Genomic DNA, 114,526 nt, shown 5'->3' on the forward strand with positions numbered 1-114,526 from the left:
GGCGGTGAGCAGTTGGTCGGCGGCGTCGGCGGCGCGGCCTTCGCGCCATGCGCCGATTTCCTTGCTGCTGATGATGCTTTTGACGGCATCGAAGTATTTTTTGCCGGCGTCATTAGCCACCGCCCCTGCGCCGAACAGAGGGATAAAGGTGGTTTGCAAAAAGGTTTGATGGCCGTTCAAGGCCAGATAGGCGGCGCTGTTGGGATCGCTTAGCAACGACTGCCACGCGGTGCCTGTTGGCCCCAGCGTTTCGGGTTCATCCGACGCGGGATCAGCCGCCGGCATCGCATCCGTGATGCCTCCATCCAAACACGCCCCCACCGTCATCAAGCGCAGCTGCCGCGAACGTTCATCGGTATCGGAATAATCCATCGCCACGATGCGCTTCCACGATGCGCTGGCGATCACCTGCGCCCAGTCTTTGCCATACGCATCGATGTCGCTTTCAAAGCGCTTGATCTCCCTGTCGTACCGCGCCTGAAAACTCGCCCGGCCGTGGCGGCGAGGTTCGGTGGGCGGATTCGTTTCCCAATAGCGTTCCTTTAATCGTTCCACGCGATCGGTGATCTTGTCTTGCACACGCTCTTGCCGTTCACGTGCGGGGTCCCAGAACACGGGTGGCGTGCCGGACTCGCTGGGCATGATGTCGAGCAAGGGTGTGGGGCTATCCAAGGTCTCGGCATCGGCCTGAACGGCGTACAGTTGCTGAATCGCCAGCAGGCATTGCGAGGTCAGATACGCGTAGCGGCGCTCCGGCTCTTCGGACCACAATCGCTTTTGCGTGTAAGCGGCCAGGCGGACGTTGTTAAGTTCTTCTGCCATGCCGACAGGATCAGGCAGAATCAGCCCGCTCACGCCTTGCGGCAAGCGGTGTTGCCGTTCCATCAACGTCAAGTAGTTACGCATTCCCGCGGCTTGCGCCACGCGCGATGACCAGCCATGAACGCTGCCGAAGTCGTCGACGCCGCTGGCATATTCCGCCACGTGCTCGTTCAACAGATGCGCATGTTCCAAGGCCAGCGCGGTGCCGCCGGCCGAGGGGTCTTCGCGCAGCTTCGGCAAGTCGACGATGACAAACCGCTTGGGGTAATCGGCATTCAAGCCCTTGCCCGACTTGTACGCATCCAGCACTGACGTCGGCCAAGGGTCTTGCGAATACGCGATCCAGGCGACCTTGTATTTATCAATGTCGATACCGATGAATGACGCAGGCAGATTGTGCGCGGCCTGGACGCAGCGCTCGGCCAATGGCGCAGGCTCGGCGCGCGGCATTTCATAAGGGTTGAAGTGCCGCAAATGGCCCGCATCAGTCACTTGATAGGCGTGCCACACCCTGCGATCCAGCAGCACATACACATAGCCCTTGCGCATGATGCGCAGCGATTCTTGCAGACCGGGATGCGACAGCGCACGGCGGGCGCGTAAGAACGAGTTTTCAACTACCACCGCCGGGCGCAGCAGCAGGATCGGCACGCCGTTGCGTTCACAGGCGTTGCAGCTGCCGGGCGGCAGCGGCATGGTTTCTTCGACGATGTCGATGAGCTGTTGGCTGAGTGTCATGTGACAACTCGAAGGCCAGAGCTTTTGCGGGCAATGCAGAACGCAGCGGGGGTAAGCATGACGGGCTCCGGCGTCGTAGTGCCGGCCGTGGCGGCCGGGATGCTTCCTGTAGGAAGCGCTACCCGCACTGATGCAACATCCATGCCAAGCGTCACGCCCGCTCAATAACCCCCATGGAATCAATGGCTTGCCGCGCAACTAAGACGCTTACGACGGAATGCTCTGATCCACATTCCCGCGAAACCCCCGCTTTTCGCTAGAAACCGGGCCACTTCTGACCTGATTAAAAAATATCGCTATTGAATCAATGGCTTGTAGCGGGTCAAAATTGGCCCGATCGGGTCAAATCTGGCCCGAGGGGGTCATATCTGGCTCTTGCCTTGACGAATGACCCCACGCCCCCCCTTCCCTAAGGATGCGCACCATGGCTCTTGATCTGTCTTCGCACTATGTCTTGCTGGACGCTTCCGGCGCCGCGTCAACGGTGAATGGCGGCGATGCGTTCTGGTCGCAGTCGCCTGACGAGCTCGACAAGTTTGGCCGCGGCTGGCTGGTGTCGGAATACGCGTTCGCGTCCGATTGGCCGCAATGGGAGATGCATCCGGAAGCGGACGAGATTGTGCGCTTGATGGCGGGCGCCGCCGAGCTGCATCTGGAATGGCCAACGGGCAATCAGGTGGTGAAGATGCTGGCCGGCGACGGGTATGTGATTCCGAAGGGCGTGTGGCATACGGTGAAGGTGATGGAGCCCTGTCGCATGCTGCACATCACGATGGGCGCCGGGACGCAGCATCGGGCGGCGTAGCGGCCTCAGCCCCCCACCCGCACGGGGCGGACGCGCGTGATCTCGCGGTCGTCGATGGGCCAATGCAGCACGGCGGACAAGATGCCGAGCGCCATCGCGCCCAGCCAGATCAAGTCATAGGAATGCGTGGCTTCGAACACCACGCCGCCCAGCCACACGCCCAGGAATGATCCCAGCTGATGGCCGAAGAAGACGAAGCCGAACAGCGTGGTCAGGTAACGCACGCCGAACACCTGCGCGATCAGGCCGTTGGTCAGCGGTACGGTGCCCAGCCAGACAAAGCCCATGATGGCGGCGAACGCGTAGACGGTCCATGTGGATAGCGGCAGCAGCAGGAACAGCGCGATGGCCGCGGTGCGCAGCAGGTAGATGCCGGCCAGCAGGTATTTGCGGCGATGGCGCGCGCCCAGGACGCCGCAGGCATAGGTCCCCATGACGTTCGTTAGCGCGATGATGGCCAGCGCGGCCACGGCGTCTGACGCGCGCAGGCCCTTGTCCATCAGATACGCGGGCAGATGCGTGCCGATGAATGCCAGCTGGAAGCCGCAAGCCAGAAAGCCCAGGTTCAGAAGCCAGAAGCCCGGCTGCCGAAACGCTTCGCCAATGGCGGCGCGCATCGACAGGCTGGCGTCTGGGGCGGACGGGTCCAGCGCGGGCGTGGCGGGTTCACGCAGCGGACGCGCCAAGGGCAGCACGATGGCCAGCAGCACGGCGAACACCAGTAGAGCGCTGACCCAGCCCCACCCACCAATCAGCCACTGCGCCGCAGGCACCATGATGAATTGGCCCAATCCGCCGACCGCGCCCGCGACCCCCAGCGCCCAGCCCCGGCGTTCAGGCGGCACCAGCCGGCTCAACGCGCCGTAGATGGCGGCGAATGCTGTGCCCGACAGCGCGATGCCGATGCACACGCCCGCCGTCAGCATGAATGCCGCAGGCGTGGCGGCGTGCGCCATGCCCGCGAGCCCCAGCGCGTAGAACACCAGGCCGCCCGCGATGACTTTGGCCGATCCGTAGCGGTCGGCAATCATGCCGGTGAAGGGTTGCACGATGCCCCAGGTGAGGTTCTGCACGGCCATCGCCATGGCGAATGTCTCGCGGCTCCAGCCCCGGTCCATCGACACGGGCAGCAGGAACAAGCCCTGCACATGGCGCACGCCCAGCGCCAGGCCCATGACGACGCCACCGGCCAGGACCAGCAACCACAACCGCGAAACATCAGGGGAAGACGGGGACGACATGGTGAACCCTCCGGACAGGCGCAGCGCTTCAATCAAGGCAGCAACACGCCTGTATTACAGAGGCGCCGGCCGTGCGCTTCAACTGATTATTTTTTGTCCGCTACATGCCTGGCAAGAATGTGATCCGGGCGGAGAGTCGTGTCCTCAAATCGTGTCCCCAAATCGGAACTCCTAATCGTGTCCCAAATCGGGGCTGCAAATCGGAGCCCCAAATCGGAGCCCCAAATCGTGGCCCCAAATCGTGGCCCCATTAACGCTTGGTTTTCTATCGTTACATTTCCCGTTTCATTGTCTGCTACTGCTAGTTACAGTGCTGCCTTCCCCATTTTCTGATGCAGGCACCCGACCATGTGGCACGTTCGGCTTGGCTCCTCTTTTCCCGCGGCTCGCGCCCGCGCCCGCACGCAATGAGGACCGCTTTGAAGCCCCTGACGCTGGCCTTGATGCTGGCGCTGCCCGCCCTGCCCGGTGCGGCGCACGCGGATTCCTGGTTGGATCAATGCACCACCAGCTACTACGGCCAGGGCGCCGACACGTCTTGCCATCAAGCCTTCAGCGAAGGCCTGGCGGCGGTGCTGACGGGATCGCGCAGCGACAACGCGGGCGCGTGGGGATACATCGACAAGCAAGGCCGCATGGCCATCGCGCCCGCCTACGCGGAAGCGACGCCGTTTCAGAACGGCTTGGCCGCCGTCCGCCAAGGCGGCCTGTGGGGCTATATCGACACCAAGGGGCAATGGGTCATCAAGCCGAGGTTCGCCAACGCCACCGGCTTTAACGCCGAAGGCACGGCGCTGGCCGAAGACAACGAACACGATGTGCTGATCGACCGGCAGGGCAAGGTGGTGAAGACCTTCCCCTTGGGTACCCGTACCTGGGGCTTCATGCCCGGGCAGAAGCTGGCGTCGATGGAGGTGCCGACGCCGCCGCGCCTGATCAACACCGCCACCGGCACCGCCGCGAACCTGCCCGACGGCGTGATGATGCTGGCCGCGCCCACAGCGGGCTTTCTGCCCGCGCAAGTGCGCGGATCGCGCTACTCCGGTTGGTGGGGTCTGTTGGATGCGCATGGCCAATGGGCGGTTGCGCCGGACGTGCTGCGCTCGCGTGAAGCGCCGATGCGCGACGGCAATATCGTGGCAGTGCGCCGCGACGAGAAATGGCTGTTCGTGAACCCGCGCGGGGAAGCGCTTGGACAAACCACGTACGACCGCGTGCAGTGGGCCGCGCCAGGCCTGTGGCTGGTCGTGGCCGATGATGGCAAGACGACGTTGCTGGACAGCAAGCTCAAGCCCGTGCACACGTTCTCGATGTCTCACCTGGGCGTGCAGCAACGCGAAGGGTGGCGGTACCTGGCGGATGCGTCAATGACGCTGCTGATCAGCCCCAACGGCACCGTGCAAAAGCTGGCGGTGCGCGAAGGGCGCGTCGACATTGAGCAAGGGCAGGCCTGGGTTTACGGCGTGCCTGCGTCGTCGGTACCGCCGGCGCTGAATCAAGCGATGGATGCCGCGGGCGACGCCATGGATGCGGCAGATGCCGCCATGCAGGGCGGCACGCATGCCACCACGGAAGGCTTGAGCGATGCAGTGAAAGCCGCGTCCGATGCCCCCGTTGCAGTCGAAGCATCGGATGGCGCCGTCGACATTGCCGAAGAAGCCCACCCGTCGGCCGCCGTGGCAGACGCTGCGGCCACTTACACGACCGACGCGGTCACGCCCGCCACCGATGCGGCTCCCAACGCCGATGGCTCCGCCGCGGACACCGAAGTGGCCGACGTTGCCGCCATCAGCGACGTTGCGCAACCGGCCGCTGAAGCCGCCGCAGATGCCGCCGCTTACGCCGCCGCCTCTGCCGACGCGACGGGCGAAGGCGTGCTGGTCCAGATTTACAACCGTGACGGCCGCGCCCTGCTCGACACCAACACGGCCGCACAATTGCGCGCCTACGAACTCAGCGCGTTCTCGCCCAGCCGAAGGGCGCTGCGCGGCAATGACAACAGCACCCGCATTCCCGGCCTGCCGCTGGCGCTGTTGCGGCCCCATGACTCCGCCCAGCCGCTGGCCATTCTGACGGCCGACGGCAAGATCGTCTCGAACCCGGAATGGGAAAACATCGACACCTATGACGTGACGATGCCGCTTGTGGTGCAGGCCAAGAAGAGCAAGCTCGGCGCCATCGACGCCCAAGGCGCTTGGGCCGTGAAGCCCGAGTACGACCAGATCCGCCCCTTCAACGGCGCTTACACCTGGGCGCGCACGCGCGACATGCAGCAACGCGACGCCCTGCTGATCGACGCACACGGCAAGCCCATGCGTCTGCCAGACAACGTGGATACCGGCGCATCCAAACTGGACGGCGACCTGCTGTTCTACCAATCGCCCAACGAAAACCGTGAACGCCGCTATGGCCTGTGGAACATCCGCCGTGGCGCGCCGGCGCTGAAGCCGGAATTCGAGAGTATTGAAGACTTCGACGACGACTGGGTCCGCGTGCAGCACAAGGGCCACTGGGGCGCCGTCAACCGCGACGGTCAATGGGTCATCCCCGCCACGCATGACAGCGCCTACGACATGGACTACCTGGGCAACGGCTTCATGCTGGTCAAGGACCCCGAAGGCAAGGGCAAGGCGGGCCGCTATAGCGACAGCCCCTACAAGATGGTCAACTTGCGCACGGGCAAAAGCAGCGACACCATCTACGGCAAACCGGACAAGCTTCAAGACGGGCGCTACATCGGGGCACTGGCCGACGGCAGCGCCGTGCTGTTTGACGCGCAAGGCAAGGCCACGCGCATCTCAGACGGCCAGCCGGAAAGCAAAGAGCAGCATGGCGACTGGCTCATCGTGCGGCAAGACGAACGCGAAGGCGCGATTGATGCGCGCGGCAACATGAAGGTGCCCGCCTTGTATGGCGAGTTCAACCCCTTCTTCGCGCAACCGGAAGGCCTGGCGCGCGTGAATTTGGGATCGGGTTACCGCGTCATCGACCAAAGCGGCAAGACCGTGCAGGAAGCACGCGGCGATGGTTTCCCGCTGGCATCCATGCAACGCATTTTGTTCACCGACGACAGCTCGTCCACGGCGGTGATGACCGACCTGCAAGGCCGCGAAGTGGCGCGTCTGTCGGGCAAGTATCCGGTGGAATACCGCAAGGCCAGCGAAGGCGTCGTGCCGTACAGCGAAAACTATGGCAAGTACGGCTTCCTGAACGCGGAGGGCAAACGCGTGGTGGGCGCGCACTTTACCGAGCTGGGTCCGTTGAAGAACGGCTTGGCGAAAGCGCGCCGCGTGGACCGCACCGGCAAGCTTTACGGCTACATCGACCTGAGCGGCCGCTACGCCATCGCGCCCGCCTTCAAGTGGGCGGATGACTTCCATGACGGACGCGCCATGGTGATGCACGACTATCTGGTCGAGTTCATCAATACCCAAGGCAAGACCACCACCACATTCGGCGTGCTGTGCGACCAGATCGTGATCTTTGACGCAGAGGAAAACCAAAGCTGGCCGCGCGAAGCGCTGACCTGCTCTGACGCGACGCGCATTGATCCCCCCGCCCTAGACACCGCCAAAGCAGAATAACCATGACGTCACGCGTGATTCGCACTACCCGCCTTGCCTGCGCGCTGGCCGCCTTGGGCGCCTCGTTGTCCGCACACGCCCAAACCGGCCATGTGTACTGCGTGGACGAAGCCACCTTCCGCAACGTGGCCGCTGCCGACGACATCGCCGCGCATAGCCCCTACGCCAACGGTTGCATCCGCGATCTGGCCGATGGACGCGCCGCCGTGCTGTTGCCGTCCGCGCTGGAACCCATCAGCCGCGTGCCCGCGAACCAATCCTTGCGCCGCCATGCCTGGGGCTTTCTGGACCAGAATGGCCGGCTGGCGATTCGCCCCATCTTCGAAGACGTGCGCGACTTTCGCCACGGCCTGGCCGCCGTGCAATGGCAAGGCAAGTGGGGCTTCATCAATGTGAACGGACGCATGGCGGTGCCGCCGCGCTACGACAGCGTGGGCGACTTTGCCGAGATCGGCCTGGCCGTGGTGACCGTCGACGGACGTCAGCAATTGATCAACCGCAACGGCGAATCCGTGGGCGACCCCTTGGATGCCGGTATCCAAAACCTGGACCTGAACGACGGGGTGCCCGCGCAGGCCTCGGTGCAATACAAGCAGGAATACCGCTCGCCCACCGGCGAACGCCGCTTTGCAAAGCCCGGCATCACCGTTACGCAGGCGTATGGCAATGGCTTGTACATCGCCATGAATGACGAGCACCAGTACGGCGTGTTGGACCGCGATTGGAACTGGCTGATCGAACCCGTATTCCAAGATGTCTCGAACCCGCGCGACGGCATGCTGGCCGTAGCTTATGGGCGTGACGGCGTGATGCTGCTGGGCGCAGATGGCAAGCTGATCGGCGAAGACCAGCACTATGAAGATCTGAACGCCGTGGGCCGCAAGTTCTGGAGCGCGAACCTGGGCCGCGGCAAGGGCTACGCGATTCTGGATGCGGCGGGCACGCTCATCGTCACGATGACGCCAGACGAAGCGCAAGCCTCGCAACGCTTCACGGACACCATCGTCTACCCCTCCAACAACACGCTCATGGCGCTGGTGCCGGGCCAGGCCAAACCCGTGACGTTGGGCCAATCGATATTGCCCGCCAACGACGAAAACGGATTCGTGCTGTTCCGAAACGAAGCAGGCGAAGGCGCGGGGTTGCTCACCCCCAAGGGCGCGTGGCTGCACGGCGCGTCGGCGCCTGCGTGGCTGGCCGAGGCGGGCTCGTTCGAAGTGCGTCAGGGCCGGCTGTGGATCATGAAGCGCGAACGCGGTTTGCTCAACATCGTGGACGCTGACGGCCAGGTGCTGCTCAAGCCCGAGGCTGTCGAAGCCGTGCAGAGCATGACACTGAAAGCGCTGCCGCTGAACGTGCCGGGCGCGCCGCTTGGCACCTTGGGGCAAAGCCATTGCCAATGCGGACCCAATGGCGCCAGCCTGTTGCTGGCCGATGGCAGCATCGTGACTGATCCGAAGTGGACGGACGTGGTCCCGCTGGATGGCGATCCCGACAGCAACTACGGCGACGAGCCGGTGTCGCCCGACACGCTCAAGCCCGAACAGCTGCGCTACGCGGCCGAAACGGCCGACGGCATGCAGCTGCTGGACGCGCAGGGCCGTCCGATGAAGCTGCCGCTGCAGCAGCACATTGGCAGGTTCCACCAGGGCTACGCGCTGGTTTATGCGGATGGCGTCAACCGCATGATCGACCGCGACGGCAAGGTCTACGCATTGCCCGCCGACGTGTTCGATTCATACGTCGTCGCGCCCGGCGTGATCCGCTACGTGAAGACCGCCAGCGATGATGCGCCGTGGGGCCTGTACGACGTTGTGGCCGGCAAGGAATTGGCCGCGCCCGCGTTCCGGGGCATCGGCGAGTTTCAGCATGGCCAGGCCGTCGCCACGCTGGGCGAGGGCCGCGAGGGCGTGATCGATCTGCAAGGCAAGTGGGCGGTGCCCGCCCGCCATCAACGTGTCGAACGCATCAACGACAAGCTGTGGAAGGTGATGCAGGCGGGGGGGCAGGAAGACGATTACGGCCGTGCCGCAGCGGCATTCAACGACCAGGGCCGCGCGCTGACGCCGTTCGTGAAGCGCTTGCAATTGAGCCAGACGCCTGATGGTTCCATCACGGTTGATAGCGAGCAGCGTCGTTGGGTTTTCTCGGCCGATGGCGCGGCGGCGCTGGACCTGGAAGACGCCACCTACACGCGCTTGGGCGAATGGCTGGAGATTCGCCGCGCCACACGCTATGGCTATCTGGACGCGCAAGGCAAATGGCAGATTGCGCCCAGCGCGGCGGTGGGCTCGGTGTTTCATGGGTCGCCCGCCCGTGCGCTGGTCACGGACGAGAACGCCACGCGCCTGATCGATGCGCAAGGCAAGACGGTGGCCACGCTGCCGGAAGGCGATTGGCGCTGGCCGCAAGGGTCATCGACGTTGCTCCGGCACGTCAGTACCCGTGGGCGCATTCAGACCGACTATGTCGACATGAACGGCAAGACGACGCTGCAGGTCGAGGGTATGGCGTCGGCGTACTCCGAAGGCCGCGCGGTGACGATACTGGCGACCCGCGCCGTGCGCGCCGTGGATGCCAAGGGTGCGCTCACCGGACCCGCGTTCGATGCGCTGGGCACGATGCGCGATGGCCTGGCTCCGGCGCTTTCCGACTACACCTTCGGCTACGTGAACCGCGAAGGCACGTTCGTGATTCCACAGCAATACAGCGCGGTGACGCCGTTCGCCAATCAGCGCGCGGTGGTGTCGACGATGGAAGCCTCGGAACTGATCGACCCTGCCGGCCAAGCGCTCGCCCGCGTCGAAATGGTGTGTGGCGTACGCACGTTGTACGGCAGCGCCGGCCAGCGCCTGTGGCCGAACACGATGCCGGCGCGCTGCGAACATCGCCCTAAGTAGGCCCGCCAAGCCGAGCTCGGCGCACCCGGCTGGGTGCCCCGGTTCGGCGGCGCCCCCGGTTTGGCGCCCCCGGTTTGGCGCCCCCGGTTTGGCGCCTCAGTTTGGCGCCCCGGTTCGGCGCCCGGCTCGGCGCCCGGCTCGGCGCCCCCCCCCTCCTCCCCCCGCTGGGCGCCTATTGCGCGTCCAGCGCCAGATAGCGCTGCGTCTGCACGATGGCTTCGCGTTCCTTGAAGCTCGTCAGCCGGTCGGCCAGCGCGCTGCTGTCGCCCGTCTGCTTGATGGCGGCCAGCGTCGCCTGCATGGCGTGGATGGCGGCGCGCTGCAAGTCCGACGGGATGATGGCCAGCCGATAGCCCATCGCGGCAAGTTCCGGCAGCGGCACGAGCGGCGTCTTGCCGCCGTAGAACATGTTGATCAGCTTCAGGCCGGGCAAGCGGTCGGCGATGGCGCGAATCTGCTCCAGCGTTTCGGGCGCTTCCACAAAAATCATGTCAGCCCCCGCCTTCACGTAGCGCTCCGCCCGTGCGATGGCGGCGTCGAACCCTTCCACTGCAATCGCGTCGGTGCGCGCGATGACAAGCGTGTCGGCATCGCTTAGCGTCTGGCGCGCAATGTGCACCTTGCGGCACATTTCGTCGGCGTCCACCAGGCTCTTGTCGTCCAGATGGCCGCAGCGTTTGGGAAACGACTGGTCTTCAATGTGAAAGGCCGCCACGCCCGCGCGCTCCATGATGCGCACGGTGCGCTCGACGTTGGCGGAACCGCCGAATCCCGTGTCCGCATCGGCCACGACCGGCAAGCCACTGGCGTCGACAATCTTCTCCACCCGGTCCATCACTTCGGTAAAGCTCAACAGGCCGATATCGGGGTAGCCGGCCGCGCGCGCTATCGCGCCGCCGCTGGCGTAGACGGCGTTGAAGCCTGCGGCGGCGACCAGCCGCGCTGACAGGCCGTCGTATGCACCCGGCGCAACCACGATGTCATGGGCCAGATGCTGGCGCAGCAAGGCGCCGGGAGAAAGGGTTGCGGTCATGGGAATTCCTTGGCGGATTAAATCGATACGCCAATGATCGTCCTGACGAAATAGAATGTCCAATATATGGAAAATTGATAATCAGTACTTATTAGGTATCAATATGGAACTGCGCCATCTGCGCTATTTCGTGGTGACCGCCGAGGCGCAGCACTTCACGCGCGCGGCAGAACTGTTGGGCATGGCGCAGCCGCCGCTTAGCCAGCAGATACGTCAGCTGGAGCAGGAAGTGGGAACGCCGCTGTTTGACCGCACCGGACGCGGCGTGGTGTTGAACGATGCGGGGCACGCGTTTCTGGCCTGCGCGCAAGACATCCTGCAACGCACGCAAGCGGCCGTGGAAACGGCACAACGTGCGGCGCGTGGCGAGGTCGGAGAGTTGACGCTTGGCTTCACGGAATCGGCGTCATTCAATGGCGTGGTGACGGAGCTGATCCGCCAGTACCGCCAGCAATATCCCGATGTGGAGATGACGCTGTCGCAAGGGGATAGCGAATCGCTCATCGCGCAATTGCGTGAAGGCGCGATTGATGCCGCCTTCGTGCGCCCCCCGTTCGCGCTGGACGGCGGGCTGGCCTTTCCGCAGTTGGCCTCTACGCAGTTGGCCTCTAAGCAGTTGTCCTCTAAGCAGTTGTCCTTTACGCAGCTGGCCGAAGAGCCGCTGGTGGTGGCCTTGCCGCTCGGCCACGCGCTGGCGCGCCGCAAGCGGCTGGCGCCGAAGGACCTGACGCAAGAGCGCTTCATCCTCTATTCACGCAAGTCAGGCTATGGCCTTAGCGCGGACATCATGGCGGCATGCCGGCAGCATGGATTGAACCCGCTGATCGGTCAGCGCGCGCCGCAATTGTCGTCGGCGGTGAACCTGGTTGCCGCCGGCATGGGCGTGGCGGTGGTGCCGGCATCCCTGCGCCACCTGCGGCCCGACGGCGTGGTGTATCGCCCCTTTGCGCTGGATTGGCCCCGCGCGGTGCTGGGGCTGGCGGTACGGGGGAACACGCCGGGCGGCAGGGTGGAAAATCTGCTGCGCTTGGCGAAGGGCGCGTCGCGGTAGACGCGTGAGGGGATCAATGCGTGACGTTCAAGCGCAGCGCCTTAATCGTCGTGCGCTTCATGCACCGCCACGGCGCCGCGCTTCCAATAGCTGGCGGCGCGGATGCGGCTCTTGTCGATGCCGTGCTGCGACACCATGATTTCGCGCACGGCCTTGGCCACAGCGGATTCGGCCGCGACCCACACGTAGCCCTCACCCGACGGCAGCTGCAATTCGCGCGCTGCTTCCAGCAGCAGCGTGCTGTAGCCCGGCGCGATGCCGTCACGATGCAGCCAGCGCACGGTGGTCTTGGCGGCGGAGTCCAGAGAAATTTCGTTGGCGGCGGACGGCACTTCGATCAGCACCAGCGCCTGCGCAGCGGCGGGCAATTCTTCCAGGCGGCGGGCGATGGCGGGCAGCGCGGTTTCGTCGCCGATCAACACATGCCAGTCAAACCCCTTGGGCACCACGAAGGAACCGCGCGGGCCGCCGATGCCCAGCTTCTGGCCCGGCTCGGCCTGCTCGGCCCACGTGCATGCCGGGCCGTCGCCGTGCAGCACGAATTCAATGTCCAGCTCGCGTGCGGCGGCGTCAAAGCGGCGCGGCGTGTAGTCACGCGCGGCGGGCTTGGGCGCGCCTTCGGGAAATTTGACGCCATCGGGGCCTACCGTGGGCAAAGCCGGCGGTTGTGATGGATCGGCGGGGAAGAACAGCTTCACGTGGTCGTCGAACGAGGCGGACACAAAGTCCTGCAAGTCCTCGCCGGTGAACGTGATGCGAGCCAGCAGGCCGGCGATGCGTTCGATACGCACGACGGTCAGCTCGCGCATTTTCAGGTTGTGGCGCACGCGCTCCACATTCAGGTCGCTACGAGTCATTAACACTCCAGTATTTGGGGGGACGAAATCAAGCACAGGGCTTGGCGTTGATCTCGTCGGTAGCACGCGCCAGGATGGCGGCAATGCGGCGTTGTTCTGCGGGGGACGCGTCGGTGCGCTCGAGCAGCGCGCGGCGGATGGCTTGGCGCGCTTCCACAAACTCCGGCAGCCAGCCAGTGCGCGCGTCTTCGCCTTCCGGCCCCACGTCACGCGGCGCACCGCTCCAGGCCTGACGCATCCAATCCATTTTTTTGGCGATGTGTTTGAAGCGGTTGAACATCAGCGCCAGGCGTTCGCGGTGGGCGTCCAGATGCGCGCGGCCGGCGTCCGCCAAGTGGTAGCGCTTCTTCGTGCCGTCGGGCTCGACGGTGGCGTAGCCCAGCTCTTCCAGATAGGTCAGCGCGGGGTAGACCATGCCGGGGCTGGGCGTGTAGAAGCCGTTGCTAAGGGTACCCAGCGCTTTGATGAGTTCATAGCCGTGGCTGGGGTTTTGTTCGAGCAGGCCCAACAGCATCAGTTGCAGGTCGTCTGCAGAGACACGGCGGCCACGCGTGAACCCGCGCCCGTCGCCGCCGAAGCCGTCGGCATCGCCCCGGCCGCCTCCGTCCGGGGGACCGGAAAACCAATCCCCACCCGCGCTGGCGTGGTGGGGATGATGACCGTGATGGCCGTGGTGATGGTGGTGATGGTGTTGGCCGTGTTGGCCGTGTTGGCCGTGATGGGCGTGATGGGCGTGGTGGGCGTGATGGGCGTGATGGCCGCGGTGGCCGTGGTGATGGATGTCGGTATGGCGCATGGGATGGCTCTTACGATGTATCTTAAGATATAGATCTTACGATACACCCGCCAAATTCCCGGCGTCAAGCGCGGCGTTTCGCGCCCTCTGCCTGCTACGCCGTCACCGCACCCGCCTGTGCAGGCGTTTGCACCCAGCGCGCGAAATCTTCCGCGCAGGGTTCATCTGGCGCCGGCGCATAGACCACCAGCCGCAGATGACGGCTCTCGTCCACGGTCAGCGTGGCGTGTTCGAAAGCGATGTCGCCCAGCGATGCCACGTGCAATTTGCGCTGGCCCATGCAGGCGCCATGCACATCGTGTTCGCGCCACCATGTCTTGAAATCCGGCGATACCGCTTCCAGTTCGTCGACCAGTTCCGCGATGTCTGGCACGCCCGACGCGCTGGCGAAATCGCGCCGGAAGGTCGACAGCATGGCGGGCGCCTGCGCAGGCCAATCCACAAAGACCTGCCGCATCGCCGGCACGACAAACAGCATCCACAGCAGATTGCGGCGGCCTGGCGGTTGACCCGAAAAATTGAACACGCGGTCTGCCGCGGCATTCCACACCACGACGTCCCAACGCAGGTTCAGGATGTACGCCGGGCGCGCGGGCAGGTCGTCCATCAAGCGGCGCACCTGCGGCGGCACCGTGCACCAGGTGCGGCCGGGTTCGGCAGGCGGGCGCTGGTGGGCCAGCAGATACAGGTGACGGCGTTCGGCGGCGTCCAGCTTCAGCACGCGCGCCAGGTTCTCCAGAAAGCCGGCCGACACGCTGATGTTGCGGCCCTGTTCGAACCACGTGTACCAAGCGAGGCCCACGCCGGCCAGCGCGGCGACTTCCTCGCGCCGCAACCCCGGCGTGCGGCGGCGGCCGCCAGCAGGCAAACCCAAATCGGTGGGGCTAAGACGTTCGCGGCGCAGACGCAGGAATTCAGACAAGTCCGCGCGCGTGCGGTCCAGGCGTTGGGGAGTGGGGGATGCGGTCATGGATAGGGCCTTGAGCGGCAGGCGATTACAGGCAGGGGCGATGGCGGGAAGCGAGTATTGCGGGCAGAGGCGATGGGCAAGGTTCAGGGAGCAGGGGCCGTGGCAAGCCGGGACTATTGCAAGCGAGGACTATTGCAAGCGAGGACTATTGCAAGCCAGGACTATGGCAAGCCGGGACGATTGCAAGCGAGGACTACTGCAAGCCAGGACTACGGCAAGCCAGGACTACTGCAATCCAGGACTATTGCATGCAGTAATAGCATAAGCAGCTAAATTGTATAAGGCTGCAAGGCCGCCCAGAATAGCGCCGATTCTGTTTCTGAAGGCGCTGATATGTCGTCCACCCCCCTGCCCTCCCGCTGCGCCGACCCCGCGCCCGACACCGCGTCGCTCAGCCCGCTTGGCCTTGCCGTGCTGCTGTCGGGCGGCTTCATCACCATCTTCGACCTGTTCGTGGTGAACGTTGCCATTCCCAGCATGCAGAGCACGCTGTCGGCCAGCTTCGCGCAGATCAACTTCATCATCGTTGCGTACGAGCTGGCCTACGGCGTGCTGCTGATTGCCGGCAGCCGCCTGGGCGACCGCCATGGCCGCCGCCGCTTGTTCATGCTGGGCATGGCGGGCTTCGCGATGGCGTCCGCGTTGTGCGGACTGGCGCCGACCGCCAACACGCTGATCGCCGCGCGCATCCTGCAAGGCGCAGCCGCCGCGATGCTGTTTCCGCAGGTCTATGCGCTGATCCGCGTCAGCTACCACGGCCACGCGCGACAGCGCGCGTTCGGGCTGATGGGCATGACGCTGGGCTTGGCCGCCATTGCGGGCCAGGTATTGGGCGGGTGGATCGTGCACGCCGACCTGTTCGGCCTGGCGTGGCGCACCATCTTTCTGATCAATGTGCCGCTGGGCCTGCTGGCCTGCCGTTTGGCGCGCCACATTCCGGAATCCCGCGAGCCGTCGAGCGCGGCGATGGATTGGCCCGGTGCGGTGCAAGTGGGCGCGGGGCTGGCCTTGCTGCTGTTGGCGTTGATCGAAGGCCCCGCGCGGCACTGGCCGGCGTGGACGCTGGCGTGCGGCGCGGCGTCCGTGGTGTTGCTTGCCGCGTTCGTGCGCATGCAGCGCCGAGTGAAAGCGCAAGGCGGCGTGCCGCTGGTCGACATGGGCTTGCTGGCGCAACCGCGCTTTGCGGCAGGCTGCCTGTTGGTGATGCTGGTGTTCTCCACCGCCAGCGCCATGTTTCTTTGCTATGCACTGCTGGTGCAGACCGGCTTCGGGCTGGACGCGCTGACGGCGGGCTTGATCTTCGCGCCCGCCAGCGTTGGCTTTGTGGCGGGGTCGATGGTGGCGCCTCGTCTGGTGGCACGCTTCGGCACGGCCGCCATCGCAGTCGCCGCCTTGCTGTATGGCGGCGCCACCGCCGCGTTGATGCTGCATGTGGGCATGGCGGGCGCGGCGCTATCGCCCTGGTCGCTGGTGCCTGCGCTGGTGTGGCTGGGCGCGGCGCAAGGCGCGGTCAACACGCCGCTGGTGAATCTGGCGATGGGTCTGGTCGAAGACCGCCACGCCGGCATGGCGGCGGGCGTGGTGTCGACGTTGCAGCAAGTGGGCGCGGCGCTGGGCGTGTCGGCAGCGGGCATGTTGTTCAGCGGCGCATTGCAGGCGCACGCCGACGCCAGCGCCCCCGAACGCTACGCGCAGGCCTTCGCCGCAGCCATGCAATTCAACGTGGCGGCGATTGCGGCGTCGGTGCTGCTGTTGGCGGGGTTGGGGTGGCTGGGGCGCCGGCGCTGAAGGCGCGGCCCCCGTGCGCCGGGTTCAACCCGCCGACAATTCCCGCGCGCGCTGTTCCGCTTTGTGCACCGCTTGCGTGATGGCATCGGCCACGCCTGCTTCGCGCATGTGCGACAACGCGGCGTAGGTGGTGCCGCCCTTGGACGTGACGCGTTCTTGCAGCTCGGTCAATGGCACGTCTTCGCTGGCCGCCAGCCCTGCCGCGCCACGGAACACAGACACGGCCAAGCGGCGCGCATCATCCTTGGCAAAGCCCAATTCCAACGCGCCCTTTTCCAACGCCGCCATGAAGTGAAACACGTAGCCCGGGCCGCTGCCCGTCACCGCCGTCACGGCGTCGATCATGGCTTCGGACTCCGTCCAGATGCGTTCGCCGACGGCGGCAAACAAGGCGTCGACCTGTTCGCGTTCGGCCGCCGAGCAGGCGGGCGTGGCGTACAGGCCCGTCATGCCCAAGCCCACCTTGGCCGGCGTGTTGGGCATGGCGCGCACGATGCGCGCGTGGCCGCCCAGCCATGCCGACAACGACGCCAGCTCCACGCCCGCCGCAATGCTGACCACGGTGGCGGTGGCCGGCAGGTGTTGATGAATCTGTCCGCAGGCTTCTTGCAGCACTTGCGGCTTGGTGGCCAGCACGCACAGCGCGGCATCGCCGATATCGGCGCCGACGCTTTCCCGGCACGTGAGCCCGCGCGCCAGCAGCGCGTCGCGCGTGGGCGCGTAGGGTTCGATCACCAGGAAGTCAGCCAATTCGCGGCCCTGCTCGAGCAGGCCATCAATGATGGCGGAGGCCATGTTGCCGCCCCCGACGAAAACAATCTTTTCACGCATGTTGCTTTGATTCCCAAAGGTGGTCTTGCAGAAGGTGGGCTTGCAAGAGTGAGGTTCGCAAAAGAAGGCCTGACAAGAGATAGGCTGCGCCACGCGTCAACGTTTGCGCACGGCATCCGAGTCCAACGCGCCGATGCGGTTGCGGCCAAGCAGTCGCAGGGTATTTTCCAATTCGGTGCGCAATATCGCCAGTACCTCGTGCGCGCCGGCCGGGCCTCGGCCCGCCAGGCCGTACAGCGGCGCGCGGCCCAGCAGCACGGCGCGTGCGCCCAGCGCCACCGCCTTGGCGATGTCGCTGCCGCGTCTGATCCCGCCGTCGACCAGCACTTCCAGCTGCGAACCCAATTCCGACGCCACGTCGGGCAGCACGTCGAGCGGACACGGTGCGCCTTCCAGTTGCCGGCCGCCGTGGTTGGACAGCACGATGCCATCCACGCCGTGCGCCTGCGCGCGGCGCGCATCGGCCAGCCCTTGAATGCCCTTGATCACGATGCGGCCGCGCCAATGGCGGCGCAGCCAGGCGACGTCATTCCAGCTAAGCGCCAAGTCCATCTGCCGGCTGAGCGCGGAGGCCTGCTCGGTGATGTTTTCACGCGCATTTGAACTGACGGCCAGATTCTTCAACTGCGGCCCGCCGTGGCGCAGCATGCGCCAGCACCAGCCGGGGTGTGCGGCCAGATCCAGCATCAGCCGAGGCGACGGGCGCAGCGGCAGCTTGAAGCCGTTGCGCTTGTCGTGGTCGCGGTTGCCGTGCACCGGCACGTCCACGGTCAGGAACAGCACCGTGTAGCCGTTCTGCCAGGCGCGGTCCATCAGGTGTTCGGCGATGCGGCGGTCGCGCTGCACATACAGTTGCAGCCAGAGCTCGCCGGCCGTGGCCGCGCGCACGTCTTCCAAGAGCGAGGTGGATGCGGTGGACAGCACGAAGGGCAACCCCGCCTGATGCCCCGCGCGCGCCAGATGCACGTCGGCGTCGGGCCAGAACAAGCCGTTCAAACCGGTCGGTCCGACGATGGCGGGCATGGCGGCCGACGCGCCCAGCACGGTCGTATCGAGCTGGCAATCGGTGACGTCAACCAACACATCGGGGCGGAACTCAATATCGGCGTAGGCCGCCGCGTTGCGCGCCAGCGTGCGGCCGTCTTCGGCGCCGCCTTCCAGGTAATCAAATGCCAGCCGGGGCAAGCGCCTTTGCGCCTGCCGCCGGTACTCCATCACGCTGGGAAGCATGTCCCTTCCTTGATTTGCAGAGTCCACATAGAATTGCATATCGCACGATATGATTGTATTTCGATCATTTCTGGAATCGCAATCCGGAACAGCGATCCCTAGGACATACCCTAGATTCAATTGAAATACGATTAATCAAATCGAAAAGCGATTTAAGTAATCGTATGCTGTGCCTCAATGCGCTCGGGGTTCCGTCGATCTCCGAGCCCCATTCGGGACCACAGACATGACCAACGGCACCACTCTGCTAGACGCGTTGACCCAGGCCCTGGGCGCGGACGCCATCCTTCATTCCGAGGCCGATACCGCTGGCTACACCGAAGACTGGCGCGGCCGGTACAAGGGGCCGGCGCTGTGCGTCGCCCTGCCCGGCAACACGCAGCAGGTGGCCGACATCGTGCGCCTGTGCAACGCGCATGCCACACCAGTTTTGCCGCAGGGCGGCAACACCAGCTTGTGCGGCGGCGCAGTGCCTGCCGCCCACGGCACGCCGCCGGTCATCGTGAACCTGGCGCGCATGCGCCGCGTGCGCCGGGTCGACGCCGCCAACAACTCCATGGAAGTCGAAGCGGGTTGCGTGCTGGCCACGGTGCAGGAAGCGGCCGCCGCCGAAGGCCGGCTGTACCCGATCAGCCTGGGCGCCGAAGGCTCGTGCCAGATTGGCGGCACCATCGCCACCAACGCGGGCGGCACGGGCGTGCTGCGCTACGGCAATACGCGCGACAACATCCTGGGCCTGGAAGTGGTGCTGCCCGATGGCGCCATCTGGAACGGCCTGACGGCGCTGCGCAAGAACAATACCGGCTTCGACTTGAAGCATCTGTTCATCGGCGCGGAAGGCACGATGGGCATCGTCACCGCCGCCGTGCTGAAGCTGCATCCGCTGCCCACCAGCCACGCCGTGGCGTGGATCGCCCCCGACAGCCCGCAAGCCGCGCTCGACATCCTGGGCCTGTTCCAACGCGCCTGCGGTTCGCGCTTGTCGGCGTTTGAAATGATCGACAGCAACCAGCTGGACATCGTCATGGCGCACGTGCCGGGCCGCAAGAATCCGCTGGCGGGCGCGCATCCCTGGCATGTGCTGGTGGAATTGTCTGACACCGGCAGCGGTGCTGAACTGCAAGACCTGCTGCAACAGATTCTGGAACAAGCCTCCGAACTCGGCTTGCTGCACGACGCCGTCATCGCCAGCAACGACACGCAGCGCGCCGCGCTGTGGGAAGTGCGCCATAGCGTGTCCGAGGGCAATAAGAAAGCGGGCGTGGGCCTGACGACCGACAGCGCCGTCCCGGTCTCCAGCGTGCCGCGCTTCATCGAAGACGCCACCGCCGCCGTGCGCCGTCTGGTGCCTGACCTGCCCGTGCTCATCGTGGCCCATCTGGGCGACGGCAACGTGCACTTCATTCCGTTCTTCACGTTCGACGCCTGGAACGCCCTGCCCGACCGCGACACGATGGCCGCCAATATCCGCCGCGCCGTCAACGATGTGGCCGATGCGCTGGGCGGCACGTTCAGCGCCGAGCACGGCGTGGGCCGCACATCACTGGCCGAGATGGCGCACTACAAATCGCCCGTCGAACTGACCATGATGCGCGCGCTGAAATCCACCTTCGATCCCGCCAACCTATTCAACCCCGGCCGCTTGCTGCCTTGATCCGCCGTCCCTGACCCGACCCGCAGGAGTCTTCCATGAAATCGATCCCCCATAACGCTTCGCGCCGCACCGCGCTGAAAACCGTTGCCGCCGGCGCCGCCGCGCTGGCCATGCCCATGATCTGGACGCCGTCGCGTGCGGCGTCCAAGCGCATCGTGGTGCGCGATGACGGCGGCATCTACAGCAAGGCGTATGGCGCCGTGTTCTACAAGCCGTTCACGGAAGCCACCGGCATTCAGGTGGTGGGTGTGCAGGCCAACGCCGAACCCACCGCGCAGATCCGGAGCATGGTGGACACCGGCAACTACACCTGGGACATGGCCAAGATTAGCCAGCCCGCCATCCTGATGCTGACCGAAGGCGGCAAGGTGTACCTGGAAAAGCACGGCCTGGAATCCGACCCGGTCGTGGCCACGATTCCCAAGCAATACATGTCGCCGTACGGCGTGGGCAACAACGTCTACACGACCGTGCTGGCGTATCGCACCGATGCCTTCAAGGGCCGCCGCGCGCCGGCCTCGTGGGCCGACTTCTGGAACGTGAAAGACATCCCCGGCCGCCGCGGCCTGCGCAAGCATCCGTTCGACACCATCGAAGAAGCCCTGATGGCCGACGGCGTGCCGACCGACAAGGTCTACCCCTGCGACATCGACCGCGCACTGGCCAGCCTGGACAAGGTGAAGCCGTCGGTAGACGTGTGGTGGAACACGGGCGCGCAGGTTGAGCAGATGCTGGGATCGGGCGAAGTCGACATGATCGCCACCTGGGTCTCGCGCGCGCAATCGGCAATTGCCAACGGCGCGCCGGTGCAGATCGTGTGGGATCAAAACATCTGGGGCTGCGACAACTGGTCCATCTTGAAAGGCACGCCCAACGCCGACGCTTGCCGCGAGTTCATCAAGTTTGCATCCGACCCCAAGCGTCAGGCGGCGCTGGTCGAGTACTTTGCCGCGGGCGTGACGCAACCCGCCGCCTTTGACTACATCAAGGCCGACGTGGCGCGCAATTGCCCGACCCACCCCGACAACATCAAGAGCGGCCTGCACATCAACGCGGCCTACTGGCTGGACAAGCAGCGCGATGTGCTCGAGCGCTTCAACGGCTGGGTCCTGAAGTAATTCTTTCCTGAATGAACACCATGTCTTCTTCCAATCTGCAAATCTCGGGTCTGGGCAAACGCTATGGCGATTTCGTTGCGCTGGCGCCCACGCACCTGGACGTCGCCCGCGGCGAATTCCTGACGCTGCTCGGTCCGTCCGGCTCCGGCAAGACCACCCTCTTGAGCCTGATCGCCGGCCTGGCGCAGCCCGACGAGGGCCGCGTGCTGATCGACGGCGCCGACGTCACGTATGGCGCGCCGTATGAACGGGATATCGGCATGGTGTTCCAGAACTACGCGCTGTTTCCGCACATGAGCATCGAGGAGAACATTGCGTTCCCCTTGAAGATGCGCAAGGTGCCGGCGGCCGAAGCGCGCCGCCGTGCGCACGAAGCGCTGGAAATGGTGCGGCTGCCGCACGTGGCGTCGCGCCTGCCGCGCGAGCTGTCTGGCGGCCAGCAGCAGCGCATTGCGCTTGCGCGCTGCATGGTCTATCGCCCCGCCATCATCCTGATGGACGAACCGCTGGGCGCGCTGGACAAGAAGCTGCGCGACCAGATGCAGCTGGAGATCAAGCGCATCCACCGCGAGCTGGGCACCACCATCGTGTACGTGACGCACGACCAGGAAGAGGCCATGACCATGTCTGACCGCATCTGCCTGATGAACGGCGGCGCGATCGAACAGCTGGGCACGCCGGCCGACCTGTACTTCCGCCCGCGCACGCTGTTCGTGGCGGACTTCCTGGGCGAATCGAACCTGCTGCAAGGCGAGGTCACCGCAGTTGATGGCGACACGCTGACGGTCAAGCTGGCGCATCAGGGCGTGACGGGGCAGGCGCTGTCCAACGGCTCGCCCATCAAGGCGGGGCAGAAGGTCACGGTGATGTTGCGCCCGCAGAACCTGCGCGTGTCGGCGAGCGGCCCCGGCCTGACCGGCAAGCTGCTTGATGTGATGGTAACGGGCAGCCTCACTAAGCTGTACCTGGATTCGGGCGTGCCAGACGCCGCACCGATCGTCGTGGCCTACCCGACCCAGCGCGAAGCCGAGCAATACGCCATCGGCCAGCCGCTCTCGGTCAGCTGGCAAGCCGCCGACGCGGTGGCCATTGCGGAGTAAACGCATGACAACCCTTGCTACTCCTCGCAAGCGCATGAGCGCGGGCCGCCGACATTTCCTGATGGCGGCCCCGCTGGTCGTGCTGCTGCTGGTGCTGCTCATCTACCCCGTGGGCCAGTTGCTGCTGCTCAGCGTTGTCGGCGACCAGGGCTTCACGTTGTCGCAGTATCACCGGCTGTTTGAATCGTCGGTCTATGTGAACGTGCTGCTGATCACGTTGAAGATTTCGTTGTGGACGACGTTCTTCGCCGTGGTCGCGGGCTACCCCGTGGCCTACCTGATATCCAGCCTGTCGGCCAAGCGCAAGACGTCGCTGCTGTTCTGGGTGCTGCTGTCGTTCTGGACGAGCTTCCTGGTGCGCACCTTTGCATGGGTGGTGCTGCTGGGCCGCAACGGCGTCGTCAATCAGCTGCTGCAAGCGCTGGGCATTCTGGATGCGCCCGCCAACCTGCTCTACAACTTCGGCAGCGTGCTGGTGGGCATGGTCCATGCGCTGATGCCGCTGGCGGTGCTGACGATGCTGTCCGTGATGGAGAACATTGACCGCAACCTGCCGCGCGCCGCGTCCACGTTGGGCGCACGGCCAGGCACAGCGTTCTGGAAGATCTATTTCCCGCTGTCGATGCCGGGCGTTGCGGCGGCCGCCATCATGGTGTTCGTGACCGCGATCGGCTTTTTCATCACGCCCGCGCTGTTGGGCGGACGCAAGGAAACGATGATCACGCAGATCATCATTGACCAGGTCCAGCAGACCATGAACTGGGAGTTCGCCGGCGCGGTGTCGGTGTTGCTGCTGGTGGTGGTGCTGGTGGTCTTTGCGATCTACGACAAGGTGCTGGGCCTGTCGACGATGACGGGCGGCGCGTCCACCCGCGTGCGCGCATCGGGCAAGGAAAGCCTGTCGCGCCGGGCGGGCGATGCGGTGCTGACGGTGCTGGCGAACGTGTCTGATGCGATGTTTGCGTTGCTGCCCAAGCGCGTGCGCCGGTCGGTGTCTGGCACCGGCCAGTCGCGCACGTTGTGGTGGATTGTGCTGGGCGTGCTGGCGTTCCTGAGCGCGCCGGCGTTTCTGATGATTCCGCTGTCATTCGATTCCGGCTCGGGCCTGACGTGGCCGCCCAAGGGCTTTTCGCTGCAATGGTACGAGCAGATGTTCACGTCGCCCGTGTGGATGCAGGCGATCACGCGGTCGTTGATCGTGGGCGTGGGCACGGGATTTCTGGCAATGCTGATCGGCACGCCCGCCGCCTTCCTGCTGGTGCGCGCGAACATGCGTGGCAAGTCGGCGATGCTGGCGTTTGTGCTGTCCCCGATTGTTGTGCCGCGCATGATCATCGCGGTGGGCATGTTCTATTTCTTTGCGCGTGTGGGCTTGGTGGGCTCGACCATCGGCCTGATTCTGGCGCACACGGTGGTGGCGGTGCCGTATGTGGTGATCACCATGATGGCGGTGCTACGCAACTACGACACGCGTCTGGATCTGGCGGCGCAGAGCCTGGGCGCAGGCCCGTGGGCAACGCTGCGGTTTGTGACGTTCCCGATTCTGAGCGCGGGGCTGATGTCGTCATTCCTGTTCGCCTTCGCAACGTCGTTCGATGAACTGACGATTGCGCTGTTCGCCTCCGGCGGGTTGAACGCCACGCTGCCCAAGCAATTCTGGGACGAAGTGACGCTGCAAATTTCCCCGGTGATCGCAGCGGTCTCGACGTGCCTGTTCATTTTCATTGCCGCGCTGATCTGGCTGGCCGACCGTCTGCGCCGGCGCAGCCTGGCCAACTGATCTCCGCGCGTTTGATTGTTTTTTTAGGATACGCAACATGCTGAATGCCCAACACTTGCGCGGAGTTTTCCCCGCGATCCCGACGCCGGTCAACGCCGACGACACCATCAACGTGCCGGCCACCAAAGCGCTGATCGGCTATCTGCTCAAGCAAGGCATCGACGGCTTGGTGCCGTTGGGCGGCACGGGCGAATACGGCGCCCTGTCCCGCGAAGAACGCGTGCGCATGTGCCGGCTGACGGTGGAAACCGTTGAAGGCCGAGTGCCGGTGATTCCTGGCGTGCTGGACCCCGGCTATTACGACGCGATCCAAGCCGGCCGTGAGTTCGCCAAGACCGGCGCCGATGCGCTGATGGTGCTGACGCCCTACTACACGACGCCAACGCAAGCCGGCATCCGGGATTACTTCATGCGCTACGCGGACGAGTCGCCGCTGCCGATCATGATTTACGAAATCCCGTACCGCACGCGCATCGCGATTGCACCGGAAGTGCTGCACGAGCTGTCACGGCATCCGAACATCATCGGCATGAAGGCATGCAATACCGACATGTACCATTTCCTGCGCACGGTGGCGGGCGTGGATGATTCGTTCGCGGTGTTCAGCGGTGAAGACACGCTGCTGCCGGTTCATCTGGCGGCGGGTGCGCGCGGTGGGATCGTGGTGACGGCAAGTTTGCTGCCGACTGCATGGCGCAAGGTTTATACGCTGGCGGCGGAGGGGCGCACGAAGGAGTCGATGGAATTGCATCGCCGTTTGATTCCGATGATGAATCTGGCGTTTGCGGAAACGAATCCGGGGCCGATGAAGTCGGTGATGGATTTGATCGGCGTGAACGCACCGGAAGTGCTGGACCCGTTGGTATCGCCGGCGGACAGCTTGCAGACGGCTTTGCGGGCGGAAGTTGCGGCGTTGTTGAAGGAGTTCGAGGGGGTGGGGGTTTAGTTGTTGTTTTGATGGGCGGGGGTGGTGTTGTTCGGTGGGGTGGTGAGTTCTTTAGACGCCCGTGGTGTCGGGGGCCTGGGGTGCGCGGGGCAACGATTGCGGTCCGGAGCCTTCGCTCCGGACTGCCCCGTCGTCATCTTCGTCCAGGCCTACGGCCTTCCCTTCAGATTCCCTCGGGCTTATCGACGCCCCGCGCACCCCAGGCCCCCGACACCACGGGCTCCGTCAGTTGCAATCTCGCGTCAGCTGGGACGATTCGTTTTCTTAGGGTTCTCGCCACGTGATTTTTGGTGGTGGAAGATCTTGCGGGGCCCGCTCCAGGCCGGCCGCGCGGGCGGCCTTTTGGAGCTTACGCGTAGTGGTACGTCGTCGCGCTGTTCGCTTCGCGTGTGGCAGCGATGTTCGAGCTCTTCTTCGTGACTTGAAGCCCTTAAAAATGCAGTCAGACTGCATTTTTAATTGCAACAGTGCGCTGGTTCTTTTTAGGAAATGCAGTCTGACTGCATTAATGCGAACATCGCCAGCGCTTCGTAGGATGGCTGACGTGAGTGACGCTCTGCGCGAGCACCGATGCACGCTACACAACACCCCTCATCGTCCGTCGCATGATGACCGCCACTTAAACCCCGGTGCGTGGCGCGCAACGAGTTGGCATGCGCAAGACAGTTCGCGCCGCGCGCCACCCTTTACCCCCCCAAAAAACCTGCGGCGCGAGCATTAGAAAACCGCTCTGCACATTCGCGAAAGCGACTACCGCGCACACGCCCACCAATGCGTATGCCGAGTAAGGCCGCCCGCGCGGCCGCCACTCGGCGGGCCCCGCAGCACTCGTGACTAAGGCACGTCCTAGCAGCGCGACGAACCAAGACGCAGGCAGCCCGTCGGCGCGGTGGCCCTGACTGCGCGCAACCTCGATGCGCCCGAGGGAATCTGAAGGAACCCGCCGAAGGCGGGTGACGAAGATGACGAGGGGGAAGTCCGGAGCGAAGGCTCCGGACCGCAATCGTGGGCGCGCGCAGTCAGGGCCACCGCGCCGACGGGCGACCTACGAAGATCAACGACCGCCCTCAAAAACCCGACGCCCGCCTCACGAAGACCCTCAACCGCCCCCGAAGCCGACCGCCCCAAAAACCCCTACCTCGAATAAGCCGAGAACTTAGACTTAGAAATCGACGTAGCTGCCACCTGCACATGCGGCGCCAGTTCTGCTTCCACCTTAGCCACCGTCCACCGCGTCGTCGGCACAGAAATATTGATCGCCGCCACCGCAAAACCGCGATGATCCGTGACCGGCGCCGCCACCGAAATATCCCCCAGCACCGTTTCGTTCACGATGATCGCGTAGCCCTTTTCCGCCACGCGCTGCACGCGGTCCAGCAGCTTCTCCGGGTTCACTTCCGTGTACGGCGTAATCGCTTCCAGGCGCGTCTGCGCCAGGATCTCGCGGCGGTGTTCGTCAGACAGGCGGGACAGAATTGCCGTACCCGATGCCGTGAAGAACGCCGGCAGGCGGCTGCCTACCGCGATGTCCACGTTCACCAGATGGTGGCCCGGAAAGCGCGCCACGAACACGATCTCGTGGCCGTCCAGTTCTTGCAGATTGGTCGTCTCACCCAACGTCCGACTGATGTCCAGCAGATACGGCGACGCCTTGTCGATCAGCTCATTCGCGCGCACATAGTTGTACGAGAATTGCAGCACCTTCGGCGTCAGGCCGTAGTTGCGCGTGTCGGGAATGCGGCGCAGATAGCCCAGCGTTTCCAGCGTGTAGACCAGGCGTTGCGTGGCGCTGCGGTCCAGGCCCGAGGCGCGTGCGATATCGGCCAGCGTCATGTGGCGTTTCGAACCGTCGAACGCGTGCAGCACCTGAAAGGCTTTTTCAGTGGAACCGACAAACAGCGACGACCGGGTCCCGGTCGTCGCCTGCGGTTTTTCCGTGTCGTCGATAGTTGTTTTGCGCACAGAGACCAGCCTATTGAGTTCTAGGGATGCCACGCAAGAATCAACGCGAGGCGGGATTTGCCGGCCCGTCCTCGCGTATTGCGCTTAATTTAATTGTAATTCAATTATTAATATCGAATAACAATGACTTTATGCCAATGGCACCCCGGGTTGCGATGCCGAACGCGTATCGGGAATCGGGTGGCAGGACTGCGGGTGATACGTGTGCACGACCGACAATTTCACGCGGTCGCTGCGGTTGCCTTGCGCGGCGTGCAGCGTGCGGCAATGGAAGAACACCACGTCGCCCGCCTCAAGGTCAGGGCAGACCGCGCGGGCAATCCACTCGGCGTTTTGCGGCGCGTCGTCGCGAAAGAATTTCTTGTCGTCGAATTGGTCGGGCGTGAAGGCTGCCGCGTGCGAGCCCGGAATGAACGACAGGCCGCCGTTGTTGCGGGTTTCCGGCCCCAGGGCCAGCCAACAGGACACCAGGTCGGTGTCTGAAAATGACCAGTAGCGGATGTCCTGGTGCCAGCCCGTCAGGCTGCCATAGGCGGGGTGCTTGGTCATCACGCAGTTGTGGTGAACGGTGGACAGCACCGCAGGTTCGCCGAAGTAGCGGGCCAGCCATTGGGCAATGCGCGGGTCGGTTGCCCATTGCGCAAACAGCGGGTCGCGGGCGTAGGCGCTTAGCAGGCGGCGCACCGTCAGGCCGCCTTCAGCGGTGCGGGACTCGGGTGCGCCGGGGTAGCGCAGGTCAGCTTCGTATTCAATGGGCGCCACGTGCTCTTGCAAGTGGCGCTCGGCCAGCGCGCGCAGCGCGGCGACTTGTTCTGCGGGCACGAACTGGCGCGCCACCACAAACCCCTGCTCGCGCAGGACCGCTATCTGATCATCAGGCAGTAACCCGGACATCTCAATCCTCACACCCCGCGGCGGTTGCGAAGCGTCTGCGTGCGGGGCAGGCGCGTACCGGTCAGGCGCCGGTATACGCGGGGATGGCTAGATTACCAAAAGCATCGTCCGCGCCGGGCGTGGCCGCGTCAGGCGGAGGGTGTTTTTTCTATGGGCGCAGGCACGGGAACCGGCACGGGTGGATGCAAGCGCGCCGCATCGCGCTCCGTCACTTCGTGGTGCACCCATTCGCGCCACACCGCCACCAGCAACGCCATCAGCACCGGGCCGACGAACAAGCCGACGATCCCCATGGTTTTCACGCCGCCCACCAGGCCGAAGAAGGTCGGCAGGAACGGCAGTTTGACAGGGCCGCCCACCAAGCGCGGGCGCAGGGTCTTGTCGACGATGAAGAGTTCAACGCTGCCCCACACCATCAGCGCGATACCAGCAACCACATGGCCGGAACCCACCAGGTACAGCGACACCAGCGTGAACGACAGCGGCGCGCCGCCAGGGATCAACGCCATGAAACCCGTGACCACGCCCAGCAGCACGGGCGACGGCACGCCCGCCACCCAGTACGCGACACCCAGCACAAAGCCTTCGCCCAGCGCGATCAGGCCCATGCCGGTTACGGTGGAATTGATGGTGGCCGGCACCACGCGCGAAAAGCGCTGCCAGCGCGCCGGCAGAATGCGTTCGCCCAGCACGTCCAGCTGAGCCACCATGCGGATGCCGTCCTTATAGACAAAGAACAGCGTGATCAGCATGAACAGCACGGTCAGCAGCAGCTGGAACACATTGCCCGTGGCCGCCAGCACCATGCGGTAGATGTTGCCCAGATGTTCACCGCTGACGGCTTCGACCAGCGCGCCCAAGGCATGGGGCTGGCCAATATAGGATTCCCAGTACTGCCCCAGCCGCTCGCCCACGGCGGGCATGGACGTGATCCAGTTCGGCACCGCCACGCCGTGGCGGTTGGCCGCAATGGCCCAGGCGAAGAAGGTGCTGGCTTCCTTGATGGCGTAAGACAGCGCCAGCGTGAGCGGCACGATCAGTACGACGATGACCATCAGCAGCGCCAACGACGCCGCAATCGCGGTGCGGCCGCCGCAGCGCACGACCAGGCGCTGGTACAAGGGCCAGCTGGCCAGACCAATAATGAGCGCCGCCAGGGCGGGAACGAGGAAGCCGCTAAGGAAGTAAACCCCTGCCAACAAGACAAGCAGCAGCAGCCAACGGGCGATCAGGTAAGCGGGTAGAACAGGCTGCATAGAGCGGATCGACAGTAAGGGCGTTGTAGGCTTTGACTGTCGGACTATACAGACGTTTCATAAAATACGAGGGACGCAAGCCCTGTATTTACTACGGGGTTTCCCGTGTTTTGACGGCGTGGCGGACGCGCAGGCCCGCCACGCGCCACGCGCGATTCTTACAGCGCGTACTCCGCCGCCTCTTCACGCGGGCTGCGGCGGCGCTGGGGCGCGGTCTGGATCAGGGCGGGTTCGGGTTGCGGTTGCGCCATCGTCATCGCGCTGGGCATGCCCAGCTGGCGCTGGTACACGCCGCAGCTTGCCGCCGACGGATCGGTTTCGTCGCGGCCGCTCAGCAGCGGGCAACCGGCGAACAATTCCGCCACCCAGTCCGTAAACGCACGCACCTTGGGCGACAACTGCCGGCTTTGCGGGTACAGCACCGAAATCGGCGTTGAACTGGGTTTCCACTGCGGCAGAATTTCGATCAGCTCGCCCGATTGCAGATGCGGCAATGCCATATAGCGCGCCACCTGGATCAGGCCAAAGCCCTTCAACCCGCAATCCAGATACGCGCCGGCCTCGTTCACGGCGACCGTGCCCTTCATGTCCACTTCCTGGTGCTTGCCATCCACCTTGAAGTCCCAGGCGCAGTTGCGGCCCGTGCGGCTCATGAAGTAATGCACGGCGTGGTGGTCGCGCAACGACTCGATGGTTTGCGGCATGCCGTAGCGCGCCACATACGTGGGCGACGCGCAGGTCACGGTTTGCAGGGTGCCAATTCGGCGCGCGACCAGGCTGGAATCTTCCAGCTCACCCCCGCGGATGACGCAGTCGACGGCCTCTTGCACCATATCCACAGGGCGGTCGCCCAAGCCCAGCACCAGCTCGACGTCGGGGTATTTGTCGTGGAAATCACACAATGAGGGAATCAGGATCAGGCGCCCGATGCAGGTCGGCACGTCGATGCGCAGCCGGCCCTTCAAGCGCAGGGCCGCTTCCTGGAAGCAGGCCTCGGTTTCCTCGACGTCGGCAAGAATGCGCACGCAGTGCTGGTAATAGCCCGCGCCGTCGGGCGTCAGGCCGATACGGCGCGTGGTGCGATTGAGCAGGCGCACGCCCAGCAGGCGTTCGAGGTTCTGAATGATGGTGGTGACGGTGGTGCGCGGAAGCGAGAGGCTGTCGGCCGCCCGGGTGAAGCTATTGGCGTCCACGACGCGCACAAACACCTGCATAGCCTGAAAACGGTCCATGGCGGCGGTGTCCTTTAGGCAAAAAAGTCGGGGTGAACGGAGCATAACCCGATTTCGGCGCTGATTAGTCATTCTCGCCGAACAGTGTTGCCGGAATAGACAGGTTTATCCGGCCCCACAAAACACTCAGAATGCAAACCATCTTGAAGTGCCCTTGCCTCCCGGCGACCCCACAGGGCATGTCAACCCTCAGCTTCCGTCCCCGCAGAGCCGCTTCGCCAAAGCGCTCTGACCAGGACTCGCAACTCCGCTTGATGTTGCACCGCAGCATAAGCATATGCAAACGGACGCTAAGGACTGCCATGCCACGGACCGCCGCAGCCGCCTCCGCCCCAGGCCCAAACAAGCGCGCTTTCGCTCCTATACCCCTCAAGGAAACATCATGGTTTCGCGTAATCGTATTGCTATGTTCGTCGTCTTTGCCGCCGTGCTCGCGGCCGGAGGCGGCTACGCCCTCACCCGCGGCCCGGCCGGCGGCAATGTCGCCATGGCCCAGGGCGCCCCGGCCGCCACGCCCGTCGAAGTGGCCGAAGTCGTCACCAAGACCATCGTGGATTGGCAGCGCTATTCCGGCCGCCTGGAAGCGATTGACCGCGTCGACATCCGCCCGCTGGTCTCTGGCACGCTGACGCAAGTGCACTTCCAGGACGGCACCATCGTCAAGAAGGGCGACGTGCTCTTCACCATCGATCCGCGCCCCTACGCGGCCGAAGTCGACCGCGCCGCGGCCGCCCTGACGGCAGCCAAAGCCCGCGCGTCGTACACCGCCACGGACCTGGCCCGCGGCCAGCGCCTGCTGACGGACAACGCCATCGCCCGCCGCGACTTCGAAGAAAAGCAGAACGCCGCGCGCGAAGCCGCCGCCAACCTGCAAGGCGCGCAAGCCGCGCTGGACTACGCGAAGCTGAACCTGGGCTACACCCGCATCGAAGCGCCGGTGGCCGGCCGCGTCTCGCGCGCTGAAGTCACCGTGGGCAACGTCGTCGCAGCCGGCGCCGGTTCGGTGCCGCTGACGACGCTGGTGTCGGTGTCGAAGATGTACGCATCGTTCGACGTGGACGAACAAACCTTCCTGCGCTACGTGAACCCCGCCCGCAATGGCAAGGCTGGCTCGGTGCCCGTTGAGCTGGGTCTGGCGAACGAAGACGGCTACTCTCGCACGGGCTTCGTGCAATCGGTGGACAACCGCCTGGATGCAACGTCCGGCACGATCCGCGTGCGCGCCGAGTTCGACAACGCCGACGGCTCGCTCTTGCCCGGCCTGTACGCCCGCGTCCGCCTGGGCGGCAGCGACCCGCGTTCTGCCGTGCTGATCGATGAAAAAGCCATCGGCACCGACCAGGACAAGCGCTACGTGCTGGTGCTGGACGACAAAAACCACGCCGTCTATCGCCAAGTGAAGCTGGGCGCCAACCAGGAAGGCCTGCGTGTCGTGGATTCCGGCCTGGCCGCCGGTGAACGCATCGTCGTCAACGGCCTGCAACGCATCCGCCCCGGCGACGCCGTCGCCCCGACCGTCGTCCCCATGGTCGCCGCCAAGAGCGCCCCGGTCCAGACCGCCGCGGCCCAACTGAAGTAAGGCCTGCGCGTCTACAGAGAACGTCCATGAATATCTCAAAGTTCTTCATCGACCGGCCGATTTTTGCCGGCGTGCTGTCCATCCTGGTGCTGCTGGCGGGCCTTCTGGCCATGTTCCAGCTGCCCATTTCCGAATACCCGGAAGTCGTGCCGCCATCGGTGGTGGTGCGCGCGCAGTACCCCGGCGCCAACCCCAAGGTCATCGCCGAGACCGTCGCGTCGCCGCTGGAAGAATCCATCAACGGCGTCGAAGACATGCTGTACATGCAGTCGCAGGCCAACAGCGACGGCAACCTGACGCTGACGGTCAACTTCAAGCTGGGCGTGGACCCGGACAAGGCGCAGCAGCTGGTGCAGAACCGCGTGTCGCAAGCGCTGCCGCGCCTGCCGCCGGACGTGCAGCGCCTGGGCGTGACCACGGCGAAAAGCTCGCCCACGCTGACGCTGGTCGTGCACTTGATCTCGCCGAACGACCGCTACGACATCACCTACCTGCGCAACTACGCCATCCTGAACGTCAAGGATCGTCTGGCCCGCATCACGGGCGTGGGCGAAGTAACGGTGTGGGGGTCGGGCAACTACTCGATGCGCGTGTGGCTTGACCCGCAAAAGGTGGCGCAGCGCGGCATGACCGCGTCTGAAGTGGTCGCCGCCATCCGCGAACAGAACGTGCAAGTGGCCGCCGGCGTGATCGGCGCGTCGCCCACGCAAGGCGATGTGCCGTTGCAACTGAACGTGAACGCTCGCGGCCGTCTGCAAAGCGAAGAGGAATTCCGCGACATCATCCTGAAGACCTCGCCCGACGGCGCCGTGACGCACTTGTCCGACGTTGCCCGCGTGGAATTGGATGCACAGGAATACGGCCTGCGTTCGCTGCTGGACAACAAGCAGGCAGTCGGCATGGGCATCATGCAATCGCCGGGCGCAAACGCGTTGGACGTGTCGTCCAAGGTGCGCGCCGCCATGACCGAGCTGGCGCAAGACTTCCCGCCGGGCGTGGAATACCGCATCGAATACGACCCCACGCAGTTCGTGCGTTCCAGTATCGAAGCCGTGGTGCACACGCTGCTGGAAGCCATCGCGCTGGTCGTGCTGGTGGTGATTCTGTTCCTGCAAACGTGGCGCGCGTCGATCATCCCGCTCTTGGCCGTGCCGGTCTCCATCGTGGGCACGTTCGCGCTGCTGCTGGTGTTTGGCTATTCGATCAACGCCTTGTCGCTGTTCGGGATGGTGCTTGCCATCGGGATTGTGGTGGACGACGCCATCGTGGTGGTGGAAAACGTCGAACGCAATATCGCGGCGGGCTTGAGTCCACGCGACGCCACCTACCGCGCCATGCGCGAAGTCAGCGGCCCCATCATCGCCATCGCGTTGACGCTCTGCGCCGTGTTCGTGCCGCTGGCGTTCATGACGGGCCTGACCGGCCAGTTCTACAAGCAGTTCGCCATGACCATCGCCATCTCGACGGTGATCTCGGCCTTTAACTCGCTGACCCTGTCGCCCGCGCTGTCGGCCCTGCTGCTGAAAAGCCATCACGACAAGCAAGACTGGCTGACCCGTGGCATGAACCGTGTCTTCGGCCGCTTCTTCAACTGGTTCAACAACATGTTTGGCCGCGCGTCCGAGTCCTATGGCACGGGCGTGTCCGGCGTGATCCGCCGCAAGGCCGGCGCGATGGGCGTGTACGCGGTGCTGGTGGCCGCCACCATCGGCGTGTCGTACCTGGTGCCAGGCGGCTTTGTGCCGGCGCAAGACAAGCAGTACCTGATCGGCTTCACGCAGTTGCCCAACGGCGCGTCGCTGGACCGCACGGAAGCCGTGATCCGCCGCATGAGCGACATCGCCCTGAAGGAACCCGGCGTGCAATCCGCCATCGCCTTCCCCGGCCTGTCGATCAACGGCTTTACCAACAGCTCCAGCGCCGGCATCGTGTTCGTGACGCTCAAGCCCTTTGAAGAACGCAAGGGCGCTGAACTGTCGGGCAACGCCATTGCCGCATCGCTGAACCAGAAGTTTGCGGCCATCCCGGAGTCGTTCATTGCCGTGTTCCCGCCCCCGCCTGTGATGGGTTTGGGCACGCTCGGCGGCTTCAAGCTGCAACTGGAAGACCGCGCCGCGCTGGGCTACGCCGAACTGGACAAGGCCAAGCAGGCCTTCCTGGAAAAGGCGCGCCAAACGCCTGAGCTCGGCCCCGCGTTCTCCAGCTACGAAATCAACGTGCCGCAACTGGATGTGGACCTGGACCGCGTGAAGGCCAAGCAGCTGGGTGTGCCGGTGACGGAAGTGTTCGACACCATGCAGATCTATCTGGGCTCGATGTACGTGAACGACTTCAACCGCTTTGGCCGCGTGTTCCAGGTGCGCGCCCAAGCCGATGCGCCGTTCCGCGCCCACGCCGACGACATCCTGCAACTGAAGACCCGCAACGCCGCGGGCGACATGGTGCCGTTGTCGTCGCTGGTGACGGTGAAGCAAACGTTCGGCCCCGAAATGGTGGTGCGCTACAACGGCTACACCGCCGCCGACATCAACGGCGGCCCGGCGCCCGGCTACTCGTCTGACCAGGCGCAAGCCGCGGCCGAACGCGTCGCCGCCGAGACGCTGCCGCGTGGCGTGAAGTTCGAATGGACTGACCTGACGTATCAGCAAATTCTGGCGGGCAATGCCGGCTTGTGGGTATTCCCGATCAGCGTGCTGCTGGTGTTCCTGGTGCTGGCCGCGTTGTACGAAAGCCTGACCCTGCCGTTGGCCGTGATCCTGATCGTGCCGATGAGCATCCTGGCCGCCCTGACGGGCGTCTACCTGACGGGCAACGACAACAACATCTTCACGCAGATCGGCTTGATGGTGCTGGTGGGCTTGTCGGCGAAGAACGCGATTCTGATCGTGGAATTCGCAAGAGAGCTGGAGATGAGCGGCCGCACGCCGTTGGAAGCCGCCATCGAAGCCAGCCGCCTGCGTCTGCGCCCGATCTTGATGACGTCCATCGCGTTCATCATGGGTGTGGTGCCGCTGGTGCTGTCGTCCGGCGCCGGTTCGGAAATGCGCCACGCGATGGGGGTTGCCGTGTTCTTCGGGATGCTGGGCGTGACCTTGTTCGGCCTGTTCCTGACGCCGGTGTTCTACGTGCTGCTGCGTTCGCTGGGCGGCAAGCCGCTGCACTCGGCGGCCCCGCATGAAGCGCCGGAGTGCGCCCCGCACATCGACACGAACGCGCCGCCCGCCACGCAGACTCACGCATAAAGCCGGCAGACAAAAAGAGAAGCCAGCGCGTCCCGCCCCACCCGGCGGGGCGCGCGCCAAAGAGAATTCATCATGATCCAAAGACTGACCCGCGGTTCCGCCCTGCTTGCCGTCCTGCTCGTGCTGGCCGGCTGCGCGGTGGGCCCCACCTACGAAAAGCCGTCTGCCGCCGCGCCCGCGGCATTCAAGGAAGCCGCGCTGCCCGCCGCTGAAGCCGGCACCTGGAAGCCCGCCGAGCCGTCGGAAGACGCGCTGCGCGGCGCCTGGTGGAAGGTGTTCGGCGACGAGGGCCTGAACCAGCTGGAAGACGAAGCGCAACAGGCCAACCAGAACCTGCAAGCCGCCGCCGCCCGCCTGGCGCAATCCCGCGCGCTGCAACGCGAAGCCCGCGCCGGCTTCTTCCCCACGCTGGACGCCGCCTTCGGCCCCAACCGCCAACGCCCGTCGGCCGTATCGCAAGGCCTGCCCGACGGCACCTCAACCTCGCCGGTCACGACGTGGCGCGCGCAAGGCGCGGTGTCGTATGAAGCCGACCTGTTCGGCCGCGTGGCCTCCACCGCAGACGCCGCCACCGCTGACGCCCAGCAAAGCGAAGCGCTGTACCGTTCGGTGCTGCTGGCCTTGCAGGCAGACGTGGCCACCACGTACTTCCTGGTCCGCGAACAAGACGCCGAATCGCAGCTCTACCGCCAAACGGTCAAGCTGCGCACCGACACCTTGCAACTGATCCAGCGTCGCTACGACGCCGGCGACATCAGCGAACTGGACCTGGCGCGCGCCAAGGCCGAACTCGCATCCGCGCAATCGGAAGCACTAGGCATCGATCGCCGCCGCGCCGCGTCTGAACACGCGCTGGCCGTGCTGCTGGGCCGCGCCCCGTCCGACTTCACGATGCCGCCGCAGCCCATCCAGAAGGTCGCCTTGTCGATCCCCGCCGGCTTGCCGTCGACCTTGCTGGAACGCCGCCCCGACATCGCCGCCGCCGAACGCGCCATGGCCGCCGCCAACGCCCGGGTCGGCGCCGCCAAGTCCGCGTTCTTCCCGCGCCTGGACATCACCGGCGCCTTCGGCTACGAGTCGTCTGACCTGGGCAACCTGTTCCAATGGTCCAGCCGCACGTTCCTGCTCGGCCCGCTTGTCGGCGCCGCGCTGTCGATGCCCATCTTCGACGGCGGCCGCCGCCAAGCCGGCCTGGACCGCGCCCGCGCCGTCTACGAAGAAGACGTCGCCGTCTACCGCCAAACCGTCCTGAACGCGTTCCGCGAAGTCGAAGACAACCTGGCCAACCTGCGCATCCTGTCCGACCAGACCAAGGCCCAAGACGCCGCCGTCGACGCCTCGGCCCGCGCCGCCAAGCTGTCCCACACGCAGTATCGCGAAGGTTCGATCAGCTACCTGGACGTCATCGAAGCCGACCGCAGCGTCCTCTTGCAACAACGCGTGGCCGTGCAATTGAGCGGCGAGCAAGCAAGATCAGCCGTAGAACTGATCCGCGCCATTGGCGGCGGCTGGGAAAACCCGGTCCCGCCCGAAACGGTAGCCGCCAAGTAGGACCGGTGCGTTGATAGCGTGTATTGGAGTAGTGTGCTGAGTGTGCTGGAGTCAGACTGCATTTTTGAAATTGCAGTCTGACTCCAGCAGCAGACTCCAGCAGCACGAAATTGCAGTCTGACACCAGAATTACGAAACGGTGGCCACCAAAGAAATGCAGTCTGACACCAGAAATAAATTGCAGTCTGACTCCTCCCTCCAAGCAGCGCATCCACACGCGAAGCGCACACCCTCACGCCGCACCACCACGCGTAAGCTCCACAAGGCCGCCTGCGCGGCCGGCATGGAGCGGGCCCCGCAAGATCTTCCATCACCCACCCCCCGTGGTGAGCTCCCTAAAAAACCCGTTCGCCCCCGCTGCTTTGAGATTGCAACTGACCGAGTCCGTTGCGTCGGCGGCCTGCGGGGCGCGGGGCGTCGATAAGCCCGAGGGAATCGGAAGGCAGTCGCCGAAGGCGACAACGACGATGACGATGGGGGGGGCCGCCTAGGCAAGTCCTGAGCGAAGGCTCCGGACCGCAATCGTTGCCCCGCGCCCCGCAGGCCGCCGACGCAACGGGCGTCACTCGCACACCCCCCCACACGCAATCGCAATCGCAACCTCATCCTCAGCCGCAACCACAGCCACACCCACACCCACAGCCATACCCGCCCCCTACCTCCCCCCCTCCAACCACCTCCGCGCCACCCGATACCCCACAAACACATAAAACCCCGAACTATTCGCCACCAACCACGCCCCCAACCCGCCCAGCAATGCCACCACCGGCCCCACCGCTCTCACATCGCCCTGCGTCCACGCGATCACCCCCAACGCGCCCACCGTCACCAACCCAATCGCCAGCCGCTTCACCACAACCAACCCCGCTGACCGTCCCGCCATCAGCATTACGACTCCAATCGACAACGCCAGCGCCGTTCCCGCGCACACCGCCACCAGCGCAAACGCCGCCCATGCCGACCCGGCAACCCGCAGCAGCAGGCTCAGCACTTCAATCCCCACTCCCAGCCCGCCCGTCATCACCAGCACCGACAACGCCAGCGGCGACCACATCCCCGGCGGCGTATCGCGCGCATCCATTTCCGCCACAAACCGATGCATGGCCGCAGACTCTGCCGGGCGCTTGCCTTCCGCCAGCGCAGCCTCCACCCTGCGGCACTGCGCAATCAACGCATTCAGGCCGGAGCGGGAAGATGGCATCACAACCTCGTCACACCCGGCGCATGTTCCGCCACGGTATTGCGCAACGCCGCCATGGCCTCTTGCACCGCCATCGGCCGGAACGCGTCCTCACGCCAATACATCGCCACGGACCCGAAGCCTGACAGCCGCACCGGAATGATCTGCATCGCCCGCATCTGCGAAAACCGCAACGCCGCGCGATGCGACGCCACGCCGATCATGTCGCTGTTGTTGATCAGCGTAAGGTTGATCGTCACCGAATTCGACTCCACATGATCCACCGGCGGCGACTGCCCCGCCGCCGCCAGCGCCGCGTCCACCGCGTTACGGATCGGCGTGCCCTTGGGCCACAGAATCCATCGGTACGACAACAGATCCTGCCAACTGGGTTGCTCAATGGAAAACAGCGGATGACGCGGACGCGCCACCAGATGAATCGGTTCCAGGTACAGCGCTTCAAAGCGGATGGCGGGGTCGTGATGCTCGGGCGCCGAACGGCCCACCACGATGTCCAGATCGCCCTGCGCCAACTGCGCCAGCAAGCGGTCCGTCGTACCTTCCACCAGCTTCACACGCGCTTGCGGCATGCGTTCCAGCAGCTTCATCACCGCCAACGGCACCGTGTCGGACGCCGACGCACCAGACGCGCCGATCACCACACGCCCGCCGCCGCCTTCGCGCAGCGCAGCCATGTCGGCGCTGGCGCGATCCAGCTGCGCCTCCATGCGCTGCGCATGCGCAATCAACACATCGCCATGCGGCGTAGGCCGCAGCCCGCGCGCGTGGCGTTCGAAGAGCGGCAGCCCGATGTCGTCTTCCAGGTCTTTCAGCCACTTCGACAAGCCGGGCTGCGTCGTATTGAGCATTGCGGCGGAATGGCTGATGTTGCGGGTCTGCGCCAGACTCAACAGCATCTTCAGATTGCGCAGCCGCAGGCGGTGGGTCCAGTCCATGCAGGCCCTCGTCTTGGGGGGATTTGTCTCGTATGTATATCGTTATTCGTATGGATAATAAGATAATTTCATTTCAAAACACATAGCTGCTCTGCGCATAATCGTCTCCATATCGAGACCAGCCGCGAACCACGCGGCGGCCACCCGTAGAAGCCGGCATCAGCCGGACATACTGGAGACAACCATGCCCGACAGCCACAGCGGCCGCGCGGATAGCGCAGCCATTCCTGCCGCCGCCCCCGCCGCCCATCAAGCGTCCGACCGCCCATCGGATCGCAGCGCCGATCGCGCCGCCTACTACGCCCGCATCGCCAAGAAAAACATGGCTCCCCTGTGGGAGTCCCTGCACAACCTGGTTCCCCGCCAGCCCGCCCCGCGCTGCGTGCCCGCGCTCTGGAAGTACGACGACGTGCGCGACGACGTCATGGCGTCTGGCTCGCTCATCACCGCGGAAGAAGCCGTGCGCCGCGTGCTGATCCTGGAAAACCCCGGCCTGCCCGGACAAGCCAGCATCACGCAAAGCCTGTATGCCGGACTGCAACTGATCCTGCCCGGCGAAATCGCGCCCAGCCACCGCCACACACAGTCGGCGTTGCGCTTCATCGTGGAAGGCCGCGGCGCGTACACCGCCGTCAACGGCGAACGCACCACCATGCATCCGGGCGACTTCATCATCACGCCTTCCTGGACGTGGCACGACCACGGCAACGCCGAAACCACCGAAGGCGGCGAGCCCGTCGTCTGGCTGGATGGGCTGGACATCCCGCTGTTGCGCTTCCTGGATGCCGGCTTCGCCGAAAACTATCCGCACGCGACCCAACCCGTCACCCGCCCCGAAGGCGACAGCATGGCGCGCTACGGCAACAACATGGCGCCGGTGCGGCACCAGACCAGCAGCGGCACGTCGCCCATCTTCAACTACCCCTACGAACGCAGCCGCGAAGCGCTGGACGCGCTGTACCGCCACGGCGAACTCGACCCCTGGGACGGCGTGAAGCTGCGCTACCTGAACCCGGCCACGGGCGGGTACCCCATGCCCACGATGGCGACCTTCATGCAGCTGCTGCCAGCGGGCTTTCAGGGCAAGACGTACCGCAGCACCGACTCCACGGTTTACAGCGTGGTGGAAGGCCGCGGCACCGCCCGCATCGGCGACCAGGAATTCCACTTCGGCCCGCGCGACGTCTTCGTGGCGCCGTCGTGGCTGCCCGTGCAATTAGCCGCGCTGGATGACGTCACCCTGTTCAGCTATTCCGACCGCCCCGTGCAAGACGCACTGGGCGTGTGGCGCGAAGAACGCGTCGACTGATCCACGCCGCCCCGTTCGCTTACCGCTGCGCTTTCCTGTGCGCCTTTCTCCGCGCTTTCCTCATTGCTTTCCTCCGCGCTTTCCTCATTGATTCCCGCAGTTTCCCTCCAAGGGTGATCCATGTCTTTTGTGTTTGCTCCCCCCGCCCCTGTCGCCGTGCCTGTTGCCGGCAGCCAGGACGTCTTCCCGGTGCGCCGCGTGTACTGCGTGGGCCGCAACTACGCCGCGCATGCGCGCGAGATGGGCTTCGACCCTGACCGCGAACCGCCGTTCTTTTTCTGCAAGCCCGCCGACGCCGTCGTGCCGGTTGCCGATGGCCACACGCTGGAACTGCCCTACCCGCCCGAGACCGCCAACCTGCATTACGAGATTGAACTGGTCGCGGCCATCGGCAAAGGCGGCGCCAACATCGCAGTCGGCGACGCGCTGCAATACGTGTGGGGCTACGCCGTCGGCCTGGACATGACGCGGCGCGACTTGCAGATGAAGATGCGCGAAGCGGGCCGCCCGTGGGAACTGGGCAAAGCCTTCGACCAAAGCGCGCCCATCGGCCCGCTGCATCCTGCCGAAGCCGTGCGCAACATCAACCAGGCCGCCATCTGGCTGCAAGTCAACGGCGCCGACAAACAGCGCAGCGACATCGGCAAGCTGATCTGGTCCGTCGCCGAAACCATCGCCTACCTGTCCAAATACTTCCGCCTGGAAGCGGGCGACCTGATCTACACCGGCACGCCCGAAGGCGTGGGCCCCGTGGTGCGCGGCGACAAGATGACAGGCGGCGTCGACGGCCTGGGCACCCTCAATGTGCAGATGGTTTGACCCTTACAGGAAGCCTCCATGCAACTTCATAGCTTCTTCAACAGCTCGACGTCGTATCGCGTGCGCATCGCGCTGGCGCTCAAGGGTTTGTCTTACGACTATCTGCCCGTGAATCTGCGCAAGCAGGAGCAGCGCGCGGCAGATTATGTGGCGAAGAATCCGTCGGCGGGCGTCCCGCTGCTGATTGATGACGGCGTGCAGCTGTCGCAGTCGCTTGCCATCATCGACTACCTGGACGCAACGCACCCCGAACCGCGCCTGATTCCCGCTGACACGTTGGCGCGCGCACGCGTGCTGGAACTGTCGGACGCCATCTCCTGCGACATCCACCCCGTCAACAACATGCGCATCCTGCGCTATCTGCAAGACGTGCTGGGCGCAAGCGATGAACAAAAGACGGCCTGGTATCACCACTGGATCAAGGAAGGGCTGACGGCGGTTGAAGCGTTGCTGGCTCGGCACGGACACGGCGCGTACTGCTTTGGCGATGCGCCCACGCTGGCTGATTGCTGCCTGGTGCCGCAAGTGGCCAACGCGCAGCGCATGGGCTGCGATGTGTCCGCCTACCCGCGCATCCTGCGCATTTTTGAACACTGCAATGCGCAACCCGCGTTCCAGCAGGCCGCGCCCTCGCAACAACCCGACTACACCTCATGACGACGCCGACTCCCCCGCAAGAGCCCGACACCCACGGCGCGCCGCTGCGCGCATACACCGACCCCGCCTATCGCCCCTTGTGCGCCAACCTGGCTGACGTACGCGCCAACATCGACCGGCTCGACGACGAGATCGTGCGCCTGATCGCCGAACGCGCCATGTATGTGAAGGACGCCGCGCGCTTCAAGCGCGATGCGTTTCAGGTGAGCGCACCCGCGCGCCAGGCGCAGGTGTTCGACAAGGCCCGCGCGCTGGCCACGCGCCACAACGCCGGCTTTGCGAACCTGGAACAGGTGGTGGACGCCACCTACCGCGCAATGGTCGCCGCCTTCATCGCCAACGAGCAAACCTATTTCGACACCATGAAAGATGTGGGAGACACGCATGCTTAAGTTCTTGCCGCCGACGCACTTTCGCATCGCGCCCGCCATGGCTGCCGCCATGCTGCTGGGGCTGGCTGCACTGACGCCCTGGACGACAGCGCAGGCCGCCGACACCTGGCCCGCGCAACCGCTCAAAGCCATCGTGCCTTTTGGCCCCGGCTCCAGCCCCGATCAGGTCGCGCGTATCGTTGGCGAGAAGGCCGGCGCCATCCTGGGCCAGACCATCGTCATCGAAAACAAGCCGGGCGCAAGCGGCAACATCGGCACCTTCGCCATCGCCAACGCTAAGCCCGACGGCTACACGTTTGGCGTGTCCATCACCGGCCCACTGGTGAACAACACGCTGCTGTTCGACAAGCTGCCCTATGCGCCCGCCACCGATCTGTCGCCACTGACGCTGGCCGTGCATCAGCCCAACGTGCTGGTTGTGCCCGCTTCGGCCGGTATCGACAACGTGGGCCAACTGCTGGAAGCGCTGAAGAAGAATCCGGACAAGTACAACTTTCCGTCACCAGGCGCGGGCACCGTATCGCATCTGGCGGTGGAGCTGCTGCTGCAACAGATCGGCGCGCGCGCAACGCATGTGCCGTATCCGTCGTCACCCGCCGCGCTAACGTCACTGCTGTCGGGCGACACCCAATTCGCCGCGCTGCCGCCCATTGCCGTCATGCCGATGGTGAAGGATGGCCGCCTGAAGGCGCTGGCCGTCACGTCGTCCAAGCGTTCGGCGCTGCTGCCCCAGATTCCGACCTTGGCTGAAGTGGGCGTGCCGGGCATTGAAGGCTCGGCGTGGATCGGTTTCGTGGTGTCGTCGAAGGTGCCGGCCGATATTCAAAAGAAGCTGTCCGATGCGCTGATCCAGGCGATCCGCGACCCGGAAGTGGCCAAGCGTCTGCAAGCGCAGTTCATGGACCCGGTGGCCAGCACGCCTGCCGAATTCCGCACCTATATGGATGACGAGCTCACGCGCTGGGAACCCCTGATCAAGAAGCTGGGCATCAAGGGCCAGTGACACGCATCACACGCAAGGAGAATCTGATGGTCATTACCGAACCCGCCCGCCAAGTCCCGCTGTACGGGGAATATGACGTTGTGGTGCTGGGCGGCGGCCCCGCCGGCATCCTGGCCGCCACCAGCGCCGCCCGCAACGGCGCGCGCGTGCTGCTCGTGGAGCGCTACGGCTTCCTGGGCGGCATGGGCACCGCCGCGGGCGTGTCCAACTTCTGCGGGCTGCACGCCAACATCCACGGCAGCATCCAGCAAGTGGTGCACGGCATGACCAACGATCTGCTGGACCGCATGCGCGCCATGGACGGGCTGAACGACCCGCACCTGATCCTGGGCAAGATCCACGCACAGGCCTACGACATCTCGGCATTCAAATGCGCCGCCGACGGCCTGGTGCAAGACAGCGGCGCGCACGTTCTGTTCCACGCCCTGGCGACCGGCCTCGCGCGCGACGCCGAAGGCCGCGTCGACGCCTTGTTCCTGGAAACGAAATCCGGCCGCTGCGCCGTGCGCGCAAAGGTCTTCATCGATTGCTCGGGCGACGCCGACATCGCGCAATGGGGCGGCCTGCCGTTTGAAAAAGGCGACGAACACGGCCACATGCTCTACCCCACGCTGATGTTCAAGGTCGGCAACGTGGACGGCGCGCGCGCACAGGAAGCCTGGAAGACCATCCCGCTATTGATGGACGAAGCCGCCGCCAGCGGCGAGTTCACGTTTCCGCGCCGGGGCGCCATCGTGCGTCCGCAAAAGCACGACTACGAATGGCGCGTCAACGTCACGCAGCTGGCCAATGCCGATGGCAGCGCGGCGGACGGCACCGATGCCGGTTCGCTGTCCGCGGGCGAACTCGAAGGCCGCCGCCAGATCGTGCAGTACTTGAGCTTCTTGCGCGCCAAGGTGCCGGGCTTTGAAAACGCCTATGTGCTGGACATCGCGCCGCAACTGGGCATTCGCGAAACGCGCCGCATCGTGGGCGAAGCGGTGCTGACCAAGGAAGACGTATTGGGCTGCGCCAACTTCGACGACAGCATCGGCGTGAACGGCTGGCCGCTGGAAATGCACACGGCGGGCGACGTGCAATGGATGTGGCCGCCCATTCCCGAATCACGCGGCTACAACCAGCTACCCTTTCGCATGATGGTGCCCAAGCGCGGGCCGGGTGTCGCCAGCAACGTGCTGGTGGCGGGCCGCTGCGCGTCCATGACGCACGAAGGCCAATCGGCCGCGCGCGTCAGCGGCAGCTGCTTTGTCATGGGCGAGGCGGCCGGCACGGCGGCGGCGATGGCGTTGCGCGCAGGTCTCGCACCGGCCGACATTTCCATTGCCGCCTTGCAGGCGCAGCTGACAGCACAGGGCGCCTTCCTGGGCGGGCAAGGCTGATGGCATGCAGGAAGCAAACATGAACACATCCACAACGGCAACAACGGCAACGCAGGCGGCGCGATCCGTCATCGTGGTGGGCGGCGGCATCGGCGGGCTAGCCGCCGCGCTGGCGCTGACAAGACAAGGCATCGCCGTGCAACTGCTGGAGCAAGCCGCGCACATCGGCGAAATTGGCGCCGGCATTCAATTGGGGCCCAACGCATTTGCGGCGTTGGACGCGCTGGGCGTGGGCCAGACGGCGCGCACGCGTGCCGTCTTCACCGACCACATCATCATGATGGACGCGGTGGACGCCAAAGAAGTCGTGCGCATCGACACGGGCGACGCATTCCGCGCGCGCTTTGGCGGGCCGTATGCCGTGATTCACCGCGCCGACATCCACCTGTCCATTCTGGAAGCCGTGCAGCAGAACCCGCTGATCCGCTTTCGCACGTCGACCCAGATCGCCAGCATGTCGCAGGACGCGCACGGCGTGGAAGTGGTGGACACCGACGGCAACCGCTACCGCGCGGACGCCGTGGTGGGCGCGGATGGCGTCAAATCCGTGATCCGCGAACGCACCGTGGGCGACCCCGCGCGCGTGACCGGCCACGTGGTCTACCGCGCCGTCGTCGAACGCGACAACATGCCCGACGAACTGCGCATCAACGCCCCCGTACTGTGGGCCGGCCCGCACTGCCACCTGGTGCATTACCCCTTGCGCGGCGGCCAGCAATACAACCTGGTCGTCACCTTCCACAGCCGCGAACAAGAAGAATGGGGCGTGCGCGAAGGCAGCAAGGAAGAAGTGCTGTCGTACTTCGAAGGCATACACCCGCGCCCGCATCAAATGCTGGACCGCCCGACCTCATGGAAACGCTGGGCCACCGCCGACCGCGAACCCGTCGACCACTGGGGCGAAGGCCGCGTCACCCTGCTGGGCGACGCCGCGCATCCGATGACGCAATACATGGCCCAAGGCGCCTGCATGGCGCTGGAAGACGCCGTCACGCTGGGCGAAGCCGTCCGCCAATGCGAACACGATCTAGAAGCCGCGTTCCGCTTGTATGAATCGGTGCGCATTCCGCGCAGCGCGCGCGTGGTGTGGTCAACCCGCGAAATGGGCAGGCTCTATCACGCACGAGGCGTTGAACGCACCGTGCGCAACATGCTGTGGACGGGCCGCAGCCAGTCCCAGTTTTACGACGCATTGCAGTGGCTGTACGGCTGGAAGGTAGAGCACTGCCTCGCGGCACCATAACAGCGCAGAAGACAAGCGCACGGAACAAGCGCACGGAACAGGCGCAACGAACCGCACGCTAAACAAGCGCACTAAACAAGCGCAAATGAGGAGACAACCATGACAAGCATCACCTTACGCGGCACCGCCGCCATCGCGCTCGCGCTCGTGGCATCCGTGGCCGGCGCGCAGGCGAAACCGCTGGACATCGGCTTCATCGGCACGCTCTCCACGCCCGCCGGCTACATCGGCGAAGACGAGCGCGATGCTTTCATGCTGGCCGTGAAGGAAGGCGGCGGAAAGCTGGGTGGCGTACCCGTCAACGTGCGCGTTGAAGACGACGCGCTCAAGCCCGCCAACGCCAAGCAGACCGCCGACAAGATGGTGCAGGATGGCGTGCGGCTGTTCACAGGCGTCAACTTTTCGAACGTCATGGCGGCCGTTGGCCCCACGGTGCTGAACGCAGGCGGCTTCTACGTCAGCCTGAACGCCGGCCCCTCCAACTACGCCGGCAAAGCCTGCAACCCGAACTACTTCGCCGTCGCCTTCCAGAACGACTCCTACGCCGACACCGCCGGCATCGCCGCCAACGAACTGGGCGTCAAACGCGTCGTCGTCATGGCGCCCAACTACCAGGCCGGCCGCGACGCCGTCGCCGGCTTCAAGCGCGCCTACAAAGGCGACATTGCCGAAGAGATCTACACCAAGCTCGACCAATCCGACTTCTCGGTAGAACTCGCCCGCATCCGCTCGCTGAACCCCGACGCCATCTTCCAGTTCCATCCGGGCGGCGCAGGCATCAACCTGACCAAGCAATTCGCCAATTCCGGCCTGTCGGACAAGATCAAAATGATCACCCCGATCTACTCCATGGACGACCGCATGCTCGCCGCAACCGGTACGGCAAGCAAAGGCTTCTACCTGAGTTCACTGTGGAGCGCCGACCTGGACAACGCGCAAAACAAACACTTCGTCGACGCCTTCACGCAAGCCTACAAGCGCCCGCCCACCGCCTACGCTGCCCAGGCCTACGACACCGCCAACCTGATCGCCTCGGCCCTGAAAGCCGTCAACGGCGACATCACCGGCCGCCCCGACGACTTCCGCGCTGCGCTACGCAAAGCCGACTTCGCCAGCGTCCGCGGCAAATTCAAATTCGGCCCCAACAACCATCCCATTCAGGACTGGTACCTGCTGCACATCGAAGCCGGCCCAGACGGCAAGCTCGTGTACAAAAACCTGAAAGTGCTGGCCCGCGACCACACCGACGTGCACGCCGCCGACTGCAAGATGTAGTGCGCAAAGATGTAGTGCGCAAAGAAAGGCGAGGGTCTAGTCCTGGCTTTCGCAAAAGCTCAGGCGGTTGCCAAACGGATCGGTAACCGCCATCACCCGCCCCCAAGGCAAGTCTTCGACGCCCGGCCGCATATACCCGTATTGTTTGGCCGTGACTTCCGCGTGATACGCGTCCACGCCTTGCATCCGCACAAACACAGCGGACCCGGGCGTGGCATCGCCGTGATGTTCGGACAGATGCAAAATCAAATCGCCGCGATGCACCTGCGCGTACAACGGGAAGCCCGCTTCAAAGCGATGTTCCCAATCCCATTCAAAGCCAAGAAAGTCCAGATAGAACTCGCGCGCCTTGTCGACGGAGAAAATGCGAAGGATGGGAATGGCGGGGGAAAATTGCATGATGAAGTCACGGGACAAAGGTTGATGGGTTACGCGCGGCACGCATCGGCGCTCAAGGCCACACCCGCAAGCGCTTCCCCCATCCTACAAGACGAGCGACGCGACACCACGTACACGAACCGCGAAGCGAGACATCGCACAAACCTCGCGAAGCGACACCACCCCGACGCAAGACACCGCGTAAGCCCCACAAGGCCGCCCGCGCGGCCGGCATGGGGCGGGCCCCGCAAGATCTTCCTCACCCACCCCGCCGATGAGCAGAACCCTAAGCAAGCAGCTCGCCCCAGCGACCGTGAGATTGCAACTGCTGGAGCCCGTGGCGCCGGTGGCCTGCGGTGCGCGGGGCGTCGATAAGCCCGAGGGAATCTGAAGGAACCCGCCAACGGCGGGTGACGAAGATGACAAAGGGGAAGTCCGGAGCGAAGGCTCCGGACCGCAATCGTTGCCCCGCGCACCGCAGGCCACCGGCGCCACGGGCGTCAACAAAACCCTAAACCATCAATTCAAACTAGCCCCAGAAATCTTAACAATCTCCTGATACTTCGCCTTCTCACCCTTCACAAATTCAGCAAACGCCTCTGCCGTCATCGGCCCCGTCTCCGACCCCATGGTCAGCAGGCGTTGCTTCACATCCGGCTGTTGCATCGCATCCGCATACGCCTTGTTCAGCTTCGCCACCACCGGCGCCGGCGTGCCGCCCGTCGTGAACACGCCAAACCACGTACCCAGATCAAAGCCCTTCACACCCGACTCTTCAACCGTCGGCACATCCGCCAACAACGACGAACGCTTCGCCGTCGTCACCGCCAGCGCCTTCACCTTGCCGTCCTTGATCAACGGCGCCGACGCCGCCAGATTGTCGAACATGAAATCCGACTGCCCCGACAGCAACGCCAACTGCGCGGGCGCCGCGCCCTGGTAAGGAATGTGCTCGACATTGATGCCAGCACGCGCCTTCAGCAACTCACCCGACAGATGGCCCGCGCTGCCGTTGCCGCCCGAACCGTAGTTCAGCTTGCCCGGATTTTTCTTCGCATACTCGATCAGATCCGCCAGGGTCTTGATGTTGTTCTTCTCAGCGAACTCAACGTTCATCACCAGCACATTCGGCACCGACGCCACAATCGTCACCGGCGCAAAATCCTTCACCGGGTCGTACGGCAGATTCGCGAACAGCCAGGGGTTGATGGCGTGCGTCGCCACAGCGCCCATCACCAGCGTGTAGCCATCAGCCGGCGCCTTGGCCACCAGGTCAGCGCCAATATTGCCGCCCGCGCCCGACCGGTTTTCCACGATCACGGGCTGCCCCAGCGAACCACGCACCTTCTCGGCCAGCATGCGGGCCATGGTGTCCAGCGGGCCGCCAGGCGGGTAAGGCACAACGAAGCGGATCGGCTTCGTCGGAAAATCAGTGGCCTGAGCCAGCGCAGGCGCGCCGAAAGGCAGGGTCACGGCAAGCGCCACAGCGCCTTGCAACAGCGCGCGGCGAACCGCGCTACGGGGGGTCTTCGTCATGATGTTGTTCTCCTCACTCCAGATCGATGGCGGTCAGTAGCATACCGCAGGGAGAAGGATGGCGTAACAAAGGGATACTGGCAGATCTCATCCCTGGGGAGTCGGCTCCCGTTTGGTTTTGACTAGCGCCGTCAACGAAACGCCAAGCGCGTTCATTACCTTGCGCAACGTGTGATAGCTGGGATTCGCGCCCGGAGCGAGCACCCGATATAGGTTCGTCCTTGCGAGTCCCGTTTCGCGCGAGATTTCGGTAATGCCGCGCGCACGTGCCACATCGCCCAGCGCTTCGAGAAACGCATCGGGATCATCTTCGGCCGCTGCGTCCGCAAGATAATGCGCGATCGTTTCATCATCTTTCAGATAATTCGCAGCGTCGAAGTCACGGTATTTCGTCATGATCGGTACTCCGTTTTATTTGCGACCAGAGACGTTTCGCGTGGGCGATGTCTCTGGTTTGGCTGCCCTTATTACCACCGCAAAGCAGCACGTAGACCACCCTTCCAGCTCGGGCGTAGTACACGCGGTAGCCAGCACCGACGTCCACACGCATTTCGCTTATGCCTTCACCCACGGGTTCAGCATCGCCAAAATTTCCCTTTGTTGCACGGGATAAGCGCCGCAGGATTTGAGCGCGCGCTCGGGCGTCTCGCAATGATTCAAGCCAACGGGAAAATTCCTCGGTTTCTCGAAATCTGAACATACCGGATTGTCGCTCAAAAGGTACATTCAGAAAAGCGCCCATGAAAAACACCCCAAAATCCGGACCGAAATCCAACTTTTGGGGTGTTTGCCGAACAGGCGGTCTTCAGCCGATCAGTGCAAGATCTGGCTCAAGAACAGCTTCGTCCGTTCGTTCTGCGGGTTGTCGAAGAACTCGTCCGGGTTGTTCTGCTCGATGATTTCGCCGCGGTCCATGAAGATCACGCGGTTGGCGACCTTGCGTGCGAAGCCCATTTCGTGGGTCACGCAGATCATCGTCATGCCGCTTTCCTGGGCCAACGACACCATCACGTCCAGCACTTCCTTGACCATTTCCGGATCAAGCGCCGAGGTCGGCTCATCGAACAGCATGATCTTCGGGTTCATGCACAGCGAACGCGCGATCGCCACGCGCTGCTGCTGGCCGCCTGACAACTGGCCGGGGAATTTCTTCGCCTGTTCCGGAATGCGCACGCGCTCCAGGTACTTCATGGCCGTCGCCTCGGCTTCCGCGCGCGGCTTCTTCAGCACCCACATGGGGCCCAGCGTCAGGTTTTCCAGCACGGTCAGGTGCGGGAACAGATTGAAGTGCTGAAACACCATGCCCACGTCCTTGCGGATCGTCTCGATGTGCTTCAAGTCATTGGTGAGTTCCGTGCCGTCCACAATGATGTGGCCTTTCTGGTGCTCTTCAAGACGGTTGATGCAGCGGATCATCGTGGACTTGCCCGAGCCCGAAGGGCCGCACACCACGATGCGCTCGCCCTGCGCCACGTCCAGATTGATGTTGCGCAACACGTGGAACTGGCCGTACCACTTGTTCACGTCCTGCATACGAATAATGGCATCCGACATGCCTGTACTCCCGTAAATATCGCTGTGCGCGCCCACCCGAAGGCGGACGCGCGCCAGGGGCTAGCGTTTGTGATCAGTCGCAAGACGTTTTTCAAGCGCCTGACTGTACTTGGACATGGAAAAGCAGAACACGAAGTAGATCAGCGAAATGAACAGGTACGCCTCTACGCCGAACCCGCGCCATGCCGCGTCGGACAAGGCCGCCTTGGCTGCCAGTGTCAGGTCGAAAATACCGATGATCACCACCAGCGACGTGTCCTTGAACAGCGCAATGAAGATGCTGACCAGCGGCGGGATCACGATCTTCAGCGCTTGCGGCAGGATGATCTTGCGCATCTGCTGCCAGTAGTTCAGGCCCAGCGAATCGGCGCCTTCGTACTGGCCCTTCGGAATGGCTTGCAAGCCGCCGCGCACCGTTTCCGCGATATAGGCCGCGGCGAACAGGATGATGGCGATCTGCGCGCGCAAGAGCTTGTCGATGGAGAAGCCTTCGGGCAGGAACAAGGGCAGCATGACCGACGACATGAACAGCAGGCTGATCAGCGGCACGCCGCGGATCAGCTCGATGTACACAACGCACAGCGCCTTGATGGCCGGCATCTTCGAACGCCGGCCCAGGGCCAGCAACACGCCGATCGGGAAGGCAAATGCGATGCCGAACGTGGACAGGATGAGCGTCAGCGGCAAGCCGCCCCAGCGCGCGTTTTCCACGTAGGTCAGGCCGAACACGCCGCCCCACATGAGCAACGCCACGGCCGTCAGGCCCACGGTCCAGATGGCGGCCAGCTTCCAGTTCCAGAAGTAACGGATGCCGCTGCAGATGATCACGCCCACCAGGATGATGGTGGCGATCAGCGGACGCCATTGCTCGTCGAACGGATACGTGCCGAACAGAATCAGCCGGTGCTTCTCGATGATGAACGCCCAGCAGGCGCCCCCCGAGGCACGGCATTCCTGCGCGTTGGCCGCGTTGAAGTCCGCTTTGAAGAAGGCCCATTCCAGCAGCGCCGGCACCGCCATCAACAGGAACCACGCAAGCAGTACCGTGATGAGGATGTTCAGCGGCGACGAGAACAGTCGGGTCTTGAACCAGGGCCACACGCCCACGTGCGTGCTGGGCGGCGGCATGGCTTCGGTGGGAGTATGCGTAGTGCTGCTCATCTCAACGCTCCACCAGCGCGATGCGCTTGTTGTACCAGTTCATGAATATCGAGATCGACAGGCTGACCGTCAGGTACGCGCCCATGATGATGAGAATGCCCTCGATGGCCTGGCCCGTCTGGTTCAGCGTGGTGTTCACGACCGACACGATGTCGGGGTAGCCGATGGCGACTGCCAGCGAGCTGTTCTTCGTCAGGTTCAGGTACTGGCTGGTCATCGGGGGGATGATCACGCGCAGCGCCTGCGGCAGAATCACCAGGCGCAGCACCTTCGCGCGCGGCAGCCCCAGCGAACCGGCAGCTTCCCATTGGCCGTTGTTCACGGCCTGGATACCCGAGCGCACCACTTCAGCGATGAACGCCGACGTGTAGATCACCAGACCCGCCAGCAATGCGGCGAACTCCGGCGACAAGGTCAAACCGCCCGAGAAGTTAAAGCCCTTCAGTTCCGGCATGTCCAGCGTCAGCGACGCGCCGCTGACCAGCCAGCCGATGAACGGCAGACCGATCAACAGGCCGATGGCCCAACGGCCCAACGGGAACATGTGGCCGGTGGCTTCGTGGCGCTTCTTGCCGTAGTGGCCCAGGAAGATGATGGCGACGATGGCCAGGCCCAGGCCGGCCAGCATCCAGTCCAGCGAATTGCCTTCCAGCCCCGGCACTTTCAGGCCGCGGTTGGAGATGAAGACACCGGGCAGCGGATTGTGCGCCTGACGCGGACCCGGCATGTTTTCCGTGATCAGCGCGTACCAGAAGAACAATTGCAGCAGCAGCGGCACGTTGCGCATGACCTCGACGTAGAACGAGGTGATCTTCGCAACCAGCCAGTTCTTGGACAGGCGGCCGATACCGATCAGGGTGCCGAGGATGGTGGCCAGCACGATGCCGATGACGGCGACGCGTAGCGTGTTGAGCAGGCCGACCAGGATGGCGCGGCCGTAATCATTGGCGGGGGTGTAGGCGATGGGCGTTTCGCCGATCGCGAACCCGGCTTCACGGCTCAGGAACCCGAACCCCGTGGCGATGTTGCGCACGGACAGGTTGTGTAGCGTGTTGGAAACCAGGAACCACACGGCCCAGGCAACCGCGGACAGCGCAAGCACCTGGTAAACCACGGAGCGCACCCCGGGGTCATTCCAGTTCAGCCGCCGGCGAGGTGCCGAAATCGGGGCGTTTTTATTGGAAGTCGTCATGATGAATCTACAGAAGTCGTACACCGGGTGGCAACGCCGGCAAGGCCACGCCCCCCACTCCTGCCGCCCGCTCGGTGGCGGGCTAGGCAAAACGGAGCGCTAGGGCTCCGTTTTGCCAGGCAGCCGTATGTTAGCGCACCGGCCAGCCGTACATCAAACCGCCTTGCTTGTACGACGCGTTCAAGCCACGTTCCAGCTTCATCGCGCTGTTCTTGCCCAGCGTGTTTTCGAAGCTTTCACCGTAGTTGCCCACGTTCTTGATGATGTTGTAGGCCCACTTGTCGTCCACGCCCAGGTTCTTGCCCATGCCCGGGGTCACGCCCAGGATGCGCTGGATGTTGGGGTTGGGGCTCTTCAGCATTTCATCCACGTTCGCCTTGGTGATGCCGTATTCCTCGGCTTCCAGCATGGCGTTCAGCGACCAGCGCACGATGTTGAACCATTGCTCGTCGCCCTGGCGAACCATGGGGCCCAACGGTTCCTTCGAGAAGTCTTCCGGCAGGATGACGAACTTGTCCGGATTCTCGAGCGTGGTGCGGGTGGAAGCCAGTTGCGACTTGTCGGTCGTGAAGGCGTCGCAGCGGCCGGCCGAGAAGGCGCGGATGATTTCGTCGTACTTGTCGATCACGACCGGCTTGAATTCGATCTTCTGGCCGCGGAACCAGTCAGCCAGGTTCAGCTCGGTGGTCGTGCCCGGCTGCACGCAGATCGTGGCGCCGTTCAGTTCCTTTGCGCTCTTGACGTTCAGGTCCTTGGAGACCATGACGCCTTGCGAGTCGTAGTAGTTCACGCCAACGCCGATCAGGCCCAGCGTCGTGTCGCGGGTCAGCGTCACGGTGGTGTTGCGGGTCAGCACGTCGACTTCGCCGGATTGCAGCGCGGTGAAGCGTTGCTGCGTGTTCAGCGGCGTGAACTTCACCTTGGAGGCATCGCCGAACATGGTCGACGCGATGGCGCGGCACATGTCCACGTCAATGCCCTTGTACTCGCCCTTGCTGTCGGCGATGGAGAAACCCGGAATGCCCGTCGACACGCCGCACTGGACAAACCCTTTTTTCTTGACGTTATCGAAGGTCGCGCCCGCATTGGCGGCTGCCGAAACAGCGAACAATGCCGCGCCAATAGCAGCGAGTTTCAGTACTTCATCGTGATCTCCGTGTGGGATAAAGCGAGCCTTGCGCGAGCCGGGTTGGGCCGACGCATGGGGCGGATGGTAGCGTCCACGAAGCACGCGGCGCATCCGGGAATTCCCTTGAAATATAGGGACACTGGCGAAATCAAACGTCGTTTTCGTACGAAAACGGGGACGCGTTTTCACCTATTTCGAACCCGTCCGAGACGCGTTCATTTCGTTCTGATCAAAAGGTGTCCACCTGGTCACGGCGTAATGCTTTTTCACAGGGCAGGCACGAATCGGCTTAGGTCTCCTTACTGTCCCCGAGTTACTATTGCGGCTTCATCTGACAGCCGCCATGATCGAATTCCAACACGTATTCAAATCATATGGTCGCGGCCGAAATATTCTGGCCGACATCAACTTCCGCGTAAGCGCGGGAGAATTCGTTTTCGTCTCGGGGCCGTCCGGCGCCGGCAAGTCCACACTGCTCAAGCTGATTGGCGGGCTGGAGCCCGCTAGCCGCGGGTCCATCCAGGTCAACGGCCAGCGGCTGGACAAGCTGCCCGCACGGGCCCGGCCGTACTTGCGCCGCGCCGTAGGCGTCATCTTGCAAGACACCCATCTGTTGTTCGATCGAAGCGCGTTCGAAAACGTGATGCTGCCGTTGGCGGTTCAGGGGCACCCCTGGGATTCCGCCGCCGCGCGCGCCCGCGCCGCGCTGGACAAAGTGGGGCTGTCGGGCAAAGAAGATTTGAATCCCATCGAACTATCGGGCGGCGAACAGCAGCGGCTGGCGATTGCGCGCGCCATCGTGAACCGGCCCGCCATCCTGATTGCGGATGAACCCACCGCCAACCTTGACCACGACAACGCGCAACGCATCATGAACGTGTTCCGCGACTTCAACCGCGTGGGCGTGACGACGCTGATCGCCTCGCACGACCAGGACCTCATGGCGCGCTACGCCACTCGCACCTTGCGCATCGACCCGGGCAAGTTCGCCGATTCGAACGGGTCCGCCCCGCCCCCAGACGCCGCACCGCCTCAAGCCGCCCCGCCCCGCACGGGCGGCGGCCGCGCGGAACCCGGCATGGGCCATCCGGGAGCCTCGTCATGAACGCCTGGCTGCGGCAACACCGCTATGCGTTGATGGTCACGCTGCGCCGGCTGGCCAAACAACCGTTCTCATCCTTGGCCAACCTGCTGGTGATGGCGCTGGCATTGGCCCTGCCGTTGCTGGGCAGCGCCATTCTGGTGTCGGTCCAACCCGTGGCGCGGCAGATGTCCGTTACCCCGGAAGTGACTGTGTTCATGCGCGTGGATGCTCCATCGGGCGCCGCGGCAGACGTGGCTAAACGCATCAAGGACGAATATCAGGAAGACGTGCGCGCCGTGCGCGTGGTGGGACGCGATGCCGCACTGGCCGATCTGCGCGCCAATCCGGCGTGGCAGCAGGCGCTGGCCGTGCTGCCCGGCAACCCGCTGCCGGACGCCGTGGTCGTGACGCTGGCCGATGGCGACAACCTGGCCGGGCGCGCCGACAAGCTGGCCGGCGCCTGGAAACAATGGAATCACGTAGACCTGGTGCAGCTGGACAGCGCCTGGGTGCAGCGCCTGGAAGCCATTCTGCGTTTTGCGCGCATCGGCCTGGGTTTCCTGGCCGCGTGCGTCGCCGTCGTGGTGCTGGCCACGGTGTTCAACACCGTGCGCATGCAAGCGCTGTCGCAACGTGAAGAAATTGGCGTCGCCCGCTTGGTGGGCGCCACGGAATCCTTCGTGCGCCGGCCGTTTTTGTACCTGGGTGCGCTGTCGGGCGCCGTGGCGTCACTGCTGGCGATTGGCGTGTCGGCCATTGCGCTGTCACCGCTGAACGACGCCCTGCTTGGGCTTGCCCGCAGCTACGGCGCGGAATTCGCCCTGCACCTGCCGGGCGCGTCCGTGCTGATCTTCGCCGTGGTGGCCTCTGCCGCCTTGGGCGCCTTGTCGGCCCGCTGGTCGGTGACGCGCAGCACGCGGTTCTGATCGCAGCGGCGCGGGCACCTGCGCTGGTATTCCCATACCAGTACGTTCACACCGCGCCAGGGCGGCCGCGCCCGGAAAATCTTCCATAAAGCCACGTATGAAGCCTGAACCTCCCCGTGATCCGGGGAAAGGCTTCATGCGTGGCTGTGTACGATGATTCCAAGCCGTCCCTTACGGGCGGAGACTACGTCTTCGAGCGTCCAGCAATCAGCCGGCGATGCGCCAGGGAGAGGAAAGCGCGTTAATAATCAGGGACGTATCACGTCGCAGCCGTTACAAGCATTTCCCCCGTTGTCCGCTGGGATATGCAAGAATAAAGCGACATTTTTTTACACTTTTTGAAACATTCGCTGTTTTACCGAGCTACGTCCTTCGTGTCCCAATCGCTGTTCTTGCCCCTTAAGTCCCATGGTCGCCCGTCTTGAAGCCCGTGCAACGCGCCACTATTTCGATAGCGCGTTCCAATGTCAGGCGGTGAAAGTGCTCCCCAACGAGTACTACGTCACCGACGAAGACCTGATGATCTCGACCGTACTCGGGTCGTGTGTTGCCGCCTGTATCCATGACCCGGTCACGGGCGTGGGCGGCATGAACCATTTCATGTTGCCGGAAGGCGACATGCAGTCGCCCGCGTCGGCCACGATGCGCTATGGCGCGTTTGCCATGGAAGTGCTGATCAACGAACTGCTCAAAGCGGGCGCCGTGCGCGACCGCCTGGAAGCCAAGGTGTTCGGCGGCGGCGCGGTGCTAAGCGCCATGCAGCAGATGAACATTGGCGAGCGCAACGGCGAATTCGTCCTGAACTACCTGCGCACGGAAGGCATTCCGGTCAAGGGGCAGGACCTGGGCGACGTGCATGCGCGGCGCATCAATTACTTCCCGCGTGATGGCCGGGTGATGGTGCGCAAGATGGCGCCGCACCACCAGCGCGCCGAGGAAATCATCGCCAAGCGCGAACAGGCCGCGGCGCAAAGCGTGCAAGCCAAGACGCAAACGCCGCAGCGTGTCGAACGCTTCACCCGGCCGGGTGTGGAACGCTTTGATCGTCCTGGCGTAGAACGTTTCGACAAGCCTGCGCGCCCCGGTGTGGAACGTTTCGACAAACCGGCCCGCCCTGGCGTAGAGCGGTTCGACCGCCCTGCCCGGCCCGGCGTCGAACGCTTTGACACCGCGCTCTCGCGCCTGCGCAACAAGTCGGAAACCACCGACACCTGAAGGGCAAGCGACGACGGAACGGGACGCTGCGCGCCTACAATCAGCGCATGTCCACCGTCCGTCTCTTCTTCGCCCTGTGGCCGTCGCCCCCGCTTGCCGCCTCGCTTGCCGGCTGGGCGGAAGCCGCCCGGCCTGCCTGCGGCGGGCGCGTCATGCGCACCGAAACGCTGCACCTGACCCTGGCCTTTCTCGGCCCCGTGGATGCGCAACTGGCCGACAAGCTTGCCGCCGCCACGCCGGAACTCCGGCTGCCGCCGGGCGAGGTCACGCTGGATCATTACGGCGTATTCAAACGCCAGCGCATCCTCTGGGCCGGGCCGCGCGCCACCCCTGCCGCGCTGCAAGCCGTGCATGACGAACTGTGGCGTTGGCTGGCCGGATTCGGCCTGGCTGCGCCGCCCCAGCCTTTCCGACCGCACGTCACACTGCTGCGCAATATCGAACGTGCGGGTCCGGCCGAAGGCACGCCGGATTTCCCCCCTGATCACTCCCCTGATCACTCCCCTGATCACTCCCCTGATCACTCCCCTGATCACGCCTCAGATCACGCCTCAGATCACTCCCCCGATCACGCCTCAGATCGCTCCCCCGATCGCTCCCCTGAGCTGGCCCCTGCTGAGCAGCCCCCTGAACCGCTCGTCTGGCGCTATGACCGCATGGTGCTGGTGGCGTCCGAATCGCTGACGGGCGGCAGCCGCTACCGCATCGTTGCGCAATCGCGCCCCGTGGAACCCTAGCCGGGCTCTGGCACAATCAGGCGCTTGCACAACCCCCTGGGATCGCCATGATCATCCTGCTGGACCAAGACGGCGTGCTGGCCGATTTCGAACACGCGTTCATCGACGCCTGGCGCGCGCGCTACCCCGACATCGCGCCCATTGAATTTGAAGACCGCAAGTCGTTCTACATCCGCGAGGATTACGGCCCCGAACTACGCGATATGGCCGAGGCCATCTACACCGCGCCCGGCTTCATCCGCAACCTGCCGCCCGTGCCCGGCGCGCTGGACGCCGTGCGCGAATTGCTGGCGCTGGGCATGGACGTGCGCATCTGCACGTCGCCGCTATCGCAGTTTGAAAATTGCGTGGCCGAAAAATACCTGTGGGTAGAAAAGAACCTGGGCCGCGACGCCACGCACCGGCTGATCCTGACCAAAGACAAGACGCTGGTTCAAGGCCATCTGCTGATCGACGACAAGCCCCTGATTGAAGGCGCCGTGAAGCCGCGCTGGAAACACATTCTGTTTGACACGCCTTACAACCGGCACGTTACCGACCGGCCCCGCATCACGTGGTCGACGTGGCGCAATGTGCTGGCGGGCGAGCTCTATACAGCAGACGAGTGAGTTCGCCTGAATCCTGTTCAGCGGTCATGAATTAGGACTATTCTGTGTTGGCTGTACCCCCCCACCCCGGAGGAGCCCGCACCATGAATCTGTACCGTCTGCTCAAGCAGCGAGAAGCCGACCACAAGCCTTTACGAGTTGCACTGTTGGGCGCCGGAAAGTTCGGCGCCATGTTCATGAGCCAGGCTCCCCGCACGCCGGGGATGCGGCTGGTGGCGGTGGCGGATCTGGCGCCCGACCGCGCCCGCGCCGCCCTGACCCGCGTCGGCTGGCCCGCCAGCGCCCTTAACGCCGCCAACACCAACGACGCGCTGAAGAACGGCAAAGTCTTCTTCAGCGATGACCCCTTGGCCATCATCGCGAGTCCCGACGTCGACATCGTTATCGACGCCACCGGCCAGGCCGCCGCCGGCATCACCCACGTGCTGGCCTGCTGCGAATACGGCAAGCACATCATCATGGTCAATGTTGAAGCCGACGCGCTGGCCGGCCCGCTGTTGGCGCGCCGCGCGCGCGAAGCGGGCATCGTCTATTCACTGGCCTACGGCGACCAGCCTGCGCTGATCTGCGAAATGGTGGATTGGGCGCGCGCGTCCGGTTTCGAAGTGATGGCGGCCGGCAAGGGCACGAAATACCTGCCCGAATTTCACACGTCCACGCCCGACACCGTGTGGCCGTACTACGGCTTCACCGCGGAAATGGTGGCGGCGGGCGACTTCAACGCGCAGATGTTCAACAGCTTTCTGGACGGCACCAAAAGCGCCATCGAGATGGCGGCGGTGTCCAACGCCACGGGCTTGCTGCCGTCGCCGTCGGGCCTGCACTTCCCGCCTTGCGGCGTGGACGATCTGGCCCGTGTGCTGCGCCCGCGCGAGGACGGCGGCATCTTGCACCATCGCGGCCAGGTGGAAGTGATTTCATCGTTGGAACGCGATGGCCGCCCCGTGTTTCGCGACCTGCGCTGGGGCGTGTATGTGACGCTTGCGGCCGATAGCGATTACGTGCGCCGCTGCTTCCAGGAATACGGACTGGTGACGGACCCCAGCGGCAACTACACCGCCATGTACAAGCCCTATCACCTGATCGGGTTGGAGCTGGGCATCAGCGTGGCCAGCGTCGGGCTGCGGCGTGAACCCACTGGCGCGCCCGCCGGCTGGCACGGCGATGTGGTCGCCACCGCCAAGCGCGATTTGCAGGCCGGCCAGATTCTGGATGGCGAAGGCGGCTACACGGTGTATGGCCGGCTGATGCCCGCGCCTGATTCCGTGGAAGAAGGCTATCTGCCGCTGGGGCTGTCGCATCAGGTCAAACTGAAACACCCCGTGCGGCAATCGCAGGCGATCCGCTGGCGCGACGTGGAATACGACGAGCGCTCAACGGCCGTGCAATTCCGCCGCGAAATGGAACAGACCTTCGCCTGAAGCGAAGCCAGGCCACCCCGCCCCGCCGCCTACACCGGCGCGGGGCGTTCGGCCTGAAACAAGCGCAGGCGATCTGCCGCGTTGCGCAGATGCTGTTCCGCCGCGCGCCCGGCGGCATCCGGGTCTGACCCTTCGATAGCCACAAAGATCGCCTGATGCTCGCTTTGCACGGCGGCCATGCGTTCCGCATACCGGCGCGCCGTGTTGTTGCGCGCGCTGCGAATGACGCGCCGCACATTCGCTTCCAGATAATCGTTCAGCGACACCAGATGCGGGTTGTGGGTGGCCTGCACGATGGCCTGATGGAACTGGTAGTCCTCTTCATCGCCCAGCTTGTCGTTGATCAGCGCGTACTCCATGCCGACCAGCGCCTGGCGCATCTTCTTCAAGTCCTGATCCGTGCGGCGCTGCGCTGCGTAGCGCGCGGCGGTGACTTCGATGGACAGCATCAGTTCCAGGATGTGTTCCAGGTCCTGCGTGTCGCCCGGCGTGGGCGCGGCGATACGAAACGCGTTGCGCTGGAAGTTGGGGTCCACGAACACGCCGCTGCCCTGCTGAGACGTGATGAGCCCTTCGGACTTCAGCCGGGCCAGCGCCTCGCGCACGACGGCGCGGCTGACCGAATACGTTTCGGTCAGCTGCTTTTCGGTGGGCAGGCGGTCGCCGGGGGCAAGCACCCCTTGGCGTATCTGCTCGGCCAGCGTGTCGGCCAAGCCCGCGGAAAGCGAACTCTTGGGCGCGTTGCGCGGCGGGTCCTGGTCTGGATTCGTCGACATGGAAAATCGTGAACTCGTAATGGCGGCGTCCTGCACTTTAAGCGATATAGATGCCGCCGTTGACCTGCATGACTTCCCCGGTCACGAAGCCCGCCAGCGGCGAGCACAGGAAGGCGATGGACCCGGCGATCTCTTCGGCCGTGCCAAAGCGGCGTAGCGGCGTGCTTTCCAGCAGCTGCGCGCCTTTCTGGCCAATCAGGTCATGCGTCATGGATGTGGCGATGATGCCCGGCGCCACCGCGTTCACGCGGATCTGCGGGGCCAGCTCCAGCGCCAGGCTGCGCGTGAAGCTCTGCACCGCGCCCTTGGACGCGGAATAGGCGGCGTGCGCGTAGCTGCCGCGCTGCGCGGCCAGCGACGTCAACAGCACGATGGAGCCGTTGTGACGCAGGTGGCGCTGCGCCGCCCGGCACGTGTAGAAGGTGCCGTCCAGGTTCACGCGCATCAGCGTGCGCCAGGCCTCGTCGCTGGTGTCTTTGACCAGTTGTTCCGGGTAGATGCCGGCGCAATGCACCAGGTGATCCAGCCCGCCGAAATGCTTGGCGGCCGCATCGAACACGCGTTCGCAATCATGCGAGACGGACACGTCCAGCGCATGCGTGTAGACGCGCTGCCCGGTCGGGTCCAGCTCGGCTGCAACCTCTTCCAGGCGCGCGTTGTTGATGTCAGTCAGCACCAGCCGCGCGCCGTGGGCGGCCATCAGCCGCGCCGTCGCCAAGCCGATGCCATTGCCCGCGCCGGTGATCACGGCCACCTGTCCTTCAAACGAGATCATCCTGTCTCCAAGCTTGTTATGGGCGTGCCTGCTGCCTTCCCGGCCGCCGCGGAATCTTTGATTGAACTCCTGAATCCGCCGCTTGACACAAGAAAATCGCTTGCCCTATGATTTATCGGACAACTTAATAAAGTTGCCTGACAACTTATTCCGAAAGCGTAAATCAAGTCACGTTTTCAGGCAAGCCAGTCAGCAAAAACAAGGCCGAGCGCCGCAAAACAGGCAGGAGACAACAGGGTGAATATCACCGGCAGCACGACCGTATTCGCCCCTATCTCGCGTTTATCCCCTCCCCCTTGCACGACTCCCAGCCACACAAGAGCCGCCACCAAGCGCGCTTGATCGACTCACGCACTTACCACTCCCGTCCCACGGAGGAGACACGCATGAAATTGGCTTTCACTACCGGCCTGCTGTGCCTGGCCGGCTTTGCCGCATCGGCGCACGCCGCACCCGTCAAGATCGGTCTGATCGAAACCTTGTCCGGCCCGCAAGCGTCCACCGGCCTGATGTTCCGCGCCGCCGTCAAATACGAGCTGGACCGCATCAATGCCGCGGGCGGCTGGAACGGCCAGCCGCTGGAACTCGTTGAGTTCGACAACCAGGGCGGCCCTGTCGGCGCGTCCGACCGCTTCCGCGCCGCAGCCGCTGAAGGCGTGCAGGTGCTGGTGCAGGGTTCGTCGTCCGCCATCTCGGGGCAGCTGACCGAAGACGTGCGCAAACACAATCTGCGCAACCCCGGCAAGGAAGTCGTATTCCTGAACGTGGGCGGCGAAGCCCTGGAACTGACCGGCCAGAAGTGCCACTTCTATCACTTCCGCTTCACCACCAACGCCGACCTGCGCGTGAAGTCGCTGGCCTCGGTCATGTCGGCCGACGGCACGCTGGGCAAGCGCGTGTACGCCATCAACCAGAACTATTCCTGGGGCCAGGACATGGAAGGCGCCACCGAGCGCTTCGCCAACCAGTACGGCTATGAAGTGGTGGGCAAGACGCTGCACGAAGTCAACAAGATCCAGGACTTCGCGCCCTACGTTGCGCGCATCCGCTCGGCCACGCCCGACACCGTCATCACCGGCAACTGGTCCAACGACCTGCTGCTGTTGATGAAGGCCACGCAGGCCGCCGGCCTGAAGGTGCGTTTCGCCACCGTGTTCCTGGACCAGGTGGGCAACCTGGCCAACGCCGGCGACGTCGCGCTGGGCCACTACATCGCTCACCCGTACAACATCGAAGCCGCGGGCGAAGAAGGCGCCAAGTTCGCCGAAGACTACAAGTCCAAGACCGGCCACTACCCCAGCTACACCGAACCGCAAACCGTGATCGGCGTGCGCTTCCTGGGTGAAGCGTTAAAGCAGGTGCAGCCCAAGGACGGCAAGCTGTCCGTGCCGGAACTGGCGAAGGCTTTGGAAAAGGTAACGTACACGTCGTCGCTGGGCGCCTACACGATGCGCGCCGAAGACCACCAGGTGCAGTTGCCGATGGTGGTGTCGAAAGTGAGCAAGAACGCCAAGTACAAGGCCGACGGCACGGACATGGGCTTTGAGCCGGTGAAGGTGTTGGCGGCGGCGGACGTGTCGGCGCCGGTGCAGGAAACCTGCAAGATGCAGCGGCCGAATTAAGAACGGGATGATGGCTTGCGCGCGCCTGGCCAACGACACCTTGCCACGCGCGCGCAACCCATCATCACCCAGCCCCAATAAGCGCACTCCCGGCGCGGGCCGGAAAAACAACGTGCGCAATCGCTCGCAAGACGCGTGACGTCTTAGCGCAAGAATTATGGAGCGGACATGGAATACTTTACCGTCTCGCTGTTGAACGGCGTGATTTACGGCCTGCTGCTATTCATGGTGTCGGCAGGCCTGACACTGATTTTCGGAATGATGGGCGTGCTGAATTTTGCGCACGCGTCGTTCTACATGATCGGCGCCTACGCCGCCTACACGCTGACGCCCGTCACCGGTTTCTGGGTGGCGCTGGTGCTGGCGACGATCATCTCGGGCGTGCTGGGCATGGGCGTTGAACGCTTCTTCCTGCGCCGCGTCCACAAGTTCGGCCACGCGCAGGAACTGCTGGTGACCTTTGGCCTGGCGTTCATCGTGGCTGAGCTGATCAAGCTGTTCTACGGTGACTTCCCCGTGGACTACCGCGTGCCGCAATTCCTGAACTTCGCGGCCTTCCGCGTGTTCGATGCGGACTACCCCTTCTACCGCCTCTTGATGGGCGGCGTGTCGCTGGCGATGTTCGCCGTCATCTACCTGCTGCTGTCGCGCACCCGCGTGGGCATCGTCGTGCGCTCGGCCATCTACCGGCCGCGCATGGCCGAAGCGCTGGGCCACAACGTGCCGCTGGTGTTCATGAGCGTGTTCGGCGTGGGCGCCGCCATGGCCGGCCTGGCCGGTGCGGTGGCCGGCGCCTTCTACACCACCAACCCCAACATGGCGCTTGAACTGGGCGTGCTGGTGTTCGTGGTCGTGGTCGTGGGCGGACTCGGTTCGCTGGAAGGCGCCATGATCGCGTCGCTGCTGATCGGCCTGATCAGTTCGTTCTCGGTCGGTATCGACGCCAGCCTGGCGTCGCTGTTCGGCCTGTTCGGCGCGGGCGAGTGGGCGGAAAGCGTGGGCGGTTTGATGACCGTGAAGATTTCCAGCCTGGCCGCCACCCTGCCCTTCCTGCTGATGCTGGTGGTGCTGCTGGTGAAGCCGTCGGGCCTGAAGGGAGAGCAGGCATGAGCCACACCCGTAAAGCCTCTGGCGCCTTGTTGTTGATTGCGTGTGTGGCGGCGCTGTGCGCGCTGCCCTGGCTGCTGCCTCCGGGCCAGCTGGTGGCAGCCGTGCAGATGCTGATCGCCGCGCTGTTTGCCTGCGCGTTCAATCTGTTGGCCGGCCAGGGCGGCATGCTGTCCTTTGGCCACGCCGCGTACTTTGGCGTAGGTACGTTCGCCACCATCCACGCGATGAACGCATTGGGTGGCGCGGGCCTCTTGCCCACGCCGCTGATGCCGCTGGTGGGCGGCGTGGCCGGGCTGCTGTTCGGCTTGGTCGCCGGCTGGTTCGCCACCATGCGTTCCGGCGTGTACTTTTCGATGATCACCTTGGCGCTGGCTGAACTGCTGCACGCATTGGCGCCGCACCTGAAAGGCGTGTTCGGCGGCGAAGCGGGCGTGTCCGCCATGCGCATGCCGGCATGGGGCTTCACCTTCGGCTCCGACATCGAGGTGTACTTCCTGGTGCTGGCCTGGGTGCTGATCTCGCTGGCCGCGCTGTATGGCCTGACCCGCACGCCGCTGGGCCGGCTCACGCTGGGTCTGCGTGAAAACGCCAACCGCCTGCGCTATCTGGGTTACCGCCCGCATGCGCTGAAGACGATGGTGTTTGCGTTGTCGGCCATGTTCGCGGGCATCGCGGGAGGGTTGCAGGCCTTGAACATCGAGGCCGGCAACTACGTGCTGTTCGAGGTCAAGCTGTCGACCGATGCCGTGCTGTTCGCCTACATCGGCGGCGTCAATGCCTTCCTGGGGCCGGTGCTGGGCGCGTCCATCCTGACGTTCCTGTCGCAGACGCTGGCCGACATCACGCGTTCGTGGCTGCTGTATCAAGGCATTCTGTTTGTGCTGGTGATGCTGTTCGTGCCGGACGGCCTGGTGGGCCTGGTGCAACGCGCCGCCAAGTCGCTGCGCGAGCGCGGCCTGGCCAACTGGCTGCCGCGCGCCATCGTGTCGGTTGCCGGCGGCCTGCTGCTGACCGCCGCCACCGTGTTTTCGGTAGAGCTCTTGCAACGCATGTTCGCGCGTGACTACCGCGCGCTGCTCGCCATGAACCCCGACGCCGGCTGGCCCGCCATTCCCCTTTTCGGCCACGACTGGGCGCCGCTTGCGGTCTCGACCTGGCTGATTCCGGTGGCGCTGTTCGCCGCGGGCCTGTTGGCTTGCCGCTGGGCGATGGCGATGTGGCGTAACGACGGCGATGCCGCCCCTGTGCTGGAGCCCGCAAAATGAGCCACGAGATCCTGACCCTGACCGACGTGCGCAAGTCCTTTGGCGAAGCGCAGATCATCCGCGGCGTGAACCTGGCGATTGAAGCCGGTGAACGCCATGCCGTCATCGGCCCCAACGGCGCGGGCAAGTCCACGCTGTTCCACCTGATGTCGGGTTCGTTTGCGCCCACCTCGGGTGATATCAGCCTGCGTTCGCGCTCCATTGGCGGCCTGGCCCCCGAAGCCATCAACCGGCTGGGCCTGGCGCGATCGTTTCAGATCACCAACGTGTTCCCGCGCCTGTCCGTGCGTGAAAACCTGCGCCTGGCGGTGCTGCGCATGCACGGGCTGGTCTACAACTTCTGGCGCCCCATTGCGCGCAACCGCGCCGTCAACGAAGACGTGGACCGTCTGCTGGAAAAAGTGCGCCTGACGGCCAAGCAAGCCACCGCCGCCGGCGACCTGAACTACTCCGAACAGCGCTCGCTGGAAATCGGCATGACGCTGGCCTCGCGCCCGAAAGTCATCTTGCTGGACGAGCCGATGGCCGGCATGTCGCAGCACGAAGTCGACTACACGGTAGAACTCATCAAAGACGTGACGCGCGACTGCACTTTGCTGATCGTCGAACACGATATGCAGGTGGTGTTCTCGCTGGCCGACCGCATCAGCGTGCTGGTCTATGGCGAGATCCTTGCCACCGGCACGCCCGCAGAAATTCGCGGCGACGCCCGCGTGCGCGAAGCCTACCTGGGAGAGGAAACGGTATGACGACAACATCCCCCGCGCACGCCCCTGCGCACTCCCCCCTGCTCAGCCTGCACGGCGTGCACGCGCACTACGGCAAGAGCCACATCCTGCACGGCATCGACTTGTCCATCGGGCAAGGCGAAGTCGTCAGCCTGCTGGGCCGCAACGGCGCGGGCCGCTCCACCACCATGAAAAGCATCATGGGTCTGGTGGACGTGACCGGCGGGCGCATCGCCATCGAAGGGCGCGACATCACCAACAAACGCCCCTTCGAAATCGCACGCGCAGGCGTGGGCTTTGTGCCTGAAGAGCGCGAAGTCTTCGCCAACCTGACCGTGGACGAAAACCTGCGCATGGGCGAACAGCCCAAGCGAGACGACGCGCCCTACTGGACGGCCGCGCAGATGTTCGACTACTTCCCGCGCCTGAAAGAACGCAGCAACACCAAGGCCGGCAACCTGTCGGGCGGCGAACAGCAGATGCTGACCATGTGCCGTTCGCTGCTGGGCAACCCCAAGGTGATGCTGATCGACGAGCCCACCGAAGGGCTGGCGCCGAAGATCGTGGAAGTGATTGCCGACGTCATCCGCGATATCCACAAGCGCGGCGTTTCGGTGGTGCTGGTGGAGCAAAAGCTGACGATTGCGCTGAAGGTGTCCACGCGGGTCAGCGTCATGGGCCACGGCCGCATCGTGTTCGAAGGACCGCCCGCGCAGCTGCATGAGCGCCAGGACGTCGTCCAGGAATGGCTGGCGGTCTGACCCCGCCATCACGTAACCCCTCTACAGCTCTACAGGTAACCCTCTTGGACAACCCTACTGAAGTCATCCATAGCGACCTGCGCGGCCAAACGGTCGTGATTACCGGCGGCGCCAAAGGCATCGGCTTTTCCACCGCGCAGGCCTTCGTGCGCCAAGGCGCGCGCGTGGCGCTGCTGGACATGGACGCCACCGCGCTGGACGCCGCCGTGGCCGATCTGAACGCGGCGGGCGGGGACGCCCTGGCCGTGCAGGCATCCGTCACGGATGCCGACGCCGTGGAACGCGCGTTCGCGCAAGTCGAACAGGCCTGGGGCGGCATCGACGTGCTGGTCAACAACGCCGGCATCTCGGCCAACAAGCCCACGCTGGAAGTCACCGTGGACGAATGGCGGCGCGCGGTCGACATCAACCTGACCGGCGTGTTTCTGTGCGCACAGGCCGCCGGCCGCCGCATGGTGCCGGCAGGGTCGGGCAGCATCATCAACCTGGCCTCGATGTACGGCGTGGTGGCCGCGCCCGACCGCGCCGCCTACTGCGCCACGAAGGGCGCGGTGGTGCTGCTGACCGAAACGCTGGCCGTGGAATGGGGCCCGATGGGCGTGCGCGTGAACGCGCTGGCGCCCGGCTATGTCGAGACCGATCTGGTGCGCGACCTGGCCGCGCGTGGCCGCCTGGACCCCGAACGCCTGAAGCAGCGCACGCCGCTGCGCCGCATGGCGCAGCCGGCAGAAATGGCCGACCTGGCGGTCTTCCTGGCATCGCGCCAGGCCGCCTACATCACCGGACACACCCTGGTGGCCGACGGCGGCTGGAGCCGCTACAGCTACCTCTAACCGCACCGACGCTTAAAAACATTCTGGAGATTCACTCATGGCCACCTACCAACCGCTTGAGCCCCAAGCGCCCTGGCGGCAACTGACGGTCGAGGCTCGCGACTGGCAGCAGGCGGACCCCGCCCTGCTCGGCACGATGCTGACCCAGCTGCACTGGATTCGCGCCTTTGAAGAGGCTGTGCTGGACTTGGCCGCCGAAGGCCTGGTGCACGGCCCCGCGCACTCGTCAGTCGGCCAGGAAGGCGGCGCCGTCGGTTCGGTGCTGGCGCTGGGCGCCGGCGATCAGATCAATGGCTCGCATCGCGGCCACCATCAGTTTCTGGCCAAGGCCTTGCAGCACGTGGCCCCGCTGGGCCTGGACCCGCGCAACCCGCACACGCCCGCCATCGATGAAGTCCTGCAAAAGACGCTGGCCGAAATCATGGGGCTGGCGCAAGGCTATTGCCGGGGCCGTGGGGGCAGCATGCACTTGCGCTGGCTGGAAGCCGGCGCGCTGGGCACCAATGCCATCGTGGGCGGCGGCGTGCCGCTGGCGGCGGGCGCGGGCTGGGCGCACAAGCACGCGGGTACTGACCGCGTGGCCGTGACGTACTTTGGTGACGGCGCGGTCAACATCGGCTCGGTGCTGGAAACGATGAACCTGACCGCCGCGTGGAAAACGCCGCTGTGCTTCTTCATCGAAAACAACCGCTACGCGGTGTCGACGACGGTGGAAGAGTCCACCGCCGAACCGCGCCTGTCTGCGCGTGGTCTGGCGTTCAACATTCCGTCGTGGAAGGTTGACGGCATGGACCCGCTGGCCGTGCATCTGGCCATGTCGGAAGCCGTGGCGCACATGCGCGCGGGCAACGGCCCGACCATCGTCGAAGTGGACGTGTACCGCTTCTTCCACCAGAACGGCCCCTTCCCCGGCAGCGCCTTCGGCTATCGCTCGAAAGACGAAGAAGCGCAATGGCGCCGCCGCGATCCTTTGGACAAGATCGCCTCTGAAATGATCGGCCGCCAGCTGATCACGCAAGCGGAAGTGGACGCGCTGCGTCAACGCTGCAAGGACGTCATGAAAGACGTGGCCGGCCGTCTGACCGAAGCGGCGGACGGCGGCAAGCGCCGCGTGCGCGCCGACCTCTGGCCCAGCCCCGACTTCCGCGACGTCGGCTTGCGCAGCGATGGTTCGGAACTGGCCGGCCTGCGCTACCAGGACGCCGATGACTACACGGGCACGAAGGTCGAACGCAAGTTCGTCGACGCCGTGGCCGACGTGCTGGACCGCCGCATGGAAACGGATGGCGGCGTCGTCGTGCTGGGCGAAGACGTGCACCGCCTGAAGGGCGGCACCAACGGCGCCACGCGCGGCCTGAAAGACAAGTACCCCGACCGCGTGCTGGGCACCCCGATTTCCGAAAACGCTTTCGCCGGCCTGGGCGGCGGGCTGGCGATGGACGGGCGCTACAAGCCCATCGTTGAATTCATGTACCCCGACTTCATGTGGGTGGCGGCCGACCAGATCTTCAACCAGATCGGCAAGGCCCGCCACATGTTCGGCGGCGACATCGACGTGCCCTTCGTGCTGCGCACCAAGGTCGCGATGGGCACGGGCTACGGCTCGCAGCACTCGATGGACCCCGCCGGCATCTTCGCCACCGCGCCGGGCTGGCGCATCGTCGCGCCTTCCACACCGTACGACTACGTGGGCTTGATGAACACCGCGCTGGCCTCCAAGGACCCGGTGCTGGTCATCGAACACGTGGACTTGTATGCGTCGTCCGGCGAGGTTGCCGAGGGCGACTTGGACTACGCCATTCCGTTCGGCAAAGCCCGCGTGCGCCGCACGGGCGGCAAGGTCACCATCCTGACGTATCTGGCGATGGTGGGCCGCGCATTGAAGGCCGCCGAGGAAGCCGGCGTGGACGCCGAGATCATCGACCTGCGCACGCTGGACCGCGCCAGCCTGGACTGGGACACCATCGGCGCCAGCATCCAGAAGACCAACAACGTGCTGATCGTGGAGCAAGGCGCGCGCGGCACGTCGTATGGCGCGATGCTGTCCGATGAAATCCAGCGCCGCTACTTCGACTGGCTCGACCAGCCGATCAAGCGCGTGACTGGCGGCGAGGCGTCGCCCAGCATTTCGAAGGTGCTGGAACGCGCAGCGTTCGCCGACACCGAAGAAGTGCTGGCGGGCCTGGCCGATGTGCTGGCGGATCTGGGAGAACAAGCATGAGCGCGCTGCACATGACGGTGCCGATGGAAGTCGGCATCTGCTGCCAGAACCTGGATGCGCTGCTGGCGTTCTATACCGACGTCGTCGGCCTCGCGCTCGTCAACCGCGTGACGGTGCCTGCCGACAAGGCGCGCGCCACCGGCCTGACCGTGCACGGCTACGACGTGGCGCGCTTGCAGACGTCGTACGGCGAACGCATCAAGCTGCTGCAACCCAGCGTGGCGCCTGACGCCGCGGTGCGCGGCAAGACCATACTCGACCGCCAGGGCGCTACCTACCTGACCTTCATCGTGCGCGATCTGGCGGGCGTGGTGCGCAGCCTGGAATCCAAGGGCGTGGTGTTCGACAGCGCGCCCGCGCCGATGGAAGTGCGCCCGGGCACGTGGCTGGCGTTCTTCCGCGACCCCGAAGGCAACGTGCTGGAACTGGTCGAATACGACGACCCCGCCGCCTACCGGCCCGACCTGGCCGCCGCCGCAAACTAGGACGACTATCGTGGCTCACCTTATCAAGCTCCCCTCCGTTGCCGCCGACACGTCGGGCGGCAACCTGCACCAGTGGCTCAAGAAAGAAGGCGACACGGTCGCCGTCGGCGACGCGCTGGCGGAAATCGAAACCGAAAAAGCCATTGTTGAAATCAACGCCGAGCATGCGGGCGTGCTGGGCCGCATCGTCGTCCCGGCAGGCGCGGCGTCGGTGCCGATCAATACCGTTATCGGCGTGTTGTTGGCTGACGGCGACGATGCCTCGGCGATTGATCGCGTGCTGGCCGAACATGGCGGCGCGGCGGCAGTGGTTGCCGCTGCGGCGGCACCCGCTGCTGCGGCATCGACGGCTGCGTCTGCGGCTGCATCTGCGCCTGTGTCTTCGGCTACGTCTTCGGCTGCGTCTGCGGCCACCTCTGCGGCTGCCTCTTCGGCCGCACCCGCTGCCGCCGCCCCCAAGGCATCCGCCGCCACGCCCGCATCCAACACCCCGGTTCCCGGCGGACGCCTGTTCGCCAGCCCGCTGGCGCGCCGTCTGGCGGCGCAGTGGCATGTGGACCTGCTGGGCGTCGCCGGCACCGGACCGCATGGCCGCATCGTGCGCCGTGACGTTGAATCCGCACGCGACCGTGCGCCCGTGGCCGCGGTGGCGACGTCAGCCGGCCGCCCGGCTGCCCGCCGCGTGCCGCACACCGGCATGCGCCGCGCCATCGCCCGCCGCCTGACCGAAAGCAAGCAGAACGTGCCGCACTTCTACCTGTCGGTGGATTGCAAGATGGACGCGCTGCTGGCGCTTCGCGCGCAAGCGAACCACGGCGGCGCGGTGAAGCTGTCGGTCAATGACTTCATCGTGCGCGCGGCGGCGCTCGCCTTGCGCGAAGTGCCGGAAGTGAATGTCAGCTGGCACGAAGACGCCATCGAATACCACGCGGGCGCCGACATCTCGGTGGCGGTTGCGACCGACGGCGGGCTGGTCACCCCCATCGTGCGCGACGCGGACGTGAAGTCGCTGTCGGCCATCGCAGGCGAAATCGTGGAGCTTGCCGGACGCGCCAAGATCAACCGCTTGAAGCCCGAAGAGTTCACCGGCGGTTCGCTGACGGTCAGCAACCTGGGCATGTACGGCATCAGCCAGTTCGCGGCCATCATCAACCCGCCGCAGGCCGCCATCTTGGCGGTGGGCGCAGCCGAACGCCGCCCCGTCGTGGCCGAGAACGGCGACCTGGTTGCCGCCACCGTCATGACGGTGACCTTGTCGGCCGATCACCGCGCAGTGGATGGCGCGGTCGGCGCGCGCTGGCTCGCCGCCTTCCGCACGTTGATCGAAAACCCTGTGCGCATTCTGCTGTGAGCCCGACGATGACGAAGAACGTGTTTGATCTGGTCGTCGTCGGCGGCGGCCCTGGCGGCTATGTGGCCGCCATTCGCGGCGCGCAGCTGGGCATGTCGGTAGCGTTGGTAGAGCGCGCGGAACTTGGCGGCATCTGCCTGAACTGGGGCTGCATTCCCACCAAGGCGCTGCTGCACAGCGCGACCGTGCTGCGCGCCTGCCAAGAGGCGTCGCACTACGGCGTCACGGGCGCGGGCGAAGCCCGGCCTGATCTGGCCGCCATGGTGGCCCGGTCGCGCAAGGTGGCGGGCCGCCTGGGACTAGGCGTGGCGCATTTGATGAAGAAGAACGGCGTGACAGTATTCGCGGCCAGCGCCACGCTGGCGGGCGCGGGCAAGCTGGCGCTGGATAACGGCACGACGCTATCGGCCAAACACATCATTCTGGCTACCGGCGCGCGCGCCCGCGAATTGCCCGCGCTGCCCGTGGGTGAGCGCATCTGGGCGTACCGCCAGGCCTTGATGCCCACCGAGATCCCGAAGTCGTTGCTGGTGGTGGGGGCAGGCGCCATTGGCGCCGAGTTCGCAAGCTTCTACCGCGCGATCGGATCGGACGTCACACTGATCGACATGACGCCAGAAATCTTGCCGCAGGAAGACGCGGAAATTTCGCAGCTGGCGCGCAAGGCGTTCGAGAAACAAGGCATACGCGTGCTGACGCAATGCGCGGTCACGGCATCGGCGTTGACGGCAACCGGCGTCAAGGTGACGCTGGACCAACAGGGCAAGAAGACGGAACTGGAAGTCGACCGCGTCATCGTCGCCGCCGGCATCGTCGGCAACGTCGAAAACCTGGGGCTGGAAAAGACGCGCGTGAAGATCGAGAAGACCCACATCGTCACCGATGGCTTATGCCGCACCGCCGAGCCCGGCGTTTACGCCATTGGCGACGTGGCCGGCGCGCCCTGGCTGGCGCACAAGGCCAGTCACGAAGGCGTGCTGTGCGTGGAAGCCATGGCCGGCAAACCCGTACACGCCATCGACCCGCTGCGCATTCCCGCCTGCACCTATTCGTACCCGCAAGTCGCCAGCATCGGCATGACCGAAGCCCGCGCACGCGAGCACGCGAAGGCAAACGGCGGCGAGATCCGTGTCGGCAAATTCACCTTCGCCGGCAACGGCAAGGCCATCGCAATGGGCGAAGACCAAGGCTTGGTCAAGACCGTGTTCGATGCGACGTCGGGGGAATTGCTGGGCGCACACATCATCCATCCGGAAGCGTCCGAGCTGATCACGGGGTATGGCGTGGCGGCGTCGCTGGAAGCAACGGAGGAAGATCTGATGCACACCGTGTTCGCGCATCCGACGTTGTCGGAAACGTTGCATGAATCGGTGTTGTCGGCCTTTGGAAGAGCGTTGCACGCGTAGGATGGGTGACGCGCGAGCTCATCATCCAGGATGAGCGGCAGTTCAGCGCGCGCACCCCATCACACCCGCCCCGCGAAGAAATCCAGAAAGCACGCAATGCGCCGCGACAGCTGCGTATTGCGGTGGTACACGGCGTGCATGGGCTGAAGTTGATCGCTGTACACCCCCTCCATCACCTTCACCAGCCTGCCCGCCGCGATATCTTCGCGCACCACAAAATCCGACAGGCACGCGATGCCCACGCCGCGGATCGCCAATTGCCGCTGCGTCTCTCCGCTTGAGGTCGCCAACGTCGGTGTCGCCAGATAACTGGACCCGCCCGCGTGCTTCAACGGCCACACGTTCAAGCTTTCGGGCTGCGTGAAGCCCAGCACTTCATGGCGGGCCAAGTCCTCCACCGTCTCCGGCGCGCCGCGCCGCGCGATGTAATCAGGGCTGGCCATCATCCAGCGCGGCGACGGCCGCAGCGGCCGCGCGTGCAAGGTGGAATCCGTCAGCGGCCCCATGCGGATGGCGACATCGGTGCGATGTTCCATGAGGTCCACGATGCGGTCATTGCTGGTGAGTTCCAGCGTGATCTCGGGATACTCGCGCCGAAATTCCGCCACTTGCGGCACCACGCAATGCAGCATCACCGGCACCGACGCATCCACCCGCAACCGCCCCGCCGGCCGCTGATGCACCATCCGCATGCACTCTTCGGCTTCTTCCAACGACGCGATGATCTGACGCGCCTTCGGCAGAAAATGCGCGCCTTCTTCCGTGAGCTCCATGCGGCGCGTCGTGCGGTTCAGCAGGATCACGCCCAGGTCTTCTTCCAAGCGCGACAAGCCCCGGCTGACCCCCGACGCCGTCTGGCCCAGCATTTCAGCGGCGGCGCTCAGCGACCCGGCGTCCACCACGCCCAGGAACACGCGCAATGCATCGGAATTCAAAGCCATGTGGGGTGTGTCCTTTCGCGCTAGGTGGCGAGCTTGTCGGCAGCAGCCTGAAGGCCGGCGAAGATGCTGTCGGCCAGGTCTTGCGGAAACGCATCGGGCAGTTGGGCCTGCACGCTGCGTATTGCGCCCGGCGTGCGGCCTACCAGATCATCAATCACGATGTCGGCATTGGCGCCGTTTGGCGCGATCACGCCAAACTGACGGCCCAGCTGCACCCAATGACGCCGCATGATTTCGCTGACGCGGTAATGCGTATTCTTGGTCCGCACGGCCATCGCCAACGTTATTTTTTTGGAAGAGAACTTTCCTGGGCCAGCCCCCAGCAACGGATACGCGGACAGCACATCGTACAAAGGCGTCATGTGGTATTGGCCATGTGGCTGCAACGCAATGCTGAAATTCTTTGCGTGGCCATCAGGTGCGCCATCTTGGCGCTGGAGAGCGGGTCCGCGTCAATGGTCTGCACCCCTGCGGGCGTCTCGCCAAGAGGCAGGATTTGCAGGGCGCCGATGCAATCTCTGCCGATCTGCGCCAACAAGTCGAAGGCGCCGGTTGAATCGGCGCCGAAACGACGAGCCACGCGCTCGCGGATGGCTTGGCTATCGGGCAGCAGATTGTCGAAATACGCGCGTACCGCCTCTCCGCGATGGGGCGCATTGCCCGGCTGAAAAGGCAGGGACAACGACAACGCCCGTCCCTCTGGCCGCTGGACCCATGCATCGTCGTAGGCAAGCTCGTCACCCGACTGCGGGTGCAACCGCCAGGTGCCAACGAAGACACCATTCATCCATAGTGCCAATGCGCGGACGTATGAGCGGCGTCCCATCACTACCACTTCGGGGATGCGTGATGGCCGCCCATGCCGGCATCGCGTTCATCGGCAATGCCGTGGCCGCTTGAGTCCGCGGGCTCGCGCTGATGCAACACGAGATCCACGCCCAGCACGGCCAATACCTTCATGAGCCTGCCCGCGCTGACCGTTTCAGCATTGCGCTCCAGGGTGGAATACGTCTGCTGGCGCAAGCCCAAGCGTTCGGCGACCTCGCCCTGCGTCAGGCCGGCTTGCTTCCTGAAGGCTCGGAGCATGCCCGAAAGCTGATCCGAGGTACGGACGGTGAATTCGCTCATCCCGTTCTCAACGCTGTATTTCGAATTTACGCAGTATAGGCTGTAAAACTGTTTTACTCCCTATAAGCTGTTTATTCACTCTTAATAAGCTGTATTTCCGTTTTACAGCTTATAAACTGTAGCCGAATCTGCAGTGATCGCGGACAAAAAAAACGGCGCCCAAAGGCGCCGTTCTTCCTAGGCGTTCGCCACCCTCAACGCTTGGCTTTCTGCTTCAGCTGCGACAGGTCACGCACCGCGCCGCGGTCCGCCGACGTGGCCAGGGCCGCGTAAGCCTGCAAGGCCAGCGACACGACGCGTTCGCGTCCAACCGGCTCCCAGCCATCCGCACGCGCGTCCATCGCTGCGCGGCGGCGTGCCAGTTCTTCGTCGGACACGGCCAGATGCATCTTGCGGTTCGGGATGTCGATCTCGATGATGTCGCCTTCTTCCACCAAGCCGATCGTGCCGCCTTCGGCCGCTTCCGGCGAGGCGTGGCCGATCACCAGGCCGGATGAACCGCCCGAGAAGCGGCCGTCGGTGAACAGCGCGCACGTCTTGCCCAAGCCCTTGGACTTCAGGTACGACGTGGGGTACAGCATTTCTTGCATGCCCGGGCCGCCCTTGGGGCCTTCGTAGCGGATCACGACCACGTCGCCCGCCACGATCTTGTCGCCCAGGATGCCTTCAACGGCGTCATCCTGGCTTTCGAACACGCGGGCGCGGCCCGTGAAGACCCATTGCGATTCGTCCACGCCGGCCGTCTTCACAATGCAGCCCTTCTCGGCCAGGTTGCCGTACAGCACAGCCAGGCCGCCGTCCTTCGAGTAGGCATTTTCCTTGCTGCGGATGCAGCCCGTCTGGCGGTCGGTGTCCAGCGTCAGGAAGGTGGCGTCCTGGCTGAACGCCACGGTCGTCGGAATGCCGCCGGGTGCTGCGCGATAGAACTTCTGCGCGTCTTCACCCGCGCCGCCACCAGCCACGTCCCAGTTCTGGATGGCGTTGCCCAGCGTGCCGCTGTGCACGTTGCCGCAAGACAGGTCCAGCAGGTCGGCGCGCGCCAGTTCACCCAGGATGCCCAGGATGCCGCCTGCGCGGTGCACGTCTTCGATGTGGTACTTGTCGGTGGCGGGCGCCGCCTTGCACAGGCAGGGCACCTTGCGCGAAATGCGGTCGATGTCGGCCATCGTGAAATCCACACCCGCTTCCTGCGCGGCGGCCAGCAAGTGCAGCACGGTGTTGGTGGAACCGCCCATCGCCACGTCCAGCGCCATCGCGTTCTGGAACGCGCTCTTGGTGGCGATATTGCGCGGCAGAACCGATTCGTCTTCTTCCACGTAGTAGCGGCGGCACAGGTCGACGACCAGGCGGCCGGCTTGCTCGAACAAGCCCTTGCGCCATGCGTGGGTCGCGACGATGGTGCCGTTACCCGGCAGCGCCAGGCCGATGGCTTCGGTCAGGCAGTTCATGGAGTTGGCGGTGAACATGCCGGAACAGGAGCCGCACGTCGGGCACGCGCTGCGTTCCACTTCGGCGACTTCGGCGTCCGACACCTTCGGATCGGCGGCCTTGATCATGGCGTCGATCAGGTCGATCTTGGCGATGACCTTGCCGTCGGTCGGCGACTTGACCTTGCCCGCTTCCATCGGGCCGCCGGACACGAACACGACCGGGATGTTCAGGCGCATCGCGGCCATCAGCATCCCCGGGGTGATCTTGTCGCAGTTCGAAATGCAGACCATGGCGTCGGCGCAATGCGCGTTCACCATGTATTCCACCGAGTCGGCGATGAGTTCGCGCGACGGCAGCGAATACAGCATGCCGCCGTGGCCCATGGCGATGCCGTCATCGACGGCGATCGTGTTGAATTCCTTAGCGACGCCGCCTGCGGCTTCGATCTCTTTGGCGACCAGCGCGCCCAGGTCGCGCAGGTGCACGTGGCCCGGCACGAACTGCGTGAACGAGTTCACTACCGCGATAATCGGCTTGCCGAAATCACCGTCCTTCATGCCAGTGGCGCGCCACAAGGCGCGGGCGCCGGCCATGTTGCGGCCGTGGGTCGATGTGCGGGAACGGTAGTGCGGCATGATTTGTCTCGAGTGCTGTTAGCGTGGCGGCAAAACGGTAAATAATACGCTGGATCGGGCCGGGGTTGTCCGATGACCCCACCAATGGCCGCCCTGAGAGCGGCCATTGGCCATCAGACGGACATTGGCCGGACGGCTGGCAACCGGCGGGCAAACGACTGGCAAATGCCCGGCAACCGGCAGGCAAACATCAGGCAAACGTCAGGCGGACATCATTCAGTCGCCTGGCCGCGCGCCGCGAAGGCGCTGGGCGACTCGCCCACCGCACGGCGAAACATCGCGGCGAAGGCGCTGGGGCTTTCGTACCCTAAGTCCAGCGCCACATCCAGCACACGCGCGCCCCGCGCCAGCCGCTCCATGGCGGCCAGCAGGCGCGCCTGCTGGCGCCAGCGGCCGAAGGTCATGCCCGTGTGACGCAAGAACAGCCGGTGCACGGTCTTCGGGTCTACGCCCAATTCCCGCGCCCATTCCGCCGCCCCCGCCTGCCGCTCGGGATGCCGCACGATGGCGCGGCAGATGCGCGCCAGTCGCGGCTCCGCGGGCTGCGGCAAATGCAGCGGCAGCACGGGTTCCTGACGCATTTCGTCCAGCAACAGCATCATCAGCCGGCCGTCGCGCGTGTCGGGCGCCCAGTCCAGCGGCACGTCGGCGGCGGCCACCATCAGCTCGCGCAGCAGGGGCGAAATCGACAGCACGCAGCACTGCGCCGGCAGATGGGCTGCGGCCCCCGGCTCGACGAAGACCGTGCGCATGCGCGGCTCGCCACTCATGCGGATGCCGTGCGGCACCCACGCCGGCACCCACACGCCACGCGTGGGCGGCACGACCCAGATGCCAGCATCCGTATTCACCACCATCACGCCCGAAATCGCGTAAAGCAACTGGCCGCGCCGATGGCGGTGCCGGCGCACGCGGTGACCATCTTCGTAATCCACCGCCAGGCCTGCGACGGGCGGCCGCGAGGATTCGTACGGGAACAGGTCCAAACCGGCGGGGGAACGCGCGGGGGCTGGGGCGCTGGCTGAGGTGCTGGGTGGCTTGCGGACTGGCGTTGGGGAGGAAGGCATGAAGTGTTCTCAGTGATTCGTCCAGGGCGAGGCGATGCGTTCAGGCGCGCAGCGCCAACAACGCCTCTTGCAAATGGCGCAGGCCATGGCTGAGCGGCTTGTCTCGCCGAAGCACGATAGCCAGATCGCGCGACAAACGCGGCGTCAACGACCGCACCACCAGGGCATCGCGCTGGCCCGCAGCGCTCACGGCCAGCTTGGGCAGCACCGCGCAACCCAGGCCCGCCGCCACGATCTCTTTCATGGCTTCCGTGCTGCCCAACTCCATGACGGGCTTGGCGGCGACACCCGCGGCCTCAAACCAATCATCCACCAGCCGGCGCGTGCGGGCGCCCGGCTCGAACAGCACCAGCGGACGCAGCGCCAACGTCTGCGGAGTGACAACGGCGGGAATACCGCCCGGGTCACTCGCGGGAAAGATCGCCACGAACTCGTCCTCCATCACCGTCGTGACCTGGAACATGCGGCCGGGCGCGGGCAAAGTCACCAGCCCCATATCCAGCGTGTTGTTCTCCAGGGCGCGCAGCATGTCGGCCGTATTGCCGGTGCTGGCCACGACGTCCAGCGCAGGAAAGCGACGGCGCAGCTCCGCCAGCACGGGCGGCAGCAAATAGGTGCAGGCGGTGGCGCCCGTGCCCAGCCGAATGCGGCCAGACACCTGGGACGCATGCGCCGTCATCGCCTGCTCGGCCTGCGCCAGGGCCGCGTCGATCACGCGGATATGCGTCAGCAACTCCAGCCCCGCCGCGGTGGGCCCGGCGCGGCGGCCAATGCGCTCAACCAGCTTCAAACCGAAGCGCCGCTCCAACTGGCGGATCTGCAAGCTGACGGCGGGCTGGGTGACGCCGCCCCGTTCGGCGGCGGCGGAAAAGCTGCCCAGTTCGACCACCCGCGCAAAGGTGCGCAGGTGGTCCAGGTTCAGGCCTCGCATGGCGTCTTATCCAAAGTTTTGCTTATGAAAACGATAACAGACCAAAGCTTTATTAATGCCAAAACTTGCCCCACACTGGCGGCTGCTGATTTGCCCCTTCCCCCTTCGACTTCGCCGGCCCTTTTCATGTCGCCCAACACCCCCACCATCGTCATCCGCGACAGCGCGGAAGCCGACCTGCCCGCCATCAAGACCATCTACGCGCACCACGTCGAACACGGCACCGCCTCGTTCGAACTGGACCCGCCGTCCATCTCGGAAATGCGCACGCGCCGCGCGGGCGTGCTGGAAAAGGAAATGCCGTATCTGGTCGCCGAGATCAATGGCGAAGTCGTGGGCTACGGCTACGTCACGGCGTACCGCCCCCGCCCCGCCTACCGCCACACCGTCGAAGATTCCGTCTACGTCAAAGCCGGCCGCGCGGGCCTGGGCATCGGCGGCAAGCTGCTGGCCGCGCTGATCGAACGCTGCACCGCCGCCGGCTGGCGCCAGATGCTGGCGGTGGTGGGCGACAGCCGCAACGCGGCATCGCTGGCGCTGCACGCCGCCCAAGGCTTTCATCCGGTCGGCACGCTGCGTTCCGTCGGCCACAAGCACGGCGAATGGCGCGACACCGTCCTCATGCAACGCAGCCTGGGCGAAGGCGACACCACACCGCCGCAACGGCCGTGATTGCCCCACGCGCCATCGTCTGCCTGGGCCTGACGCAACTGATCGGCTGGGGCGTCACGTTCTACCTGATCGGCGCGCTGGGCCCGGCCATGACGGCTGACCTGGGCTGGAACGCCGCTACCGTCTACGGCGGCTTCTCGGCCGCCATCGTCACGATGGCGCTGGTATCCCCCCTGGCGGGCGCAGCCGTTGACCGCTGGGGCGGCCACCGCGTCATGCCCGTGGGCGCCGTGATCGCCGCCGCGGGCTGCGCCCTGCTGGCCGCAGCGCACCACGTGCCGGTGTATTTCCTGGCGTGGCTGCTGCTGGGCCTTGGCATGCGCCTCTGCCTGTACGACGCCGCCTTCGCCTCACTCGCCCGCGCCGCCGGCCCCACCGCGCGCCGCCCCATGTCGCAAATCACGCTGTTCGGCGGCTTGGCCTCCACGGTGATGTGGCCAGTGGGCCACACGCTATCGGACGCGCTTGGCTGGCGCGGCGCGGTCTTCGTCTACGCCGCCCTGGCGCTGGCCACCGTGCCGCTCTACCTGGCGCTGCCACGCGACCGCTACACCGCATCCGCCTCCACCGCGAAACAGACCAGCACCGGCCTCACCCGCACGTCCACGGAACGGCGGCTCGCCGGCACGCTGTACGCCGTGATCGCCATGCTGACCAACTTCCTTGCCGCCGGCAACGCCGCCCACCTGATCTCGCTACTGTCCGGCCTGGGCCTGGCCAGCGCCGCCGCCGTCAGCGTCGCCGCGCTATGGGGCGTAGGCCAATTCACCGCCCGCGTCGCCGACGTGACGCTGGGATCAAGACTGCACCCGCTGACACTGACCCTCGCCGTCGCCGCACTATTGCCACTGTGTTTTTTGCTGGCGCTGCTATCGCGCGGCAACCTCTACGCCACCGCCGCCTACGCCCTGCTCTACGGCGCCTGCAACGGCCTGCTGACCATCACCCGCGGCACGCTGCCGCTGGCACTGTTCGATTTCCGCAGCTACGGAACTTTGGTAGGCGCCCTGCTGATCCCCAGCTTCCTGCTAACCGCGACGGCGCCAGTCGCCTATGCCTTCGTCATCGATACCCACGGCGCTTCGACCGCGATGGCGCTATCAATCGTGTTGGCGGCAGCCATTGCGGCGGCCGCGTTCACGTTGCGATGGAAGTTCATCGGGCGGGTGGGTGCAGCAGGATGAATTCGGACGACGCGCGAGCGCCACCGTCACGACGCCAGACACCGCGTAAGCCCCACAAGGCCGCCCGCGCGGCCGGCATGGGGCGGGCCCCGCAAGATATTCCATCCCTACCCCACCGGTGAGTAGCACCCTAAGCACCCCACTCGCCCCAGCGGACGTCAAGTTTCAATCACCGCAGGCCGGTGCGGCGGGGTCACGGGGTGCGCGGGGAGTCGATAAGCCCGAGGGAATCTGAAGGGAAGGCCGCAGGCCTGGACGAAGATGACGACGGGGCAGTCCGGAGCGAAGGCTCCGGACCGCAATCGTTGACCCGCGCGCCCCGTGACCCCGCCGCACCGGCCGTCAAAAAAACCGGGTCTTCAACGACTTTCAGCGACTGATCCATCAACCAGTCCCACAATCAAAACGACCACCCCATCACCCCTCAGCAGCAGAAGCCACCACCCACTTCTCCCACCCAATCTTCCTCAACTTACAAGCCGGACACTCCCCACATCCATACCCCCAGTCATGCCGCGCCCCCCGCTCCCCCAAATAGCACGTATGACTTTCCTCAACGATCGTCTCCACCAACGCATCCCCACCCAACTGATACGCCAGCGCCCACGTCTCGGACTTATCAATCCACATCAGCGGCGTCTCGATCGTCACCCGCGACCCTAACCCCAACCCTAGCGCCACCTGCTGCGCCTTGATCGTGTCGTCCCGGCAATCGGGATAGCCGGAAAAATCCGTCTCGCACATCCCGCCCACCAGCACATCCAGCTGACGCCGATACCCCAGCGCCGCCGCCAGCGTCAGAAACAGCAGATTGCGCCCCGGCACAAACGTGTTCGGCAAACCATTGGCCTGCATCTCGATCGCGCGGTTGCTCGTCATGGCCGTATCACCCACTTGCCCCAGCACCTTCAGGTCCAGCAGATGATCTTCACCCAACCGCGGCGCCCAATCCGGAAAGTTCGCCCGAATCTCGCGCAGCACATTCAGCCGCGCAGACAATTCGATGTGATGACGCTGACCGTAATCAAACGCCACCGTTTCCACATGGGCATAGCGGTCCAGCGCCCAGGCGAGACACGTGGTGGAATCTTGACCGCCCGAAAAGAGGACGAGCGCGCGACGTTGATGATTTTGCATAAAGGGGGCTTCTAAAAAGACGAAGGGATAGGACGGACTGTAACCGAGCAAAGGCGCTTTCCCGTAAGGAACGCTGCGTAAAATCAGATTCGTCTTATTCCCCGGTTTTCCCGCAACGCCCATCGTCTTTTCCCAACCTTTCCTCAGCCGCCAGACGGATACCCCCGCCCGATGAATGCCATCCGCCCGCAGTCCGATTCAGCAGAACCCTTGCGTCACGATATCCGGCTACTAGGCCGCCTGTTAGGCACCGTCATTGAGGAATGCGAAGGCAAACGCGTTTTCGACACCATCGAAACGCTGCGGCGCACCGCCGTGAAATTCCGGCGCGAAGGCATCGACGCCGACAGCAAACTGCTGGAACAGCGCGTCAAGCGCCTGCAAGGCACCGACCCCAACTCGGTTGCGCGCGCCTTCAGCTACTTCCTGCACCTGGCCAACATCGCTGAAGACCGCGACCAGAACCGCCGCCAACGCGCACGCGCCCTGATCGACGACACCGCCGCGCGCGGCAGCCTGCGCGACGCCGTGCAAACCCTGGCCAGCCAGGGCGTCAGCGTTGCCCGTATCCGCCGCTGGCTGGCCGATGCCTGCGTCGTGCCGGTGCTGACCGCGCACCCCACCGAAGTGCAGCGCAAGAGCACGCTGGACGTGCATCGTGAAATCGCCACCGCGCTGACCCAGCGCGACGTCCCGTTGACGCCGCAAGAGCTCGCCGATCTGGATGCGGCCCTGCTCGGCCGAGTCGCCACGTTGTGGCAGACCCGCATGCTGCGCTACACGCGCCTGACCGTGGCCGATGAAATTGAAAACGCGCTGTCGTACTACCGCAGCACCTTTCTTACCGTCATCCCGCGCGTCTACGCCGACCTGTCCAAACTGCTGAACCGCGAACCCGCCAAGCCGTTTGCCGCCCCGCCCGCGCCGCTGGAACCCTTTCTGCGCATGGGCAGCTGGATTGGCGGCGACCGCGATGGCAACCCGAACGTGGACGCCAGCACGCTGGAACGCGCGCTGCTGCGCCAGGCCACCGTGCTGTTCGAACACTATCTGCAAGAGGTCCACGCGCTGGGTGCGGAACTGTCGATCACCACGCTCCTGATCTCAGCCGACGCCGAACTGCTGGCGCTGGCCGACAGCAGCGGCGACGACTCCCCCCACCGCAGCGACGAACCCTACCGCCGCGCGCTGGTCGGCGTCTACGCCCGGCTTGCCGCCACGGCGCAAGCGCTGACCGGGCAGAACCTGGCCCGCCGCAGCACCGTCGCCGCGCCCGCGTACCAAGCGCCGCAAGAACTATCAGCCGACCTGGCCACCATCGCCGCATCGCTCGCCGCGCACCACGGCGCGCCCATCGCCAAACTGCGCCTGTCAGGGCTTCAACAAGCCGTGGAAGTGTTCGGCTTCCACCTGGCCACCGTCGACCTGCGCCAAAGCTCCGACGTACACGAACGCGTGCTGGCCGAACTCTTCGAACGCGCCGGCACCCAGCGCGACGGCAAAGCGCTCGACTACCTGGCGTTAAACGAAGACGAACGCGTGGCCCTCTTGCGCACCGAACTGGCGCAAGCCCGCCCGCTCGCATCCCCCTGGATCGCCTACAGCGAAGACACCACCCGCGAACTGGCCGTGCTGCGCGCCGCCGCCGCCGGCCGCGCCCGCTACGGCAAACAGGCCGTGCGCCAGACCATCGTGTCGCACACCGAAACCCTGAGCGACCTGCTGGAAGTGATGGTGCTGCAAAAGGAAGCCGGCCTGATCGCCCCCGCCGGCCAGGACATCGCGGCCGAAGACGGCTTGATGGTCGTGCCACTCTTCGAAACCATTCCCGACTTGCAACGCGGCGCCGACATCATGGCCGCCTGGCTCGACCTGCCCGAAGTCCGCCAGCGCGTAAAGCAGGCGCAAAACGGCGCGCAGGAAGTCATGCTGGGCTATTCCGACAGCAACAAGGACGGCGGCTTCCTCACCTCGAACTGGTCGCTGTATCAGGCCGAACGCGCGCTGGTCGACGTGTTCTCGGCCCGCAACGTGCGCCTGCGCCTGTTCCACGGCCGAGGCGGCTCGGTGGGACGCGGCGGCGGCTCCAGCTTTGACGCCATCCTGGCCCAGCCCCCCGGCACCGTCGCCGGCCAGATCCGCCTGACCGAACAAGGCGAAGTCATCCAAAGCAAATACAAGGACGCCGAAGTCGGCCGCTGGCACTTGGAACTGCTGGTCGCCGCCTCGCTGGAATCCAGCCTGGCCCCGCGCGCCGAAGCCACCAGCGCCGAAGACGCACACATGGCGCAACACGGCCCGGCCATGTCATTCATGTCAGACACCGCGCAACGCACCTATCGCGGCCTGGTCTACGACACCCCGCGCTTTGCCGAGTACTTCTTCGCCGCCACCCCCATCAGCGAAATCGCCGGCCTGAACATCGGCTCGCGCCCAGCTTCGCGCAAGAAGGGCCAACGCATCGAAGACCTGCGCGCCATTCCCTGGGGCTTTTCGTGGGCGCAATGCCGCCTGATGCTGACCGGCTGGTACGGCATGGGCTCCGCCATCGAGGCCTATCTGGAAACCGGCGCCCCCGACGCCCCCCGTTCACGCCGCAGCCGCCTGGCCCAACTGCGCGAGATGGCCCGCGACTGGCCCGCCTTCCGCACACTCTTGTCCAACATGGAAATGGTGCTGGCCAAATCCGACCTGGCCATCGCCGCGCGCTACGCCCAACTCGTTCCGCAACGCGCGCTACGTGAACGCGTGTTCGGCTCCATCAGCGCCGAACACGGCCGCACGCTGCAAATGCTGAAGCTGTTGACGCAACGCGAACTGCTGGCCGACAACCCCATGCTGCAAGACTCGCTGCGCGAACGGTTTGCGTACATCGACCCGCTGAATTATTTGCAGATTGACCTAATCCGCCGCCACCGCGCGGCACAAAAACACCCGGACGCGGAAGTCGACAAGCGCGTGCAAAGCGCGATTCATTTGACGATCAACGGCATCGCAGCGGGACTACGCAATTCGGGGTGAAGATGCGGCAGGCGGCGGGCAGCGCCATCACCACGACGCAAGACACCGCGTAAGCCCCACGAGGCCGCCCGCGCGGCCGGCATGGGGCGGGCCCCGCAAGATATTCCTCACCCCCCCCCACTGGTGAGCAGAACCCCAAGCACACCGCCCGCCCCAGCTGACGTCACGTTTCCACGACTGGAGCCTGGTGCGGCGGCGGCCCGGGGTGCGCGGGGAGTCGATAAGCCCGAGGGAATCTGAAGGGAAGGCCGCAGGCCTGGACGAAGATGACAACGGGGGAGTCCGGAGCGAAGGCTCCGGACCGCAATCGTTGACCCGCGCGCCCCGGGCCGCCGCCGCACCAGGCGTCTTAAAAACCCACTCCGCCCGCATTCCACACGCTCCCGCTACACCCCTACCGCCTCCGAAACCGCCCCCCGGCCCCGACCCACCGTCAAACGTCCAGCGCCCCCTCCACCGCTACCGCCCCCCGTCCACCAGACGAACACCCCCACCTCCCCATTTGTCCACCCGCGGCAACTTTTAGTACTATCCCTTCCAGAAATTCTATACACGCACAAATGTTCGTATATAGAACAAAACGATTTTTCTGGCCCCGCCGCACAGAAAGGCACCTCAGGAAGAGACAGAGATCACCCTAGTTCCCCCGCGTGCCTGACTGCCTGGCAGCCGCCCGCAAGACAGCATCGAGCGAACCACATGGATACTCCCCTCAAGAATCTCGCCGTCATCGGCGCAGGCGCCATGGGCAGCGGCATCGCCGCATTATTCGCCTCGAAGGGACTGAACATTGTCCTGATCGATCCGATGGAAGGCGCCCTTGAGCGCGCCTTGAAAACCATCGACCGCCAATTGAACGTCTACGCTCCCGGCAACGTTCAGGAAGCCATCCAGCGCATCCGACTGGAACCGGCCCTGGAAGCCGCCGCCAGCTGTGACCTGGTCATCGAAGCCGTGCCGGAAAACCTGGAACTCAAGCGCGGCATCTTCGCCAAACTTGACGCCCTGTGCCCTGCACACACGCTGTTCGCCACGAATACATCGGGCCTGTCCATCAACGCCATCGCCAGCGCCGTCACGCGCCGCGACCGTTTCGTCGGCACTCACTTCTTCACCCCCGCTGACGTCATCCCGCTGGTCGAAGTCGTCCGTAACGACGACACCTCTGACGCCACCGTCACCCAAGTCATGGCCACGCTGCGCTTTGCCGGCAAACGGCCCGTGCTGGTGCGCCAGGACATTCCCGGCTTCATCGCCAACCGCATCCAGCACGCCCTGGCCCGCGAAGCCATCTCGCTGCTGGAAAAAGGCGTGGCCAGCGCCGAAGACATCGACGAAGTGGTCAAGTGGAGCCTCGGCATCCGCCTGGCCCTGTCCGGCCCGCTGGAACAGCGCGACATGAACGGCATCGATGTGCACTACGCCATCGCCAGCTACCTGTACAAAGACCTGGAAAACCGCACCGAACCTTCCGACCTGTTGAAAAGCAAAGTCGACAGCGGCCAGATCGGCGCCAAGAGCGGCCAGGGCTTCTACACCTGGAGCCCCGAACGCCGCGAACGCGTGCTGCGCGAAAAAAGCGCCACGCTCGGCGAGCTGGCCGCCTGGCTGAACAGCAAAGCCGGCGACGCCTGACCGCGCCCCCAAGCATTCCCAAAAGATAAGGCGCGGGGGCAACCGCCAACCGCGCCATCGGGCCACGAGCCCAACCACACAAAGAAAACCAGACGTCCATCCGCGGCCAGCTTCGCCACCCGATGCCGGACCGGACACGACACAAGAGAACCCGCCTACGGAGTTGTTGGAGGCACCATGAATAAATTGGCTTCATTCTTTACCGAGCTGATGCGCAAGTATCTGCCCGATCCTTTCGTTTTCGCGATTGCGCTGACGCTGCTCACCGTGCTGCTTGCCATGGGCATCGAAGGCCAGAGCATCGGCGACGTCACCCGCGCCTGGGGCAAGGGCTTCTGGAGCCTGTTGGCCTTCACGACCCAGATGGCCGTGATTCTGGCCATGGGCTACGTGCTGGCCACCGCGCCGCTGACTGACCGCCTGCTCAACCGCATCGTCAGCCACGTGCACAAGCCGCACACCGCCATCATCGTCGCGACCTTGGTCGGCGGCGTGGGCAGCTACCTGAACTGGGGCTTTGGCCTCGTCATCGGCGGCATCGTCGCCAAGAAGCTGGCGCTGAAGGTCAAGGGCGTGCACTACCCGCTGATCATCGCCGCAGCCTATAGCGGCTTCACCATGTACGGCCTGGGCTTGTCCGCCAGCATCCCCGTGCTGGTCGCCACGCCGGGCCACCCGACCGCCAAGCAGATGGGCACCATCCCGCTGTCGGAAACCATTTTCTCGGTGCCCATGCTGATCACCAGCCTGGTCATCATCATCACGCTGCCGCTGCTCAACGCATGGCTGCACCCGAAGAAGGGCGAGAAGATTGTTGAAGTGGACCCGGGCATCGACCGCGACGCCAACGCTTCCAACGCCACCGAAGACATGCTGGAAAAAGGCACCATTGCCTCGAAGCTGAACAACAGCCGCATCCTGAGCATGCTGATCGGCGCGCTGGGCATTGCCTACGTCACGTTCCACTTCATGGACGGCGGCTCGCTGGACCTGAACCTGATCAACTTCATCATCCTGTTCCTGGGCATCATCCTGCTGGGCACGCCGGCCGCCTACGTGGCCAAGCTGACCGAAGGCATCAAGACGATCTCGGGCATCATCCTGCAATACCCGTTCTACGCCGGCATCATGGCCATCATGGCCGCCTCCGGCCTGGTGACGTCGATCTCGCAAGTGTTCGTTGACTTCGCCACGCCCGCCACGCTGCCGTTCTGGGGCCTGATCAGCTCGTTCTTCATCAACTTCTTCGCCCCGTCCGCCGGCGGCCACTGGGTCATCCAGGGTCCGTTCATGATCGACGCCGCGAAGGAAATCGGCAGCGCCCTGAACCAGACGACCATGGCCGTCATGCTGGGCAACGCCTGGAACGACCTGGTGCAACCCTTCTGGATTCTGCCGGCGCTGGCCTTGTCGAAGCTGAAGCTGCGCGACGTGATGGGCTATACCGTCATCATGATGCTGTGGGTGGGCGTGATCCACATCACCGCCGTGCTGGCCTGGGGCTACGCCACGCACTGATCCACCGCGCTTTCATCGAACAGACAGGAACTGATATGAGCAAACCGACTGCGTATCTCGTCACCGGCGGCAGCGCCGGGATTGGCGCCGCCATCATCCGCATGCTGCTGGATGCGGGCCACAAGGTGGTCAACATTGACTACAAGCTGCCCGAGAATCCGCCGGCGGGACTGGTCTCGTATCAGGCCGACCTGACCGATGAAGCGCGCACGAAAGCCGTCGCCAGCGAAGTCACCAACGCCTACAACATCGTGGGCCTGGTGAACAACGCCGGCGCCACCCGCCCGGGCACGGCCGACACGGCCACCCTGGCGGATCTGGACTATGTGGTGAACCTGCATCTGCGCACCGCGCTGATCCTGGTGCAAGCCGCGCTGCCCGCCATGCGCGAAGCCGGCTTTGGCCGCATCGTGAACATGTCGTCGCGCGCTGCGCTGGGCAAGCCGGACCGCGTGGTCTATTCGGCCACCAAGGCCGGCCTGGTGGGCCTGACGCGCACGCTGGCCATGGAGCTGGGCGGCGACGGCATCACCGTCAACGCCATCGGCCCGGGCCCCATCGCCACCGACCTCTTCACCAAGAGCAACCCGGCAGGCGCACCGCAAACCGAACGCATCATCAACAGCATCGTCGTCAAGCGTCTGGGCACGCCGGAAGACGTGGCGCGCGCCGCCATGTTCTTCCTGTCGCCGGATAACGGTTTCGTGACGGGCCAGATGCTGTATGTGTGCGGCGGCACAACGTTGGGCGTCGCCCCGATCTGAGCGCTGCCGCCATGACCGCCGAGCCCCTCTTTCAACCTCTCGCCCGGACGCGCCTTGCGTCCCGCCGCCCGCGTGGTCTAGCGGCGCAGCAGCGCGTGGTTGATCTGGTCGGCGGCGTGGCGCAAGGGCGGCAGGAATGCCGCCAGCATGGCCTCGCGCGAAAAGCGGTTGGAATGCCCGCTGACATTCATCGCGGCGATCACCCGGCCGCTGCGGTCAATGATGGGCACCGCCACGGACTGCAAGCCCGGTTCGAGCTCCTGCGCGACGCAGGCGTAGCCATCGGCGCGCACGCCGGCCAGCACGCGCTTCAACTCCGCCACGTTGGTGACCGTGTCGGCCGTGTAGGGCTGGATCTGGCTCATGGCCAGCACCCGGTCCAGCTCCGCTTCCGGCAGGCCGGCCAACAGCACGCGGCCCATCGACGTCACCCAGGCGGGCAGCCGGCTGCCCACGGCCAGGTTGATGGTCATGACCTTGTGCGTGGACAGGCGCAGGATGTAGACGATGTCCGCGCCTTCCAGCACGGACACGGAGCAGGATTCGCGCGTCTGCTCGGCCACTTCTTCCATGTAGGGCAGCGCCAGGTTCCACAACGGCGTGCCCGACAGATAGGCGTAGCCCAGCTCCAGAATGCGCGGCGTCAGGGCGAACTTGCGGTCTTCGACGGTGACGTAGCCCAGGTGTTCCAGCGTCAGCAGGATGCGGCGCGCGCCAGCGCGGGTCAGCCCCGTCACGGCCGCCACTTCCGACAGCGTCATCTGCGAACGGTTGGGGCCGAACGCCCGGATCACCGACAGGCCGCGTGCGAAAGATTGCACGTAGCTGTCGCTGGGTTGCTGGGGGTCAAGCTCGGCCATCCGTCTGGTCCCAAGAGTAAAAAGCTCGCCGCTGGCGAGCCGTCCGTTGCCCTGGAAGGCAACGCAATCACGGTGGGGATGGCAGCTCGCGGGCTTGCCTTGACGCTATGCGGTCCCCATGAAACGATGTTCTTCAGAAGAACGAAAGTTCTAATGAAGAACAAATTATGACACGCCACCTATGAGCGAACATCATGATCTCTAAGCTTGTTGCAAGCGCGGCGGCCGCCCTGGCGGACGTACCCGACGGCGCCACCGTCATGATTGGCGGCTTCGGCACTGCCGGCCAGCCCATGGAATTGATCGACGCCCTGCTCGAACAGGGCGCGAAAGACCTGGTCATCATCAATAACAACGCCGGCAATGGCACCACGGGCCTTGCCGCCTTGCTGGGCGCCAACCGCGTGCGCAAGATCATCTGCTCGTTCCCCCGCCAGGCGGACTCGCAGATCTTCGACGGCCTGTACCGCAGCGGCAAGCTGGAACTGGAACTGGTGCCCCAAGGCAACCTGGCCGAGCGCATCCGCGCCGCCGGCGCCGGCATCGGCGCGTTCTTCTCGCCCACCGGCTACGGCACCCCGCTTGCCGATGGCAAGGAAGTCCGCGAAATCAACGGCCGCCACTACGTGCTGGAATATCCCCTGCATGCCGACTACGCGCTGATCAAGGCCGAACGCGGCGACCGCTGGGGCAACCTGGTCTACCGCAAGACCGCCCGCAACTTCGGCCCCATCATGGCCAGCGCCGCGCGCGTGGCCGTGGCGCAGGTGCGTGAAGTGGTTGAGCTGGGCACGCTGGACCCCGAAACCGTCGTCACCCCCGGCATCTTCGTGCAGCGCGTCGTCGAGATCGACGCCAAGGAGCAGCAATGAGCACCAAACTGACCCGCGATCAGATCGCCGCCCGCGTCGCCCAGGACATTCCTGAAGGCGCCTACGTCAACCTGGGCATCGGCCTGCCCACGCTCGTCGCCAACCACCTGCCGGCCGACCGCGAAGTCATCCTGCATACCGAAAACGGCATGCTCGGCATGGGCCCCGCGCCCGCCAAAGGCGAAGAAGACTACGACCTAATCAACGCCGGCAAGCAGCCCGTGACCGAACTGCCCGGTTGCTCGTTCTTCCACCACGCCGACTCGTTCGCGATGATGCGCGGCGGCCATCTGGACATCTGCGTGCTGGGCGCCTTCCAGGTGTCGCAGCACGGCGACCTGGCCAACTGGCACACCGGCGCGCCCGACGCCATCCCCGCCGTGGGCGGCGCGATGGACCTGGCTATCGGCGCCAAAGACGTCTTCGTGATGATGGAACTGCAAACGCGCGAAGGCCAGAGCAAGCTGGTCGAGGCGTGCACGTATCCGCTGACCGGCGTGCGCTGTGTGTCGCGCGTGTACACGGACGTGGCGGTGTTCGACATTCGCGCCGACGGCGTGACCGTCATTGATATGTTCGGCGACGTCACCGCCGATGAGCTGCTGGCCCTGACCGGCCTGCCGTTGAAATTTTCCCGCTGATCAGGAGAAACACTCATGTTGTTCATGGTTCAAATGCAAGTCAATCTGCCCGTCGACATGCCGGCCGAACGCGCCGACAAACTGAAGGCCGACGAAAAGGCCCTGGCGCAGCAACTGCAACGCGACGGCAAGTGGAAAGAGCTGTGGCGCGTGGTGGGCCGTTACGCCAACGTCAGCATCTTCGACGTTGAAAGCAACGACGAACTGCACACGCTGCTGGCGTCCTTGCCGCTGTTCCCGTACATGGACATCAACGTCACGGCGCTGGCCCGCCACCCGTCGGCGATCTGACCGGAGCCTTCCATGCCCTACATCATCGAAACCTTCGACAAGCCCCGCCATCAGGAAGTGCGCCAGCAACATCGCGCAGCGCATCTTGAATACCTGGACGCCAACAAGCAGCTGCTGCTGGCGTGCGGCGCCAAGCTGCAAGACGACGGCAAGGATGCGGGCGGCGGTTTGTACATCGTTGACCTGGACACGCGCGAAGCCGCGCAACAGTTCATCGACGCCGACCCGTTCTCGCAAGCCAATCTGTTCGACCGCGTGACCATCACGCGCTGGCGCAAAGCCTACGTCGACGGCACCTGCCACCTGTAATCCCCAAGCGGCCGCCGATTGCGCGGCCGCTGTCTTATCCGAGGTATTCCCACATGGCTTACGCCGAACTCAGCCAGGCACGGCTGTTCTACGTCATCGATGGCCCCGCCGACGCGCCGGTGCTCGTGCTCTCCAACTCGCTGGGCACCTGCTCCGACATGTGGGCCCGCCAGATTCCCGAACTGACCAAGCACTTTCGCGTGCTGCGTTACGACACCCGCGGCCACGGCAAGTCGTCGATTCCCGATGGCGAATACACCTTTGCGCAACTGGCTGGCGATGTCGCCGAGCTGCTGGCGCATCTGAACATCAAGCGCGCACATTTCTGCGGCCTGTCCATGGGCGGCCCGACCGGCATCGCGCTGGCGCTGGCGCACCCGGAACGCGTTGGCAAGCTGATCTTGTGCAACACCGCCGCGCGCATCGGCTCGGCCGAAGGCTGGAGCACCCGCATCGCCGCCGTTGCCGATCAGACGCTGGAAAAGATGGCGCCCACGCTCGTCGAGCGCTGGCTGACCGATGACTACCGCGCCGCCGAACCGGGCCTGACGCAAGTGCTGATCGACATGCTGCGCCGCACGCCGGACGCCGGCTACTCGGCCAACTGCGCCGCGCTGCGCGACGCCGACTACCGCGAGCAAGTGTCCGCCATCACCGCGCCCACGCTCGTCATCAGCAGCACGCACGACCTGGCGGCAACGCCCGCCCAAGGCCGCGAACTGACTGCCGCCATTGCCGGCGCGCGCTATGTCGAACTGAATACCTCCCACATTTCGAACTGGGAGCAACCGGAAGCCTTCACCCGCGCGGTCGTCGACTTCCTGACGGAGTAACCGCATGCAGCGCTGGAAACACCGGCCTGAAGGCTCCAACTGGGGCGACTTCGGGCCTGACGACCAACTCGGCCGCCTGAACCTCATCACCGAAGAACAAGTGCTGAAGGGCGCGCGCGAAATTCGCGCGGGCAAGACCTTCTGCCTGTCGCTGCCGCTGGACCTGCCCGGCGGCAACGTGCTCAACCCGCGCCGCCATCCGCCGCAACTGAGCCCGACGAAACTGGCCGGCACGCCCTACCTGAACTTTCCGTTGAAGAACGTCAACCCGGATGCGTTGGACGTGCTGAGCGATGATCAGGTGCTGCTGTCGATGCAGTACTCCACGCAGTGGGACGCGCTGGCGCACGTGGGCGCGCTGTTTGACGCTGATGGGGATGGCACGCCTGAACTGCGCTACTACAACGGCTTTCAGGCGGGCGTTGATGTCGTCGGCCCCGCTGACAGTGAACACACCGGCTGCGGTTGCTCAACCGGCGGCCCGTCCGCGGCGTTGAAGCTGGGGGTGGAAAACCTGGCGCAGAAAGGCATGCAAGGCCGCGGCGTGCTGGTGGACCTGTTCCGCCACTACGGTCCGGGCCGCACGCTGATCGGCCACGCCGAGCTGATGCATGTGCTGCAAACGGATGGCATCAGCGTTGAACCCGGCGACATGCTGGTGCTGCGCACGGGCTACGCCGAGGCCGTCGTCGCCATGAACGGCACGCCGGACCCCAACGTGCTGCACACGTACGGCGCGGCGCTGGATGGCACGGACGCAGCGCTGCTGCAATGGATTACGGACAGCGGCATCGCCGCGATCTGCGCCGACAACTACGCGGTCGAGGCCTACCCCGCCCGCGAAAAAACCGGCCCGCGCGCGATGCTGCCGCTGCACCACCATTGCCTGTTCAAACTGGGCCTGCCGCTGGCGGAGCTTTGGTATCTGAAGGACCTGGCGGACTTCCTGTACGCCAATGGCCGCCATCACTTCATGCTGACCGCCCCGCCGCTGCGCCTGCCGCATGCGATCGGTTCGCCGGTCACGCCGATCGCCACGGCGTAAGCCGAACGATCAGCCCTTCAGGCACGTGCTCATGAAGGTCTTGCGCGCGTCGCCCGTCAGCTTCTGATCACCGGCCTTGGCGTTGCAGTCCTTCATTTTCTGCTGCTGCGGCGTCAGCTGCTTTTCCGGCGCGGGCGCTTCGCCTTTCAGGCAGGAGCTCATGTAGGTCTTGCGGTCGTCGCCTGTCTTGCCAGTGGCCGACTTATTGCATTCGGTCATGCGCTGCTGCTGCGGGGTGGGCGTCTTGGCGGGCGCAGGCGCGGCGGGGGTCTGGGCGTATGCCCCGAAAAAACATGCGGACAACACAATGGCCGAGGCCAACTGGCTAGTACGGGAAAGCATGAGTTTCTCCCTTGCGTTAAGCGCCCGCTTGCGTGGGAACGTGCCTGAAACGGGCCGTCGGCCCAGTGCCGACCCGGCCATCATCGAACAAACCACCCCGCACTGCAAGCATCGAAAAGTTAAGAAAATACAGGGCCTAAAAATCTCAATCTAGAGACATTCCGACGCATTCTTGTCATTAGGCGACGAATATGGGAACAACCCACGCAACCTGTTACCGATTCATCCTTTTGCCCCGTTGTGCGCGGCCGCGGAAAGGAGTGAGATAAGCCTGTCCGCATGATGCGCGGACGGCGCAAACGGCGGCGCAGACAGTCAAGCGCCGCCACGCCGGCACACAGGAGACCGCCATGAAACTTGCCCTTGCTTCCCTAGCCTTGCTTGCCGGCATGTCCGGCGCCGTCAGTGCGCAAAGCCTGACTTATGGCGTCACGCTAGGCAATGTGCAGGCGGTGCGCGATACCAACATCAACATGTCCACCATCACCGGGTCGCTGGCCAACCTGTCGGGCCGCCCGGTCTCAAGCGCGGTGCTGACCTACGTGCTTTATGACGCGCAAGGGCGCGAAGTGGGCCGGGTGAACGACGACGTGATCGGCCCGATTCCCCCGGGACAGATCCGCTTGGTCAAGGCGGTGACGCCGCTGCAATTCACCAAGGTGACCGTGCTGGACGTCAGGGCTCAATGAATGTGAGCCCCCACGGCACGCCCGGGGGATTGCCCCGATGAGGCAAAAAACCCTTTGCCAAGCAGGGTTTAGACAGGGGATTGTAGGGACAAATATGGGAAAATTCTTCTTGCCGACTCGATAACAGGGGCTTCCAAACGAAGCCCCTTATTGCGTCTGTCGGCGTGCCAGCAAGCCTGGCCTCGTTACTAGGAAGTGAAGACCATGTTCCCTAAAAGACTCACCGAAGGCTATCAATCGTTCCTGGGCGGCCGTTTCCATTCGGAAAGCAGCCGCTATCAGAAACTGGCTGAAATCGGGCAAAGCCCGGAAATCCTGCTCATTGGCTGCTGCGATTCTCGCGTGTCGCCTGAAGTGATCTTTGACGCCGGACCAGGCGAGATGTTTGTGGTGCGTAACGTCGCCAACCTGGTGCCGCCCTGTGAGCCGGATTCCGAATCGTCCTATCACGGCACCAGCGCCGCGATCGAGTTCGCGGTCAACGGCCTGAACGTCAAACACATCGTCGTACTGGGCCATGCGTCCTGCGGCGGCATCCGCTCGTTCTTCGACGACGCCAAGCCGCTGTCCAAGGGCGACTTCATCGGCAAATGGATGTCGCAAATTGAACCCATGGCGGAACGCCTGGGTCCCGGCACCGGCGACCGCCAGACCAAGCTCAAGCGCCTGGAACTGGCCGTGGTCGAACACAGCCTGAACAACCTGATGACGTTCCCGTCCATCCGCCGCCGTGTCGAAAACGGCGAACTGGAATTGCACGGCACGTACTTCGGCGTGGCCACCGGCGTGCTGTTCCTGCGCGATCCGGACACGGGCGAATTCAATCCCTGCCTGGAAACCGGCATCACCGAATAAGGCGCATATCCGGTACGCTTGCGGCTGCTTTTCGCTTTCTTCCCAGACTGCCTGGCCACCGACAAGGACCGATATGAAATTGTTTTTCTCGCCGTCTTCACCCTTCGTGCGCAAATGCATGGTCATTGCCCACGAACTGGGGCTGACGGAACGCCTTGAGCAACTGCCCAGCGCCGCTGGCCCCGTCGCCCGCGACAAGAGCATCATCCCCAGCAACCCGCTGGGCAAGGTGCCCACCTTGATCACGGACGACGGCCAGGTGCTGTACGACAGCCGCGTCATCTGCGAATACCTGAATGACATTGGCGGGGGCAGCCTGTTCCCCGCCAGCGGCCGCGCCCGTTGGCAGGCGCTGGCGGATCAAGCCCTAGGCGACGGCGTCATGGACGCCGCGCTGCTGGCCCGCTACGAAACCGCCCTGCGCCCCGAAGCACTGCGTTGGACCGACTGGGTCGACGGCCAGATGAGCAAGGCGCACGACGCCCTGGCGCAGCTGGAAAAAGACGTGGCCCGCCTGGACGGCCGCGTGGACATCGGCACCATCGCCATCGGCTGTGCGCTGGGCTATCTGGACTTCCGTTACGCCAGCTACGACTGGCGCAGCACGCACCCCGGCGTTGCCGCATGGTTCAAGACCTTCAACGCGCGCCCGTCGATGCAATCAACGCTGCCGCCGGCCTGACGGGTCGATGCAGTCGACGCTGCCGCCGGTCTGACGCATCCGGGTCACGCCTTGGCGTTCAATCACGCCTGGCTCCCGGTTACGCCTTGACGCCTAGTGCAAGGGGCTGACACGACGCCGCGCCCGCAACGCGGTAAATTTTGAACTCGTCGGCCCCGGGCCGGACCAATGTAAAGGTCCTGGCCCACTCACTCAGGGAGCACGGATGAACGTGACTGCGATCTCCCCCATCCCCCGCGTTACCGCGCCCTACCCGGCGCGCGTGCCGCTGGTGGACGATACCCGCCCCACCTGGGAAGCCGAACGGCTGGCGAAGAACGCCGCCGTCCGCGACGCCCAACGCAGCGCGCAAGCGCAAGCCGCGTGGGAAGCCCAGCGCATTGCCCGCAACCGCGAGGCGGATGCGCGGAATACGCCGAACTCCTTTGGCGTCATCGCCCAGCACGCACGCGCTGGCGCCGCCGCGCGGCATTTGCCTGCCGCGGCGCCACTGCCCAATCTGGATGTCTTACGCGACCAATACGCCGATATGCGCCTGCGCCGCGCGGTGGACGACTACACCGCCCTGCCCGACCCGGCGGCTCAGCGCGCCGGCAGCGCCAACGACCTGGGCACCATCGAAGGCCTGACGCCGTTGCAGCCCTATCGCGTTGCCATGGGCAACCCGCAAGTACAGGAACTGCAAACCGCTGTGGCCGTGAAGGCGGCCGCCGTTGCCGTCCCGGCAGTCGCCAACATCGGCCCCACCGAAAACGTCACCGACAACGCCCGCTACCGGCCCGGCTTCACGCCTTAACGCGGCGGGCCGCTGCAAAGGGTTTGTCCGCGCAGATCGCGCAACGTGTTCGCGTAAACGGGTCGCGCAACCCGTTCGCACAACCCGTTCACACAACCGGTCCGCACAAAAGAAAGCCGCCTGTTTTGCAGACGGCTTTTTTACTCAGCAGCGCTTACACGCAACGGGATCAGTGGAAGAATTCCGCGATCATCGTGGCGCCCAGGAACGTGCCTGCGTTGGCGGCCAGCGACACCACCACGATCTTCCAGCCCAGCTTGCGGAAGGCAGGCAGGTCTTTCAGGATCGACAGGCCGGCCATGGCCAGGATCACCGTCGTGAACGGCAGGAAGTTGACCTTGCCGACCAGCGCAATGATCTGGTCAGAGTACGGCAGCACGCCCGGGCAGCCTGCGGTCATCGCAATCAGCGACAGCACGAACACGGCCGGCAGCTTGGGCACAACGCGCAGGATCAGGTCAGTCAGCACAACCAGCGAAATGATGATGCCCATGCCCGGCAGCGCGTCCATGAACGGCACGTTGTAGCCCAGGCGGTTGCCCACCAGCGCGAACAGGCCGCAGATGACATAGGCGGTCAGGCGGTCGCCAAAACCCAATTTGGAGTTATGCGCCGGCACGTCTTCCGACACGCTGTTGTCGACCACGGCTTCGTCGGACTTGCTGCGCGAGAAGCGGCCCAGCACGGGTTCCAGCTTGCCGTACAGGAAGATGGTCGTCGGCAGCGAGATGAACAGCGTGAAGTACACGCCAACCACCGTCGTCAGCAGGTTGGCGGCGGCGGCCAGCGCGGCCACCTGGTGCGCCATTTCCGGCGTCTGCTGCGACGCAATTGCGCCCACGCCAGCGGCCATCATGCTGCCCGAGCCCACGCCGGCGCCCATGGCGAGCGAACGCGGATCGAAGATGTTCAGGCTGGTGATGAAGCCGGCCATCAGCGCCACGAACAGCGCGCCGATCACGGTGCCGGTGATGTACTCGGCCATCACGCCACGGCCTTCCGGCGAATTCATGCCATAGCGTTCGCCGATGATTGCCAGGCTGGGCTCGCGGCCCACCGAGAACGTCGCGCCAATCGCTTCGCGCTTGATGCCCAGCAGCAGCGCCAGCGGCAGGCCAATGGCCATCGTGCCAAAGAAGTGGCCGAATTCCTGGAACACCAGCGCCCAGCCGGCTTCACGCACCTGCGGCAGCGCGCCGCCCACCATCAGGCCCAGCTTGGCCAGGAACGGCAGCAACGCGTATTGCAGATAGCCGCTGATGCGGGTCTGCATGGCCTTGTCGATGCCCGAGCCTTCCGGCAGCCGTTGGCCAAAGGCAGCCACGATGGCGCCGATGAAGATCGCCCACAGCATCGGTTGCAGAACGATCTTGCCCGGGCCTACCGCGAAGGTGACGCTGCCGATCGCTTCCGAAATGACCACCACCAACAAAATGGCGGCAAGCATGCGGACGCGCGCGGCTAGCGACATGGAAGGCGCGGCCAGACTCATGCTGGCGTGAGACATCGAATTCCCCTGATGAACGTGAATAAGTTTTCGTAGGGCGCGGCATCGCAGAGCGGCCGCGCCGAGGCAGCAGGCGCGATTTTCGCCTGGGGGCCTTCGGGGCAACCATGACACCACCTGCGCATTAGCGTTGCGTAAAATGCAACGCACAGCCTTTTCCTGGGAAAATTTTGCAAGAGATGCCGTATTTTACGGGTAAACCCTAGGAAAGCACTGTGGATCTCCCGCCGCACTCAGACTGACAGAGCCCCGCCATGGACGAAAAACTCGACGCTCGCCGCACCCATTACTTCATGCAGGTCATGAGCCGCGGCTCGGTGCGCGGCGCCGCCGAAGTGCTGGACATGGACCCGTCCGCCGTCAGCCGCGCCATTGCCGCACTGGAGCGCGACTGCGGCATGGCGCTGTTCGAACGGCGCGGACGCGGTGTGGTGCCGACCGACGCCGGCCACATCCTGGCGCGCTATGTGAAGCGGCAGCAGAATATCCAGGAAAGCTTTTTCTCGGAAATCGACAGCCTGCGCAAAGCGGAACGCGGCCATATTGATCTGGTGCTGGGCGAAGGCTTTGTCGAACTGATGTTTGATCGCGTGCTGCCCGAGTACTGGCGCAATCACCCCGAGGTCACGCTGGACATTGATGTCGCCCGCACGTCCGAGATCGTGCAGCGCATCGTGGATGACCGTGCCTATATAGGACTGGTGTTCCAGCCGCCCACCGACGCCCGCCTGCGCACGCACTATTCCCGCCCGGAACCCATACGCGCCATCGTGCGCCAGGACCATCCGCTGACGCGGCTGGGCCGCCCCCTGCTGCTGACGGACCTGGCGGATTATCCCGGCGCGTCGATGCAGGAAGGGTTTGGCGTGCGGCAACACATTCAGGCCGCCGAGATCAGCGAACAAGTGCGGCTGCGCAACGTGCTGACAACGTCGTCATTCAAGGCGCTGTGGCAATTCGCGGCAACCGGCATCGGCTACGCGCTGACGCCGCCCATCGCCGTCACCGCCGACATGCGCGCCAAGCGTCTGGCCAGCCTGCCGCTGGCGAATCCGATCCTGAACCAGGGCAGCCTGCACGTGCTGAGCCGCGCCGGCCGCCACATTTCGCCCGCCGCGCGGGAATTGCTGGAACACATCGTGCGCGGCATCGGCGCACCCGCGGCGCCTGCATCTGATCTGGTCGCTTGACGCGGATCTGCATCTGTTTGGGTCGCGCAGCAACGCCTACAGTGCCAGTTCCCATCATCCGCCAGGAGGCGCATATGCTTAGTTTCCTGCGCACGGTCCGCTCCGTGCTCTGGGGCTTTTTCGGCGTGCGGCGCGGCCGCGGTTATGACGCCGACATCGCCAACAACAAACCCGGTCCGTTGATAGCAACGGGGCTGCTGATGGCCACGGTGTTGGTGATTGTTCTGGTGCTGGTCGCACGCTGGGCGGTCAACGCCGCGTTGTGACGCTACGGCCCCTGCGCCGAGGCCTTATTTCCTTATTACCAGAATGACTTAGACGCTGATATCTGCTGCCTGTTACGGTTATGAATCCCCTTTTCCCGCCGCCTCGCGCCGGACGCAAAGGGCTCAGACCGAGAAGACTTCAAGGGCAGTAGACATGTACGTGTATGACCCCGTCGACCAGCAGCTTGTCGAGCAGCGAGTCGCGCAGTTTGCCGATCAGACGCGCCGCTTCCTCGATGGCCAGCTCACCGAAGATGAATTCCGCGTTCTGCGCCTGCAGAACGGCCTGTACATCCAACGCCACGCGCCGATGCTGCGCGTGGCCATTCCCTACGGCATGCTGGCCTCGCGCCAACTGCGCACGCTGGCGCACATTGCGCGCAAGTGGGACCGCGGTTATGGCCACTTCAGCACGCGCCAGAACATCCAGTTCAATTGGCCCCGCCTGGAAGACGTGCCGGACATCCTGGCGGAGCTTGCCACCGTTCAGATGCACGCCATCCAGACCAGCGGCAACTGCATCCGCAACACCACCACCGACCACTTCGCCGGCGTCGCGCCAGACGAACTTGTCGACCCGCTGGTGTGGTGCGAAATCATCCGCCAGTGGTCCACGCTGCATCCCGAATTCGCGTTCCTGCCGCGCAAGTTCAAGATCGCCGTCAGCGGCGCCGTGCAAGACCGCGCGGCCGTGGGCGTGCACGACATCGGCCTGCAAGCCGTTGAGCGCGACGGCAAGCTGGGCTTTCGCGTGTGGGTCGGCGGCGGCATGGGCCGCACGCCCATCGTCGGCAAGCTGATCAACCCGTTTGTCGAATGGCAAGACCTGCTGACTTACATGCAGGCCGCGCTGCGCGTCTACAACCTGCATGGCCGCCGCGACAACAAGTACAAGGCGCGCATCAAGATCCTGGTCAAGGACCTGACGCCCGAAGTCTATGCACAGCAGGTCGATGAACAGTGGCAGCTCATCAAGGGCGGCCCTGACACCATCACCCAGGAATTCGTCGACAGCATCAAGGCCCGCTTCGTCTGGCCGCAATACGAGGCGGCCGCCGCCACCGACGCCGACAACACCGATGTGCTGGCGGCCAATGACAAGCGCTTTGCGCGCTGGCTGCGCACCAACGTGCACGCGCACAAGGTCGCGGGCTACGCCGCCGTCACCGTTTCGCTCAAGCCCACCGGCGTGCCGCCGGGCGACATCACCGCCGACCAGATGGACGCCGTGGCCGACCTGGCCGACGCCTACGGTTTCGGCGAGCTGCGCGTGTCGCACGAGCAGAACCTGATCCTGGCCGACGTGCGCCGCGCCCGTCTGCACGAGCTCTGGCAGAAGCTGGAAGCGCTGAACCTGGCCACGCCCAACGTCGGCCTGCTGACCAACATCATCGCCTGTCCGGGCGGAGACTTCTGCGCGCTGGCCAACGCCGTCTCCATCCCCGTGGCCGAGGCCATTCAGCGCCAATTCGACGATCTGGACTACCTGTTCGAAATCGGCGAACTCGACTTGAACATCTCGGGCTGCATCAACTCCTGTGGCCACCACCACGTGGGGCACATCGGCATCCTCGGTGTCGATAAGGCCGGCGAAGAGTGGTATCAGGTCACGCTGGGCGGCCGCCAGAACGGTGGCGCGAAGCCCCTGCCCGATCTGGAATCCACGCGCGGTGGCGGCGCGGCCGTTGGCCGCATCATCGGCCCGTCGTTCGCCCGCGACCAAGTCCCGGGTGTGGTCGACCGCCTGATCCGCACCTATCTCGGTTTGCGCGACAGCGAAATCGAACGCTTCATCGACGTGGTGGACCGCGTTGGCATCGACCCCTTCAAGCAAGACGTCTACGCTGACCCCGCCTTCGCCAAACCCGCACAAAGCGCCGAGCCCGCTCATGTCTGACCTCTACGCCCACGACGCCCCCGGCCCGCACCTGATTCGCGACGGCCAACTGCAAGCCGATACCTCGCGCCCGTTTGTGCCTGAACCCGAAGTGGCCGCCGAAGGCCAGGTGCCAAGCGACGAGCCCGGCTGGGTTGTGCCGCTGTCCATCTGGAAAACCTCTCGCGCCACGCTCCGCCGTCATCAGCATCCGGTGGCCGTGCTGCTGGGCGCCGACGCCGACCTGCGTGATCTGGCCGAGCCCGATGGCACGCTGAACCCCGCTGGCATCGCCTTCATCGCCGTGGACTTCCCCGTCTACACCGACGGCCGTGGCTACTCGCTGGCGCAGCTGCTGCGCACGCAGTACCACTGGACGGGCGAGCTGCGCGCGGTGGGTGATGTGATGATCGACACCATCCACTATCAGGCGCGCGTCGGCTTCAACAGCTTTCTGGTGAAGCCCGGCCACGATCCCAAGAAGGCGCTGGCCGCGTTCCAGACGTTCACGGTGCATTACCAGAAGACGTACCGGGCGCCGACGCCGGCTGCGGCTTGACCTCGTCCTGCGCCAGCTGATTGCGGATCAGCTCCGCAATGCTGCGCTGGCGCAGGGCCTGCATCCGGTCGATCAGGCTGGATACGCTGACCGCCAGGCGCGGATAGCCGTTTGCATCGCACACGGCAACGCCCACGCCCAACACCCCGGGCACCGCGGCGTTGCCCACCACCGACCAGCCCCGGTCACGCGTGTTCTCAACCAGGCGCCGCATCTGCACGCCGGTCATGCCGCCATAGGCGCGCAACGCCTGCTCGTTCTGGGTCACCACTTCGTCGGCCTCGGCCGGCGGCAAGGCCGCCAACAGCGCCAAGCCCGCCGCCCCCACTCCCAAGGGCTGACGATGCCCCACCGTTACCGCCAGCACCTGCACCGGGTAATTGCCCACTTCGCGATGCAGGCATAGCGAATCGTTCGCCGCCCGGCAAATGAGAAAGGCCGAATCCCCGGTCACGTCGCTGATCTGGCGCAGCACCGGACGCAAGCCGCGCACCGCTTGCGCATGCGGGTCGCCCGCCATCATCACGCCCAGTTCCGCAATCCGCCACCGAGGCGCCGCGGACTCGCGCAACGCATAGCCTTCCTGCACCAACACCTCCAGATACCGATACGCGGTAGATCGCTGCATGGCCGCGGCGCGCGCAATGTCGGCCACGTGCATGCCGCCCGCCCCGGCCTGGCGCAGCACCCCCAACACCCGCAGCCCGCGGCGCAAGACCACAGGCCCCGAGGACTCCGATTCCGGTTTGTTCATATTTTGGACACCCTGCGTTGCTGACGCCTGTATCAAAGCCCAATATGAAATCGGGCAGACAAAGATCTGTCCAAATATTAGACAAAACAGGACGGAGACAAACATGAAGACTGCATTGACAAGGCGCTTGGCCGCCGTTGCGGTAACGCTTGGCAGCGCGCTGGCCGCCAGCGCCCCAGCACTGGCCGCCAAACCCTATCCCGATCGGCCCGTGACCCTGGTGGTGGGCTACGCAGCGGGCGGCGCCACCGACATCGTCGCGCGCCTGATGGCCAAATCGCTATCGGAAACGCTGGGCCAGACCTTCGTCGTTGAAAACAAGACGGGGGCCAACAGCAATATCGGCGCCGAGATCGTGTCGCGCGCGGCGCCTGACGGCTACACGCTGTACATGGGGTCCATCGCCAACACGATCAACCGCAGCCTGTACAGCCAGCTGAACTACAACTTCGTCAAAGACTTCAAGCCAGTTGGCATGGTGGCGACCATTCCGAACATTCTGGTCGTCAACCCCAAACTGCCGGTCAAGACCGTGCAGGAATACATCGCCTATGCCCGCGCGCATCCCGGCAAATTGACCTGCGCGTCATCGGGCAGCGGCTCATCCATTCACCTGTCGTGCGAGCTGTTCAAGATGGAAACGGGCACCGACATCCTGCATGTGCCCTACCGCGGCAGCGGCCCGGCCGTGGCCGACTTGCTGGGGGGCCAGGTCGATTCCATGTTCGACAACCTGCCTTCTTCGTTGCCGCATGTGCAGGCCGGCAAGCTGCGCGCCATTGGCGTCACGTCGCCGAAGCGCCTGCCGTCCACCCCCGACGTGCCCACGCTGGCCGAATCCGGTTTGCCGGGGTTTGACGTGGAATCGTGGTTCGGCCTGGTGGCGCCCGCCGGCACGCCGCAAGCCGTCATCGCACGCCTGAATGAAGCGTTGAACCAGGCGCTTGCCAGTCCGGCATTGCAGGCGTCGTACCAGCAGGCCGGCTTTTACGCCCCCGCCACGCCCAACACGCCCGAGACCTTCGCGAAGAAGATCGACAGCGAAATAGACAAATGGGCCGCCGTCGTCAAACGCGCCGACATCAAGGCGAACTAGTTTCCAGGAGCACAAGGTGTACCCGATCGATTTCTTTTTCCGCGCGGCGGAGCAGTATCCCGAACGCGTTGCGCTGGACGGCCCCGAAGGCGTGATCACCTACGCCGAGCTGGCCGCCAGCACCCGGGCCTTGGCGGCCGCCCTTCAAGCTCTGGACCCCGAACCGCAGACGCGCGTGGCCATCTGTGCGGGCAATTCCGCGCGGCACATTCTGGCGCTGCTTGCCGTGCTGGCCAGCGGAAAAATCTGGGTGCCGCTCAACTACCGCAGCACTGCGCGGGAAATCGGGCGCATCCTGGATGCCACCACGCCGTCCATCGTCATCGTCGACCCGGCCGGCGCCCCGCTGACGCCCACGGGGGATGGCGCGCGCATCCATCTTGATGATGGGGATGACGGGGACGGCGGCTCGGGCGACAGCCTGCGCCTGAACGCGCTGCTGCGCCAGTACGCCGGACGCGAGCCCACGCGCCACGCGCTGTCCCGCGATGCCACGCAAGCCATCAAGTTCACGGGCGGCACGACAGGGCTGCCCAAAGGCGTGATGCAGCCCTACCGCGCGTGGAACGCGGGCATCATCAATCAAATATCCAGTTGGGCGCTGACGCGCGACGACCGCTATGTGGTGTCCGCGCCCATCACGCACGGCACCGGCACGTATGTGTTGCCCGTGCTGGCCAGTGGCGGTGCGCACCTGCTGCTGGACAGCGTTACCCCAGCCACCATCACCGCCGCCTTCCGGGAACGGGGCGGCACGCTCAGCTTCATGCCGCCCACGCTGATCTACATGATCATGGCGCAGGATGGCGTGTCGCGCGCTGACTTTCCCAAGCTGCGCAACCTGATCTACGGTGGCGCGCCGATGCCGCCTGAAAAAATCGACCGCGCACGCGAATTTTTCGGGCCGGTGCTGGGCACGACCTATGGGCAGACCGAAGCGCCGCAAATCGCTACCGTGCTGCGCCCGGCAGACCTGAACGACCCGCGCAACCGCGCGTCGGTCGGGCGTGCAACGTGGCTGTCCGACGTGGCCATCATGGCGCCCGACGGCACGCTGCTGCCGCGCGGCGAGATCGGCGAAGTGGTGGTGCAGGGCGACCTGACGATGACGGGCTATTGGCGCCTGCCGGAGAAAACCGCCGAAACGCTTGTCGACGGCTGGCTGCACACCGGCGACACGGGCCTGATCGATGCGCGCGGCTATCTCTTTCTGAAGGACCGGCTGCGCGACGTCATCATCACCGGCGGCTTCAACGTCTACCCGGTCGATGTCGAAAACGCGCTGTCGTCACACCCCGCCGTGTACGAGTGCTCGGTGTTCGGCCTGCCGGATGACAAATGGGGCGAAGCGGTCCACGCCGCCGTGCAGTTCCACCCCGGCGCGCAGGCCGATGCCGATGCGCTGAAAGCCCATGTGCGCGCCCTGCTGGGCCCGGTCGCCACGCCCAAGCAATTTCATATCCATGACAGCCTGCCGCGCTCAAGCGTCGGCAAGGTTCTGAAGAATGCCGTGCGCGACGCCGCACAAAAGGAGACGCCATGAACACCCCCGAGACCCGCCTCTGCGCCCATCATTTGACCGGCATGTCGTACCGCGACGTCGACCTGGTGGATGACCTGATCGGCAAGAAGACCTTCACCGAAGTCATGATCATGCAGATCCTTGGGCGCGATGCGCGGCCCGTGGACATGCGCATCGTGGACGCGGTGCTGGTCACGTTGATGGAACATGGCATGACGCCCAGCGCCATCGCCACGCGCCTGATCTACATGAGCGCCCCCGAAAACCTGCAAGGCGCGGTGGCCTCGGGGTTGATGGCGGTGGGCAGCCAGTTTGTCGGCACCATGGAAAATTGCTCACGCCTGCTCGACCGCATCAAGCAGGCGCCGGACGGCCGCGCCGAAGCGCTGGCCATCGCGCGCGAGTTCCGCGAACAGCGGCAGGCCCTGCCCGGCTTCGGCCACCATTTGCACAAGCCCGACGACCCCCGCTCGATCAAGCTGCTGGCGCTGGCCGAAGCCGAACCCGACCTGGAAGGAGCATCCCTGAAAGCGTTGCGCCTGCTGGCGGCCGCCGTCGATGAAACCTATGGCAAGCACATCACCATCAATGCCACAGGCGCGGTCGCGGCGCTGCTGAGCGAGATCGGCGTGCCAACCAATCTGATGCGCGGCTTTGCCGTGATATCGCGCGCCGCCGGCCTGGTGTCGCACGTGGCGGAAGAACAGCAGAGCCCGTCTGGCCGCTACATCTGGGAAACCATCGACCACGCCATCCCTTATGTCGGCAAGGGCAAAACGCATCAGCAAGAGGACGGAGAATCCGCATGACGGCGGCCGGCAGCGATGCACGATTGGCGGGCAAGGTGGCGCTGGTGGCCGGCGCGGGCGCGTCGGCCACCGGGTGGAGCATTGGCAAGGCCAGCTGCGTGACACTGGCGCAACAAGGCGCGGCGATTGTCGCGCTGGACGCCAACCTGGCCGCCGCGCAAGATGCGGCTCACGAAGTCGAGCAAGCCGGCGGCAGCGCCTTGCCGGTGCAGGCGGACGTGGCCGACCCGGAAGCCATGCAGGCGGCGGTGGACACCGCGCTGCGCCGCTACGGCCGCATCGACATCCTGCAAGCCAACGCGGGCATCGGCAAGGTGGGCGGGCCGGAAGATATTTCCCTGGAAGATTGGGATCGCATCCAGCAAGTGAACGTGACCAGCCTGCTGATCGCCACGCGCTTGCTGGTGCCCGTGATGCGTCAACAGGGCGGCGGCGCCATCGTCACGGTGTCGTCCATCGCGGGCATTCGGTACACCGGTTATCCCCACCTGGCCTATAGCGTCAGCAAGGCCGCCGTCATTCACTTCGCGCGCATGGCGGCGCAGCAATATGCCGCCGATGGCATCCGCGTGAATACCGTGATCCCCGGGCTGATTGATACGCCGCGCGTGGCGCAAAACGTGGCGCGCATGTTCGACCCTGACGATTTGCAGGCGGCGCTGGCCGCGCGCGACCGGCAAGTGCCGATGGGCCGGATGGGCACGCCGTGGGAAGTCGCCCGCGCCGTGGCGTTCCTGGCATCCGACGATGCGTCTTACATCACCGGCACAGAGCTGGTCGTGGATGGCGGGCTGACCGGAAAGTACGCCTGACCGCCCTCACCTGCCGCGCGGCGCCCGTTGCAGGCGCCGCGTTTGGAAGGCGGGCGGCGCTGCTACTGCCTTACCAAGACGTCGAATACGCCCCCGGGAACTGCTTGGCCACAAACGCCTTCACTTCGTCCGACTGATACGCCTTGATGAAGCGCGCAATGCGCGGGTCGTTCTTGTTGTCTTCGCGCGCGGCGATCACCACGGCGGCAAACGGCGCGTCCTTGCTTTCCAGCGCCAGCGCGTCCTTGGCGGGCGACAGGCCGGCCGGGATGGCGTAGGCCGAATTCACCGCCGCCGCGTCCACGTCCGACAGCGAATGCGGCAATTGCGCGGCTTCGATTTCGATGAACTTCAGTTTCTTCGGGTTCTCGACCACATCGAACAACGACGCCGTCACCGTCACGCCGTCTTTCAGTTTGATCAGCTTGGCCGCCTGCAACACCAGCAGCGCGCGGGCGCCGTTGGTCGGGTCATTGGGAATGGCGACCTTGCCGCCTTGCGGCAAATCATCCAGCGACTTCAATCGCTTGGAATAGATGCCCATTTGCTGCACCACCGCAGTCGCCACCGGCACCAGCTTGTAGCCACGCGCCTTGTTCTGCGAATCCAGGAAAGGCTTGTGCTGGTAGATGTTCAGGTCCAGTTCCTTGGCGTCCAGCGCGGCGTTGGGCTGAATGAAATCGCTGAATTCGATCAGCTTCACTTTCAGGCCCTGCTTGGCGGCAACCTGTTGCACCACTTCACCAATTTGCGCGTGCGGGCCGACGGTCACGCCCACCTTCAATTCGGCGTCCTGCGCCATGGCTTGGGTGCTGGCGAATCCGAGCACGGCGGCGAAAACAACCAAGGAATGACGAAGGCGCATGAGACATCTCTAGAGTAGGAAGAATGACCCGCGATTCTATTGACCGCCCTACAAAACTGGAAGCGATGAATATTCATATTGATATGTGCAAAACGATATAAGCGCTGCGCCATGACAAGCCCGCGTCATGCGGACACAATAGCGGCTGCTTTCAATCACACGCCTTCATGCCATGTCCACATCCCCCGAACTCCATCCGCATGCGCGCGCCCTGCTCGCTGACCACTACGCCGCCGTCGACGCCGACCTGCCCGCGCTGCTGGACTTGCTGTTCGCCCGCAGCGCCGGAGAAGACTGGCACAAGGCCGGCACCTTCAAGCATCACCTGCTGGGCGTGTACCGCACGCTGACGCTGTGGAACCAGCCGCGCGAAGTGCGCCTGCTGGGCCTGTTCCACAGCGTTTACGGCAACGAATACGTGGACCTGACCTTGTTCGACCGCGAGCGCGAACGCTCGACCTTGCGCGAGGTGCTGGGCGAAGAAGCCGAAGAATGGGTCAGCCTGTTCTGCGCAATGCCGCGCACGAAGTTTGTGCAGGCCGTGCTGGCGGGGCAAGGCACGGGCGTCGAAGGCATGACGCTTGAGGGCACGGACGGACAGGTCTTCACGCTGACGCCGCGCCAGGTTGCCGCGTTCATCGTGGTGTCCGCCGCCGACATCGGCGAGCAATGGCACAGCTGGCAAGACGAGATCTTCGCGGGGTATCCGCAGCAACAGCGCCGCGACTTGAAGACGAACTGGGCGTCGTCGTTGTGGCCGGGGCCGCTGAAACCGCCGTCGAATATCCTGTCGATGTTGTCGCACCTGTTGGCGCCCTTGTCGCCTTCGTCGCCCTTGTCGCCCTTGTCGCCTTCGTCGCCCATATCGGCCGATACCGGCATCCCCATCCCGCCCGCGTTCGACCAATGCCGCGCCACGCTCAGCCCGCGTGACGAAGCGGCGGCCAGCGCGCTGTACTGGCAAGTCATCACGCGCATGCATCCGTTGACGGAAATGGATAGCGCGCGCCATCTGCTGGAAGCCGCCGTAGCGCACAACCCCTGGGTCGGCGAACCGCGCTTGCTGCTGGCGCAACTGGCGCTGACCACGGGCGATTTCGACGCCGCAGAACAGCACGCCGCCTCCGGGCTTGCCGCGTTGCAAGCGTGGGGCACGGCGTGGGACAAGCGCATTGAATGGGCGGGCTGGATGGCCTGGGCGCGCATCGAATTGCAAAACGCCCGCGCGCGCCAATGGCCGGAAAACCTGGCGGCGTTGAACGGGTTGGGGCTGGTGGAATAGGCCAACGTCCTGCCCATGCAAACAGCCCCGCATGCGGGGCTGTTTGTATTTTGGGCTGGCTGGCTGACTGCCTGGCTGGCTGCCTAGCTGACTGGCAGGCTGACTGCCTGGCAGGCGCACTACTTCATGCCTTCCCAATGCGGGCCGGGCACGACGATGTCGAAGAGTTCCAGCACGCGTGCGACCGTGTGGTCCACCATTTCTTCGATGGACGCCGGGCGGTGATAAAACGCCGGCAGCGGCGGAAACACGATGCCGCCCATTTCGGTTACGGCCGTCATGTTGCGCAAGTGCGCCAGGTTGAAGGGCGTTTCGCGCACCATCAGCACCAGGCGGCGGCGTTCCTTCAAGGTGACGTCGGCCGCGCGCGTGATGAGGTTATCCGACAAGCCATGGGCCACGGCCGCCAGCGTGCGCATCGAACACGGCACGATCACCATGCCTGCGGTCTGGAACGCGCCGCTGGCCAGCGTGGCGCCCACGTCGCGCACCGAATGCACGTGGTCGGCCAGCGCGTAGATGTCGTGGCGGCTAACGTCCAGCTCGTGCTTGATGTTCAGCACGCCCGAGGCCGACACCACCAGATGCGTCTCCACATCGTCCACGCCGCGCAATGCTTGCAGCATGCGCACCGCGTAGAGCGCGCCAGTGGCGCCGGTGATGCCGATAACAAGCCGACGCATCGAGGCGTTAAGCCGTTGCGCCGGATTGCTCCAGCAGCGTCTTCAGTTCGCCGGATTCATTCATCTCGTTCATGATGTCCGAGCCGCCGATGAATTCGCCCGCCACGTACAGTTGGGGGATGGTCGGCCAGCTGGAGAATTCCTTGATGCCCTGGCGGACTTCGTCGTCTTCCAGCACATTGACGGTGACCAGCTTCTTCACGCCACAGCCCTTCAGGATCTGAATGGCCTTGCCGGAAAAGCCGCATTGCGGGAATTGGGCGGTGCCCTTCATGAACAGCACGACGGGGTGCTGGGTCACGGTTTCGCGGATGAATTCTTGAACGTCGCTCATGGTGGTCTCTTCGACAGGCATAACGGAATAGGGCAATTATAGGTACAGCCGGAAAAACCGCCCGAATTACCCGGGCGCGCCGCCGGACTTTGCCGGGATTTCAGCGGCGGGATTCTGTAACAACCGGCCTAGCGGCGCTTGTAACGTCCGCCGGAAATGCGTTCGATACCCGCCAGGTCCTGGCGGCTGTGCACGTCATCGAACCCGGCTGCGGTCAGCAAATCCCGTACCGCCTGCGCCTGGTCCCAGCCATGCTCCATCCACAACGCGCCGCCCGGCTTCAGATGCCGGCTTGCGCCCGCCACGATGCGGCCCAGGTCTTCCAGGCCGCCCGCGCCATCGGTCAGCGCGCCGCGCGGCTCGAAACGCAGGTCGCCTTGGTCCAGATGGGGGTCGTCGCTGGCCACATAGGGCGGGTTCGACACGATCAGGTCAAAGCCTTCGCCGGCCGGCACGGCGTCATACCAGCTGCCTTCCACAAACCGCACTGACGCGGTGAGCTCCCACGCGTTGGCGGCCGCCACTTTCAACGCAGCGGCGCTGATGTCGGAGGCCATCACCCGCGCATCGCGGCGCGCAAGCGCGATCGAGATCGCAATGGCGCCGCTGCCCGTGCCCAGGTCCAGCACGGCAGGGCCGGCAATACCGGCCACGCATTCCAGCGCGGTTTCCACCAGCACTTCCGTGTCGGGCCGCGGGATCAGCACGTCGGGCGTTACGCGAAATGGGTGGCCCATGAATTCGCGATGGCCCAACAGATACGCCATCGGCTCGCCCGCCAGGCGGCGTGCCAGCAGGGCCTCGTAGGCGGCGGCAACGTCGGGCGCCAACGGGTCCGTGTCATGCGCCAGCAGCCACGCACGCGGCTTTTGCAGCACGTGCTCAAGCAGCATGCGCACTTCCAGACGCGGCAGGCGTGTGTCGAGCAGCAGGCTTTTCAGCTGGGGCGTGGTCATGGGCAGGGGCTCAGATGTCGTCGCCCAGCGCCGCCAGCTGCTCGGCCTGATGCTCGGCAATCAGCGCACCGGTCAGTTCTTCCAGATCGCCTTCCATGATCTGTTGCAGCTTGTACAGCGTCAGGTTGATGCGGTGATCCGTCACGCGGCCCTGCGGGAAGTTATACGTGCGGATGCGCTCGGAGCGGTCACCCGTGCCGATCAGGCTCTTGCGTTCGGCGGCTTCCTTGCTTTGCCGTTCGCGCGTTTCCTTGTCTTTCAGGCGCGCGGCCAGCACCTGCATGGCCTTGTCCTTGTTGCGATGCTGCGAGCGGTCGTCCTGGCATTCCACCACCAGGCCCGTCGGCAAGTGCGTGATACGCACGGCCGAATCGGTCTTGTTGATGTGCTGGCCGCCCGCGCCGCTGGCGCGGAACGTGTCGATGCGCAGGTCATTCGCATTGATGACGATCTCCGACATCTCGTCGGCTTCCGCCATGATCGCCACGGTGCAGGCCGACGTATGGATGCGGCCCTGCGCTTCGGTCGCCGGCACGCGCTGCACGCGGTGCGCGCCGGACTCGAACTTCAGGCGGCCATAGGCGCCATCGCCATCGATACGCGCAATCACTTCCTTGTAGCCGCCCAGTTCCGATGCGCTTTCCGACATCAGCTCAACGCGCCAGCCACGCGTTTCCGCATAGCGTGAATACATGCGCAGCAGGTCGCCGGAGAACAGCGCGCTTTCGTCGCCGCCCGTGCCCGCGCGGATTTCCAGGAACACGCTGCGGCCATCGTTGGGGTCACGCGGCAGCAGCAACAGCTGCAACGCGCTTTCCAGGCTTTCCAGCTTGCCGCGGCCCGACTTGATCTCGTCTTCGGCCATCGCCTTCATGTCGGGGTCCGACAGCATTTCCTGCGCCGTCGCCAGGTCTTCCTCGGTTCGGGCAAACGCGGTGAAGGCCTCGACCACGGGTTCCAGCTCGGCGCGTTCGCGCGAGAGCTTGCGGAAACGGTCCATATCGGACGCGGTTTCCGGTTGGGCGAGCAACGCGTCCACCTCGGTCAGGCGGTGACACAGATGCTCCAGCCGGCTACGCATGGAAGATTTCATGGGGGAATGACCAAAGAGAAAACAGGAATAGCGGGCGCCCACAAGACGAACGCCCGCCAGGAGGCGGGACGTGGGACAGATTCGCTAACGGCGGGAGTCGCGGCCGGGGAACAGGCGCGGCATCCACGCAAGCAGCTGCTTGCGCTCGTCGCCTTCGCTGCGGTTCAACGCCGCCAGCGGGCCGTGCAGATATTTTTGCGTCAGGCCGTGGGCCAGTTGTTCCAGCACGGCTTCGGGCGATTCGCCACGCGCCAGCATGCGGCGCGCACGTTCGAGTTCGGCGGCGCGGACGTCTTCGGCGGCCTGATGCAGGTCGCGGATGACGGGCACCACTTCGCGGGATTGCATCCAGTGCATGAAGCCCTGGACGCGGGTTTCGATGATGGCTTCGGCTTGCACCACGGCCGCGCGGCGCGCGTCGGTGCCGGTCTGCACCAGGCGGCCCAGATCATCCACCGAATACAGATAGACGTCGTCCAGGCGGCCGACTTCGGGTTCGATATCGCGCGGCACGGCCAGATCAATCATGACCATCGGGCGGTGACGGCGCAGGCGCGTGGCCCTTTCCACCATCCCCAGACCGAGGATGGGCAAGGAGCTTGCCGTACAGGAAACGATGACGTCGAACTCGGACAGGCGGTCTGTCAGGTCAGACAGTTTCATCGTGCTGGCCGAGAACCGGTTGGCCAGCATTTCGGCGCGCTCGGCCGTGCGGTTGGCCACGACCATGCTGCGCGGACGTTGCGCGGCGAAGTGCGTGGCGCAAAGTTCGATCATTTCGCCCGCGCCGATGAAGAGCGTGCGGGCCTGGTCCAGATTGCCGAACACGCGTTCGGCCAAGCGGACGGCGGCGGCGGCCATGGACACCGACTGCGCGCCGATCGCGGTTTGCGACCGCACTTCTTTGGCGACCGAGAACGTGCGCTGGAACATCTGATGCAGCAAGGTGCCCAACGACCCGGCTTCGCCCGCAGCGCGCACGGCGTCTTTCATCTGGCCCACGATCTGGGTTTCGCCCAGCACCATGGAATCCAGGCCGCTGGCCACGCGGAACGCGTGACGAACGGCGTCGTCTTGATGATGGCGGTACAGGTGCGGGCGCAGCGTGCCGGCGTCCAGGCGGTTGTGTTCAGCCAGCCAGGCGGGCAGTTGATCAGCGACATGGCCGTCAGCCGCGCAATAGATCTCGGTGCGAT

The 114,526-nt window shown here is 64.8% G+C and carries 104 protein-coding genes (1 of these 104 cut by a window edge); 62 read left to right on the top strand and 42 right to left on the bottom strand.

Going from position 1 to position 114,526, the window contains the following annotated elements; genetic code table 11:
• Window positions 1–1,560 (bottom strand): T6SS effector BTH_I2691 family protein (locus tag HV765_RS26640; protein WP_217483398.1); only part of this gene is annotated, 1,560 nt, incomplete at its 3' end.
• A 424-nt stretch (window positions 1,561–1,984) separates the two neighbouring features.
• On the opposite strand from HV765_RS26640, the gene HV765_RS26645 reads away from it, so the two are divergent.
• Window positions 1,985–2,365, top strand: coding sequence for a cupin domain-containing protein (locus HV765_RS26645; RefSeq protein WP_054424774.1), 381 nt, complete (start codon window positions 1,985–1,987; stop codon window positions 2,363–2,365).
• A gap of 5 nt (window positions 2,366–2,370) precedes the next feature.
• Here the strand turns inward: HV765_RS26645 and HV765_RS26650 are convergent, their stop codons facing one another.
• Entirely contained in the window at window positions 2,371–3,606 is a 1,236-nt protein-coding gene (locus tag HV765_RS26650) for an MFS transporter (RefSeq protein ID WP_254600737.1), read from the bottom strand.
• Window positions 3,607–4,025: 419 nt separating this feature from the next.
• Between HV765_RS26650 and HV765_RS26655 the strand changes: the two genes are divergently transcribed.
• Entirely contained in the window at window positions 4,026–7,190 is a 3,165-nt protein-coding gene (locus tag HV765_RS26655; RefSeq protein WP_254600738.1) for a WG repeat-containing protein, read from the top strand.
• Window positions 7,191–7,192: 2 nt separating this feature from the next.
• On the top strand, window positions 7,193–10,090 hold the full coding sequence (locus tag HV765_RS26660; protein WP_175171519.1) for a WG repeat-containing protein: 2,898 nt from the start codon (window positions 7,193–7,195) through the stop codon (window positions 10,088–10,090).
• A gap of 172 nt (window positions 10,091–10,262) precedes the next feature.
• Here the strand turns inward: HV765_RS26660 and HV765_RS26665 are convergent, their stop codons facing one another.
• Window positions 10,263–11,123, bottom strand: coding sequence for an isocitrate lyase/PEP mutase family protein (locus tag HV765_RS26665; RefSeq protein WP_175171520.1), 861 nt, complete (start codon window positions 11,121–11,123; stop codon window positions 10,263–10,265).
• 103 nt (window positions 11,124–11,226) lie between these two features.
• On the opposite strand from HV765_RS26665, the gene HV765_RS26670 reads away from it, so the two are divergent.
• Window positions 11,227–12,174 (top strand): LysR family transcriptional regulator, encoded by a 948-nt coding sequence (locus HV765_RS26670; protein WP_175171521.1) that lies wholly within the window; start codon window positions 11,227–11,229, stop codon window positions 12,172–12,174.
• Window positions 12,175–12,215: 41 nt separating this feature from the next.
• Here the strand turns inward: HV765_RS26670 and HV765_RS26675 are convergent, their stop codons facing one another.
• The 3 genes from HV765_RS26675 to HV765_RS26690 form a co-directional block, all read right to left on the bottom strand.
• Window positions 12,216–13,031, bottom strand: a complete 816-nt coding sequence (locus HV765_RS26675) for a siderophore-interacting protein (protein WP_175171522.1) — start codon at window positions 13,029–13,031, stop codon at window positions 12,216–12,218.
• 28 nt (window positions 13,032–13,059) lie between these two features.
• Window positions 13,060–13,827 (bottom strand): PadR family transcriptional regulator, encoded by a 768-nt coding sequence (locus HV765_RS31945; protein WP_420840177.1) that lies wholly within the window; start codon window positions 13,825–13,827, stop codon window positions 13,060–13,062.
• Between the two features lie 94 nt (window positions 13,828–13,921).
• Entirely contained in the window at window positions 13,922–14,797 is an 876-nt protein-coding gene (locus tag HV765_RS26690) for a helix-turn-helix transcriptional regulator (RefSeq protein WP_175171524.1), read from the bottom strand.
• A gap of 333 nt (window positions 14,798–15,130) precedes the next feature.
• Between HV765_RS26690 and HV765_RS26695 the strand changes: the two genes are divergently transcribed.
• Window positions 15,131–16,585, top strand: a complete 1,455-nt coding sequence (locus HV765_RS26695; protein WP_175171525.1) for an MFS transporter — start codon at window positions 15,131–15,133, stop codon at window positions 16,583–16,585.
• A gap of 24 nt (window positions 16,586–16,609) precedes the next feature.
• Here the strand turns inward: HV765_RS26695 and proC are convergent, their stop codons facing one another.
• Both proC and HV765_RS26705 read right to left on the bottom strand, forming a co-directional pair.
• A complete protein-coding gene (gene proC / locus HV765_RS26700; protein WP_054424758.1) occupies window positions 16,610–17,416 on the bottom strand; it encodes a pyrroline-5-carboxylate reductase in 807 nt (268 codons plus the stop codon).
• A gap of 96 nt (window positions 17,417–17,512) precedes the next feature.
• Window positions 17,513–18,646 carry an alpha-hydroxy acid oxidase gene (locus HV765_RS26705; protein ID WP_175171526.1) on the bottom strand — a complete coding sequence of 378 codons (1,134 nt, stop codon included), beginning with the start codon at window positions 18,644–18,646 and terminating at the stop codon, window positions 17,513–17,515.
• A gap of 226 nt (window positions 18,647–18,872) precedes the next feature.
• Between HV765_RS26705 and HV765_RS26710 the strand changes: the two genes are divergently transcribed.
• From HV765_RS26710 to dapA, 5 genes are read left to right on the top strand one after another with little or no spacing between them, the layout of a single operon-like run.
• Window positions 18,873–20,300: an FAD-binding oxidoreductase gene (locus HV765_RS26710; RefSeq protein ID WP_175171527.1), complete on the top strand. Its 1,428-nt coding sequence runs from the start codon at window positions 18,873–18,875 to the stop codon at window positions 20,298–20,300.
• A 35-nt stretch (window positions 20,301–20,335) separates the two neighbouring features.
• Window positions 20,336–21,418, top strand: a complete 1,083-nt coding sequence (locus HV765_RS26715; RefSeq protein WP_054424753.1) for an ABC transporter substrate-binding protein — start codon at window positions 20,336–20,338, stop codon at window positions 21,416–21,418.
• A 20-nt stretch (window positions 21,419–21,438) separates the two neighbouring features.
• Window positions 21,439–22,518, top strand: coding sequence for an ABC transporter ATP-binding protein (locus HV765_RS26720; protein WP_175171528.1), 1,080 nt, complete (start codon window positions 21,439–21,441; stop codon window positions 22,516–22,518).
• 4 nt (window positions 22,519–22,522) lie between these two features.
• Complete coding sequence (locus HV765_RS26725) at window positions 22,523–24,298, top strand: ABC transporter permease subunit (RefSeq protein WP_054424752.1); 1,776 nt, start codon at window positions 22,523–22,525, stop codon at window positions 24,296–24,298.
• Between the two features lie 37 nt (window positions 24,299–24,335).
• Window positions 24,336–25,244, top strand: a complete 909-nt coding sequence (dapA, locus tag HV765_RS26730) for a 4-hydroxy-tetrahydrodipicolinate synthase (protein WP_175171529.1) — start codon at window positions 24,336–24,338, stop codon at window positions 25,242–25,244.
• Window positions 25,245–26,378: 1,134 nt separating this feature from the next.
• Here dapA and HV765_RS26735 read toward each other — a convergent pair.
• From HV765_RS26735 to HV765_RS26750, 4 genes are all read right to left on the bottom strand, one after another.
• Window positions 26,379–27,206, bottom strand: coding sequence for an IclR family transcriptional regulator (locus tag HV765_RS26735; protein ID WP_175171530.1), 828 nt, complete (start codon window positions 27,204–27,206; stop codon window positions 26,379–26,381).
• 129 nt (window positions 27,207–27,335) lie between these two features.
• Window positions 27,336–28,100 carry a phytanoyl-CoA dioxygenase family protein gene (locus HV765_RS26740; protein WP_054427082.1) on the bottom strand — a complete coding sequence of 255 codons (765 nt, stop codon included), beginning with the start codon at window positions 28,098–28,100 and terminating at the stop codon, window positions 27,336–27,338.
• Between the two features lie 128 nt (window positions 28,101–28,228).
• Window positions 28,229–29,356, bottom strand: a complete 1,128-nt coding sequence (locus HV765_RS26745; RefSeq protein WP_175171531.1) for an AI-2E family transporter — start codon at window positions 29,354–29,356, stop codon at window positions 28,229–28,231.
• A 158-nt stretch (window positions 29,357–29,514) separates the two neighbouring features.
• Window positions 29,515–30,588 (bottom strand): LysR family transcriptional regulator, encoded by a 1,074-nt coding sequence (locus tag HV765_RS26750; protein WP_054427080.1) that lies wholly within the window; start codon window positions 30,586–30,588, stop codon window positions 29,515–29,517.
• 382 nt (window positions 30,589–30,970) lie between these two features.
• Between HV765_RS26750 and HV765_RS26755 the strand changes: the two genes are divergently transcribed.
• The 3 genes from HV765_RS26755 (at window position 30,971) to HV765_RS26765 (ending at window position 36,960) form a co-directional block, all read left to right on the top strand.
• Entirely contained in the window at window positions 30,971–32,167 is a 1,197-nt protein-coding gene (locus HV765_RS26755; RefSeq protein WP_082387242.1) for an efflux RND transporter periplasmic adaptor subunit, read from the top strand.
• Between the two features lie 26 nt (window positions 32,168–32,193).
• The gene (locus tag HV765_RS26760) at window positions 32,194–35,409 is read left to right on the top strand and encodes an efflux RND transporter permease subunit (protein ID WP_175171532.1); all 3,216 of its coding nucleotides are present in this window, start codon (window positions 32,194–32,196) and stop codon (window positions 35,407–35,409) included.
• A gap of 72 nt (window positions 35,410–35,481) precedes the next feature.
• On the top strand, window positions 35,482–36,960 hold the full coding sequence (locus tag HV765_RS26765; protein ID WP_054427077.1) for an efflux transporter outer membrane subunit: 1,479 nt from the start codon (window positions 35,482–35,484) through the stop codon (window positions 36,958–36,960).
• 655 nt (window positions 36,961–37,615) lie between these two features.
• Here HV765_RS26765 and HV765_RS26770 read toward each other — a convergent pair.
• Both HV765_RS26770 and HV765_RS26775 read right to left on the bottom strand, forming a co-directional pair.
• Entirely contained in the window at window positions 37,616–38,161 is a 546-nt protein-coding gene (locus HV765_RS26770) for a hypothetical protein (RefSeq protein ID WP_175171533.1), read from the bottom strand.
• Window positions 38,161–39,096 carry a LysR substrate-binding domain-containing protein gene (locus HV765_RS26775; protein ID WP_054427075.1) on the bottom strand — a complete coding sequence of 312 codons (936 nt, stop codon included), beginning with the start codon at window positions 39,094–39,096 and terminating at the stop codon, window positions 38,161–38,163. The genes HV765_RS26770 and HV765_RS26775 overlap by 1 nt, the downstream gene beginning before the upstream one ends.
• 184 nt (window positions 39,097–39,280) lie before the next feature.
• On the opposite strand from HV765_RS26775, the gene gtdA reads away from it, so the two are divergent.
• From gtdA to HV765_RS26815, 8 genes are all read left to right on the top strand, one after another.
• Window positions 39,281–40,405: a gentisate 1,2-dioxygenase gene (gene gtdA / locus HV765_RS26780; protein ID WP_175171534.1), complete on the top strand. Its 1,125-nt coding sequence runs from the start codon at window positions 39,281–39,283 to the stop codon at window positions 40,403–40,405.
• 120 nt (window positions 40,406–40,525) lie between these two features.
• Window positions 40,526–41,224 (top strand): fumarylacetoacetate hydrolase family protein, encoded by a 699-nt coding sequence (locus HV765_RS26785; protein WP_175171535.1) that lies wholly within the window; start codon window positions 40,526–40,528, stop codon window positions 41,222–41,224.
• Between the two features lie 18 nt (window positions 41,225–41,242).
• Complete coding sequence (gene maiA, locus HV765_RS26790; RefSeq protein WP_175171536.1) at window positions 41,243–41,881, top strand: maleylacetoacetate isomerase; 639 nt, start codon at window positions 41,243–41,245, stop codon at window positions 41,879–41,881.
• A complete protein-coding gene (locus HV765_RS26795) occupies window positions 41,878–42,273 on the top strand; it encodes a chorismate mutase (RefSeq protein WP_054427072.1) in 396 nt (131 codons plus the stop codon). Before maiA ends, HV765_RS26795 begins: the two co-directional genes overlap by 4 nt.
• Window positions 42,274–42,310: 37 nt before the next feature.
• On the top strand, window positions 42,311–43,276 hold the full coding sequence (locus HV765_RS26800; RefSeq protein WP_254600747.1) for a Bug family tripartite tricarboxylate transporter substrate binding protein: 966 nt from the start codon (window positions 42,311–42,313) through the stop codon (window positions 43,274–43,276).
• A gap of 26 nt (window positions 43,277–43,302) precedes the next feature.
• On the top strand, window positions 43,303–44,655 hold the full coding sequence (locus HV765_RS26805; RefSeq protein WP_175171538.1) for an FAD-dependent oxidoreductase: 1,353 nt from the start codon (window positions 43,303–43,305) through the stop codon (window positions 44,653–44,655).
• A 19-nt stretch (window positions 44,656–44,674) separates the two neighbouring features.
• The gene (locus HV765_RS26810) at window positions 44,675–45,898 is read left to right on the top strand and encodes a 3-hydroxybenzoate 6-monooxygenase (RefSeq protein WP_175171539.1); all 1,224 of its coding nucleotides are present in this window, start codon (window positions 44,675–44,677) and stop codon (window positions 45,896–45,898) included.
• 99 nt (window positions 45,899–45,997) lie between these two features.
• Window positions 45,998–47,173, top strand: coding sequence for an ABC transporter substrate-binding protein (locus tag HV765_RS26815; protein WP_054427068.1), 1,176 nt, complete (start codon window positions 45,998–46,000; stop codon window positions 47,171–47,173).
• 36 nt (window positions 47,174–47,209) lie between these two features.
• Here HV765_RS26815 and HV765_RS26820 read toward each other — a convergent pair whose 3' ends face one another.
• The 8 genes from HV765_RS26820 to HV765_RS26855 form a co-directional block, all read right to left on the bottom strand.
• The gene (locus tag HV765_RS26820; RefSeq protein WP_054427095.1) at window positions 47,210–47,572 is read right to left on the bottom strand and encodes a glyoxalase superfamily protein; all 363 of its coding nucleotides are present in this window, start codon (window positions 47,570–47,572) and stop codon (window positions 47,210–47,212) included.
• A 498-nt stretch (window positions 47,573–48,070) separates the two neighbouring features.
• Entirely contained in the window at window positions 48,071–49,087 is a 1,017-nt protein-coding gene (locus HV765_RS26825; protein WP_175171540.1) for a Bug family tripartite tricarboxylate transporter substrate binding protein, read from the bottom strand.
• A gap of 87 nt (window positions 49,088–49,174) precedes the next feature.
• Window positions 49,175–49,483 carry an addiction module antidote protein gene (locus HV765_RS26830; protein WP_054427066.1) on the bottom strand — a complete coding sequence of 103 codons (309 nt, stop codon included), beginning with the start codon at window positions 49,481–49,483 and terminating at the stop codon, window positions 49,175–49,177.
• Window positions 49,467–49,829, bottom strand: coding sequence for a type II toxin-antitoxin system RelE/ParE family toxin (locus HV765_RS26835; protein WP_254600739.1), 363 nt, complete (start codon window positions 49,827–49,829; stop codon window positions 49,467–49,469). The genes HV765_RS26830 and HV765_RS26835 overlap by 17 nt, the downstream gene beginning before the upstream one ends.
• A gap of 71 nt (window positions 49,830–49,900) precedes the next feature.
• Complete coding sequence (locus HV765_RS26840) at window positions 49,901–50,641, bottom strand: amino acid ABC transporter ATP-binding protein (protein ID WP_046803291.1); 741 nt, start codon at window positions 50,639–50,641, stop codon at window positions 49,901–49,903.
• Between the two features lie 60 nt (window positions 50,642–50,701).
• Window positions 50,702–51,802, bottom strand: a complete 1,101-nt coding sequence (locus HV765_RS26845) for an amino acid ABC transporter permease (protein WP_054427065.1) — start codon at window positions 51,800–51,802, stop codon at window positions 50,702–50,704.
• Between the two features lies 1 nt (window position 51,803).
• On the bottom strand, window positions 51,804–52,994 hold the full coding sequence (locus tag HV765_RS26850; RefSeq protein ID WP_054427094.1) for an amino acid ABC transporter permease: 1,191 nt from the start codon (window positions 52,992–52,994) through the stop codon (window positions 51,804–51,806).
• Window positions 52,995–53,124: 130 nt separating this feature from the next.
• The gene (locus tag HV765_RS26855) at window positions 53,125–54,159 is read right to left on the bottom strand and encodes an amino acid ABC transporter substrate-binding protein (protein WP_175171612.1); all 1,035 of its coding nucleotides are present in this window, start codon (window positions 54,157–54,159) and stop codon (window positions 53,125–53,127) included.
• Between the two features lie 307 nt (window positions 54,160–54,466).
• Between HV765_RS26855 and HV765_RS26860 the strand changes: the two genes are divergently transcribed.
• From HV765_RS26860 to HV765_RS26890, 6 genes are all read left to right on the top strand, one after another.
• A complete protein-coding gene (locus tag HV765_RS26860) occupies window positions 54,467–55,228 on the top strand; it encodes a cell division ATP-binding protein FtsE (RefSeq protein WP_054427063.1) in 762 nt (253 codons plus the stop codon).
• Window positions 55,225–56,133: a cell division protein FtsX gene (locus tag HV765_RS26865; protein WP_054427062.1), complete on the top strand. Its 909-nt coding sequence runs from the start codon at window positions 55,225–55,227 to the stop codon at window positions 56,131–56,133. The genes HV765_RS26860 and HV765_RS26865 overlap by 4 nt, the downstream gene beginning before the upstream one ends.
• Before the next feature lie 408 nt (window positions 56,134–56,541).
• Window positions 56,542–57,348, top strand: a complete 807-nt coding sequence (gene cheD / locus HV765_RS26870; protein ID WP_054427061.1) for a chemoreceptor glutamine deamidase CheD — start codon at window positions 56,542–56,544, stop codon at window positions 57,346–57,348.
• A 47-nt stretch (window positions 57,349–57,395) separates the two neighbouring features.
• Complete coding sequence (gene thpR / locus HV765_RS31950; RefSeq protein WP_254600740.1) at window positions 57,396–58,085, top strand: RNA 2',3'-cyclic phosphodiesterase; 690 nt, start codon at window positions 57,396–57,398, stop codon at window positions 58,083–58,085.
• 47 nt (window positions 58,086–58,132) lie between these two features.
• On the top strand, window positions 58,133–58,693 hold the full coding sequence (locus HV765_RS26885) for a 5'-3'-deoxyribonucleotidase (RefSeq protein ID WP_175171541.1): 561 nt from the start codon (window positions 58,133–58,135) through the stop codon (window positions 58,691–58,693).
• A gap of 83 nt (window positions 58,694–58,776) precedes the next feature.
• A complete protein-coding gene (locus HV765_RS26890) occupies window positions 58,777–60,114 on the top strand; it encodes an NAD(P)H-dependent oxidoreductase (RefSeq protein ID WP_054427058.1) in 1,338 nt (445 codons plus the stop codon).
• Window positions 60,115–60,143: 29 nt separating this feature from the next.
• Here HV765_RS26890 and HV765_RS26895 read toward each other — a convergent pair whose 3' ends face one another.
• The gene (locus tag HV765_RS26895) at window positions 60,144–60,890 is read right to left on the bottom strand and encodes a FadR/GntR family transcriptional regulator (RefSeq protein ID WP_054427057.1); all 747 of its coding nucleotides are present in this window, start codon (window positions 60,888–60,890) and stop codon (window positions 60,144–60,146) included.
• A gap of 37 nt (window positions 60,891–60,927) precedes the next feature.
• Complete coding sequence (locus HV765_RS26900; protein WP_054427056.1) at window positions 60,928–61,665, bottom strand: SDR family NAD(P)-dependent oxidoreductase; 738 nt, start codon at window positions 61,663–61,665, stop codon at window positions 60,928–60,930.
• Window positions 61,666–62,051: 386 nt separating this feature from the next.
• Here HV765_RS26900 and HV765_RS26905 point away from each other — a divergent pair, with 386 nt between their 5' ends.
• The 10 genes from HV765_RS26905 to lpdA all read left to right on the top strand — a co-directional run bounded on the left by HV765_RS26905 (window position 62,052) and on the right by lpdA (window position 73,447).
• On the top strand, window positions 62,052–63,287 hold the full coding sequence (locus tag HV765_RS26905; RefSeq protein WP_175171542.1) for a branched-chain amino acid ABC transporter substrate-binding protein: 1,236 nt from the start codon (window positions 62,052–62,054) through the stop codon (window positions 63,285–63,287).
• Between the two features lie 168 nt (window positions 63,288–63,455).
• Window positions 63,456–64,397 (top strand): branched-chain amino acid ABC transporter permease, encoded by a 942-nt coding sequence (locus HV765_RS26910; RefSeq protein WP_054427054.1) that lies wholly within the window; start codon window positions 63,456–63,458, stop codon window positions 64,395–64,397.
• A complete protein-coding gene (locus HV765_RS26915) occupies window positions 64,394–65,662 on the top strand; it encodes a branched-chain amino acid ABC transporter permease (protein WP_054427053.1) in 1,269 nt (422 codons plus the stop codon). The genes HV765_RS26910 and HV765_RS26915 overlap by 4 nt, the downstream gene beginning before the upstream one ends.
• Window positions 65,659–66,411, top strand: coding sequence for an ABC transporter ATP-binding protein (locus HV765_RS26920; RefSeq protein ID WP_054427052.1), 753 nt, complete (start codon window positions 65,659–65,661; stop codon window positions 66,409–66,411). The genes HV765_RS26915 and HV765_RS26920 overlap by 4 nt, the downstream gene beginning before the upstream one ends.
• On the top strand, window positions 66,408–67,151 hold the full coding sequence (locus tag HV765_RS26925) for an ABC transporter ATP-binding protein (RefSeq protein WP_054427051.1): 744 nt from the start codon (window positions 66,408–66,410) through the stop codon (window positions 67,149–67,151). Before HV765_RS26920 ends, HV765_RS26925 begins: the two co-directional genes overlap by 4 nt.
• Window positions 67,152–67,195: 44 nt before the next feature.
• Window positions 67,196–67,984 (top strand): SDR family NAD(P)-dependent oxidoreductase, encoded by a 789-nt coding sequence (locus HV765_RS26930; protein ID WP_175171543.1) that lies wholly within the window; start codon window positions 67,196–67,198, stop codon window positions 67,982–67,984.
• A 37-nt stretch (window positions 67,985–68,021) separates the two neighbouring features.
• Entirely contained in the window at window positions 68,022–70,205 is a 2,184-nt protein-coding gene (locus HV765_RS26935; protein WP_175171544.1) for an alpha-ketoacid dehydrogenase subunit alpha/beta, read from the top strand.
• The gene (locus tag HV765_RS26940) at window positions 70,202–70,690 is read left to right on the top strand and encodes a VOC family protein (protein ID WP_175171545.1); all 489 of its coding nucleotides are present in this window, start codon (window positions 70,202–70,204) and stop codon (window positions 70,688–70,690) included. Before HV765_RS26935 ends, HV765_RS26940 begins: the two co-directional genes overlap by 4 nt.
• Window positions 70,691–70,700: 10 nt before the next feature.
• Complete coding sequence (locus HV765_RS26945) at window positions 70,701–72,041, top strand: pyruvate dehydrogenase complex dihydrolipoamide acetyltransferase (protein WP_175171546.1); 1,341 nt, start codon at window positions 70,701–70,703, stop codon at window positions 72,039–72,041.
• An 8-nt stretch (window positions 72,042–72,049) separates the two neighbouring features.
• Complete coding sequence (gene lpdA / locus HV765_RS26950; RefSeq protein ID WP_175171547.1) at window positions 72,050–73,447, top strand: dihydrolipoyl dehydrogenase; 1,398 nt, start codon at window positions 72,050–72,052, stop codon at window positions 73,445–73,447.
• Window positions 73,448–73,506: 59 nt separating this feature from the next.
• Here lpdA and HV765_RS26955 read toward each other — a convergent pair whose 3' ends face one another.
• From HV765_RS26955 to HV765_RS26980, 7 genes are all read right to left on the bottom strand, one after another.
• Window positions 73,507–74,388 (bottom strand): LysR family transcriptional regulator, encoded by an 882-nt coding sequence (locus HV765_RS26955; RefSeq protein ID WP_054427045.1) that lies wholly within the window; start codon window positions 74,386–74,388, stop codon window positions 73,507–73,509.
• A gap of 20 nt (window positions 74,389–74,408) precedes the next feature.
• Window positions 74,409–74,774 (bottom strand): HipA domain-containing protein, encoded by a 366-nt coding sequence (locus HV765_RS32260; RefSeq protein WP_420840180.1) that lies wholly within the window; start codon window positions 74,772–74,774, stop codon window positions 74,409–74,411.
• The gene (locus tag HV765_RS32265) at window positions 74,747–75,214 is read right to left on the bottom strand and encodes a HipA N-terminal domain-containing protein (protein WP_420840184.1); all 468 of its coding nucleotides are present in this window, start codon (window positions 75,212–75,214) and stop codon (window positions 74,747–74,749) included. Before HV765_RS32265 ends, HV765_RS32260 begins: the two co-directional genes overlap by 28 nt.
• 2 nt (window positions 75,215–75,216) lie before the next feature.
• A complete protein-coding gene (locus tag HV765_RS26965) occupies window positions 75,217–75,516 on the bottom strand; it encodes a helix-turn-helix domain-containing protein (protein WP_175171548.1) in 300 nt (99 codons plus the stop codon).
• Window positions 75,517–75,710: 194 nt separating this feature from the next.
• Window positions 75,711–77,582, bottom strand: a complete 1,872-nt coding sequence (ilvD, locus tag HV765_RS26970; protein WP_175171549.1) for a dihydroxy-acid dehydratase — start codon at window positions 77,580–77,582, stop codon at window positions 75,711–75,713.
• A 212-nt stretch (window positions 77,583–77,794) separates the two neighbouring features.
• Window positions 77,795–78,649: an AraC family transcriptional regulator gene (locus HV765_RS26975; protein ID WP_254600741.1), complete on the bottom strand. Its 855-nt coding sequence runs from the start codon at window positions 78,647–78,649 to the stop codon at window positions 77,795–77,797.
• A gap of 40 nt (window positions 78,650–78,689) precedes the next feature.
• On the bottom strand, window positions 78,690–79,580 hold the full coding sequence (locus HV765_RS26980; protein WP_054427042.1) for a LysR family transcriptional regulator: 891 nt from the start codon (window positions 79,578–79,580) through the stop codon (window positions 78,690–78,692).
• Between the two features lie 126 nt (window positions 79,581–79,706).
• On the opposite strand from HV765_RS26980, the gene HV765_RS26985 reads away from it, so the two are divergent.
• Together HV765_RS26985 and HV765_RS26990 are read left to right on the top strand one after the other, a co-directional pair.
• Window positions 79,707–80,252: a GNAT family N-acetyltransferase gene (locus HV765_RS26985; protein ID WP_054427041.1), complete on the top strand. Its 546-nt coding sequence runs from the start codon at window positions 79,707–79,709 to the stop codon at window positions 80,250–80,252.
• Window positions 80,249–81,436: an MFS transporter gene (locus HV765_RS26990; RefSeq protein WP_175171550.1), complete on the top strand. Its 1,188-nt coding sequence runs from the start codon at window positions 80,249–80,251 to the stop codon at window positions 81,434–81,436. Before HV765_RS26985 ends, HV765_RS26990 begins: the two co-directional genes overlap by 4 nt.
• 417 nt (window positions 81,437–81,853) lie before the next feature.
• Here HV765_RS26990 and queC read toward each other — a convergent pair whose 3' ends face one another.
• Window positions 81,854–82,573, bottom strand: a complete 720-nt coding sequence (gene queC / locus HV765_RS26995; protein WP_175171614.1) for a 7-cyano-7-deazaguanine synthase QueC — start codon at window positions 82,571–82,573, stop codon at window positions 81,854–81,856.
• Window positions 82,574–82,744: 171 nt separating this feature from the next.
• Between queC and ppc the strand changes: the two genes are divergently transcribed.
• From ppc to HV765_RS27015, 4 genes are all read left to right on the top strand, one after another.
• Entirely contained in the window at window positions 82,745–85,594 is a 2,850-nt protein-coding gene (gene ppc / locus HV765_RS27000) for a phosphoenolpyruvate carboxylase (protein ID WP_175171551.1), read from the top strand.
• Window positions 85,595–86,293: 699 nt separating this feature from the next.
• Window positions 86,294–87,229 (top strand): 3-hydroxyacyl-CoA dehydrogenase family protein, encoded by a 936-nt coding sequence (locus tag HV765_RS27005; RefSeq protein ID WP_175171552.1) that lies wholly within the window; start codon window positions 86,294–86,296, stop codon window positions 87,227–87,229.
• A gap of 177 nt (window positions 87,230–87,406) precedes the next feature.
• The gene (locus HV765_RS27010) at window positions 87,407–88,747 is read left to right on the top strand and encodes a short-chain fatty acid transporter (protein ID WP_054427037.1); all 1,341 of its coding nucleotides are present in this window, start codon (window positions 87,407–87,409) and stop codon (window positions 88,745–88,747) included.
• 35 nt (window positions 88,748–88,782) lie between these two features.
• A complete protein-coding gene (locus HV765_RS27015) occupies window positions 88,783–89,511 on the top strand; it encodes an SDR family NAD(P)-dependent oxidoreductase (protein WP_054427036.1) in 729 nt (242 codons plus the stop codon).
• A gap of 77 nt (window positions 89,512–89,588) precedes the next feature.
• Here HV765_RS27015 and HV765_RS27020 read toward each other — a convergent pair whose 3' ends face one another.
• Window positions 89,589–90,371, bottom strand: coding sequence for an IclR family transcriptional regulator (locus HV765_RS27020; protein WP_054427035.1), 783 nt, complete (start codon window positions 90,369–90,371; stop codon window positions 89,589–89,591).
• Between the two features lie 194 nt (window positions 90,372–90,565).
• Between HV765_RS27020 and HV765_RS27025 the strand changes: the two genes are divergently transcribed.
• Genes HV765_RS27025 through HV765_RS27050 form a run of 6 tightly spaced genes read left to right on the top strand, consistent with a single transcriptional unit; the run spans window position 90,566 to window position 94,362 of the window.
• Window positions 90,566–91,243 (top strand): 3-oxoacid CoA-transferase subunit A, encoded by a 678-nt coding sequence (locus HV765_RS27025; RefSeq protein WP_054427034.1) that lies wholly within the window; start codon window positions 90,566–90,568, stop codon window positions 91,241–91,243.
• On the top strand, window positions 91,240–91,884 hold the full coding sequence (locus HV765_RS27030; protein ID WP_054427033.1) for a 3-oxoacid CoA-transferase subunit B: 645 nt from the start codon (window positions 91,240–91,242) through the stop codon (window positions 91,882–91,884). The genes HV765_RS27025 and HV765_RS27030 overlap by 4 nt, the downstream gene beginning before the upstream one ends.
• Window positions 91,885–91,899: 15 nt before the next feature.
• The gene (catC, locus tag HV765_RS27035; protein WP_006227165.1) at window positions 91,900–92,175 is read left to right on the top strand and encodes a muconolactone Delta-isomerase; all 276 of its coding nucleotides are present in this window, start codon (window positions 91,900–91,902) and stop codon (window positions 92,173–92,175) included.
• A gap of 12 nt (window positions 92,176–92,187) precedes the next feature.
• A complete protein-coding gene (locus tag HV765_RS27040; protein ID WP_054427032.1) occupies window positions 92,188–92,484 on the top strand; it encodes a YciI family protein in 297 nt (98 codons plus the stop codon).
• A gap of 53 nt (window positions 92,485–92,537) precedes the next feature.
• Window positions 92,538–93,317: a 3-oxoadipate enol-lactonase gene (pcaD, locus tag HV765_RS27045; protein ID WP_054427031.1), complete on the top strand. Its 780-nt coding sequence runs from the start codon at window positions 92,538–92,540 to the stop codon at window positions 93,315–93,317.
• A gap of 4 nt (window positions 93,318–93,321) precedes the next feature.
• Complete coding sequence (locus tag HV765_RS27050; protein ID WP_175171553.1) at window positions 93,322–94,362, top strand: cyclase family protein; 1,041 nt, start codon at window positions 93,322–93,324, stop codon at window positions 94,360–94,362.
• 9 nt (window positions 94,363–94,371) lie between these two features.
• On the opposite strand, the gene HV765_RS27055 is transcribed toward HV765_RS27050, so the two are convergent.
• Window positions 94,372–94,704, bottom strand: a complete 333-nt coding sequence (locus HV765_RS27055; RefSeq protein WP_054427029.1) for a PsiF family protein — start codon at window positions 94,702–94,704, stop codon at window positions 94,372–94,374.
• A gap of 350 nt (window positions 94,705–95,054) precedes the next feature.
• Here HV765_RS27055 and HV765_RS27060 point away from each other — a divergent pair, with 350 nt between their 5' ends.
• From HV765_RS27060 to HV765_RS27075, 4 genes are all read left to right on the top strand, one after another.
• Complete coding sequence (locus HV765_RS27060) at window positions 95,055–95,393, top strand: FxLYD domain-containing protein (protein ID WP_054427028.1); 339 nt, start codon at window positions 95,055–95,057, stop codon at window positions 95,391–95,393.
• A gap of 204 nt (window positions 95,394–95,597) precedes the next feature.
• A complete protein-coding gene (locus HV765_RS27065) occupies window positions 95,598–96,248 on the top strand; it encodes a carbonic anhydrase (RefSeq protein ID WP_054427027.1) in 651 nt (216 codons plus the stop codon).
• A gap of 73 nt (window positions 96,249–96,321) precedes the next feature.
• Complete coding sequence (locus tag HV765_RS27070) at window positions 96,322–96,930, top strand: glutathione S-transferase (protein WP_175171554.1); 609 nt, start codon at window positions 96,322–96,324, stop codon at window positions 96,928–96,930.
• A 205-nt stretch (window positions 96,931–97,135) separates the two neighbouring features.
• On the top strand, window positions 97,136–97,726 hold the full coding sequence (locus tag HV765_RS27075) for a hypothetical protein (RefSeq protein ID WP_175171555.1): 591 nt from the start codon (window positions 97,136–97,138) through the stop codon (window positions 97,724–97,726).
• A gap of 169 nt (window positions 97,727–97,895) precedes the next feature.
• Here the strand turns inward: HV765_RS27075 and HV765_RS27080 are convergent, their stop codons facing one another.
• The gene (locus HV765_RS27080; RefSeq protein WP_175171556.1) at window positions 97,896–99,233 is read right to left on the bottom strand and encodes a DUF3100 domain-containing protein; all 1,338 of its coding nucleotides are present in this window, start codon (window positions 99,231–99,233) and stop codon (window positions 97,896–97,898) included.
• A gap of 254 nt (window positions 99,234–99,487) precedes the next feature.
• On the opposite strand from HV765_RS27080, the gene HV765_RS27085 reads away from it, so the two are divergent.
• The 4 genes from HV765_RS27085 (at window position 99,488) to HV765_RS27100 (ending at window position 103,124) form a co-directional block, all read left to right on the top strand.
• Window positions 99,488–100,423, top strand: a complete 936-nt coding sequence (locus HV765_RS27085; RefSeq protein ID WP_175171557.1) for a LysR family transcriptional regulator — start codon at window positions 99,488–99,490, stop codon at window positions 100,421–100,423.
• A 74-nt stretch (window positions 100,424–100,497) separates the two neighbouring features.
• On the top strand, window positions 100,498–100,689 hold the full coding sequence (locus HV765_RS27090) for a DUF2970 domain-containing protein (RefSeq protein ID WP_054427022.1): 192 nt from the start codon (window positions 100,498–100,500) through the stop codon (window positions 100,687–100,689).
• Window positions 100,690–100,843: 154 nt separating this feature from the next.
• The gene (locus tag HV765_RS27095) at window positions 100,844–102,586 is read left to right on the top strand and encodes a nitrite/sulfite reductase (RefSeq protein WP_175171558.1); all 1,743 of its coding nucleotides are present in this window, start codon (window positions 100,844–100,846) and stop codon (window positions 102,584–102,586) included.
• Complete coding sequence (locus HV765_RS27100) at window positions 102,579–103,124, top strand: DUF934 domain-containing protein (protein ID WP_175171559.1); 546 nt, start codon at window positions 102,579–102,581, stop codon at window positions 103,122–103,124. The genes HV765_RS27095 and HV765_RS27100 overlap by 8 nt, the downstream gene beginning before the upstream one ends.
• Here the strand turns inward: HV765_RS27100 and HV765_RS27105 are convergent.
• A complete protein-coding gene (locus HV765_RS27105) occupies window positions 103,072–103,878 on the bottom strand; it encodes an IclR family transcriptional regulator (RefSeq protein ID WP_175171560.1) in 807 nt (268 codons plus the stop codon). The genes HV765_RS27100 and HV765_RS27105 overlap by 53 nt on opposite strands.
• Before the next feature lie 103 nt (window positions 103,879–103,981).
• Between HV765_RS27105 and HV765_RS27110 the strand changes: the two genes are divergently transcribed.
• Genes HV765_RS27110 through HV765_RS27125 form a run of 4 tightly spaced genes read left to right on the top strand, consistent with a single transcriptional unit; the run spans window position 103,982 to window position 108,117 of the window.
• Entirely contained in the window at window positions 103,982–104,974 is a 993-nt protein-coding gene (locus HV765_RS27110; RefSeq protein ID WP_175171561.1) for a tripartite tricarboxylate transporter substrate binding protein, read from the top strand.
• Window positions 104,975–104,990: 16 nt separating this feature from the next.
• Complete coding sequence (locus HV765_RS27115) at window positions 104,991–106,517, top strand: class I adenylate-forming enzyme family protein (RefSeq protein WP_175171562.1); 1,527 nt, start codon at window positions 104,991–104,993, stop codon at window positions 106,515–106,517.
• Window positions 106,514–107,305, top strand: coding sequence for a citryl-CoA lyase (locus HV765_RS27120; protein WP_054427016.1), 792 nt, complete (start codon window positions 106,514–106,516; stop codon window positions 107,303–107,305). The genes HV765_RS27115 and HV765_RS27120 overlap by 4 nt, the downstream gene beginning before the upstream one ends.
• Window positions 107,302–108,117, top strand: coding sequence for an SDR family NAD(P)-dependent oxidoreductase (locus HV765_RS27125; RefSeq protein WP_175171563.1), 816 nt, complete (start codon window positions 107,302–107,304; stop codon window positions 108,115–108,117). Before HV765_RS27120 ends, HV765_RS27125 begins: the two co-directional genes overlap by 4 nt.
• A gap of 70 nt (window positions 108,118–108,187) precedes the next feature.
• Here the strand turns inward: HV765_RS27125 and HV765_RS27130 are convergent, their stop codons facing one another.
• A complete protein-coding gene (locus HV765_RS27130) occupies window positions 108,188–108,982 on the bottom strand; it encodes a MetQ/NlpA family ABC transporter substrate-binding protein (RefSeq protein ID WP_175171564.1) in 795 nt (264 codons plus the stop codon).
• Window positions 108,983–109,154: 172 nt separating this feature from the next.
• Between HV765_RS27130 and HV765_RS27135 the strand changes: the two genes are divergently transcribed.
• Window positions 109,155–110,264 carry a DUF6817 domain-containing protein gene (locus HV765_RS27135; RefSeq protein ID WP_175171565.1) on the top strand — a complete coding sequence of 370 codons (1,110 nt, stop codon included), beginning with the start codon at window positions 109,155–109,157 and terminating at the stop codon, window positions 110,262–110,264.
• A gap of 119 nt (window positions 110,265–110,383) precedes the next feature.
• Here the strand turns inward: HV765_RS27135 and HV765_RS27140 are convergent, their stop codons facing one another.
• The 5 genes from HV765_RS27140 to hemA all read right to left on the bottom strand — a co-directional run.
• Window positions 110,384–110,947, bottom strand: coding sequence for a UbiX family flavin prenyltransferase (locus tag HV765_RS27140; RefSeq protein WP_006227138.1), 564 nt, complete (start codon window positions 110,945–110,947; stop codon window positions 110,384–110,386).
• A 7-nt stretch (window positions 110,948–110,954) separates the two neighbouring features.
• Entirely contained in the window at window positions 110,955–111,281 is a 327-nt protein-coding gene (gene grxD, locus HV765_RS27145) for a Grx4 family monothiol glutaredoxin (protein ID WP_006227137.1), read from the bottom strand.
• Window positions 111,282–111,409: 128 nt separating this feature from the next.
• Complete coding sequence (prmC, locus tag HV765_RS27150; RefSeq protein WP_175171566.1) at window positions 111,410–112,237, bottom strand: peptide chain release factor N(5)-glutamine methyltransferase; 828 nt, start codon at window positions 112,235–112,237, stop codon at window positions 111,410–111,412.
• Between the two features lie 10 nt (window positions 112,238–112,247).
• The gene (gene prfA / locus HV765_RS27155; RefSeq protein ID WP_054427011.1) at window positions 112,248–113,330 is read right to left on the bottom strand and encodes a peptide chain release factor 1; all 1,083 of its coding nucleotides are present in this window, start codon (window positions 113,328–113,330) and stop codon (window positions 112,248–112,250) included.
• A gap of 84 nt (window positions 113,331–113,414) precedes the next feature.
• Window positions 113,415–114,526, bottom strand: the 3' portion of a protein-coding gene (gene hemA / locus HV765_RS27160; RefSeq protein WP_175171567.1) for a glutamyl-tRNA reductase. 163 nt of this gene lie beyond the right edge of the window; 1,112 of the gene's 1,275 nt are visible here — the last part of the coding sequence; its start codon lies off the right edge, out of view — the gene reads right to left on this strand; its stop codon occupies window positions 113,415–113,417.

This window comes from Achromobacter kerstersii (genome assembly GCF_902859595.1).
GTDB lineage: Bacteria > Pseudomonadota > Gammaproteobacteria > Burkholderiales > Burkholderiaceae_B > Achromobacter > Achromobacter kerstersii.

Coding starts and splice junctions, on each gene's coding strand:
- HV765_RS26645 (WP_054424774.1), top strand. CDS start 1,985: ATGGCTCTTGATCTGTCTTCGCACTATGTCTTGCTGGACGCTTCCGGC.
- HV765_RS26650 (WP_254600737.1), bottom strand. CDS start 3,606: ATGTCGTCCCCGTCTTCCCCTGATGTTTCGCGGTTGTGGTTGCTGGTC.
- HV765_RS26660 (WP_175171519.1), top strand. CDS start 7,193: ATGACGTCACGCGTGATTCGCACTACCCGCCTTGCCTGCGCGCTGGCC.
- HV765_RS26665 (WP_175171520.1), bottom strand. CDS start 11,123: ATGACCGCAACCCTTTCTCCCGGCGCCTTGCTGCGCCAGCATCTGGCC.
- HV765_RS26670 (WP_175171521.1), top strand. CDS start 11,227: ATGGAACTGCGCCATCTGCGCTATTTCGTGGTGACCGCCGAGGCGCAG.
- HV765_RS26675 (WP_175171522.1), bottom strand. CDS start 13,031: ATGACTCGTAGCGACCTGAATGTGGAGCGCGTGCGCCACAACCTGAAA.
- HV765_RS31945 (WP_420840177.1), bottom strand. CDS start 13,827: ATGCGCCATACCGACATCCATCACCACGGCCACCGCGGCCATCACGCC.
- HV765_RS26690 (WP_175171524.1), bottom strand. CDS start 14,797: ATGACCGCATCCCCCACTCCCCAACGCCTGGACCGCACGCGCGCGGAC.
- HV765_RS26695 (WP_175171525.1), top strand. CDS start 15,131: ATGTCGTCCACCCCCCTGCCCTCCCGCTGCGCCGACCCCGCGCCCGAC.
- proC (WP_054424758.1), bottom strand. CDS start 17,416: ATGCGTGAAAAGATTGTTTTCGTCGGGGGCGGCAACATGGCCTCCGCC.
- HV765_RS26705 (WP_175171526.1), bottom strand. CDS start 18,646: ATGCTTCCCAGCGTGATGGAGTACCGGCGGCAGGCGCAAAGGCGCTTG.
- HV765_RS26710 (WP_175171527.1), top strand. CDS start 18,873: ATGACCAACGGCACCACTCTGCTAGACGCGTTGACCCAGGCCCTGGGC.
- HV765_RS26715 (WP_054424753.1), top strand. CDS start 20,336: ATGAAATCGATCCCCCATAACGCTTCGCGCCGCACCGCGCTGAAAACC.
- HV765_RS26720 (WP_175171528.1), top strand. CDS start 21,439: ATGTCTTCTTCCAATCTGCAAATCTCGGGTCTGGGCAAACGCTATGGC.
- HV765_RS26725 (WP_054424752.1), top strand. CDS start 22,523: ATGACAACCCTTGCTACTCCTCGCAAGCGCATGAGCGCGGGCCGCCGA.
- dapA (WP_175171529.1), top strand. CDS start 24,336: ATGCTGAATGCCCAACACTTGCGCGGAGTTTTCCCCGCGATCCCGACG.
- HV765_RS26740 (WP_054427082.1), bottom strand. CDS start 28,100: ATGTCCGGGTTACTGCCTGATGATCAGATAGCGGTCCTGCGCGAGCAG.
- HV765_RS26745 (WP_175171531.1), bottom strand. CDS start 29,356: ATGCAGCCTGTTCTACCCGCTTACCTGATCGCCCGTTGGCTGCTGCTG.
- HV765_RS26750 (WP_054427080.1), bottom strand. CDS start 30,588: ATGGACCGTTTTCAGGCTATGCAGGTGTTTGTGCGCGTCGTGGACGCC.
- HV765_RS26755 (WP_082387242.1), top strand. CDS start 30,971: ATGGTTTCGCGTAATCGTATTGCTATGTTCGTCGTCTTTGCCGCCGTG.
- HV765_RS26760 (WP_175171532.1), top strand. CDS start 32,194: ATGAATATCTCAAAGTTCTTCATCGACCGGCCGATTTTTGCCGGCGTG.
- HV765_RS26765 (WP_054427077.1), top strand. CDS start 35,482: ATGATCCAAAGACTGACCCGCGGTTCCGCCCTGCTTGCCGTCCTGCTC.
- HV765_RS26770 (WP_175171533.1), bottom strand. CDS start 38,161: ATGCCATCTTCCCGCTCCGGCCTGAATGCGTTGATTGCGCAGTGCCGC.
- HV765_RS26775 (WP_054427075.1), bottom strand. CDS start 39,096: ATGGACTGGACCCACCGCCTGCGGCTGCGCAATCTGAAGATGCTGTTG.
- gtdA (WP_175171534.1), top strand. CDS start 39,281: ATGCCCGACAGCCACAGCGGCCGCGCGGATAGCGCAGCCATTCCTGCC.
- HV765_RS26785 (WP_175171535.1), top strand. CDS start 40,526: ATGTCTTTTGTGTTTGCTCCCCCCGCCCCTGTCGCCGTGCCTGTTGCC.
- maiA (WP_175171536.1), top strand. CDS start 41,243: ATGCAACTTCATAGCTTCTTCAACAGCTCGACGTCGTATCGCGTGCGC.
- HV765_RS26795 (WP_054427072.1), top strand. CDS start 41,878: ATGACGACGCCGACTCCCCCGCAAGAGCCCGACACCCACGGCGCGCCG.
- HV765_RS26800 (WP_254600747.1), top strand. CDS start 42,311: ATGGCTGCCGCCATGCTGCTGGGGCTGGCTGCACTGACGCCCTGGACG.
- HV765_RS26805 (WP_175171538.1), top strand. CDS start 43,303: ATGGTCATTACCGAACCCGCCCGCCAAGTCCCGCTGTACGGGGAATAT.
- HV765_RS26810 (WP_175171539.1), top strand. CDS start 44,675: ATGAACACATCCACAACGGCAACAACGGCAACGCAGGCGGCGCGATCC.
- HV765_RS26815 (WP_054427068.1), top strand. CDS start 45,998: ATGACAAGCATCACCTTACGCGGCACCGCCGCCATCGCGCTCGCGCTC.
- HV765_RS26820 (WP_054427095.1), bottom strand. CDS start 47,572: ATGCAATTTTCCCCCGCCATTCCCATCCTTCGCATTTTCTCCGTCGAC.
- HV765_RS26825 (WP_175171540.1), bottom strand. CDS start 49,087: ATGACGAAGACCCCCCGTAGCGCGGTTCGCCGCGCGCTGTTGCAAGGC.
- HV765_RS26830 (WP_054427066.1), bottom strand. CDS start 49,483: ATGACGAAATACCGTGACTTCGACGCTGCGAATTATCTGAAAGATGAT.
- HV765_RS26835 (WP_254600739.1), bottom strand. CDS start 49,829: ATGGGCGCTTTTCTGAATGTACCTTTTGAGCGACAATCCGGTATGTTC.
- HV765_RS26840 (WP_046803291.1), bottom strand. CDS start 50,641: ATGTCGGATGCCATTATTCGTATGCAGGACGTGAACAAGTGGTACGGC.
- HV765_RS26845 (WP_054427065.1), bottom strand. CDS start 51,802: ATGAGCAGCACTACGCATACTCCCACCGAAGCCATGCCGCCGCCCAGC.
- HV765_RS26850 (WP_054427094.1), bottom strand. CDS start 52,994: ATGACGACTTCCAATAAAAACGCCCCGATTTCGGCACCTCGCCGGCGG.
- HV765_RS26860 (WP_054427063.1), top strand. CDS start 54,467: ATGATCGAATTCCAACACGTATTCAAATCATATGGTCGCGGCCGAAAT.
- HV765_RS26865 (WP_054427062.1), top strand. CDS start 55,225: ATGAACGCCTGGCTGCGGCAACACCGCTATGCGTTGATGGTCACGCTG.
- cheD (WP_054427061.1), top strand. CDS start 56,542: ATGGTCGCCCGTCTTGAAGCCCGTGCAACGCGCCACTATTTCGATAGC.
- thpR (WP_254600740.1), top strand. CDS start 57,396: ATGTCCACCGTCCGTCTCTTCTTCGCCCTGTGGCCGTCGCCCCCGCTT.
- HV765_RS26885 (WP_175171541.1), top strand. CDS start 58,133: ATGATCATCCTGCTGGACCAAGACGGCGTGCTGGCCGATTTCGAACAC.
- HV765_RS26890 (WP_054427058.1), top strand. CDS start 58,777: ATGAATCTGTACCGTCTGCTCAAGCAGCGAGAAGCCGACCACAAGCCT.
- HV765_RS26895 (WP_054427057.1), bottom strand. CDS start 60,890: ATGTCGACGAATCCAGACCAGGACCCGCCGCGCAACGCGCCCAAGAGT.
- HV765_RS26900 (WP_054427056.1), bottom strand. CDS start 61,665: ATGATCTCGTTTGAAGGACAGGTGGCCGTGATCACCGGCGCGGGCAAT.
- HV765_RS26905 (WP_175171542.1), top strand. CDS start 62,052: ATGAAATTGGCTTTCACTACCGGCCTGCTGTGCCTGGCCGGCTTTGCC.
- HV765_RS26910 (WP_054427054.1), top strand. CDS start 63,456: ATGGAATACTTTACCGTCTCGCTGTTGAACGGCGTGATTTACGGCCTG.
- HV765_RS26915 (WP_054427053.1), top strand. CDS start 64,394: ATGAGCCACACCCGTAAAGCCTCTGGCGCCTTGTTGTTGATTGCGTGT.
- HV765_RS26920 (WP_054427052.1), top strand. CDS start 65,659: ATGAGCCACGAGATCCTGACCCTGACCGACGTGCGCAAGTCCTTTGGC.
- HV765_RS26925 (WP_054427051.1), top strand. CDS start 66,408: ATGACGACAACATCCCCCGCGCACGCCCCTGCGCACTCCCCCCTGCTC.
- HV765_RS26935 (WP_175171544.1), top strand. CDS start 68,022: ATGGCCACCTACCAACCGCTTGAGCCCCAAGCGCCCTGGCGGCAACTG.
- HV765_RS26940 (WP_175171545.1), top strand. CDS start 70,202: ATGAGCGCGCTGCACATGACGGTGCCGATGGAAGTCGGCATCTGCTGC.
- lpdA (WP_175171547.1), top strand. CDS start 72,050: ATGACGAAGAACGTGTTTGATCTGGTCGTCGTCGGCGGCGGCCCTGGC.
- HV765_RS26955 (WP_054427045.1), bottom strand. CDS start 74,388: ATGGCTTTGAATTCCGATGCATTGCGCGTGTTCCTGGGCGTGGTGGAC.
- HV765_RS32265 (WP_420840184.1), bottom strand. CDS start 75,214: ATGGGACGCCGCTCATACGTCCGCGCATTGGCACTATGGATGAATGGT.
- HV765_RS26965 (WP_175171548.1), bottom strand. CDS start 75,516: ATGAGCGAATTCACCGTCCGTACCTCGGATCAGCTTTCGGGCATGCTC.
- ilvD (WP_175171549.1), bottom strand. CDS start 77,582: ATGCCGCACTACCGTTCCCGCACATCGACCCACGGCCGCAACATGGCC.
- HV765_RS26975 (WP_254600741.1), bottom strand. CDS start 78,649: ATGCCTTCCTCCCCAACGCCAGTCCGCAAGCCACCCAGCACCTCAGCC.
- HV765_RS26980 (WP_054427042.1), bottom strand. CDS start 79,580: ATGCGAGGCCTGAACCTGGACCACCTGCGCACCTTTGCGCGGGTGGTC.
- HV765_RS26985 (WP_054427041.1), top strand. CDS start 79,707: ATGTCGCCCAACACCCCCACCATCGTCATCCGCGACAGCGCGGAAGCC.
- queC (WP_175171614.1), bottom strand. CDS start 82,573: ATGCAAAATCATCAACGTCGCGCGCTCGTCCTCTTTTCGGGCGGTCAA.
- ppc (WP_175171551.1), top strand. CDS start 82,745: ATGAATGCCATCCGCCCGCAGTCCGATTCAGCAGAACCCTTGCGTCAC.
- HV765_RS27005 (WP_175171552.1), top strand. CDS start 86,294: ATGGATACTCCCCTCAAGAATCTCGCCGTCATCGGCGCAGGCGCCATG.
- HV765_RS27010 (WP_054427037.1), top strand. CDS start 87,407: ATGAATAAATTGGCTTCATTCTTTACCGAGCTGATGCGCAAGTATCTG.
- HV765_RS27015 (WP_054427036.1), top strand. CDS start 88,783: ATGAGCAAACCGACTGCGTATCTCGTCACCGGCGGCAGCGCCGGGATT.
- HV765_RS27020 (WP_054427035.1), bottom strand. CDS start 90,371: ATGGCCGAGCTTGACCCCCAGCAACCCAGCGACAGCTACGTGCAATCT.
- HV765_RS27025 (WP_054427034.1), top strand. CDS start 90,566: ATGATCTCTAAGCTTGTTGCAAGCGCGGCGGCCGCCCTGGCGGACGTA.
- HV765_RS27030 (WP_054427033.1), top strand. CDS start 91,240: ATGAGCACCAAACTGACCCGCGATCAGATCGCCGCCCGCGTCGCCCAG.
- catC (WP_006227165.1), top strand. CDS start 91,900: ATGTTGTTCATGGTTCAAATGCAAGTCAATCTGCCCGTCGACATGCCG.
- HV765_RS27040 (WP_054427032.1), top strand. CDS start 92,188: ATGCCCTACATCATCGAAACCTTCGACAAGCCCCGCCATCAGGAAGTG.
- pcaD (WP_054427031.1), top strand. CDS start 92,538: ATGGCTTACGCCGAACTCAGCCAGGCACGGCTGTTCTACGTCATCGAT.
- HV765_RS27050 (WP_175171553.1), top strand. CDS start 93,322: ATGCAGCGCTGGAAACACCGGCCTGAAGGCTCCAACTGGGGCGACTTC.
- HV765_RS27055 (WP_054427029.1), bottom strand. CDS start 94,704: ATGCTTTCCCGTACTAGCCAGTTGGCCTCGGCCATTGTGTTGTCCGCA.
- HV765_RS27060 (WP_054427028.1), top strand. CDS start 95,055: ATGAAACTTGCCCTTGCTTCCCTAGCCTTGCTTGCCGGCATGTCCGGC.
- HV765_RS27065 (WP_054427027.1), top strand. CDS start 95,598: ATGTTCCCTAAAAGACTCACCGAAGGCTATCAATCGTTCCTGGGCGGC.
- HV765_RS27070 (WP_175171554.1), top strand. CDS start 96,322: ATGAAATTGTTTTTCTCGCCGTCTTCACCCTTCGTGCGCAAATGCATG.
- HV765_RS27075 (WP_175171555.1), top strand. CDS start 97,136: ATGAACGTGACTGCGATCTCCCCCATCCCCCGCGTTACCGCGCCCTAC.
- HV765_RS27080 (WP_175171556.1), bottom strand. CDS start 99,233: ATGTCTCACGCCAGCATGAGTCTGGCCGCGCCTTCCATGTCGCTAGCC.
- HV765_RS27085 (WP_175171557.1), top strand. CDS start 99,488: ATGGACGAAAAACTCGACGCTCGCCGCACCCATTACTTCATGCAGGTC.
- HV765_RS27090 (WP_054427022.1), top strand. CDS start 100,498: ATGCTTAGTTTCCTGCGCACGGTCCGCTCCGTGCTCTGGGGCTTTTTC.
- HV765_RS27095 (WP_175171558.1), top strand. CDS start 100,844: ATGTACGTGTATGACCCCGTCGACCAGCAGCTTGTCGAGCAGCGAGTC.
- HV765_RS27100 (WP_175171559.1), top strand. CDS start 102,579: ATGTCTGACCTCTACGCCCACGACGCCCCCGGCCCGCACCTGATTCGC.
- HV765_RS27105 (WP_175171560.1), bottom strand. CDS start 103,878: ATGAACAAACCGGAATCGGAGTCCTCGGGGCCTGTGGTCTTGCGCCGC.
- HV765_RS27110 (WP_175171561.1), top strand. CDS start 103,982: ATGAAGACTGCATTGACAAGGCGCTTGGCCGCCGTTGCGGTAACGCTT.
- HV765_RS27120 (WP_054427016.1), top strand. CDS start 106,514: ATGAACACCCCCGAGACCCGCCTCTGCGCCCATCATTTGACCGGCATG.
- HV765_RS27125 (WP_175171563.1), top strand. CDS start 107,302: ATGACGGCGGCCGGCAGCGATGCACGATTGGCGGGCAAGGTGGCGCTG.
- HV765_RS27130 (WP_175171564.1), bottom strand. CDS start 108,982: ATGCGCCTTCGTCATTCCTTGGTTGTTTTCGCCGCCGTGCTCGGATTC.
- HV765_RS27135 (WP_175171565.1), top strand. CDS start 109,155: ATGTCCACATCCCCCGAACTCCATCCGCATGCGCGCGCCCTGCTCGCT.
- HV765_RS27140 (WP_006227138.1), bottom strand. CDS start 110,947: ATGCGTCGGCTTGTTATCGGCATCACCGGCGCCACTGGCGCGCTCTAC.
- grxD (WP_006227137.1), bottom strand. CDS start 111,281: ATGAGCGACGTTCAAGAATTCATCCGCGAAACCGTGACCCAGCACCCC.
- prmC (WP_175171566.1), bottom strand. CDS start 112,237: ATGACCACGCCCCAGCTGAAAAGCCTGCTGCTCGACACACGCCTGCCG.
- prfA (WP_054427011.1), bottom strand. CDS start 113,330: ATGAAATCTTCCATGCGTAGCCGGCTGGAGCATCTGTGTCACCGCCTG.